The 115,343-nt window shown below is 46.9% G+C and carries 103 protein-coding genes, 10 tRNA genes and 1 pseudogene (1 of these 114 running past the window's edge); 47 read left to right on the top strand and 67 right to left on the bottom strand.

All coding sequences use genetic code 11. The annotated features are described in order from the left end of the window. From ATG66_RS06880 to fkpA, 12 genes are all read right to left on the bottom strand, one after another. Positions 1–139: the beginning of a malic enzyme-like NAD(P)-binding protein gene (locus ATG66_RS06880; RefSeq protein WP_098414633.1), read on the bottom strand. The gene continues 1,139 nt to the left of window position 1, outside the view; the window shows 139 of its 1,278 coding nt (coding positions 1–139); it begins with the start codon at positions 137–139; the stop codon falls past the left edge of the window. Between the two features lie 193 nt (positions 140–332). After that, complete coding sequence (gene bfr, locus ATG66_RS06875; protein ID WP_098414632.1) at positions 333–809, bottom strand: bacterioferritin; 477 nt, start codon at positions 807–809, stop codon at positions 333–335. A 100-nt stretch (positions 810–909) separates the two neighbouring features. Then, a complete protein-coding gene (locus ATG66_RS06870) occupies positions 910–1,110 on the bottom strand; it encodes a (2Fe-2S)-binding protein (RefSeq protein ID WP_098414631.1) in 201 nt (66 codons plus the stop codon). 331 nt (positions 1,111–1,441) lie between these two features. Next, positions 1,442–2,626: an elongation factor Tu gene (gene tuf, locus ATG66_RS06865; protein WP_098413512.1), complete on the bottom strand. Its 1,185-nt coding sequence runs from the start codon at positions 2,624–2,626 to the stop codon at positions 1,442–1,444. A 153-nt stretch (positions 2,627–2,779) separates the two neighbouring features. Beyond that, positions 2,780–4,879, bottom strand: coding sequence for an elongation factor G (gene fusA, locus ATG66_RS06860; RefSeq protein ID WP_098414630.1), 2,100 nt, complete (start codon positions 4,877–4,879; stop codon positions 2,780–2,782). 75 nt (positions 4,880–4,954) lie between these two features. Then, on the bottom strand, positions 4,955–5,425 hold the full coding sequence (gene rpsG / locus ATG66_RS06855) for a 30S ribosomal protein S7 (RefSeq protein ID WP_045957025.1): 471 nt from the start codon (positions 5,423–5,425) through the stop codon (positions 4,955–4,957). A gap of 100 nt (positions 5,426–5,525) precedes the next feature. Next, positions 5,526–5,900 (bottom strand): 30S ribosomal protein S12, encoded by a 375-nt coding sequence (gene rpsL, locus ATG66_RS06850; protein WP_004399892.1) that lies wholly within the window; start codon positions 5,898–5,900, stop codon positions 5,526–5,528. Between the two features lie 178 nt (positions 5,901–6,078). Then, positions 6,079–6,354, bottom strand: coding sequence for a sulfurtransferase complex subunit TusB (gene tusB, locus ATG66_RS06845; RefSeq protein ID WP_098414629.1), 276 nt, complete (start codon positions 6,352–6,354; stop codon positions 6,079–6,081). Positions 6,355–6,361: 7 nt separating this feature from the next. Further along, positions 6,362–6,718 carry a sulfurtransferase complex subunit TusC gene (tusC, locus tag ATG66_RS06840; RefSeq protein WP_098414628.1) on the bottom strand — a complete coding sequence of 119 codons (357 nt, stop codon included), beginning with the start codon at positions 6,716–6,718 and terminating at the stop codon, positions 6,362–6,364. Next, positions 6,715–7,110, bottom strand: a complete 396-nt coding sequence (gene tusD, locus ATG66_RS06835) for a sulfurtransferase complex subunit TusD (protein WP_098414627.1) — start codon at positions 7,108–7,110, stop codon at positions 6,715–6,717. The genes tusC and tusD overlap by 4 nt, the downstream gene beginning before the upstream one ends. After that, positions 7,107–7,829: a helix-turn-helix transcriptional regulator gene (locus ATG66_RS06830; protein WP_098414626.1), complete on the bottom strand. Its 723-nt coding sequence runs from the start codon at positions 7,827–7,829 to the stop codon at positions 7,107–7,109. The genes tusD and ATG66_RS06830 overlap by 4 nt, the downstream gene beginning before the upstream one ends. Before the next feature lie 140 nt (positions 7,830–7,969). Continuing rightward, a complete protein-coding gene (gene fkpA / locus ATG66_RS06825; protein ID WP_098414625.1) occupies positions 7,970–8,746 on the bottom strand; it encodes an FKBP-type peptidyl-prolyl cis-trans isomerase in 777 nt (258 codons plus the stop codon). Positions 8,747–8,874: 128 nt separating this feature from the next. On the opposite strand from fkpA, the gene ATG66_RS06820 reads away from it, so the two are divergent. Continuing rightward, positions 8,875–9,861 carry a WD40 repeat domain-containing protein gene (locus ATG66_RS06820; protein WP_098415860.1) on the top strand — a complete coding sequence of 329 codons (987 nt, stop codon included), beginning with the start codon at positions 8,875–8,877 and terminating at the stop codon, positions 9,859–9,861. Then, positions 9,858–10,085: a SlyX family protein gene (locus ATG66_RS06815; RefSeq protein WP_098414624.1), complete on the top strand. Its 228-nt coding sequence runs from the start codon at positions 9,858–9,860 to the stop codon at positions 10,083–10,085. Before ATG66_RS06820 ends, ATG66_RS06815 begins: the two co-directional genes overlap by 4 nt. 74 nt (positions 10,086–10,159) lie before the next feature. Here ATG66_RS06815 and ATG66_RS06810 read toward each other — a convergent pair whose 3' ends face one another. The 5 genes from ATG66_RS06810 to kefG form a co-directional block, all read right to left on the bottom strand. Further along, positions 10,160–11,101: an isoaspartyl peptidase/L-asparaginase family protein gene (locus tag ATG66_RS06810; protein ID WP_098414623.1), complete on the bottom strand. Its 942-nt coding sequence runs from the start codon at positions 11,099–11,101 to the stop codon at positions 10,160–10,162. Between the two features lie 131 nt (positions 11,102–11,232). Further along, positions 11,233–11,778 (bottom strand): peptidylprolyl isomerase, encoded by a 546-nt coding sequence (slyD, locus tag ATG66_RS06805; protein ID WP_098414622.1) that lies wholly within the window; start codon positions 11,776–11,778, stop codon positions 11,233–11,235. Between the two features lie 92 nt (positions 11,779–11,870). Next, a complete protein-coding gene (locus ATG66_RS06800; RefSeq protein ID WP_098414621.1) occupies positions 11,871–12,071 on the bottom strand; it encodes a YheV family putative zinc ribbon protein in 201 nt (66 codons plus the stop codon). 33 nt (positions 12,072–12,104) lie between these two features. Next, on the bottom strand, positions 12,105–13,901 hold the full coding sequence (gene kefB / locus ATG66_RS06795; RefSeq protein WP_098414620.1) for a glutathione-regulated potassium-efflux system protein KefB: 1,797 nt from the start codon (positions 13,899–13,901) through the stop codon (positions 12,105–12,107). Beyond that, a complete protein-coding gene (gene kefG / locus ATG66_RS06790; protein WP_098414619.1) occupies positions 13,885–14,478 on the bottom strand; it encodes a glutathione-regulated potassium-efflux system ancillary protein KefG in 594 nt (197 codons plus the stop codon). Before kefG ends, kefB begins: the two co-directional genes overlap by 17 nt. 210 nt (positions 14,479–14,688) lie before the next feature. Here kefG and ATG66_RS06785 point away from each other — a divergent pair, with 210 nt between their 5' ends. The 6 genes from ATG66_RS06785 (at position 14,689) to crp (ending at position 20,326) form a co-directional block, all read left to right on the top strand. Next, the gene (locus ATG66_RS06785; RefSeq protein WP_098414618.1) at positions 14,689–16,608 is read left to right on the top strand and encodes an ABC transporter ATP-binding protein; all 1,920 of its coding nucleotides are present in this window, start codon (positions 14,689–14,691) and stop codon (positions 16,606–16,608) included. Further along, positions 16,605–17,093 carry a TIGR02444 family protein gene (locus ATG66_RS06780; protein WP_098414617.1) on the top strand — a complete coding sequence of 163 codons (489 nt, stop codon included), beginning with the start codon at positions 16,605–16,607 and terminating at the stop codon, positions 17,091–17,093. Before ATG66_RS06785 ends, ATG66_RS06780 begins: the two co-directional genes overlap by 4 nt. An 87-nt stretch (positions 17,094–17,180) precedes the next feature. Beyond that, the gene (locus ATG66_RS06775; protein ID WP_098414616.1) at positions 17,181–18,218 is read left to right on the top strand and encodes a hydrolase; all 1,038 of its coding nucleotides are present in this window, start codon (positions 17,181–17,183) and stop codon (positions 18,216–18,218) included. A gap of 29 nt (positions 18,219–18,247) precedes the next feature. Further along, the gene (locus tag ATG66_RS06770; RefSeq protein ID WP_098414615.1) at positions 18,248–18,460 is read left to right on the top strand and encodes a YheU family protein; all 213 of its coding nucleotides are present in this window, start codon (positions 18,248–18,250) and stop codon (positions 18,458–18,460) included. A gap of 124 nt (positions 18,461–18,584) precedes the next feature. Further along, complete coding sequence (locus tag ATG66_RS06765; protein ID WP_098414614.1) at positions 18,585–19,454, top strand: phosphoribulokinase; 870 nt, start codon at positions 18,585–18,587, stop codon at positions 19,452–19,454. A gap of 239 nt (positions 19,455–19,693) precedes the next feature. Next, the gene (gene crp / locus ATG66_RS06760) at positions 19,694–20,326 is read left to right on the top strand and encodes a cAMP-activated global transcriptional regulator CRP (RefSeq protein ID WP_005381432.1); all 633 of its coding nucleotides are present in this window, start codon (positions 19,694–19,696) and stop codon (positions 20,324–20,326) included. 107 nt (positions 20,327–20,433) lie between these two features. On the opposite strand, the gene ATG66_RS06755 is transcribed toward crp, so the two are convergent. From ATG66_RS06755 to nsrR, 12 genes are all read right to left on the bottom strand, one after another. Then, positions 20,434–21,225, bottom strand: a complete 792-nt coding sequence (locus ATG66_RS06755) for a DUF1338 domain-containing protein (RefSeq protein ID WP_098414613.1) — start codon at positions 21,223–21,225, stop codon at positions 20,434–20,436. A 200-nt stretch (positions 21,226–21,425) separates the two neighbouring features. Beyond that, positions 21,426–22,883, bottom strand: a complete 1,458-nt coding sequence (gene astD, locus ATG66_RS06750) for a succinylglutamate-semialdehyde dehydrogenase (RefSeq protein ID WP_098414612.1) — start codon at positions 22,881–22,883, stop codon at positions 21,426–21,428. 28 nt (positions 22,884–22,911) lie between these two features. Further along, complete coding sequence (gene astA, locus ATG66_RS06745; RefSeq protein WP_098414611.1) at positions 22,912–23,931, bottom strand: arginine N-succinyltransferase; 1,020 nt, start codon at positions 23,929–23,931, stop codon at positions 22,912–22,914. Positions 23,932–24,032: 101 nt separating this feature from the next. Then, positions 24,033–25,250, bottom strand: a complete 1,218-nt coding sequence (locus ATG66_RS06740; protein ID WP_098414610.1) for an aspartate aminotransferase family protein — start codon at positions 25,248–25,250, stop codon at positions 24,033–24,035. 357 nt (positions 25,251–25,607) lie between these two features. Then, complete coding sequence (locus ATG66_RS06735; protein WP_098414609.1) at positions 25,608–26,195, bottom strand: aminodeoxychorismate/anthranilate synthase component II; 588 nt, start codon at positions 26,193–26,195, stop codon at positions 25,608–25,610. A 197-nt stretch (positions 26,196–26,392) separates the two neighbouring features. Beyond that, entirely contained in the window at positions 26,393–29,599 is a 3,207-nt protein-coding gene (locus ATG66_RS06730) for an ExeM/NucH family extracellular endonuclease (protein ID WP_098414608.1), read from the bottom strand. 21 nt (positions 29,600–29,620) lie between these two features. After that, on the bottom strand, positions 29,621–30,697 hold the full coding sequence (locus tag ATG66_RS06725) for a hypothetical protein (protein ID WP_098414607.1): 1,077 nt from the start codon (positions 30,695–30,697) through the stop codon (positions 29,621–29,623). Positions 30,698–31,137: 440 nt separating this feature from the next. After that, positions 31,138–32,154 (bottom strand): tryptophan--tRNA ligase, encoded by a 1,017-nt coding sequence (gene trpS, locus ATG66_RS06720; protein ID WP_098414606.1) that lies wholly within the window; start codon positions 32,152–32,154, stop codon positions 31,138–31,140. Between the two features lie 116 nt (positions 32,155–32,270). Further along, positions 32,271–32,954: a phosphoglycolate phosphatase gene (locus ATG66_RS06715; RefSeq protein ID WP_098414605.1), complete on the bottom strand. Its 684-nt coding sequence runs from the start codon at positions 32,952–32,954 to the stop codon at positions 32,271–32,273. Between the two features lie 104 nt (positions 32,955–33,058). After that, positions 33,059–33,802 carry a 23S rRNA (guanosine(2251)-2'-O)-methyltransferase RlmB gene (rlmB, locus tag ATG66_RS06710; protein ID WP_098414604.1) on the bottom strand — a complete coding sequence of 248 codons (744 nt, stop codon included), beginning with the start codon at positions 33,800–33,802 and terminating at the stop codon, positions 33,059–33,061. Positions 33,803–33,869: 67 nt separating this feature from the next. Beyond that, positions 33,870–36,362 carry a ribonuclease R gene (gene rnr, locus ATG66_RS06705; RefSeq protein WP_098414603.1) on the bottom strand — a complete coding sequence of 831 codons (2,493 nt, stop codon included), beginning with the start codon at positions 36,360–36,362 and terminating at the stop codon, positions 33,870–33,872. 115 nt (positions 36,363–36,477) lie between these two features. Continuing rightward, positions 36,478–36,903: a nitric oxide-sensing transcriptional repressor NsrR gene (gene nsrR, locus ATG66_RS06700; RefSeq protein WP_098414602.1), complete on the bottom strand. Its 426-nt coding sequence runs from the start codon at positions 36,901–36,903 to the stop codon at positions 36,478–36,480. 156 nt (positions 36,904–37,059) lie between these two features. Between nsrR and hmpA the strand changes: the two genes are divergently transcribed. After that, a complete protein-coding gene (gene hmpA / locus ATG66_RS06695) occupies positions 37,060–38,244 on the top strand; it encodes an NO-inducible flavohemoprotein (RefSeq protein WP_098414601.1) in 1,185 nt (394 codons plus the stop codon). A gap of 84 nt (positions 38,245–38,328) precedes the next feature. On the opposite strand, the gene motX is transcribed toward hmpA, so the two are convergent. Continuing rightward, a complete protein-coding gene (gene motX / locus ATG66_RS06690) occupies positions 38,329–38,964 on the bottom strand; it encodes a flagellar protein MotX (RefSeq protein WP_098414600.1) in 636 nt (211 codons plus the stop codon). Positions 38,965–39,183: 219 nt separating this feature from the next. After that, a complete protein-coding gene (locus ATG66_RS06685) occupies positions 39,184–40,500 on the bottom strand; it encodes an adenylosuccinate synthase (protein WP_098414599.1) in 1,317 nt (438 codons plus the stop codon). Positions 40,501–40,671: 171 nt separating this feature from the next. Between ATG66_RS06685 and ATG66_RS06680 the strand changes: the two genes are divergently transcribed. Beyond that, a complete protein-coding gene (locus ATG66_RS06680; protein WP_098414598.1) occupies positions 40,672–40,857 on the top strand; it encodes a DUF2065 domain-containing protein in 186 nt (61 codons plus the stop codon). A gap of 77 nt (positions 40,858–40,934) precedes the next feature. Here ATG66_RS06680 and hflC read toward each other — a convergent pair whose 3' ends face one another. The 8 genes from hflC to tsaE form a co-directional block, all read right to left on the bottom strand. After that, positions 40,935–41,915 carry a protease modulator HflC gene (gene hflC / locus ATG66_RS06675; RefSeq protein WP_098414597.1) on the bottom strand — a complete coding sequence of 327 codons (981 nt, stop codon included), beginning with the start codon at positions 41,913–41,915 and terminating at the stop codon, positions 40,935–40,937. A gap of 2 nt (positions 41,916–41,917) precedes the next feature. After that, positions 41,918–43,126, bottom strand: coding sequence for an FtsH protease activity modulator HflK (hflK, locus tag ATG66_RS06670; protein ID WP_098414596.1), 1,209 nt, complete (start codon positions 43,124–43,126; stop codon positions 41,918–41,920). A 45-nt stretch (positions 43,127–43,171) separates the two neighbouring features. Then, positions 43,172–44,461 (bottom strand): ribosome rescue GTPase HflX, encoded by a 1,290-nt coding sequence (gene hflX / locus ATG66_RS06665; protein ID WP_098414595.1) that lies wholly within the window; start codon positions 44,459–44,461, stop codon positions 43,172–43,174. Positions 44,462–44,499: 38 nt separating this feature from the next. Next, complete coding sequence (gene hfq, locus ATG66_RS06660; RefSeq protein ID WP_098414594.1) at positions 44,500–44,763, bottom strand: RNA chaperone Hfq; 264 nt, start codon at positions 44,761–44,763, stop codon at positions 44,500–44,502. Positions 44,764–44,956: 193 nt separating this feature from the next. Continuing rightward, positions 44,957–45,889: a tRNA (adenosine(37)-N6)-dimethylallyltransferase MiaA gene (gene miaA, locus ATG66_RS06655; protein ID WP_098414593.1), complete on the bottom strand. Its 933-nt coding sequence runs from the start codon at positions 45,887–45,889 to the stop codon at positions 44,957–44,959. Then, positions 45,886–47,877, bottom strand: a complete 1,992-nt coding sequence (mutL, locus tag ATG66_RS06650) for a DNA mismatch repair endonuclease MutL (RefSeq protein WP_098414592.1) — start codon at positions 47,875–47,877, stop codon at positions 45,886–45,888. The genes miaA and mutL overlap by 4 nt, the downstream gene beginning before the upstream one ends. An 18-nt stretch (positions 47,878–47,895) precedes the next feature. Beyond that, positions 47,896–49,611 (bottom strand): N-acetylmuramoyl-L-alanine amidase, encoded by a 1,716-nt coding sequence (locus tag ATG66_RS06645; protein WP_098414591.1) that lies wholly within the window; start codon positions 49,609–49,611, stop codon positions 47,896–47,898. Next, positions 49,605–50,069: a tRNA (adenosine(37)-N6)-threonylcarbamoyltransferase complex ATPase subunit type 1 TsaE gene (gene tsaE, locus ATG66_RS06640; protein WP_098414590.1), complete on the bottom strand. Its 465-nt coding sequence runs from the start codon at positions 50,067–50,069 to the stop codon at positions 49,605–49,607. Before tsaE ends, ATG66_RS06645 begins: the two co-directional genes overlap by 7 nt. 324 nt (positions 50,070–50,393) lie before the next feature. On the opposite strand from tsaE, the gene queG reads away from it, so the two are divergent. After that, on the top strand, positions 50,394–51,521 hold the full coding sequence (queG, locus tag ATG66_RS06635) for a tRNA epoxyqueuosine(34) reductase QueG (protein WP_098414589.1): 1,128 nt from the start codon (positions 50,394–50,396) through the stop codon (positions 51,519–51,521). Between the two features lie 618 nt (positions 51,522–52,139). Here the strand turns inward: queG and ATG66_RS06630 are convergent. The 11 genes from ATG66_RS06630 to orn all read right to left on the bottom strand — a co-directional run bounded on the left by ATG66_RS06630 (position 52,140) and on the right by orn (position 54,013). Continuing rightward, positions 52,140–52,216: transfer RNA gene (locus tag ATG66_RS06630), tRNA-Met, on the bottom strand. A gap of 58 nt (positions 52,217–52,274) precedes the next feature. Next, positions 52,275–52,350 (bottom strand) — tRNA-Gly (locus ATG66_RS06625). 30 nt (positions 52,351–52,380) lie between these two features. Then, positions 52,381–52,457, bottom strand: a tRNA-Met gene (locus tag ATG66_RS06620). A 57-nt stretch (positions 52,458–52,514) separates the two neighbouring features. Next, positions 52,515–52,590: transfer RNA gene (locus ATG66_RS06615), tRNA-Gly, on the bottom strand. Positions 52,591–52,620: 30 nt separating this feature from the next. Then, positions 52,621–52,697 (bottom strand) — tRNA-Met (locus ATG66_RS06610). 57 nt (positions 52,698–52,754) lie between these two features. After that, positions 52,755–52,830 (bottom strand) — tRNA-Gly (locus ATG66_RS06605). Positions 52,831–52,860: 30 nt separating this feature from the next. Then, positions 52,861–52,937, bottom strand: a tRNA-Met gene (locus ATG66_RS06600). A 57-nt stretch (positions 52,938–52,994) separates the two neighbouring features. Then, a tRNA-Gly gene (locus ATG66_RS06595) sits at positions 52,995–53,070 on the bottom strand. 30 nt (positions 53,071–53,100) lie between these two features. After that, positions 53,101–53,177: transfer RNA gene (locus ATG66_RS06590), tRNA-Met, on the bottom strand. 58 nt (positions 53,178–53,235) lie between these two features. Further along, positions 53,236–53,311 (bottom strand) — tRNA-Gly (locus tag ATG66_RS06585). 156 nt (positions 53,312–53,467) lie between these two features. Further along, positions 53,468–54,013, bottom strand: a complete 546-nt coding sequence (gene orn, locus ATG66_RS06580) for an oligoribonuclease (protein ID WP_098414588.1) — start codon at positions 54,011–54,013, stop codon at positions 53,468–53,470. 129 nt (positions 54,014–54,142) lie between these two features. On the opposite strand from orn, the gene rsgA reads away from it, so the two are divergent. From rsgA to ATG66_RS06560, 4 genes are all read left to right on the top strand, one after another. After that, positions 54,143–55,207, top strand: a complete 1,065-nt coding sequence (gene rsgA / locus ATG66_RS06575; protein WP_098414587.1) for a small ribosomal subunit biogenesis GTPase RsgA — start codon at positions 54,143–54,145, stop codon at positions 55,205–55,207. Between the two features lie 118 nt (positions 55,208–55,325). Next, entirely contained in the window at positions 55,326–56,183 is an 858-nt protein-coding gene (gene asd / locus ATG66_RS06570; RefSeq protein ID WP_098414586.1) for an archaetidylserine decarboxylase, read from the top strand. Positions 56,184–56,353: 170 nt separating this feature from the next. Next, positions 56,354–57,769: an SLC13 family permease gene (locus tag ATG66_RS06565; protein ID WP_098414585.1), complete on the top strand. Its 1,416-nt coding sequence runs from the start codon at positions 56,354–56,356 to the stop codon at positions 57,767–57,769. A 132-nt stretch (positions 57,770–57,901) separates the two neighbouring features. Continuing rightward, the gene (locus ATG66_RS06560; RefSeq protein WP_098414584.1) at positions 57,902–58,789 is read left to right on the top strand and encodes a DMT family transporter; all 888 of its coding nucleotides are present in this window, start codon (positions 57,902–57,904) and stop codon (positions 58,787–58,789) included. 112 nt (positions 58,790–58,901) lie between these two features. Here the strand turns inward: ATG66_RS06560 and gpmM are convergent, their stop codons facing one another. After that, complete coding sequence (gpmM, locus tag ATG66_RS06555) at positions 58,902–60,434, bottom strand: 2,3-bisphosphoglycerate-independent phosphoglycerate mutase (RefSeq protein WP_098414583.1); 1,533 nt, start codon at positions 60,432–60,434, stop codon at positions 58,902–58,904. A 553-nt stretch (positions 60,435–60,987) separates the two neighbouring features. On the opposite strand from gpmM, the gene ATG66_RS06550 reads away from it, so the two are divergent. The 5 genes from ATG66_RS06550 (at position 60,988) to ATG66_RS06530 (ending at position 65,388) form a co-directional block, all read left to right on the top strand. Further along, complete coding sequence (locus tag ATG66_RS06550; RefSeq protein ID WP_098414582.1) at positions 60,988–61,422, top strand: rhodanese-like domain-containing protein; 435 nt, start codon at positions 60,988–60,990, stop codon at positions 61,420–61,422. 205 nt (positions 61,423–61,627) lie between these two features. Beyond that, complete coding sequence (gene secB / locus ATG66_RS06545; protein WP_098414581.1) at positions 61,628–62,092, top strand: protein-export chaperone SecB; 465 nt, start codon at positions 61,628–61,630, stop codon at positions 62,090–62,092. 183 nt (positions 62,093–62,275) lie between these two features. After that, positions 62,276–63,313: an NAD(P)H-dependent glycerol-3-phosphate dehydrogenase gene (gene gpsA / locus ATG66_RS06540; RefSeq protein ID WP_098414580.1), complete on the top strand. Its 1,038-nt coding sequence runs from the start codon at positions 62,276–62,278 to the stop codon at positions 63,311–63,313. Positions 63,314–63,381: 68 nt separating this feature from the next. Next, positions 63,382–64,200, top strand: a complete 819-nt coding sequence (gene cysE, locus ATG66_RS06535) for a serine O-acetyltransferase (RefSeq protein WP_098414579.1) — start codon at positions 63,382–63,384, stop codon at positions 64,198–64,200. Positions 64,201–64,257: 57 nt separating this feature from the next. Beyond that, the gene (locus ATG66_RS06530; protein ID WP_179885617.1) at positions 64,258–65,388 is read left to right on the top strand and encodes a murein hydrolase activator EnvC family protein; all 1,131 of its coding nucleotides are present in this window, start codon (positions 64,258–64,260) and stop codon (positions 65,386–65,388) included. 41 nt (positions 65,389–65,429) lie between these two features. Here the strand turns inward: ATG66_RS06530 and ATG66_RS06525 are convergent, their stop codons facing one another. The 4 genes from ATG66_RS06525 to epmA form a co-directional block, all read right to left on the bottom strand. Beyond that, positions 65,430–66,404, bottom strand: coding sequence for an acetyltransferase (locus ATG66_RS06525; protein ID WP_098414578.1), 975 nt, complete (start codon positions 66,402–66,404; stop codon positions 65,430–65,432). Positions 66,405–66,542: 138 nt separating this feature from the next. After that, positions 66,543–67,178, bottom strand: coding sequence for a TetR/AcrR family transcriptional regulator (locus ATG66_RS06520; protein ID WP_098414577.1), 636 nt, complete (start codon positions 67,176–67,178; stop codon positions 66,543–66,545). A 125-nt stretch (positions 67,179–67,303) separates the two neighbouring features. Then, positions 67,304–67,453: a hypothetical protein gene (locus ATG66_RS20815; RefSeq protein ID WP_179885616.1), complete on the bottom strand. Its 150-nt coding sequence runs from the start codon at positions 67,451–67,453 to the stop codon at positions 67,304–67,306. 26 nt (positions 67,454–67,479) lie between these two features. Further along, positions 67,480–68,451 carry an elongation factor P--(R)-beta-lysine ligase gene (gene epmA / locus ATG66_RS06510; RefSeq protein ID WP_098414576.1) on the bottom strand — a complete coding sequence of 324 codons (972 nt, stop codon included), beginning with the start codon at positions 68,449–68,451 and terminating at the stop codon, positions 67,480–67,482. 430 nt (positions 68,452–68,881) lie between these two features. Between epmA and frdA the strand changes: the two genes are divergently transcribed. Genes frdA through frdD form a run of 4 tightly spaced genes read left to right on the top strand, consistent with a single transcriptional unit; the run spans position 68,882 to position 72,217 of the window. Further along, positions 68,882–70,684 carry a fumarate reductase (quinol) flavoprotein subunit gene (gene frdA, locus ATG66_RS06505; RefSeq protein ID WP_098414575.1) on the top strand — a complete coding sequence of 601 codons (1,803 nt, stop codon included), beginning with the start codon at positions 68,882–68,884 and terminating at the stop codon, positions 70,682–70,684. Beyond that, positions 70,684–71,442, top strand: a complete 759-nt coding sequence (locus ATG66_RS06500; protein ID WP_098414574.1) for a succinate dehydrogenase/fumarate reductase iron-sulfur subunit — start codon at positions 70,684–70,686, stop codon at positions 71,440–71,442. The genes frdA and ATG66_RS06500 overlap by 1 nt, the downstream gene beginning before the upstream one ends. Position 71,443: 1 nt before the next feature. Then, positions 71,444–71,827: a fumarate reductase subunit FrdC gene (gene frdC, locus ATG66_RS06495; RefSeq protein ID WP_098414573.1), complete on the top strand. Its 384-nt coding sequence runs from the start codon at positions 71,444–71,446 to the stop codon at positions 71,825–71,827. Positions 71,828–71,839: 12 nt separating this feature from the next. After that, positions 71,840–72,217: a fumarate reductase subunit FrdD gene (gene frdD, locus ATG66_RS06490; RefSeq protein WP_098414572.1), complete on the top strand. Its 378-nt coding sequence runs from the start codon at positions 71,840–71,842 to the stop codon at positions 72,215–72,217. A 245-nt stretch (positions 72,218–72,462) separates the two neighbouring features. Here frdD and efp read toward each other — a convergent pair whose 3' ends face one another. Continuing rightward, positions 72,463–73,029 (bottom strand): elongation factor P, encoded by a 567-nt coding sequence (gene efp, locus ATG66_RS06485; protein ID WP_098414571.1) that lies wholly within the window; start codon positions 73,027–73,029, stop codon positions 72,463–72,465. Positions 73,030–73,061: 32 nt separating this feature from the next. Between efp and epmB the strand changes: the two genes are divergently transcribed. Both epmB and ATG66_RS06475 read left to right on the top strand, forming a co-directional pair. Next, positions 73,062–74,084, top strand: a complete 1,023-nt coding sequence (gene epmB, locus ATG66_RS06480; RefSeq protein ID WP_098414570.1) for an EF-P beta-lysylation protein EpmB — start codon at positions 73,062–73,064, stop codon at positions 74,082–74,084. A 95-nt stretch (positions 74,085–74,179) separates the two neighbouring features. Beyond that, entirely contained in the window at positions 74,180–74,677 is a 498-nt protein-coding gene (locus ATG66_RS06475; RefSeq protein WP_098414569.1) for an MgtC/SapB family protein, read from the top strand. 97 nt (positions 74,678–74,774) lie between these two features. On the opposite strand, the gene ATG66_RS06470 is transcribed toward ATG66_RS06475, so the two are convergent. The 3 genes from ATG66_RS06470 to ATG66_RS06460 form a co-directional block, all read right to left on the bottom strand. Next, positions 74,775–75,338 (bottom strand): VC2662 family protein, encoded by a 564-nt coding sequence (locus ATG66_RS06470; protein WP_179885615.1) that lies wholly within the window; start codon positions 75,336–75,338, stop codon positions 74,775–74,777. Positions 75,339–75,654: 316 nt separating this feature from the next. Beyond that, positions 75,655–77,292: a chaperonin GroEL gene (groL, locus tag ATG66_RS06465; protein ID WP_098414567.1), complete on the bottom strand. Its 1,638-nt coding sequence runs from the start codon at positions 77,290–77,292 to the stop codon at positions 75,655–75,657. Positions 77,293–77,369: 77 nt separating this feature from the next. Next, on the bottom strand, positions 77,370–77,660 hold the full coding sequence (locus tag ATG66_RS06460; protein ID WP_098414566.1) for a co-chaperone GroES: 291 nt from the start codon (positions 77,658–77,660) through the stop codon (positions 77,370–77,372). 219 nt (positions 77,661–77,879) lie between these two features. On the opposite strand from ATG66_RS06460, the gene ATG66_RS06455 reads away from it, so the two are divergent. Beyond that, positions 77,880–79,262, top strand: coding sequence for an MATE family efflux transporter (locus tag ATG66_RS06455; RefSeq protein ID WP_098414565.1), 1,383 nt, complete (start codon positions 77,880–77,882; stop codon positions 79,260–79,262). Between the two features lie 98 nt (positions 79,263–79,360). Here the strand turns inward: ATG66_RS06455 and pfkA are convergent, their stop codons facing one another. From pfkA to ATG66_RS06440, 3 genes are all read right to left on the bottom strand, one after another. After that, positions 79,361–80,323 (bottom strand): 6-phosphofructokinase, encoded by a 963-nt coding sequence (pfkA, locus tag ATG66_RS06450; protein ID WP_098414564.1) that lies wholly within the window; start codon positions 80,321–80,323, stop codon positions 79,361–79,363. A gap of 284 nt (positions 80,324–80,607) precedes the next feature. Continuing rightward, positions 80,608–81,516, bottom strand: a complete 909-nt coding sequence (gene fieF / locus ATG66_RS06445; protein WP_098414563.1) for a CDF family cation-efflux transporter FieF — start codon at positions 81,514–81,516, stop codon at positions 80,608–80,610. Positions 81,517–81,626: 110 nt separating this feature from the next. Continuing rightward, positions 81,627–82,139: a CpxP family protein gene (locus ATG66_RS06440; protein WP_098414562.1), complete on the bottom strand. Its 513-nt coding sequence runs from the start codon at positions 82,137–82,139 to the stop codon at positions 81,627–81,629. 190 nt (positions 82,140–82,329) lie between these two features. On the opposite strand from ATG66_RS06440, the gene ATG66_RS06435 reads away from it, so the two are divergent. The 3 genes from ATG66_RS06435 to trmL all read left to right on the top strand — a co-directional run bounded on the left by ATG66_RS06435 (position 82,330) and on the right by trmL (position 85,126). Then, positions 82,330–83,019 (top strand): response regulator, encoded by a 690-nt coding sequence (locus ATG66_RS06435; protein ID WP_098414561.1) that lies wholly within the window; start codon positions 82,330–82,332, stop codon positions 83,017–83,019. After that, complete coding sequence (cpxA, locus tag ATG66_RS06430) at positions 83,019–84,413, top strand: envelope stress sensor histidine kinase CpxA (RefSeq protein WP_098414560.1); 1,395 nt, start codon at positions 83,019–83,021, stop codon at positions 84,411–84,413. The genes ATG66_RS06435 and cpxA overlap by 1 nt, the downstream gene beginning before the upstream one ends. Before the next feature lie 233 nt (positions 84,414–84,646). Continuing rightward, a complete protein-coding gene (gene trmL / locus ATG66_RS06425; RefSeq protein ID WP_098414559.1) occupies positions 84,647–85,126 on the top strand; it encodes a tRNA (uridine(34)/cytosine(34)/5-carboxymethylaminomethyluridine(34)-2'-O)-methyltransferase TrmL in 480 nt (159 codons plus the stop codon). Positions 85,127–85,201: 75 nt separating this feature from the next. Here the strand turns inward: trmL and ATG66_RS06420 are convergent, their stop codons facing one another. Beyond that, positions 85,202–85,720 carry an FxsA family protein gene (locus ATG66_RS06420; protein ID WP_098414558.1) on the bottom strand — a complete coding sequence of 173 codons (519 nt, stop codon included), beginning with the start codon at positions 85,718–85,720 and terminating at the stop codon, positions 85,202–85,204. 457 nt (positions 85,721–86,177) lie between these two features. On the opposite strand from ATG66_RS06420, the gene aspA reads away from it, so the two are divergent. From aspA to ATG66_RS06400, 4 genes are all read left to right on the top strand, one after another. Beyond that, entirely contained in the window at positions 86,178–87,629 is a 1,452-nt protein-coding gene (gene aspA / locus ATG66_RS06415) for an aspartate ammonia-lyase (RefSeq protein WP_098414557.1), read from the top strand. Positions 87,630–87,798: 169 nt separating this feature from the next. Beyond that, complete coding sequence (locus ATG66_RS06410; RefSeq protein WP_098414556.1) at positions 87,799–89,106, top strand: anaerobic C4-dicarboxylate transporter; 1,308 nt, start codon at positions 87,799–87,801, stop codon at positions 89,104–89,106. A gap of 162 nt (positions 89,107–89,268) precedes the next feature. After that, complete coding sequence (locus tag ATG66_RS06405; protein WP_098414555.1) at positions 89,269–91,086, top strand: protein-disulfide reductase DsbD; 1,818 nt, start codon at positions 89,269–89,271, stop codon at positions 91,084–91,086. Between the two features lie 194 nt (positions 91,087–91,280). Next, positions 91,281–91,910 carry a response regulator gene (locus tag ATG66_RS06400; protein ID WP_098414554.1) on the top strand — a complete coding sequence of 210 codons (630 nt, stop codon included), beginning with the start codon at positions 91,281–91,283 and terminating at the stop codon, positions 91,908–91,910. Here the strand turns inward: ATG66_RS06400 and ATG66_RS06395 are convergent. Then, a complete protein-coding gene (locus ATG66_RS06395) occupies positions 91,907–93,655 on the bottom strand; it encodes a potassium/proton antiporter (protein WP_098414553.1) in 1,749 nt (582 codons plus the stop codon). The two genes, ATG66_RS06400 and ATG66_RS06395, sit on opposite strands and share 4 nt — an antisense overlap. 444 nt (positions 93,656–94,099) lie before the next feature. Between ATG66_RS06395 and ATG66_RS06390 the strand changes: the two genes are divergently transcribed. The 4 genes from ATG66_RS06390 to ATG66_RS06375 all read left to right on the top strand — a co-directional run bounded on the left by ATG66_RS06390 (position 94,100) and on the right by ATG66_RS06375 (position 98,447). After that, positions 94,100–94,363 (top strand): DUF4212 domain-containing protein, encoded by a 264-nt coding sequence (locus ATG66_RS06390; RefSeq protein ID WP_098414552.1) that lies wholly within the window; start codon positions 94,100–94,102, stop codon positions 94,361–94,363. Positions 94,364–94,375: 12 nt separating this feature from the next. Beyond that, on the top strand, positions 94,376–96,103 hold the full coding sequence (locus ATG66_RS06385) for a sodium:solute symporter family protein (RefSeq protein ID WP_098414551.1): 1,728 nt from the start codon (positions 94,376–94,378) through the stop codon (positions 96,101–96,103). Between the two features lie 94 nt (positions 96,104–96,197). Further along, positions 96,198–96,680, top strand: a complete 483-nt coding sequence (locus ATG66_RS06380) for a hypothetical protein (RefSeq protein ID WP_098414550.1) — start codon at positions 96,198–96,200, stop codon at positions 96,678–96,680. Positions 96,681–97,061: 381 nt separating this feature from the next. Beyond that, positions 97,062–98,447 carry a class II fumarate hydratase gene (locus ATG66_RS06375; RefSeq protein WP_098414549.1) on the top strand — a complete coding sequence of 462 codons (1,386 nt, stop codon included), beginning with the start codon at positions 97,062–97,064 and terminating at the stop codon, positions 98,445–98,447. A 63-nt stretch (positions 98,448–98,510) separates the two neighbouring features. Here the strand turns inward: ATG66_RS06375 and ATG66_RS06370 are convergent, their stop codons facing one another. Both ATG66_RS06370 and ATG66_RS06365 read right to left on the bottom strand, forming a co-directional pair. After that, positions 98,511–101,942: a hybrid sensor histidine kinase/response regulator gene (locus tag ATG66_RS06370; RefSeq protein ID WP_098414548.1), complete on the bottom strand. Its 3,432-nt coding sequence runs from the start codon at positions 101,940–101,942 to the stop codon at positions 98,511–98,513. A 110-nt stretch (positions 101,943–102,052) separates the two neighbouring features. After that, the gene (locus ATG66_RS06365; RefSeq protein WP_098414547.1) at positions 102,053–103,237 is read right to left on the bottom strand and encodes a 3-phenylpropionate MFS transporter; all 1,185 of its coding nucleotides are present in this window, start codon (positions 103,235–103,237) and stop codon (positions 102,053–102,055) included. Between the two features lie 228 nt (positions 103,238–103,465). Between ATG66_RS06365 and ATG66_RS06360 the strand changes: the two genes are divergently transcribed. From ATG66_RS06360 to fis, 9 genes are all read left to right on the top strand, one after another. Beyond that, positions 103,466–105,292: a DUF294 nucleotidyltransferase-like domain-containing protein gene (locus ATG66_RS06360; protein ID WP_098414546.1), complete on the top strand. Its 1,827-nt coding sequence runs from the start codon at positions 103,466–103,468 to the stop codon at positions 105,290–105,292. Between the two features lie 36 nt (positions 105,293–105,328). Next, entirely contained in the window at positions 105,329–105,958 is a 630-nt protein-coding gene (locus ATG66_RS06355; RefSeq protein ID WP_098414545.1) for a 3'-5' exonuclease, read from the top strand. A gap of 237 nt (positions 105,959–106,195) precedes the next feature. After that, on the top strand, positions 106,196–108,148 hold the full coding sequence (gene acs / locus ATG66_RS06350; RefSeq protein ID WP_098414544.1) for an acetate--CoA ligase: 1,953 nt from the start codon (positions 106,196–106,198) through the stop codon (positions 108,146–108,148). Between the two features lie 302 nt (positions 108,149–108,450). Continuing rightward, positions 108,451–108,900, top strand: coding sequence for a type II 3-dehydroquinate dehydratase (aroQ, locus tag ATG66_RS06345; RefSeq protein ID WP_098414543.1), 450 nt, complete (start codon positions 108,451–108,453; stop codon positions 108,898–108,900). Positions 108,901–108,960: 60 nt separating this feature from the next. After that, the gene (gene accB, locus ATG66_RS06340; protein ID WP_098414542.1) at positions 108,961–109,419 is read left to right on the top strand and encodes an acetyl-CoA carboxylase biotin carboxyl carrier protein; all 459 of its coding nucleotides are present in this window, start codon (positions 108,961–108,963) and stop codon (positions 109,417–109,419) included. A gap of 14 nt (positions 109,420–109,433) precedes the next feature. Then, the gene (accC, locus tag ATG66_RS06335; RefSeq protein WP_098414541.1) at positions 109,434–110,777 is read left to right on the top strand and encodes an acetyl-CoA carboxylase biotin carboxylase subunit; all 1,344 of its coding nucleotides are present in this window, start codon (positions 109,434–109,436) and stop codon (positions 110,775–110,777) included. Between the two features lie 129 nt (positions 110,778–110,906). Beyond that, entirely contained in the window at positions 110,907–111,794 is an 888-nt protein-coding gene (gene prmA, locus ATG66_RS06330; RefSeq protein ID WP_098414540.1) for a 50S ribosomal protein L11 methyltransferase, read from the top strand. Between the two features lie 138 nt (positions 111,795–111,932). Then, positions 111,933–112,901 (top strand): tRNA dihydrouridine synthase DusB, encoded by a 969-nt coding sequence (dusB, locus tag ATG66_RS06325; protein ID WP_179885614.1) that lies wholly within the window; start codon positions 111,933–111,935, stop codon positions 112,899–112,901. A 23-nt stretch (positions 112,902–112,924) separates the two neighbouring features. Beyond that, positions 112,925–113,221 carry a DNA-binding transcriptional regulator Fis gene (gene fis, locus ATG66_RS06320; protein WP_000462885.1) on the top strand — a complete coding sequence of 99 codons (297 nt, stop codon included), beginning with the start codon at positions 112,925–112,927 and terminating at the stop codon, positions 113,219–113,221. A gap of 330 nt (positions 113,222–113,551) precedes the next feature. Here fis and ATG66_RS06315 read toward each other — a convergent pair. Then, a pseudogene (locus tag ATG66_RS06315) lies at positions 113,552–115,167 on the bottom strand (IS1634 family transposase). Between the last annotated feature and the right edge of the window lie 176 nt (positions 115,168–115,343).

Raw genomic sequence — 115,343 nt, 5'->3', positions numbered from 1 at the left:
GCGCAAGATCGCCTGCTGTTTCAGCCGGTTTTGTCAGTTCGACAGCAATTTTTCCTGGGATTGGATAAGCATGGTAATCAAGGGCTTTTTGGCGGTGTTCTTCTTCTGGAGTGACTGCTTGGCGATTGTCTTCAGACATGGACGTTTCTCTTTGTTATTTTTAGGTAAGGGGGCATAAATTCTATCGAATAGAGCTTAATCTTCATAGGCAAGATCACGGGCAATATCCTTAAAGATTCGATAATAAAAGAGATTAGACCAAGTAATTACATTAAGCACCTGATTTTCTAGTCAGGCGCTCTTTCTCACACTAGAAAGTTGTACAACACAGATTACTCTTCATCTACGTACTGGGCTTGTAAGTAATTTTCAATGCCTGACATTTCAATCAAGCCAAGTTGAGTCTCTAACCAATCCACATGTTCTTCTTCGTCTTCGAGAATATCTTGGAATAGATCACGAGAGACATAGTCTCGAATGTCTTCAGCATAGGCAATCGCATCTTTCAAATCTGGGATCGCGGCCATCTCAAGTTTCAGGTCACACTCAATCATTTCTTTGGCGTCTTCACCGACCATTAACTTACCGAGATCTTGCAAATTTGGTAAGCCTTCTAGAAACAAAATCCGTTCAATCAGATGATCTGCGTGCTTCATTTCATCTATCGATTCGTGATATTCCTTATCGGCTAAGTGTTTCAACCCCCAGTCTTTATACATACGAGCATGAAGAAAGTACTGATTGATAGCGACTAGCTCGTTCCCGAGCACTTTGTTGAGATGCTGAATGATGATTGGATCGCCTTTCATGACAAAACCTCCTTTTGGCTTCATTTAAATGTAGAAGTAAATGAGAAGGTGTCAAAAGGCTCAGCTAATTATCACTGTTGTATAGCCACAGTCATTATCATTAGCTTGCTTGCTGTAATTTAAGTCCCGTATAACGAGTTTCAGTTTCCGCTAAAATGTCTTTAGCTTGTCTGATGCATTTACCACACTGGCTACCCAGTGCCGTACACTGCTTAATTCCTCGAATATCCGTTACGCCCTCATCTATCGCCAACTTCTTGATTTTCTTGTCAGAGACCCCATGGCAAAGACAAACGTACATAATTAAACCTGTAAAATGAACTGATGACAGTCAATATAAACAAGAATAGTTATTATTACCAGTCGCATTTTGTTAATTTTAAGAACAGTTCGTTATATTGATTTGCAAATAACGGTAAAAGATCAAACCGTTAGAAATAGAGACAGGAAAATAGATATGGAATAGAAATTAAGATTTTGTTTTATTTACAATAAATATAAAAATTTTTGTAATAATTCTTATAACTGAATGAAATTTTAGATATTAAAAAGGGAAGCCTAAGCTTCCCTTCTCTGATGCGCTTTCTTCAAAAAAGAAGAACAGTGCAAGATTTTGTTTAATTCGTTAAGAATTAGTCAAAGATCTTAGCAACAACACCAGCACCTACTGTACGGCCACCTTCACGGATCGCGAAACGTAGACCTTCGTCCATTGCGATTGGTGCGATTAGCTCAACAGTCATTTGTACGTTGTCACCAGGCATTACCATTTCTACGCCTTCTGGTAGCTGGATGTCACCAGTTACGTCAGTTGTACGGAAGTAGAACTGTGGACGGTAGCCTTTGAAGAATGGAGTGTGACGACCACCTTCATCTTTAGACAGTACGTATACTTCTGATTCGAACTTAGTGTGTGGGGTGATTGAACCAGGCTTAGCCAGTACTTGACCACGCTCTACGTCGTCACGCTTAGTACCACGTAGAAGTGCACCAACGTTTTCACCAGCACGGCCTTCGTCTAGAAGCTTACGGAACATCTCTACACCAGTACATGTTGTAGTCGTTGTTTCCTTGATACCTACGATAGCAACTTCGTCACCAACTCTTAGGATACCACGCTCAATACGACCCGTTACTACTGTACCACGACCTTGAATTGAGAATACGTCTTCGATAGGCATTAGGAATGGCTGATCTACTGCACGCTCTGGCTCTGGGATGTAAGAGTCTAGTGCTTCAGCTAGTTCAACGATTTTCGCTTCCCACTGCTCTTCGCCGTTTAGTGCGCCTAGTGCAGAACCTTGGATAACTGGTAGGTCATCACCTGGGAAATCGTACTCAGATAGAAGTTCACGAACTTCCATTTCTACTAGCTCTAGTAGCTCTTCATCATCAACCATGTCACATTTGTTCATGAATACGATGATGTATGGGATACCAACCTGACGGCCTAGTAGGATGTGCTCACGAGTTTGTGGCATTGGGCCATCTGTCGCAGCAACAACTAGGATACCACCGTCCATCTGTGCAGCACCGGTGATCATGTTTTTAACGTAGTCAGCGTGTCCTGGACAGTCAACGTGTGCGTAGTGACGAGTTGGAGTGTCGTACTCAACGTGAGACGTTGCGATAGTGATACCGCGCTCACGCTCTTCTGGAGCGTTATCGATAGAAGCAAAGTCTTTTGCAACACCGCCGTACACTTTAGCTAGAGTAGTACAGATTGCAGCAGTTAGAGTTGTTTTACCGTGGTCAACGTGGCCGATAGTACCAACGTTAACGTGCGGTTTCGTACGTTCAAATTTTTCTTTAGACACGATCGTGTTCCTTCCTAGTTATGATTCGCCGTGATCATTATTGATCGACGACGCGCCAGAAATTGTTATTTTATGCGCCAACGTCGGTTAGCGCAATATTTGGACTGCCTGATCTCACAAAAAGTCGTAAACTTTTTGTAGTTCAATCGTCAATTAGTAACCACGCTCAGCAATGAGTGCTTCCGCAAAGTTCTTAGGCACTTCAGCGTACTCATGGAATTCCATTGAGTACGACGCTCGCCCTTGAGTTGCAGAACGTAGGTCAGTTGCGTAACCAAACATCTGAGATAGCGGTACTTGAGCACGGATGATCTTAAGACCAGCCACACCTTCGTCCATTCCTTCGATGATACCACGACGACGGTTTAGGTCACCAACAACATCACCCATCCAATCTTCCGGAGTGGTTACTTCGACATTCATCATCGGCTCTAGAATCACAGGTTGTGCTTCTAGCGCACCTTTCTTAAATGCCATCGAGCCAGCGATCTTAAACGCTATCTCGCTTGAGTCTACATCGTGGTAAGAACCATCAAATAGTGTAGCTTTAATATCTAGCACAGGATAACCCGCTAGCACACCACTATTCATTTGCTCTTCGATACCTTTCGCTACCGAACTGATGAATTCCTTAGGAACAGCACCACCCACGATTTCGTCTACGAATACGAAACCTTCGCCAGGTTCTGAAGGCTCAAGTTTGATCCACACATGACCGTATTGACCACGACCACCTGATTGACGAACAAATTTACCTTCCACTTCCGCTTTACCACGAATGGTTTCACGGTAAGCCACCTGAGGTTTACCAACGTTACAATCAACGCTGAATTCACGCTTCATACGATCAACGATAATGTCTAGGTGAAGTTCACCCATACCAGAGATCAGAGTTTGACCTGATTCGTCGTCCGTTTCCACGCGAAATGATGGATCTTCCGCAGCCAGCTTACCTAGCGCGATAGCCATTTTTTCTTGGTCAGCCTTAGAACGAGGCTCTACAGCGATCTGAATAACCGGCTCAGGAAACTCCATGCGCTCTAGAATCACTTTGTGGTTCTGATCGCACAGTGTGTCGCCTGTTGTCACGTCTTTCAGACCGATAGCAGCAGCGATATCACCAGCGCAAACTTCTTTTACTTCTTCACGCTTATTCGCATGCATCTGAACGATACGACCAAAACGCTCTTTCTTGCCTTTTACCGAGTTGTAGACAGCATCACCTGAGTTTACAACACCTGAGTAAACACGCATGAAAGTCAGCGTCCCCACAAATGGGTCTGTCGCGATCTTAAACGCTAGCGCAGAGAAAGGTTCATTGTCGTCCGCATGACGTTCAACTTCATTCTCTCTATCATCGACACCTTTAATGGCAGGCACTTCGATTGGCGATGGCAAGAATTCAATCACAGCGTCTAGTACCGCTTGAACACCTTTATTCTTAAACGCACTACCACAAGTAGCCAGTACGATTTCGTTGTTTAGTGTACGAGTACGTAGAGCTTGCTTGATCTCAGCTTCAGTTAGCTCACCTTCTTCAAGGTACTTGTCCATCAGCTCTTCGCTAGCTTCAGCAGCGGATTCAACCATATGGCTGCGCCACTCTTCAGCAAGCTCGATCATGTCAGCTGGGATGTCTTCGTAAGTAAACGAAGTGCCTTGATCGGCTTCATTCCAGTTGAGCATTTTCATCTTGATAAGGTCGATGACACCTCTGAACTCATCTTCTGCACCAACGTTCAGTTGGATTGGAACAGGGTTCGCACCAAGACGATTTTTAATTTGGTCCACAACGCGTAGGAAGTCTGCGCCCGCACGGTCCATCTTGTTTACAAATACCAAACGTGGAACGTGGTATTTGTCTGCTTGACGCCATACAGTTTCAGACTGAGGTTCAACACCAGATGAGCCACAGAACACAACCACAGCACCGTCAAGTACACGAAGAGAACGCTCTACTTCGATAGTAAAGTCAACGTGTCCAGGGGTATCAATGATGTTTACGCGATGCTCAGGGAACTGTGCTTCCATACCACGCCAGAATGTAGTAGTCGCAGCGGATGTGATAGTAATACCACGTTCCTGCTCCTGCTCCATCCAGTCCATGGTTGCTGCACCATCGTGAACTTCGCCGATTTTGTGAGAAAGGCCAGTGTAGAACAGAATACGCTCAGTTGTGGTTGTTTTTCCTGCATCTACGTGAGCACAGATACCGATGTTACGGTAGCGCTCAATAGGAGTTTTACGAGCCACAATTGTATCCTCTTACTAAGGTGTACCTTAGAGTATAGAAAAGTGCTGCGAGAGAACCTCGCAGCACAGAAGGTATTACCAGCGGTAATGAGCGAATGCTTTGTTCGCATCTGCCATACGGTGAACGTCTTCACGTTTCTTAACAGCAGTACCTTTATTCTCAGACGCATCTAGCATTTCAGCAGCTAGGCGTTGAGCCATAGATTTTTCACCACGCTTGCGCGCAGCTTCAACCAACCAACGCATAGCAAGTGCGTTACGGCGAACCGGACGTACTTCTACAGGAACTTGGTAAGTCGAACCACCAACACGGCGAGATTTAACCTCTACCGCAGGGCGTACGTTTTCAAGAGCTTCTTCAAATACAGCTAAGTGGTCTTTACCAGACTTTTCAGCCATAGTATCTAGCGCAGTATAAACAATTTTCTCTGCAGTAGATTTTTTACCGTCAACCATTAGGATGTTAACGAATTTTGCCAGCAATTCAGATTTGAATTTTGGATCTGGAAGGATCTTACGCTGACCAATGACGCGACGACGTGGCATGGATTTTCTCCGTTGTCTTCTTCAGGTTTTATCCAAAACTTTTCAGTTTTTTCAAAAAATTAAAAATAATTTAGTGTTTGGCCTTACTTAACGGAATCCATTAAGACTTAGGACGCTTCACACCGTACTTAGAACGACCTTGTTTACGGTCATTTACGCCTGCACAGTCAAGTGCACCGCGAACAGTGTGGTAACGCACACCTGGAAGGTCTTTAACACGACCACCACGGATTAGAACAACTGAGTGCTCTTGAAGGTTGTGACCTTCACCGCCGATGTACGAAGTTACTTCGAAACCGTTTGTTAAACGAACACGACAAACTTTACGAAGTGCTGAGTTAGGTTTTTTAGGTGTAGTAGTGTAAACACGAGTACATACACCACGTTTTTGTGGGCACGCTTCTAGTGCAGGCACGTTGCTTTTAACAACTTGCTTTGCACGAGGCTTACGTACCAACTGGTTAATAGTTGCCATTAACTAGCTCCTGAATTTACTTGAAAGTAAGCTTTGTGAAAAATCTATCCCCAACTGCCATTGCAGTTAGGGACGCAAAATTCTATGCAGCAGTGAGAGGTGTGTCAAGGAATATACGAATCTTTTTTGTTCAATTAGGACAATTCATCCGTAAAGCTTTGTCGACAGGAATTATCTTTCAATCCCAAGTTGAGGATTTATCTTGCTTTGCTGTCAATTCAACAAAACCTAGGTAGTTCACTACTGAGATGGAAGGGCTGATACGATTGGCCATACCTCGAGCGTGTATATCGCTCTCTAAAGCAAATACACTCGAACTTTTCAATTGACTAAATGCTCGATGTTGCGAATTGGCTGCGTATACGGCGTCTTCGATCAGTAAGATATCGTCATGAACGCTGCATACCAGTATAGCATCTTCTAAGCCTGAAACGGTTTTAATAATGTGTAACATGGCTTCCTCAAAATAACAGTAGCTTGCCAGCTTGTTGTAATTTCTCTTTGATTTGCTGAATGCTAAGTGGTTGCGCATCAATCACAAGATCGGCTTGAGCTAAACCTCGTTCGACAAGCGAGTCGGTACAAACAAAGACTTGCTCGATGTCATAAAGGTCAAATAACTTTAGCATTGGTGCATAATCTTTACTTAATATCATACTGGGATCTTGACCTAACAAGAGTTGGTACACCCCATCACCGAAGAAAATAACACTGATGTCTTCACTGTACGCTGACGCAGCAAGTAATGCATCGACACCTTCGCGTCCAGACGTTCGCCCATGAGGTGCACTACGAAATAAATAAGTTAACTGACTCAAAACTGCACCACTCTGTCTTGGGTGAGCATCGCTTCGGCTAAACTTCCCAAACCGGCTTGTTCAAAACCTTCAGCAAGGTTGTTTTGCACTAAACCATGTTGGTTCGCTTCTTCTTCACTCACAATGCCACGACGCAACGCGGCCGCCACGCAAGTCTCTAACCGCACTTGATTTGCTTTGGCGAGTGTTTGCCACGCTTTATTGAGATCAAATTCATCATTAGCTGGCACACTCAAAGCGGTACCATTAGTCACACCGTCTTGATAAAAGAACACGCTGACCAGTGTGTGGCCTTGCTCAATCAATGCTTGCGCGAACTGGTAGGCACTTCGCGCAGCTTGACTGCCATATACTGGGCCATTCACCACTAACGTGTAAGTTAGCCCACTCACTTTTCGTCATCCTCGGTTTTTCGCTGACGGATATATAAGTAAACGGTATGCTTAGAGATATTCAGACGATCGGCAACACGGTTAATCGCGTCTTTAATATCAAAGATACCTTTATCGTACAGTTCCATAACAATTTGACGGTTCTTCGTGTTGTTCGACACAGATTTGTCAGCATTGATTTCTTCAATCGTGCGCTCAACGGTTTGGTCCACCAGCTCTTCTACATCACTTGCAAAGTTCACTGACGAAGCGGCTTCTTTGGCTTCTTGTGTCGGCATGAAAGATTGAAGCACTTGGGAGAAGGATGCATCAAGGTTGACGTTGATACACAATAAGCCAATCACTCGGTTTTCACCATTACGAATAGCAACGGTGATCGATTTCATAAATACGCCACCTTTCGCACGCGTAAAGTACGAGCGAGAGAAATTACGCTCAGAGCCTTCTATGTCTTTGAGCATTTTTAGCGCTAAATCAGTGATTGGAGAACCAACCTGACGACCGGTATTTTCCCCGTTAGCTATCTTGATTGCAGAAGTGTTTAAGTCTTCTAGGGAGTGGAGAACGATCTCACAAAACGGACCTATCAGGCTCGCAATACCATCTACGACCGCCTCATACGATCTTAAAATGATGTTGTCGTGCTCAGTAAACGGCATCACGTTAACGGATTCCATTTCGAGCAACATCTCCGCGTTTATTGTTTCTGTAGTTGTCATAAGCCTTCGTGCGAAAAATCAACAAATTTATGTAAGTTTATCAGAAAATTTGAAACGCAACCTAGCAAACTCACCAACTAGTGACCTAAAACAAAAAAGGCCCGTTAAACGGACCTTTTTCAATGACTTAACGCTATTTCTTACTGTTCAGCTTTGTCGTTGTCTACTTTTAGCAGTTCAACTTCAAATACCAGTGTTGAGTTAGCTGGGATACTTGGCGTGTCTTGATCACCGTATGCTAGCTCGGGTGGAATAACAAATTTGAACTTAGAGCCGACTGGCATTAACTGAACACCTTCGGTCCAGCCCGGGATTACACGATTTAGTGGGAACGTTGCTGGCTCTCCACGATCGTAAGAACTGTCGAACTGAGTTCCGTCGATGAGCGTACCTTGGTAATGCACTTGCACCGTATCAGTGTCTTTTGGTTTCTCACCTTCAGCCGGCGTAATGACGTGGTAAAGGAGACCTGAATCAGTCTTCACGACACCGTCTTGCTTCTCGAATTCAGCGCGGAAATCATCGCCTGCTTGCTTCGCTTCTGCTGCTTTCTCCGCCACTTGAGCTTGCATCTTCTCTGCAACACGCTTATCTAGCGATTCTAGTGCCGCTCGTGTTTCTTCTTCGTTTAGCTCTGCATTGCCTTGGAATACATCTTCAATGCCTTTAAGAACAAGATCTTTATTGAGATCGATACCAATTTCGCTCGGTTTTTCGATGCTCGTGCTTAAGTAGTTCGCGAATGAAACGCCGATTGCGTATGCCGCTTTATCGTCGTCGGTTTTAAAGTGAACCGCTTTGCCGGTTTCTGCTTGAACTTGCTCTGCTTGAGGTGCGGCTTCTGTTTCTTCTTTCTGACAACCTACCGCTAGCATGACTGTTGCAGCAAGTAGCGACACTTTTAAAACTGATTTCATTAAATTCTCCCAATAATGGCTTCGCCATTGGTTGTTGTGCACAAATCTTCTATGAGACTAGTGAAGACAATCGTTATACCAATATACTAGCTATATGTCTCAAGACACAAACCGGATTATTAGACGTGATACAAAGAATCTCTCATTTATTCCTATATTTAGTTGTCATCACCACGTTAAATGGTTGCTTTTTTACCGAGCGTGAAGTGCAACGCTGGCCTATTGAGCCACAAGGCGCGACCAGCTTTGCACTCAGTCGAGATGGACGATTCGCCCTGCTCTACTCTCAACAACACCACTTGGTGTTGTGGGATCTTGAGCACAATAAGCAATTAGCCAAACTGGGTGAGTTAGATGCCGACGCCAATGTGGTGTCCCATGTCCGTATTTCAGACAATGGCCGCTATGCGGTAACCGCGAGTCAAATGAACTTCGCGGTATGGGATCTAGGCTGGACACAAGCCAAAGGTCTTTGGTCCATTTCCGATGCTTTAATCCGCGACGTTGCTATCACCAGTAGTGGTGAACAAGTACTGCTCGGGCTATCAAACGGTAAAGCCATTTACGTCAACTTAGTCAGCGGGCGACGCTTGGAGTTCCTTGCGCACCGTGAAAAAGTCAACTCCGTTGCGATATCGCCCAATGGTCGTTTTGCCCTCACGGGTGGCAATGACTACAAGGCATACCTTTGGGATACCGAGTCCGGGCAAATATTGCGAACCTTTGAACATGAACAAAGAGTGGTTCGCGTTGCCCTTCAGCGTGATGGTCAACTTGCTATGACGTCTGATGGGGGTAATCAAGCGGTAGTGTGGAACTTGGAAAGCGGAGAAGCCGTCACTCAACTAAATAGTTGGTCGCGTCAATTGATTTTCTCAACCGCGCGGTTTTCGGACGACGGCTCTCAGCTTGTTACTGGAGCGCCATCCGGCCGAGTGTCAGTGTGGGATACCCACACAGGAGAACGGCTCAACAGATTTGACGTTGAGCCTAAAAAAGATACTCGCCCTCCTCGCGCCGTCGTGTATGATGCAGCCTTTGATTCAAAACAACGTGTAATTACTGCTACTTCAGCAGGCATTGCCCAAGCTTGGCAGTTAGAGAACGGGTCATGACAGAAAAACTTATTCAGCAATTGGAAGCGCGCATCAATGACTTAGAGTGTCAAGCCGCGTTCCAAGAACAAACGATTGAAGATCTGAACGAAGCACTCTCTCAACAGCAACTGTTGATTGCCAAGATGCAGGATCAGATGAAGTACATGGTGGGTAAAGTGAAAAATATGGATTCGTCGGACATGGCCGATCCAACAACAGAGCCGCCACCACCACATTACTAATCGATGTACGAAACATAACTAAAACCCAGAATGCATTCTGGGTTTATTGTATTTAATCCGTCGAAAGGGCTGAGCTACTCATCTGCGAAAATTTGTACGCTCAACTCGCCTTGAGCGTTGATACCCGCTCGATACATGCCTGAACTATTCATCGCAAAGTGCAGTTCACCTTGCGCGTCAATTGCGATTAAACCACCTTCGCCGCCCATTTCTTTTAGCTCCCCTTGAATGACATGCTCACAAGCGGTGCGGACGTCTTCTTTCAAGTAACGCATGCGCGCGGCGACGTCTTCTGCGACACGTTTACGGATAAAAAACTCACCGCCCCCCGTGGTCGAAACCGCGACGACGCCATTTTCGGCCACTGTGCCGCAACCTATCAATGCAGAATCGCCCACTCGCCCATATTTCTTATTCGTTACGCCACCTGTGCTGGTTGCAGCGGCTAAGTTACCTTGTTGATCCAGCGCTACCGCTCCGACGGTGCCATGTTTCTGGTTATCTGGATAGTGAGATTCCGATAGTGCAAACCGTCCTTTATCTCGCATCGAAAGCAGTTGCTCATAACGTCGGTCAGTAAAAAAGTAATCCTGCTCGGTATACTCATGCCCTTGTTCAAAAGCAAACTTCTCTGCGCCCTCACCCACCAACAATACGTGATTGCTGTTTCGCATCACGTCACGAGCAAGTTCAATTGGATTCTTGATATGACGAACGCCAGCGACCGCACCTGCGGCTTGGTTTCTACCATCCATCACAGAGGCGTCCATTTCTACCATCTCGTTATGTGTCAGCACAGAGCCTTTACCCGCATTAAAGTTAGGCGAATCTTCCAACACTTTTACCGCCGCGACAACGGCATCAAGCGCTTCACCCCCTTGTTTGAGGATTTGGTGACCAGCACGTACTGCTGACTCTAAGTCGGTCAAAATTGAGTGCTGTAATGACTCACTCACCTGCTCACGCAAGATCGTTCCAGCGCCACCATGAATGGCGATAGAGAAAGGTTTATTCATAAAACTTGGCCCAATGACTGTCTCTTCCCCTAATCACACCTCAGATAAACAAAAAGCGCAAGTTGATAACCAACTTGCGCTTTTCAATTCAATAACTAGATAATGTTATCTAGCCAATCACTGCGAACGAATTAGTGAGAACCACAGCTACCGCCGCCACAGCAGCCTTCGTCATCATGCTTGTGATCATGGTCGTGCCCACAAGACTCTTCACCTTGATGGATATGACCGTGCTCGATCTCTTCTGCTGTTGCTTCACGCGTTGACATCACTTCAACTTCGAACGTCAAAGTTTGGCCAGCTAGCATATGGTTACCGTCAACAACCACTTCGCTGCCGTCGACTTCAGTCACTTCTACAGGGATCGGACCTTGGTCAGTATCGGCTAAGAAACGCATACCAACTTCGATTTCGTCAACGCCTTGGAATACGTCTGCAGGAACGCGCTGTACTAGAGCGTCACTGTGTTCACCATAAGCTTCTTCAGGAGCTACCGTTACTGAGAACTTGTCGCCCGCCACTTTACCTTCAAGTTCTTTTTCAAGACCCGTGATTAAGTTGTTGTTACCGTGAAGATAATCTAAAGGCGCATCAGCTGTTGATTGATCGACAACAACACCGTCTTCCAACATTACTTTGTATGCAAGGCTTGCAACAACGTTCTTTTCAATTTTCATACTAACTCCAGGGAGATTAATTGACTTAACCTGAGTGGGGTTAAGTACTAAGACAACAGGGTGTATTATGGGGATGAATTATCGAAGTTCAATTATTCCGGCTTAAAAATTCCGATCATTTCCTGTTTTGAGTGTTTATTTTTCTCTACAGATTGTGGCTTACGTTGCTCTGTAAATTCACACTCCACACATTCGACTAACTCAATGCTGTTCTCGATCCACCAGCGTAATGTATCTTGCTGACTGCACTTTGGGCAGCTCGCGCCGGCAATAAAACGTTTCTTGATTTTCACGCTATTTCCTTAGCTTGAGTCTGGGCTCAAGTTTTACTTCCAATGATTAGGTGACTGTTGGTCGCTCTCCATCTCACGACCAAAAATTTCTTCTAGCTCTTTACGAGCCTCTTTTGCTCTTTGGGCTAACTTCTGATCTTCATTGTGTTGAGGCAATAAATCTTTAAGCATAGCATTATCAAGCTTACGAAAATGTGCTTCTGCCCGCTTAGCTTGATAGGGGTGCATACCAAGCTCGACAAGCGCTTGGCGACCAAGGTCTAATGCGCTTAAGAACGTCTCACGCGAGTAGTTCTCCACACCATGACTCATCAATTGATACGCTTCCACCCGACTTCTCGCACGGGCGAGCAGTTTAAGATTCGGGAAATACGAGCGGCAAATATCAACGATCGCCATGACTTCATCAGGTGAGTCAGTACAAATCACCAAGGCTTCGGCTTTATCTGCGCCCGCAGCACGCAACAAGTCAATTTGAGTGGCATCGCCATAAAACACCTTGTAGCCATATTTGCGCAATAAATGAATTTGGCTGGCATCGCTTTCCAAGATCGTCACCTTGATTTTGTTGGCGTACATCAAGCGGCCAACGATCTGACCAAAGCGGCCGAAACCAGCGATGATCACCCGTGGGCTGCGATCAACAACATGCCGAGTGGTGTTCTCTTCCTCCTGATTCAGCGTACGAGCGAACCACTTCTTTTGCCCCATGAGCAATAGCGGCGTAGTCACCATCGACAAGCTCACCACCACCAACAGAAACGCGACCTGCTCTTTAGCAAGAATGCCTTCTTGACTGGCGGCGGTGAAAATGACAAACGCAAATTCACCACCTTGGCTTAAAATCGCAGCCATACGGCTACGCGCTTTTTCCTGAACGCGGGCAGCTCGCGCCAGCGCATAGAGAACCAATCCTTTAACCACCACCAAAGCCACTACAGCGCCCAAGATTTCTAAAGGGTGTAATGCCAACAAACCCAGATTTACCGCCATGCCAACCGCGATGAAGAACAACCCCAACAACAAACCCTTAAACGGCTCGATGGCAATTTCCAATTCATGTCGATATTCACTCTCAGCCAGTAGAACGCCGGCTAAGAAAGTCCCTAGAGCCATTGAAAGCCCAAGCTTTTGCATCACGACTGAAATCCCAAGCACGACCAACAGTGCTGCGACGGTAAAGAGCTCACGAACGCCGCTCATCACAACAAAACGAAATAGTGGGCGCAATAAGAAGTGGCCACCGATCAACAGTGCCACCACACTGCCTAATACCGTAAAGACATCAAACCAATCCCCCCCACTTTGTCCGCCTGCAAGCAGCGGTAACATCGCTAGCATGGGGATCACGGCGACGTCTTGGAAAAGCAACACGGCAAACCCCGACTGACCCGTTTCGGTGCCGTTCAAACCTTGCTCTTCAATTACTTTGAGCGCAATCGCGGTCGACGACAGCGCCAGCCCCATGCCGATCACTAAGCTCACCTGCGTACTCCCCCCAAACAAGCTTACAACACTGCCAATCACCGCAGTCGTGACCACGACCTGCGCTCCTCCTAAGCCTAAAATGGGGCCTCGCATCTGCCAGAGTTTTTTTGGGTTTAACTCTAAACCTATTAAAAACAGCAATAACACAACCCCGAGCTCAGCAAAGTGCAAAATTGCATCGACGTCGCTGATTAATCCTAAGCCCCAAGGTCCAATCAAAACGCCAGCCAGTAGGTAGCCCAACACCGAGCCCAGCCCAAGTCGCTGGGCAATAGGCACCGCAATTACGGCTGCCGCGAGAAAGACGACACTGCTTTGGAGAAATTCACTGGTTATCGCCATACTGACCTCCTTGGTCTGTTGCTTCCCAGTCTTTAAAAGGATTATTTAGCCATTGACGGTATTGCTCAGCATGCTCATAACGCTCTATATCAGATATATTTCTCGACCAGTACAGCACCAACGGTTCTATCCAGTACATTTGACACAAGGCTGCGGTCAGCTCAAACGGTTGCAGAATTTGCTCTAACGGGTATTTGTTGTACCCCTTCGCGCTAAAGGCCTCTTCTTTCCCTCCCGTTGTAATCACACTGCGCCAGTATTTTCCCTCTAGTGCCGAACCTCCGCCAAAAGCAAAACCTTTGCCCAGCACTCGGTCCAACCACTCTTTTAACAGGGCTGGGCATGAATACATATAAAGCGGGTGATGGAACACAATCACATCATGCGTTAACAACAGTGCATGTTCGTGGTTCACATCAATAAAGAAATCGGGATAAGCACCGTAAAGATCATGCACGGTGACATGATCAAGCGACTGAGCTTTTTTAATCATCACTTGATTGGCAATCGAGTTATGCGGCTCTGGATGAGCATAAATGACCAGAACTCTTGGGAGAATAGACGGTACAACAGCCAAATGGTCGTCCTTGTGGTTATTTTTATCCGTTATCAAATTGTTATACTTTTTTGTACAGCATAATGCAATTAAAGCGAATCAATCGACTTTTCCGGCCAATACCCCTACTATTCACCGCTAGATATATACCCAAGTGGCTTTTCAAAACGATTGAAACCACTTCGCTATGTAACCAAGCAACGCGCACTGCGCAAAGTGAATGAAAACTTTATGATTACCTTCTCTGACATCCAGTTACTGCGTGGCGGTAAACCCCTTTTAGATCAAGCTTCTGCCACCATCCATCCCGGCGACAAAGTCGGCCTTGTGGGCAAAAACGGCTGTGGTAAATCGACCCTTTTTGCGTTGCTAAAAGACGAACTGTCGATTGATGCAGGTTCATTTAGCCAACCACAACATTGGGAACTGGCATGGGTCGCGCAAGAAACGCCAGCCCTAGAGCGCAGCGCATTGGAATACGTCATTGATGGTGACCGCGAATATCGCGGTCTTGAAAAGCAGCTCGCCGATGCGGAAACACAAGACAACGGTACACTGGTCGCCGAGATTCACGGCAAGATTGAAACCATCGGTGGCTACAGCATTCGCGCTCGCGCAGCAGAATTGTTAGATGGTTTGGGCTTCAGCCAAGAGCAAATGAGCTGGAGCTTGACTCAGTTCTCCGGTGGTTGGCGTATGCGCCTTAACTTAGCTCAAGCACTATTATGTCGTTCTGACTTATTGCTACTCGACGAACCAACCAACCACTTGGATTTAGATGCGGTAATGTGGCTAGAACGCTGGCTGCAAAACTACCCGGGAACCCTACTCCTGATCTCGCACGACCGCGACTTCCTTGATCCCATCGTGGGACGCATCATCCATATCGAAAACCAACAGTTGAACGAATATACGGGCAACTACTCATCTTTTGAAAACCAGCGCGCGCAAAAAATGATGCTGCAACAAGCGATGTATGAGAAGCAACAGAAACAAATGTCGCACATGCAAAGTTACATCGATCGTTTCCGCTACAAAGCATCAAAAGCTCGTCAAGCGCAAAGTCGTATTAAAGCGTTGGAGCGTATGGAAAAAGCATTACCGGCACAATTTGATAATCCATTTAGCTTCCAGTTCCGTACCCCAGCGGCATTACCCAATCCAATCATGATGATGGATGAAGTATCGGCAGGTTACGATGACAACCTGATCTTAGAGAAGATCCGCTTGAACTTGGTGCCAGGCAGCCGTATTGGCTTGCTTGGTCGTAATGGCGCGGGTAAATCGACCCTGATCAAACTGCTTTCTGGCGAACTCAGAGCCCAGGGCGGGGATCTCACCTACTCTCAAGGTGTGAAGATTGGTTACTTTGCTCAGCATCAGCTAGAGACGCTGCACCCAGAAGAAACCCCATTGCAACACATGATGCAGATCGCTTCTGATCAAACTGAACAACAACTGCGGGACTACTTGGGTAGCTTTGGCTTTCAGGGAGAAAAAGCCCTAGAAAAAGTGGCGCCGTTCTCTGGTGGTGAAAAAGCCCGTTTGGTATTAGCGTTGATTGTTTGGCAAAAACCAAACCTATTACTGCTCGATGAACCGACCAACCACTTGGATTTGGACATGCGTCAGGCACTGACCTTAGCACTGCAAACCTTCGAAGGGGCAATGGTCATTGTATCGCACGATCGTTACCTGCTGCGTGCAACCGCTGATGATTTATACTTGGTGCATGATCGTCAAGTCGCCCCATTTGATGGGGATTTGGCCGACTACTATAAGTGGCTGACTGAGCAACAAAAAGCGGAGCGCAAAGAAGCACAAGCCGCACAGCCCGCCAAAGATAGCGCCAACAGCGCGGCAGCGAAAAAAGAGCAAAAACGTCGCGATGCAGAATTTCGTACACAGACCGCGCCAATTCGCAAAAGGCTGACACAATTAGAAAAGAAAATGGATAAGTTAGGTGCTGCACTGGCCGAAGCTGAACAACAATTGGCGGATAACTCACTGTATGAAGCCGAAAATAAAGCTAAACTTAACCAAGTGCTGGCTCTTCAAGCTTCTAGTAAGGCAGAGCTCGAAGAAATTGAAATGGAATGGATGTCTGCTCAAGAAGAGTTAGAGCAGATGGAGCTAGAGTTTAATCAATGAGTAATCAACACGCTGAATACACACTCACCCTAGAACACCTTTGGCAGTTCAGTCTGCAATTTTATGGGGTGCGAGAAGTGAAAGAAGCGTGTTTATCATTACAGAACAATTATCACGGCAACGTGAATCTACTCCTGCTACTCAGATGGCTCGATGAGCAGCAACTGATTTTCCAAGAAAAAGACTGGCCTCTAGTACAAAGCTGTCTGGGTCGAAGCGAAACTTTACTGCACTCTTTTCGCGACTTACGCCGCCATCTTAAGTCGCAAGTCAATGACGCTTTATATCGTGAAACCTTGCAGTTTGAACTGCAACTAGAAAAGCAGCAACAAGCGGATTTGGTGGACTGCATTAACTCACTTGCACTACTCAAAAATGATGGCGATCCACTCACGCTGAGATACTGTCGTCAACTTGGTGGTGAGCATTTGCAGCCAGCCTTTGCTATGCCGGTGCCAAACATTCACCCACCAAAACGCCCATAAATCTGTAGAATACCTATAATCTTTATAAAGGATTATATTAATAAGTTCTTCAACTGACACCGAAGGACCGCATAAGAGCAGTTAGGTATGACACAATTTTTCGCCGCCGCCGGGATCAAAAACCCGCACCTTCAAACGCTTTTACCGCGTTTTATTCGCAAAAAAGCGTTGTTTACGCCGATTTGGCAAACCCTCGATACAGCCGATGGCGACTTTCTCGATCTCGCATGGAGCGAGGACCCAAGCCAAGAACCTGCGCAAAAACAGCCGATTTTTGTGTTGTTTCATGGACTAGAAGGCTGCTTCTATAGCCCTTACGCCAATGGTCTAATGAATGCGTTTGCTCAATCTGGTTGGCTGTCGGTGATGATGCATTTCCGTGGTTGTAGCGGCAAGCCAAACAAGAAAGCTCGCGCCTATCATTCCGGTGAAGTGACTGACGCCCGCTACTTCTTAGAGCATCTTGAGCAACGCTTTCCTGATAACCCCAAAGTCGCGGTTGGTATTTCCCTCGGCGGGAACATGTTAGTGAATTACCTTGCTCAATATCGGGACGACCCGATTGTCACAGCCGCCACAATCGTCTCTGCACCGCTGGATTTGGCGGCATGTGCTAATCGCATCGAACAAGGTTTTTCGAAGGTCTATCGTCGTTATTTATTATCCTCGCTCAAGCGCAATGCGTTGCAAAAACACGCTTTGCTGCATGGTGAATTGGCTTTGTCCTACAACTCAATAAAACGTGTCACACGATTGTATGAATTCGATGATTTGATCACGGCACCATTGCACGGTTTTAAAGACGCACAAGATTATTACGACCAATGTTCAGGCTTGAGCAAGTTACAACAGATCACGCTGCCAACCTTAATCATTCACGCCAAAGACGACCCGTTCATGACGGATGAGGTTATCCCTAAATTTATTCTGCCTGACAATATCGATTATCGCTTATTTGACCATGGTGGCCACGTCGGCTTTCTGTCTGGCTCCGTTTTAAAACCTAAATTTTGGCTAGAAGAAGCACTGCCGGCATACTACGAAAGTATTGCTACAGGCTTTATGTCCCAACACTATAAAAAAGAACGTTTCTACTGCGACACAACAGAGCGCGGTATAGAATAGAACTAAATCATAACAAGTATGAGGTATTGATGATCATTCCTTGGCAAGACATCGCGCCTGAGACATTGGAAAATATTATTCGTGAGTTCGTTCTGCGCGAAGGGACGGACTACGGGACCGTCGAGGTTTCTTTACAAGACAAACTCGAACAAGTAAAACATCAACTGGCACAAGGTGAAGCCGTCATTGTCTTCTCTGAACTGCATGAAACTGTAGATATTCAGCTCAAAGCAAAATCATAGCCCCTTCACATTTTACCGTCCCCCACTCAATGACAAGCCGTTGTGACGTGTTATAGTGGGTTATCGACCGTGCAGTAACGCCCTACTGCACTTTACAGGTAAGTAATTTTCGACAAGGTTTGTCATGTCAGCAAAACACCCAATCATAGCGGTTACTGGTTCGTCCGGTGCCGGCACGACCACTACATCTGAAGCCTTCCGTAAGATGTTCAATATGATGAACGTCAAACCAGCATGGGTTGAAGGTGACAGCTTCCACCGCTTTACTCGCCCCGAAATGGATATCGAGATCCGCAAAGCGCGCGAGCAAGGTCGACACATCAGCTATTTTGGCCCTCAAGCCAATGACTTTCCAGGTTTGGAAGCGTTCTTTCGTAAATACGGCAATGCGGGCACAGGAAGCGTACGTCGCTACCTACACACATTTGATGAAGCCGTCCCGTATAACCAGATGCCGGGGACATTTACCCCCTGGCAAGATCTGCCGGAAAACAGCGATGTGCTGTTTTACGAAGGCCTGCATGGTGGCGTGGTGGATGGTGAGGTAAACGTATCGCAACACGTTGATTTTTTGATTGGCATGGTGCCGATCGTGAACTTGGAATGGATCCAAAAATTTGTCCGCGATACTCGAGAGCGCGGTCACTCACGAGAAGCGGTCACGGACTCCATCGTGCGTTCGATGGACGATTATCTCAACTACATTACGCCACAGTTTTCACGTACCCATATCAACTTTCAGCGAGTGCCAACGGTCGATACCTCTAACCCACTTAACGCCAAAGGCATTCCAAGTTTAGATGAAAGTTTTGTCGTGATTCGCTTACGCGGGATTAAGAAAGTCGACTTTCCGTATCTGCTGGCTATGATTGATGGCTCATTTATGTCACGCCATAACACTATCGTGGTTCCAGGCGGTAAAATGAGCTTTGCTATGGAGCTCATCGTAAGACCGATTCTCCAACAGCTAATAGAAACAGGAAAAATTGGTTAAAAACGTAGCAGGCTAGACTTTACTTTTCACACCGTGATCATGTGCACACTTTTGCTTACAAAATCTCAATCATGACACGATTAAAATCAAGAAATCGTTTTCGAAAAAGGATACTATTTCTTACCGAAACACAAGATAGCTTGCAGCATATAAAAAGTGCTCTTATTCTAGTAAACCTAATTCAGGCTTAGCTAAAATATGGATAGCGCAAGCGTACCCTGCAGAGGAAGTGAGATATTATGGTTCTAGGTAAACCTCAAACCGACCCAACATTAGAGTGGTTTCTTTCACACTGTCATATTCATAAGTACCCATCAAAAAGCACGCTGATTCACGCGGGCGAAAAAGCAGAAACGTTGTACTACATCGTTAAAGGTTCTGTTGCGGTTCTTATCAAAGACGAAGAAGGTAAGGAAATGATTCTTTCCTACCTAAACCAAGGAGACTTTATTGGTGAACTTGGTCTATTCGAGGAAGACCAAGAGCGCACAGCTTGGGTTCGTGCTAAATCTCCTTGTGAAGTTGCTGAAATTTCTTTTAAGAAATTCCGTCAGCTTATCCAAGTAAACCCAGACATCCTAATGCGTCTTTCTGCGCAGATGGCTCGTCGTCTTCAAGTGACTAGCCAAAAAGTGGGTGACCTAGCGTTCCTAGACGTAACTGGTCGTATCGCTCAGACGCTTCTGAACCTTGCAAAACAACCAGACGCGATGACTCACCCAGACGGCATGCAAATTAAGATCACTCGCCAAGAAATCGGTCAAATTGTTGGCTGTTCTCGTGAGACGGTCGGTCGTATTTTGAAAATGCTAGAAGAGCAGAACTTGATCTCTGCGCACGGTAAAACTATCGTGGTTTACGGGACTCGTTAATCTCTAATTAGAGTGACACGGACAAAATTATAAAAGCCACCAATGGTCACATTGGTGGCTTTTTATTTACGTTGAAACCGCGGTTTGCAAAAGGAAGAGCACCGTAATTAACCATTCGTACTTTCGAAGATCTTGTCTGCCGAAGCGGCAACAAAGCCCGAATACAACTCACCGCTTTTCATTGGATAACGCTTAGCAAATTCATAAAAACCACCCGGAATACGGTGCGTCCCTTCACGAAAGCGAACCACTACCTTATCCGCCATCGTCGACGATTGCTCAAGTAAGACATCCGGTGTCCCCTTCACTTCCCCACCGTTTTCATTAATCACAAAGCCTGCTTGACGCAGATAATCGTTCACTTGCTTGACTTCATCATATTGGTTCAATTGGTTCACGCTGACAGTGAAATGGTTCGCGCCGTAACCATGCGCTGCTAGCCAAGAGGCATATTCGCTCTCTTTTGCTAACGCTTGATAATCAGCAAAGCTTAAATCCCACAAGCGTCCACCATGTAAAAATGCGCTATCGTTCAGCTTGTCTGCATCGACTTGTGCCACCAGCTTTTTCACTATCTCTTGCAGCTCAGCTGAACATTCTTCTACTTTCAGTTCACTAATAAACACTTTGGGTTGCTTAGGTTCTGGATGCTCGTAATGCTTTGCGACTAATTTTTTACTTTCAAAAACGTAGTCACCGCATGCCTTATAGCCAAGCGCTACAAACGGCTTTGCCAATGTTTCGATCCCTAGCGGCGCAATGTTGAAGGTACGTAAAGCAATATGATCATTTATCAGCGGCTGCTCTTCTTGAAGAATCTGATGTACTTGCGCAGCTGAAGGACAAAGACGTTGAATGTAGTCTTGCCACAGCGATTCAAATAGCACATTGGGCGTCATAACGACTCCTTGTTACGAGATGTAGAGTTAAAAAGTAAGAGGGCGTTGACTGCCCGCTCACCGCTAAAAAGCCGTCCAGAATAATGAACAATCGCCATCAACCGGTGACGAGAAATGTCAATCAATCAACACCATTCATACCTCAATGATGCGTCGGTAAAGTGAGCCGCCATACATAATTGCGACTCTGTTATTAAAACTTATAGCGCCACACCTGGGCTTAATGTAGCAGGCAAGATAGTCTCTTGCCCTTCCATTGATGCCATCGGGTACGCGCAGTAATCCGCGGCGTAGTAAGCGCTTGGACGTAGGTTACCTGATGCCCCCGGGCCACCAAATGGCGCGTCACCACTTGCCCCAGTGAGCTGACGGTTACGGTTCACAATGCCTGCGCGAATGTGGTCGACGAAGTATTGCCACTCTTGGTCGTCTGTTGACACTAAACCTGCCGACAAACCAAAGCGCGTGTCGTTTGCCAGTGCTACGGCTTTCTCTAGCCCTTCATAACGCACCACTTGGAGTAAGGGACCAAAATACTCTTCATCTGGCAGCGCTGCGATATTGGTCACATCAATAATGCCCGGAGACACAAAGGCAGCTTCACCCGCTTTCGCTTCGATTAGGCTCTCGCCTCCTAGAGATTGAAGGTTGGCTTGGGCATCCAGAATGAACTTCGCTGCGGCGACAGAGATTTGCGGCCCCATAAATGGTGCTGGCTCTGCGAAGGGTTGGTCTACGCGAATATTCTGCGTCGCTTCGACCAACTTAGCGATAAGCGCATCGCCTTTCTCACCCAATGGCACGTATAAACGACGAGCACACGTACAACGCTGCCCTGCACTGATAAACGCTGACTGGATAATGGTGTACACCGTCGCTTCCAAATTACCGTACAGTTCAGAGATCACCATCGGGTTATTGCCACCCATTTCTAGCGCTAACATCTTATCTGGTTGACCTGAAAATTGACGGTGCAAAACATGCCCCGTGTTCGCGCTGCCCGTAAACAGTACGCCATCAATGCCTTTTGTATCAGCAAGGGCGATACCCGTTTCTTTTGCACCTTGGACTAGGTTAATCACACCTTTTGGTAAACCGGCTTCTTCCCACAGTTTCATGGCTAACTCGCCAGTCCAAGGGGTTTGCTCGGATGGCTTGAACACCACGGTGTTACCAGCTAAAAGCGCAGGGACAATGTGTCCATTGGGTAAGTGACCTGGGAAGTTGTATGGACCAAATACCGCCATCACACCCAATGGACGATGACGCAACACAATTTGGTTGCCAGCCGCTTCACGCGTCGATTCCCCAGTGCGATCATGGTAGGCACGAATTGAAATCGCGATTTTACCCGCCATTGCTGCCGCTTCAGTGCGTGTTTCCCAAACCGGCTTACCGGTTTCTTTAGCAATCACTTCGGCGATTTTTTCGCTGTTGGCTTTTACTTTTTCCGCAAAAGCCAACACGATCGCCTCACGCTCTGCAAATGAACGTTTCTTCCAATCCATGAAGGCTTCGCGAGCCGCCGCCACGGCTTGGTTCACTTGCTCAGCCGTGGCGCTTTTTCCTTGCCAAATCACTGCTTGGTTGTACGGCGACAAAGAGGTAAATTTTTCACCCTGACCTTGTACCCATTCACCTGCAATCCAATGTGTCATTGTTTCTATCCTTACATTCTGTCGTCTGTTACTGCGGAAGAAGGCGTACAATATCCCCTTCCTCAACCAAAAGCGCCGCTGCGACTTCTGGCGCGATCATCACGTTTTGCGTTTCAGCGTCATACGCCGCTTTGGTGACTACCGCACGGAAGTTTTCGAACGATGAGTTACACATCAAAAAATCTTGCGTGCTGTTATGCGGCGTAATCTTCACTTGCGCGCGGAACGAATGACGAACCGACTCCACATTTCGCAAATCACATTCTACGGTTGGGCCAGCGTCAAAAATGTCGACATATCCACGGTTGGTAAAGCCTTCGCGCTCTAACAACGTCAACGCAGGACGCGTGTTATCGTGTACCTTGCCAATCACCGCTTGTGCTTCAGGGCTCAATAGATTGATGTAGATAGGCAATTTTGGCATTAAGTCGGCGATAAAGCCTTTTTTACCAATACCGGTTAGATAATCGGCAAGCGTGAAATCGATCGAGAAGAAGTGCTCTTGCAGCCATTGCCAGAACGGCGAATTACCTTCGTCGTCTGAAACGCCACGCATTTCGGCAAAAATGGTTTCGGAGAAACGCTCTGGGTGCTCAGCCATCATTAAGAAACGGCACTTTGACATCAGTCGTCCGTTAAGACCTTGGCGGAATTTCTCACGCAAGAACAAGGTGCAAATTTCACTATTGCCAGTGTAGTTATTGCCGAAGGTAAGCAGTTTTACGACATTCTTGACGCCAAGTTTTGGCGACGAGTGCACTACTTTGCTGATGTGATAAGAATAAAAAGGCACATCCCAGCCGATCGATGCTTCGATTCCGGTGGTCCCCGCAACTTCCCCTGAGTCAAAATCAAAGCCGACCATCAGGTAGCCTTCATCCCCCGGTTCTGCCACATCTGGTTTACCAAAGCTGTACTCTGAGTGTTTGATTCGATTGGTTAACAATTCTTCGTTAACCGGTAAAGATGTAAACCCGTGACCAGACTCTACCGCACAGTTATGCAGCGAGTCATAATCCGACATCACGATAGGGCGAACTACTAGCATCAATACTCCCTCCAGATGCAAGAAGATCCTAACTATATTGTAGGAACAATTCCCCCATCAGAGATCCTTGACGGGGGGATGCGTTGACGTTTAAAGGGTAATTACGATGACACTAATGTCGCGATCGCTTTATCCAGTTTCGCCAAGCCTTCTTCAATTTCTTGTTTTGTGATTACGAGTGATGGGGTGAAACGTATGACATCGGCCCCTGCGACCAATACCATCAGGCCTTGTTGACCGGCAGCAACGAGCACATCACGCGCACGGCCTTGCCATTGTTCATTCAGCGCAGCCCCAAGCAATAGGCCTTTACCGCGTATTTCAGAAAAGATGTGATACTGCGCATTGATCTTCTCTAGACCTTCACGGAACATCGCTTCGCGTTCTAGAACACCTGCCAATACTTCTGGCTTAGTGACTTCATTCACCACCGCCTCTGCAACTGCACAAGCCAATGGATTACCGCCGTACGTCGAGCCGTGCGTGCCCACTTTCATATGATCAGCCAGTTTTGCCGTGGTCAGCATTGCACCGATAGGGAAACCACCACCGAGTGATTTGGCCGTACTTAAAATATCAGGCGTGATTCCCAGACCTTGATACGCATAGAAGTGACCCGTGCGCCCGTTCCCCGTTTGCACTTCATCGAAGATCAACAGTGCGTTGTGTTTGTCACACAGTTCACGAACTGTTTGAGCGAACTCTGGGGTTGGAGGCACAATTCCCCCCTCACCTTGTAGAGGCTCCATCATCACCGCACAAGTGCGATCCGACATGTGCGCTTGTAGTGCTTCGATGTCGTTATAAGGCAGGTGTGTGACATCACCCGGTTTAGGACCAAAACCATCCGAGTAAGCTTCTTGACCACCGACAGTGACGGTAAAAAAGGTACGACCGTGGAAGCCTTGTTTAAATGCAATGATTTCAGATTTTTCTTGGCCATGAACGTCAACTGCGTAACGACGTGCTAGTTTCAGTGCCGCCTCATTCGCTTCCGCGCCAGAGTTGGCAAAGAACACGCGTTCCGCAAAGCTGATTTCGGTGAGTTTTTTCGCTAGTCGCAGCGCAGGCTCATTGGTCATGACGTTACTTAGATGCCACAACTTGTTACCTTGCTCAATCAGTGCCTTCACCATCACTGGGTGACAATGACCAAGACAGTTCACTGCAATACCACCAGCAAAGTCGATATATTCATTACCTTGCTGATCCCAGACGCGTGAACCTTCACCTTTAACAGGGATCATTTCCATCGGGTTATAGCAAGGCACCATCACCTCATCGAATAAACCGCGCTCTACTTTAATTTCCGTTGTCATTGCACATTCCTTCTAATACCGCATGCGTAGCAGATAAGCGAATTTAACCGGCTCTTTGCCAGAAAATAATGTTTTGCATATAAGCCATTGCGGCATTGTATTTACATTTCATTAACCATTTCAATAGTGATTTATTCTTTTTGTTCGCGAAAGCCACTTGCATTAATCACTACCCATGATTATTTATGCACTAAGAAAGAGAAATAGAGAAGTGATTTTTTATCATAATCATATAGCGCAATGAGTATAAGGAGGAAAAACACACGAACAGTGAAAACAACAATAATGAACCGCATAGTTTTGCAGTCCAAACACATCATCAAAGAATGAACAGTTTGTTAATAAAAGTGATCGTGATCAGATTGCTTTACGTGCAAGGAAGTTGGCTAACAGTTCATGACCTTGTTCGGTTTTGATCGACTCAGGATGGAATTGCACCGCATCAATCGGCAGAGTTTTATGCTGATAGCCCATGATTTCATCCATGCTACCATCGGGCAGTTCTGTCCATGCCGTCAACTCAAACATCTCTGGCAAAGTGCCATTTTTCACCACTAGCGAATGGTAACGAGTAACGGTAAGCGGATCATTGAGATTTTTAAACACGCTGCGACTGGTATGGCGGATAGGTGATGTTTTACCATGCATCACTTGTCGAGCGCGCACCACCTCCCCACCGAACACTTGTGCAATCGCCTGATGCCCAAGGCAAACGCCCAATATCGGTAGCTTATCAGCGAAGTGCTTTATCGCTTTGAGGGAGATACCCGCCTCGTTTGGCGTACACGGTCCAGGTGAGATCACTAAGTGGGTTGGGTTAAGCGCTTCAATCCCTTCAATATCGATCTCATCATTACGCACGACCTGTACGTCTACGCCAAGCTCGCAAAAGTATTGATAGAGGTTGTAAGTAAAAGAGTCGTAGTTATCGATGATTAATAACATAGCTCGTTGGCTGCTCCATTCCGTTTTCGTAATACCCAAATCTAACTGTCTATCTGACTGACAATTAAAGGCGATATTTTGCAGCAGCAAGGTAGAAAGGCAAGTTTTGATGCTATTTAAGTTAAGGTTACAGAGAATAAAAAGGCCAGCTTGCGCTGACCTTTGGTTTAAGACCGTTTGATTATGAACGTCAGTGCTTAATCACGACGACGGCGTAGGAAGCCAAAGCCAAGTGCCGCTAGCAGCGTGCCAAGGCCCAGTGAACCACCTGAACCGTCATACTCTGGATACACCGGTTTTGGTGTATTCGAGTCACGCTTGGTGAAGTTGACCGTCATGACTTTGGTATCGATCACTTCATCTTGTGCAGCAGTATCGGCTGCAAAAGTGGCCGCAACAGGTCGCGTCAGCGTCATGGTCACTGTGTATTCACCACGTGGTAACGCCGCAGCATCAAAGTTAACCGCTTGCGCGCCACCTTTGCTCAACGTCACCTGAGGCAAAGCCACTGCTTTCGGTGGCTGCGGTGACAAGCTTAAGGTGGCAATATCGCCCTTTTGCGCTGCCGCAGGCACCGGATACATGATGTCAGCGCGATCGCTCTTAGTCGTGATTCTGACCATACTTTCTCCCACTTCCCCATATTTGTAGCCCAGAGAAGCAATCACAGGATCGTGATCCGAAGAGCGGAAAGCATTCTGCTTGTAGAATGGGTTTTGCTCTGGATCGTTGTTGCTAGCCCCTTTATAACTACTTGTGTAATCGAACAATCCCATTTCCGGCGCATTAATATGCCAATCGGTCACATCAATCACGCGTTTAGCGAGCGCTTTAGAAACGAGCAAATGATCGAGCGAACCGACCTCATCGTTATAAGAGTAACTCCAGGCGGTTTCACCTGCATCCAGCGTGGCATCAATCGCATTCACATAACCAAAGGTCTGGGATACGGACGGATTCGTCGCACTTTCATTAACGGGTTTTTTACCAATGTAAGTGTAAGCAGCGGCTTTAATCGATTTACCCGTTGGGTTGTCGGTCAATACCAGCATCGCATCTTCTTTAGCGTATGAGTTCATATCACCCAAAATCACTTTATCACCGATAAATTTCGCCATCTCTGTACCTAACTGCTTCGCAGCCGTTACGCGGAACGCTTCACACGAACCTTGGAAGTCTTCATCTTTGGCGTAGGTGCGTAGTTCACCATCTGCGCCAAGGTAGTCATCCCAACAAGTTGAGCCTTTCGATTTCAGGTGGTTGACCGCCACCGTAAGACGCTTACCAGTATTGTTGACCGCAAACGTTGCTGCAATAGTGTCACGTTGATAGTTCTTACCACTTTCCGCTAATTCCCCTTTGTTATCGGTAACTGGTTGCCCATTTTCATCGACAATGATTGGCGCGTCCTGACGTGGCATAGGGATCACTTTTCCACCGACTAAACTTACTTTCGAAGGACGATAAATCAAACCGGTGGTAATGGCATCACCGCCTACTGTGTCGTACTCATCTAACACTGTATCGCCATTCTTATCAAAGCCAACAAACACGTAGCGGTTATGCATCGAGTTTTGGCGATCACGATCACCGTAGTCTTCATCCCAGTATTTCTCGTTGACTGCACGTAACAACTCATTGATGGCGCCAAAGTCACCAAAGCCGTTATTTTCGACTTCCATCAGACCCACAATATCGGCATCCATGTTATAAATCGCTTCCACGATTTTAGCTTGTTGACGCTCAAACTCGAGATCACTCTCTGCACCACGGTTGTTACCATTATGATTCTGTGAACCACCAAATGGTGAATTAAAGTAGTTAAGCACGTTTTGTGATGCCACTTTAATGCTAAACGAGTCGCTGTAGTGATAGTTATCGTTATAAGTACGCAGATCAGGAGAGTCACGTCGTGGCGTATTAGCAATAAACGATGATTTGCTCACTGTGTTGGTGGCTATCAAGCGGAACTCGTTGTATGAGTAGTGCAGTACACCTTGCAAACCAACCACCGAATCATTGATTCGGATATAATTGTTGTGCGGATCACGCGCAAAGTCTGGGTAATAAGGGATCTGACCGTCTTTGGCTTTGGCATCCGATTCAACAAACAGGCGGTAATCACGGTTTTGTGCCGATTGCGCTTTGGATTCTTCACTGCCTGCTACAAAATTCTGATTAGGTTGCGGATTCGGTCGCTTGTAAGCCAACACCATATTATTGCGGTAACTGCTGTAGTCAAAACCAAACGTGCGGGTAACACGCATATTCTGTTCGCCCGTTTCAACGCCGTTCATGTCCTGAACCAGATTAACTAACATGCCTTCGTGACGCTCTAACGTGGTGCGGAAGTGTGCAGGGTCGTCCTCAGCGCTGCGCACAAGCTCGACTGGTGTCACAGGTACGGCGATATCATTCATCACTTCCCACTCGTCGTTGCTTGGCAGTAGCGTGGTCATACCGTAGTCTTCTTTGACTTTGGCACGCACACACAATTGTTGACCAATTAAGTTATCCGACACGGGCGCGTTTGTCTTAATAAATACCCCATCAGACGTGCGTGAATTACCATCAGCATTCACATCCGTAATATAAAAACCTTTACTAATACCACTGGTCACCGCACTTACGGTACCAGTCACTAAGAAATCTTCAGTGGAGGTGTATTGACCATCGGGGAGCAAAGGAGAAGAGAACCCCTCACCTTGCACCTCACCGACGTATTTATCTAATGGTGGTGTTGGCTCTGCACGAGCACTTGTACACGGCGTTGGTTGTGGTGGGGGGGGAAGTGGGTCATCGTTGACAGCGATTGGATCGCCTAAACCACCGAAGGCATCTTGAGCAAACGCCTCCCATTGTGACTCGGTGTACGTCGTTGACGGTTTGGAACCGGCTATGCGACGCATGCTTTGGTCAGCCCAAAGTTTATCGCCACTGTGACCGTAAGTACCAAAAATATCTTTGATACCCGCTTCATCTGAGGTTGTGCCTAGCCATACGGCGTCATCGCCATTAAAGTTCATTGCTGAGTGCCCAACTTCATCATAAGTACCAGCAACGACAATCGCATCTTTACCGCTTAAACGCTCAATGGACGCTCGCATATCAATACCAGCGTCACCATTGATAACAACCATACTTTTACCCGATTGTAAGGTCTTACCTTGTAAAACGTTGTTGCCATCTTTACCTTTAATTGAATTCTTATACGACGAGTAGTAAAGCGACAAAGTGCCATCAAATGTATGTGCTACGGGGCCGATGTTCGAGATCTCTACAGCTTTGTTCTGTGCAGACCCTTCTACATATTCAGAGATGATGATGTCATTAATATTCGCCAGTGCCGCGCCACTCAGTACACTACTAATTGCACCGGCAAGCAAGGTGATTTTTTTGTTCATGGTGTAATCCTTTAAGTCCATTTAGAAGTAAACTCGAGCGTAAGCGTAGGCATCTTGCGCCGCCTCGCCGGCATTCATTTCAAGCGTGATGACGCTTGAGCGGGTAGGCTTATAATTCACGCCCAATGTGCCCCAAGTACGGGAGTTACCCCAGTTGTTTTCCTCGTTTTCATCCCATACTTCACTACTGCGATCCCACTTCTCATACTCTTCGTAATTGTAAGAGGCCGTGAACTCCCACTGCTTGGTGAAGATGTACTTTGCAGAAACCAGTGCGCCTTTGTTTTCTTGCTTTTGGTAATCGTTATACACTTTGATCACGTTTTCAGGGTCGGTGTTGTCAGTGGTGGTATCATCCAGTGCGATGTCCTCCTCTTCATAGAAGGCATTAACACCCAAGTGAATCGCATCATTTAGCGCGTAACGCATACCGAAACCGAAAAGGCGCTGTTCACCATATTTCGAGAGACCGTCTGAACCGCCGCGGCCCTCAAAACCGGCCACAGCGGAGAAGCTATCCCCAAAGTAACCAAGGTAGCCATTGACGATATCACCGAGCTCTGAACCAGATGATGACTCGCCACCATAGGTGTAGGACGCGCCCACTTTAATCACATCAAAATAATAACCTTCATACTTGATGGTCGTATCTTGGTCACCGGCTTCACCAGTTTCGACTGTGGTGTCGAAGGTGAAGTCCCCCCATTTGTCATAATCATCAAACGCAGTATCCGCGAGGCCCACCTCGAGATAATGGTTAGGTAAAATATCGTAACCAAGAAACACCTTATCAATGGCCAGCACCATATCTCCGGTGCCGTATTTCCAATTTTCTCTTTCGTAATCAAGCTCTAAGCGATAGTGAATTTTGTCTTTCTTGCCTTTTACACCCATGGTGGCAAACGAATCATCAATAAAACTCTGATCAGTGTAAAACTCACCATAATTATAATTTGCACCAATATGCCCACCGACACCCACTTCGCCATACAGCTTGAGGAAGTCTCCATTTTCTTCTTTATATATGGTCGCAGCATTCACCGCAGACGCTACAAATAGCGAAGAGATCGCTATCGCCACTGCATTTCTTTTCAGCATTGTTATGTCCTTTATCTACTTGAAAATGTGATCTAACGGTTAAACCTTGCTTTGGTCACGGCTCATCTACAATTGGAAGTGGTGAATCGGTCGCAGTTCGCTCTAACTTATAAAGCAAGATCACGATTTATCTAAACTTGGCTTTATCGAGATAAATATCTCTTTTTAATGAAATTAATAAAGGTGCGTGCATTCTGAGTGCGATTCCTTTCACAAACATTTACTGGTTATTATGAATACACCGATACATCCAACACATATTGTTATTGGTAAAATTAACAAGGACATAACAGCATTATTTTTAGAGTTAAAACTCTGTTTTAGAGTGAGGGATATGCTATGAGAATCTGAATGAAAGATGCTTGGTATACGCATAAAAAAACCCTCGCCAAGGCGAGGGTTAGGAATGACAATGTCGTTATTCTTTAGGAGAGGTGCTGTTATGGCCGAGCCACAAAACCGACTGCTTTGTATGCTTTTTTCAGCGTTTCAGCGGCACGAGCTGAGGCCTTTTCCGCACCTTGCTTCATTACGGCATCCATGTAAGCGCGATCAGCACGGATACGGTGATATTCTGCTTGAATTGGCTCCAGCATAGCAACAATCGCTTCGCCTACATCTTTCTTAAACGGACCATACATTTCAACGCCTTTGTACTTCGCTTCGATGTCTTCAAAGCTCATACCTGTCGCCGCAGAGTAAAGACCCATTAGGTTGGCAATACCCGCTTTGTTCTCGATGTCATGATGGATGCTCGGTGGGGTTTCGGTATCGGTTTGTGCCTTATTGATCTTCTTGATGATTGACTTTGGCTCTTCAAGCAATGTGATCACATTCTTACGGTTGTCATCTGACTTCGACATTTTCTTCACCGCATCTTGAAGGCTCATAACGCGTGCATTTACCGTAGGAATGTACGGCTCTGGCACAGTGAAGATCGGGCTTTCTGGCGCGTAGATATTATTGAAGCGCGTTGCTATATCCCGAGCAAGCTCAAGGTGTTGTTTCTGGTCGCTACCGACAGGTACTTGGTGCGCGCCGTATGACAATATATCTGCCGCCATGAGTACAGGGTAATCAAACAGACCCACATTGACGTCGTTCGCGTAACGCGCCGATTTGTCTTTGAACTGGGTCATACGGCTCAATTCACCCATTTGGGTGTAACAGTTAAGAAGCCAACCTAGTTGAGCATGCTCTGGTACGTGTGACTGAACAAATAGCGTGCTCTTCTTCGGGTCAACACCAACAGCTAAACAGATCGCCAGTGCGTCTAGTGTCGCTTCATGCAGAGCTTGAGGATCCTGACGAACCGTAATCGCATGAAGGTCTACCACACAGTAGTGGCAATCATAATCGTCTTGCATCTGATGCCATTGACGTAGAGCACCCAAGTAGTTACCGATACTTAGTTCACCTGACGGTTGAACACCACTCAATACAATGGGCTTGCTCATTAGAATGATTCCTTTGACTTCTTAACCTAATTAAAATGAAAAAACCGTGCGATCGTTAGCGCACGGTTCACTCAGTGTACTCATTAACAAGTATTTTGGAAGATCTTTTGTTGTCGTTATACAGAAACGGCGACGACTTCCAATAATTCCGCTAATCGGTTCGCCACAACATCTGGACTCGAGACTGCAATTGGCTCACCATGGTTGTAACCGTAAGTTAAACCAAATGAAGCGCAGCCAGCGTTTTTCGCTGCCAGAATGTCGTTTTTTGAATCCCCAACCATCAGCATTTCAGTGGGTTTTACCTGATGTTTTTGCATTAACCAGTTTAACGCGACTGGATTTGGTTTTTTCTCAGGAAATGCATCACCACCCAGCACATCGACAAAATATTTTGCGATGTCATGTTGCTCTAAAATTTCTGGAACAAACTTCGATGGTTTATTCGTGACAATCGCCATGATAAAACCCGCTTGATGCAACTCTTCTAACGTCTCTTTTACCGTTGGGTAAAGGTGGCTTAGCTTATGGCCGCTTTGCTTGTAGTATTCATCAAACAATGTACGAGCCTTGGCTCGTAGTTCGTCATTCAAGTCATCGTTGACGGTCATGCTTTGGCTTAGTGCTCGGCCAATCAGTACATCTGCACCATTCCCAACATAGTCGCGCACTTGCTCTTCAGATACCGAAGGGTAACCAAGAGCTTGCACAGTTTGGTCTGCTGCTACTGTCAAATCTGGCACGCTGTCTAGTAGCGTGCCATCCAAGTCAAAAGCAATCAGTTTAATCTCTTGTTGCATCGAAAATTCCCTAGCAAAAATAACAAAGGATGGTTTCCCACCCTATGGGCTTAATCTTTGATGCCACTCAGTGTCAAACTCAGCGACGTCTGGCTTTGCTCGCCTTATTTGGTTGCCAAACGCTGGCGAACCGATTCAAACAAACAGATACCAGATGCAACGGATACGTTCAAGCTTGATACGCTGCCGACCATTGGGATCTTGATCAGATCATCACAGGTTTCACGAGTCAGACGACGCATGCCGTCACCTTCTGCACCCATAACGATCGCCAGTGGCCCCGTGAGTTTGGCTTGATAAATATCGTGTGTCGCTTCACCTGCCGTGCCAGCAAACCAAATCCCTTTTTCTTGTAACGTTCGCATCGTGCGCGCAAGGTTAGTAACACGGACCAATGGTACGACTTCGGCTGCACCACATGCCACTTTGCTGACGGTCGCATTCATTGGTGCCGAGCGATCTTTCGGGACGATGATCGCGGCCACACCGGCTGCATCGGCATTACGCAAACAAGCTCCGAGGTTATGTGGATCAGTGACCCCATCAAGAACCAACAGTAATGGCGATTCATGCTGTGCTAGGATGTCATCAATGTCATTTTCGTTCAGCTGTTTTGCTGGTTTTACGCGAGCAATAATACCTTGGTGATTGGCACCACGTGCTTTGTCGTCCAATGTTTTGCGCGTCATTTGCTGAATAGAAACGCCACACACCTGAAGATCATTCAGGATTGGCATCAGGCGATCGTCTTGACGGCCCTTAAGGACAAATGCTTCGATAAAACGCTCTGGTTCGCGCTCCAATACCGCCTTCACTGCGTGAATGCCGTAGATAAATTCGTTACTCATTATTTAACCTGTTGTTCTGGTCATATCGCCTACGCCAGCCGAGTTTGAACTGAGCTGGCGCTTCAGCCTACTGCACTTCTTTTTTAGGGCGCTTGGTTTTCTTCGGCTTACTGTGTGGCTTTTTCTTGTTCGTTTTTTTCACCTTAGGCTTTTTTTTGCCTTCAGCGTCGTCACGTTTACCTGCCGCTCCCGTTTCTTCCGGACGTTTGGTTGGCTCAATCGCTGGGATGGCACGCGTAGCCCCTGCTTCTTTCGATGAAGAACGCGTCGCTGTGCGTTTTTTCTCTTTGGCTTTGCGCTTTGCGTCCGCTGCTCGCTTCTTCGCCGTCTTCCCTTCGCCGCGTAGCTTACGACTTGTTTCAGTCAATTCAAAGTCAATTTTCTTATCATCGAGGTTAACGGCCAGTACTTTAACTTTTACTGCATCACCCAGACGATAGATATTACCGAAGCTTTCACCGATAAGTCGTTGCCCAATAGGATCAAACTGATAGTAGTCATTCGCGAGTGCCGAAATATGCACCAAACCATCAATGTGGAGATCGGTCAAACGCACGAAAAAACCAAAACTGGTGACGTTCGCAATTACCCCGTCGAGTTCGTCACCAACGTGATCTTGCATGTATTCACATTTCAACCAATCGGCCACATCACGAGTCGCATCATCGGCGCGGCGTTCGGTCATCGAGCATTGTTCACCGTAAAAGTTCATGTCATCAAACGAGTAATGATAGCCACCCGTTGGTGTCCAGCGATCTTGATTTCGCCCTTCTTGTTTCGCGATGAGGTATTTAATCGCGCGATGAAGTAATAAGTCAGGGTAGCGACGGATTGGCGACGTAAAGTGCGCGTAACGCTTGAGTGCCAAACCAAAGTGACCCACGTTATCAGCACTGTACATCGCTTGCTTCATCGAACGTAATAGCATGGTTTGGATCAGCTCTTGGTCTTGACGTCCAGAGATTTGACGCGCGAGATCCGCATAATCCGTTGGCGAGGGTTCTAATCCACCTTTGAGATCCAAACCAAGCTCGCTCAAAAAGTCACGGAAACCTTGTAAGCGCAATTCGCCTGGAGATTCATGAATACGATATAACGCCGGCTCTTTGGCTTTCTCGACCAGCGATGCAGAGGCAATGTTCGCCATGATCATACACTCTTCGATGATCTTGTGCGCATCATTGCGAATGACTGGCTCAATACTTTCAATTTTACGCTCGGCATTGAAAATAAACTTAGTTTCAACCGTTTCAAATTCAATCGCGCCGCGCTGATCACGTGCCTCTTTCAGCACTTTGTACATGTTGTGTAGCTCTTCCAAGTGCGAAACAACTGGCTGATAGCGTTGACGAAGCTCTTCGTTACCTTCAAGAATGCCACTGACTTTGTTGTACGTCAGACGAGCGTGCGAGTTCATCACTGCTTCATAATGCTTGTAGCCAGATAGTTTCCCTGTGTCAGAAATCGTCATCTCACACACCATACACAAGCGATCCACTTGTGGGTTAAGTGAACATAAACCGTTGGAAAGCACTTCCGGTAACATTGGCACCACTTGCGATGGGAAATATACCGAGTTACCACGATTAATTGCTTCTTTATCTAGCGCAGAGTCTGGGCGCACGTAGTAACTGACGTCAGCAATCGCGACCCAAAGCCGCCAACCGCCATCTTTGTTCTTCTCACAGTAAACGGCATCATCAAAATCTCGTGCGTCTTCCCCATCAATCGTCACCAGTGGCAATTCACGTAGATCCACACGACCCTCTTTGGCTTCCTCTGGCACTTCTTCGCCCAAGTTTGCGATTTGTTTATCGACGGCTTCTGGCCACTCGTGAGGAATTTGGTGGGTACGAATCGCAATTTGCGTTTCCATCCCTGGCGCCATATTTTCACCCAGAACTTCAACCACTTTACCCATCATGCCGCGTGAACGAGAGCCCCGATCAGTAATTTCAATCACGACCACATTACCCATGCGTGCACCTGCTTTGTGCTCATTTGGGATCAGAATATCTTGGCTAATACGCGAGTCATCAGGCACAACATATGAGTAGCCGTATTCTAAAAAGAAACGACCCACAATCTGAGTGTTGCGTTCTTCCAGTACTCGTACCAATCGCCCCTCGCGACGCCCACGTTTGCTGTTGTCTGTCGGTTGAGCAAGAACAAAGTCACCGTGAATGATGTTTTTCATCTGATGATGCGGTAACAGAATGTCATTATCCTTGCCGACGCTGCCTTCTGGACGCACCCAACCGTGGCCATCTTTATGACCAATCACGTAACCTTTTACCATTTCAAGTTTTTCAGGCAATGCGTAGCACTGACGGCGGGTAAACACCAGTTGGCCATCTCGTTCCATCGCACGCAGCCGGCGACGCAACCCTTCGTATTGCTCTTCGCCCTCAAGCTTTAGTGCCTCAAACAAGTCGTTGCGATTCATCGGAACGCCCGCTTGCTCCAGAAACTCGATGATAAACTCTCGGCTTGGAATTGGATTTTCGTAATTTTTAGATTCACGATCCGCAAAAGGATCGTTTGGGATATTGTCTGACATAGGCACGCCTATCTAGCAAGGAAGGTATAGAGTTAGTATATCTGAGTCTCTCGATAAGCTACAGAATTGCTTTGAAAAAAGAATGATCGCGCTCGACTCTAAGTCCCCTAATCAACTAAGGACGAGCCAGTAGGATCAAAAGTTCCGAATTATCACTAAGTAGGGATTCTATTGTACTGTCATCTAGCTCCGCGAGAAAAGCGCGTTTCGCTTTGGCTAGCTTGTCTTTGAGTCGACATGCTGGCGTAATATGGCAAAAATCTATCCCACAGTTAACGAGCTCTAACGGTTCCAAATCACGCACCACACCTCCTACCGTTATCTCCGATGCGGGCTTCATAAGCCGAATACCGCCGTTCTTACCACGCACCGTGTGGACGTACCCTAACTGCCCTAAACGGTTGATAACTTTAACCATATGGTTACGAGAAACACCAAATAAATCCGTCACTTCCGTAATATTGGTTAACTCATCTTTTGGTAATGAAGCCAAGAAAATCAAGGTTCTTAACGCGTAATCAGTGAAGCTAGTTAACTGCATATTCTCTCCCAAAGTACGACCCGATAACTCACCACCGTGAGTAAAACGGCGAACTGAGGTTATCAATAAAGTGTAAATCTTTTCTTGATCGAAAGATACATTTGAGATACAACTTTAAACATACATTATAAATACAAGTTTAAACAGGAACTCCTTATGCTCAGCAATCAAACCATTGAAATAGTCAAAGCGACCGCACCACTTATCGTAGAAACGGGGCCAAAACTGACCGCTCACTTTTATGATCGTATGTTTGCTCACAACCCCGAGTTAAAAGATATTTTCAATATGAGTAACCAGCGCAATGGTGATCAACGAGAGGCATTGTTCAACGCGATCTGCGCGTATGCTGCGAACATTGAAAACTTACCGGCCCTGCTTGGCGCGGTAGAAAAAATAGCCCATAAACACACCAGCTTTTTGATCACCGAAGGTCAATATCAAATCGTGGGTCAGCATCTGCTTGCCACTATTGATGAGTTGCTTAACCCAGGTCAAGACGTATTGGATGCGTGGGCAGAAGCATACGGCGTGTTGGCAAATGTATTTATTCAGCGCGAAGAACAGATTTATCAGGTTAATGAAGCCGTAGAAGGCGGCTGGCGTGGTCTACGTGAATTTGAATTGGTTGGCAAGCAAGCCGAGAGCGAGCACATTTGCAGTTTTGTGTTTAAGCCTATCGACGGGAAAAAAGTGACGACGTTTAAACCGGGGCAATATTTAGGTATCTACATCAATAGCGACCAATTAGAAAACCAAGAAATTCGCCAGTACAGTCTGTCCTCCGCTCCACAAGACAATACTTACCGTATCTCTGTTAAGCGAGAGCAAGGTGGCAAAGTATCCAACTACCTGCACGATGCATTGCAAATTGGCGATAACGTTAAACTCGCTCCTCCTGCCGGTGACTTCTTTATGGATGTTGAACCGCAAACGCCAGTGGTTCTGATTTCTGGGGGTGTTGGACTAACGCCAACGCTTGCTATGCTGGAAAGCCTTACCGATCATCAAGCTCCCGTCACTTGGATACACGCAACAGAAAATGGGCAACAACATGCGTTTAAGCAACACGTAACCCAATTAATCGATTCAAAAGAAAACATGAACGCATTTGTTTGGTACAACCAACCAACGGCAGAAGATAAACTGGGTGAAGATTTCCACTTCACTGGCTTTGTGAATTTGCATGAAATTGAAGCAGCACTTAAGCAAAACAATGTGCAGGTTTATTTCTGCGGACCTGTTGGGTTTATGCAGCACGTAGCGAAGCAGTTACTTGATCTAAACGTACCGCAAGCGCAATTCCATTACGAATGCTTCGGTCCACACAAAGTGATATAGCGTACGCTGGTTTATCAGTAAAACAACCAAGCCCACATGATGTGGGCTTGGTTGTATGAAGTGACCATGTTTTACCGAGGAGTTCTACCAGAAGGTGTCGCGTCGTTTCGCTCGCGCAATAATATTCTGAGGCATACGCTGCTCAAGACCATTTCTTAACACACGAATACGTTTGTGTTGTCTTTTATCTGCTGTAACCGAATTATATAACCAACGATAAGCATCTTCATAATCAAGCGGACTGCCGTAATCACGCAGGAGTAACTCTGCAAGATGAATACGCGCATTCAAATTTCCCATCGAGGCTGCCTCTCGTAAATATGGAATTGCACGTTCTTTGTCTTGCTGCACTAAGGTACCACGTGAGTAATATCGACCTATCTGCTCCAGCGCCGCTGGCAAACCTTGGTGTGCGGCGTTTTCCATATAGTAAAGCCCGAGCTCTACGTCTTGCTCAATACACACACCCCACGCCAACATATCTCCGTACAGAAACTCATAAGCGGGTAGGCTAATTCGAGTCGCACGAGCAACGATATCCTCAACCAACTGGCAGTTATCTGCGCGCACACGTTGTAAATGCTTATTTTGCTCAATAAGCTTTATCAGCTCTGCTTCAGTGTAGATAGGGACTGGCGCACCTACATCAGCAACATTGGCGTTCGCAGTCGTGGCAACCAACGTCATTAACAGTGAAGCAGCCACTGTTCGTAACTTCATAAACGTACTCTTTAAGGTATCTCAGAAACCAAAGATCGACGAAGGATCTCCTCTGCTCGATAACCTTATCGGCAAAGGTCAGCGAAGCTTTAGACAATTCTTGCCTCTTGTTTAAGCTTAACGGCAACAATTTGCCGTGTTACGTATATTTTTTCACCTACTCACACACAAAAAAAGCCGACTATCAAAGTCGGCTTTACAATCTCTAACGAGTATCAATTACGATTCGAATGGGTGAACCTTAATAATAGTTTCGTTACGGTCAGGGCCTGTTGAAACAATATCTACTGGTACGCCTGTCAGCTCTTCAATGCGCTTGATATAGTTTAGAGCCGCTTGTGGTAGCTCTTCTAATGTCTTAGCGCCGAATGTGTTCTCAGACCAACCTGGCATGGTTTCGTAAATTGGCGTTGCTTTATCGAATGCTTCAGCAGCCATTGGAGAAACTTGCAGTACAGAGCCGTCTTCCATCTTGTAACCAGTACAGATTTTTAGCTCTTCTAGGCCATCGAGTACGTCTAATTTGGTTAGACAGAAGCCCGTGATAGAGTTAATTTGGATAGCGCGACGCATCGCAACCGCATCAAACCAACCAGTACGACGTAGGCGACCTGTGGTAGCACCAAACTCATGGCCAACGTCGCCTAGATGCTTACCAATTGGATCTTGCTTATCGAGACCATCATATAGCTCAGTTGGGAAAGGGCCAGAGCCTACTCGTGTACAGTATGCTTTTGCGATGCCGAGGATGTAGCCAAGGTAACGAGGGCCGAAACCAGAACCTGGGGCAACACCACCAGCAGTCGTGTTAGAAGACGTTACGTACGGGTAAGTACCGTGGTCAATATCCAGCAGTGTACCTTGCGCACCTTCGAACATGATCTTGTCGCCACGCTTACGTGCTGCGTCTAATTCGTCAGTTACATCGATAACCATTGAAGTCAATAACTCAGCGTAGCCTTTGGCTTGCTCAAGCACCTCTTCGTAGCTTACTGGATCAACTTTATAGAAATTAACCAATTGGAAGTTATGGAACTCCATGACTTCTTTTAGCTTCTCTGCGAAGGCATCCATATCGAATAGATCGCCAACGCGTAGACCACGACGAGCAACTTTATCTTCGTATGCTGGACCAATACCACGGCCTGTTGTACCGATGGCCTTTTTACCGCGAGCGATTTCGCGAGCTTGGTCCATTGCAACGTGATAAGGCAGAATTAGCGGACATGCTTCAGAAATGAAAAGACGCTCGCGTACAGGAATACCGCGCTCTTCAAGAGGTTTCATTTCTTTAAGTAGAGCTTCAGGCGACAGTACGACACCGTTACCGATAACACATTTTACGTTATCGCGAAGGATACCTGATGGAATTAAGTGAAGAACGGTTTTTTCACCGTCAATTACGAGAGTGTGACCTGCGTTGTGACCGCCTTGGTAGCGTACCACGTATTTTGCATCTTCAGTTAAAAGGTCTACGATTTTACCTTTACCTTCGTCACCCCATTGGGTGCCTAGAACGACTACGTTATTTCCCATCTTTCCAAGTCTGATTGCTAGTTAAAAATGGATTCTAGCACCGAATTACGCTTCTTGCAGTCATTTTTGTTCACAGAGATGTGAGCAGAATGTAATCTTGCTACCTTATATATTTTGAAGTCAGTGTATCATTGCTAGTATTTCATTTTCTTTATTCAACTAGGAACCTGTATGTCTGAGTCCATATGGCTAGCTATTGGGCTAGTACTGATAGTTGAAGGGATTGGCCCTCTCATCGCGCCCAACGGATGGCGAAACATGGTGGCTCAGTTAAGCGAACAACCCAATAATCAATTGCGTCGCATCGGTGGCTGCCTTGTGGTTGCAGGAGCAGTGATCGCCGTCATGATGAGCTAATGAGCTTGCCAATAAGATGTTATTGACAAATAAAAAAGGCTCCATCAAGGAGCCTTTTGTTTAATTAGACACGGCGATCACTTCGCGGCCCCACCTTTCGACTGGTTCATGTACTGGAAGAACTCACTGTTCGGGTCCAATACAAGAATGTCACTCTTCGAACTGAAGGATTTCTCATACGCTCTCAACGAACGTAGGAAGCTAAAGAACTCAGGGTCCTTATTGTAAGCTTCTGCGTAAATCTTCGCTGCTTCTGCATCTGCCCCACCTCGTGTCACACGAGCTGTTTTATCGGCTTCCGCCAAAATCGTTGCAACTTCCAGCTCAGCCTGCGCACGAATCACTTCCGCCTTCTCACGACCTTGAGAACGGTGCTTACGCGCTACTGACTCACGCTCCGCGCGCATACGACGATAAATTGACTCACTGATTTCATCAGGAAGGTTGATTTTCTTCATCCGGAAATCAACAACGCGAACACCCAAGTCTTTCATCGCACTTTGGCGAGTGTCTTTCAACACTTCAGACATGATTAGGTCACGCTCACCATCAATCTCCAGCGCTTGACGTGCCGCTTCAGTTGCCACGACATCGGCGCTTGCATCTTCTGGGAGTACAGCATCGTTACGTGGACCAGAAACAATTTGCTTGATTTCACGAGCACCGATTTCAGAACGAAGCACGTCCGTTACTTTACGCTCAAGAAGTGCTTCTGCCGTTAGCGAGTTACCACCACCGGTTGCTAGATAGTAACGACCAAAATCGTCGATACGCCATTTTACATAGGTATCAATGATTACGTCTTTTTTCTCTGACGTTACAAAACGGTCTGCACGACCATCCATTGTTTGAATACGCGCATCCAGTTGTTTCACACGGTCAAACAAAGGCATCTTGAAATGCAAACCAGGATCATAAATTCGAGTGATATCGTTGTTGTCTTTAAGAACACGACCAAATCGAACCACAATACCGCGCTCACCTTCAGGAATCACAAACAGAGACATCAATAACAATGCCAGTGCGATTACCAATACAGGGATCATTAACTTACGCATTCTTAGTATCTCCCTTGACGTGAACCAGTTGAACGAGGCTGCGTGTCCGAAGTATCTTGTGGTTGTGGGCGCTCAGACTCTAGTTGGATGTGATCGTAAGCTGAAGACGACTTCGATTTACGTTTGGTGTCGGTTTGACCTGCTTGACCTGCCAACTTATCAATTGGAAGGTACAGTAGATTACCGCTTGATTTAGAGTCAATCAGCACTTTCGAGGTGCTTGAGTAGACTTCTTCCATCGAGTCAATGTACAGACGGTCACGCGTTACACCAGGCGCGGCTAGGTATTCTGGTAGTAGTTTTTCAAACTGCGCTACCTGACCAAGTGCTTCGTTAGTTACACGTTCGTTATAACCTTGCGCTTCTTTCTTCAAACGCTCAGCACGACCTGTTGCTTTCGGCAAAATCTCGTTTTTATATGCTTCTGCTTCACGGATGAAACGCTCTTCATCCTCACGCGCTGCAATAGCATCATCAAACGCATCTTTCACTTGCTCTGGTGGACGTGCAGACTGGAAGTTCACGTCAACAAGCACCAGCCCCATATCATAACTATCAATGATTTGGTTCAGTGTTTCTTGTGTAGTTTGACGAATTTGCTGACGACCACTGGTTAGGATGCTATCCATCAATGAGTCACCGATTACTGCACGAAGTGCAGAATCCGTCGCCTGACGTAAACTGTCGTCAGCATTAGTTACACGGTACAAGTATTTGTATGGGTCCGTAACACGGTACTGAACATCCATCCCAACCGTTACTACGTTTTCATCTTTAGTCAGCATCAGACCAGATGCACGTAGCGAACGAATCGCTTGCACATTTACCGCTTCATATTCATCAATAAAACGAGGACGCCAGTTAAGGCCAGGGTCAACGAGACGATCGTATTTACCTAAACGCAGTACAACACCACGCTCTGCTTCACCGATAGTGTAAAAACCAGCAAAGACCCAAACTGCAACAGCAATCAGAGCAATCACACCGAAGCCAATTGCACTACCACCACCGCCGCCGATTGGAGAACCACCGCCACCTTTTTTACCAAACTTGCCGCCCAGCTTTTGACTCAGTTTATTGAACACTTCATCTAAGTCTGGCGGTCCTTGATCTCGGCCACCAGGACGCTGGCCACCACGATTATCATTACCCCAAGGGTCTTTATCGCGGCCATTGTTGCCGTTATTATTTCCAGGCTCATTCCACGCCATTAGAAAGCTCCATCATTTGATATGACGTTATACTGTAGCAGTCCTTTAAGTGACTATAAAGCCAGTCAAAACTGCCCCTTCTCTTTTTTCAAGTCTAGACCAATCTACTTGCTGCATTCGAATATCGATCAGCAAGTTACCATCCGGGTCATATTCTTCACGTTGGATACACTTCATTTGAAAGAAGGTACTACGTAATCGTCCTTGAGACTGTGGAGGAATTCGCAACTGATACTCAACCATTTGGGACGCTAAACGTTCGGTCAGTGCCTCAAATAGCAGATCAATGCCTACTCCTTCCATTGCTGAAACCCAAACTGCACGAGGCACGCCTTCCTCATCTCGCTCTATACGCGGTTTCTGCGAATCTAGATTGTCGATTTTGTTCATGACGACTAGCGTCGGCACTTCGTGTGCGTCGATCTCTTCCAGCACTTCATGAACAGCTTGAATATTCTCACGAAAACGCTCGTCACTGGCATCAACAACATGTAACAAAATGTCAGCTTCTTGCGTTTCCTGCAAGGTTGCTTTGAAGGCAGCAACCAAATCGTGAGGCAAATGTCGAATAAAACCAACCGTGTCTGCCAGTATGGCAGGGCCAACATCCGCTAATTCGATCTTACGTAAAGTCGGGTCCAAAGTAGCAAATAGTTGATCCGCGGCATACACGCCAGCTTCTGTTATACGGTTGAAGAGTGTCGACTTACCCGCGTTGGTGTAACCCACGAGAGAAACCGTTGGGATTTCAGCTCGATTTCGGGCACGGCGTCCTTGTTCACGCTGCTTGGATACTTTATCTAAGCGGCGCAGGATGGCTTTGATTCTGTCACGCAATAGGCGACGGTCGGTTTCCAGCTGGGTTTCACCCGGCCCACGTAAACCAATACCACCTTTCTGCCTTTCAAGGTGTGTCCAACCACGAATCAAACGACTAGATATGTGACGAAGTTGAGCCAGCTCTACCTGTAGCTTACCTTCGTGTGTTCGAGCTCGTTGAGCAAAGATATCGAGAATAAGACCAGTGCGGTCGAGAACTCGACATTGGCACAGTGCTTCGAGGTTGCGTTCTTGGGCAGGAGAGAGGGCGTGATTAAAAATCACAATTTCGGCACCCGTCGATTGCACCGCAGTAGCAATTTCTTGGGCCTTACCCTCTCCGACATAGTATTTCGGGTGTGGGGATTGACGACTACCAGTCACAACTTGTAGCGCCTCTACCCCAGCAGAAGAAACCAGCATTTCGAGCTCAGCCAGATCTTCCCACTCACCTTCTTGCGTGAAGTTGATATGAACAAGTACGGCTCGCTCACCGGATTCATAACGGTCAAACAAGCAATCAACTCCTTATTTTAAAAATACTCGATGAAAAATTAATCTTCTGTTTTCTCTTGTGGACGTTCACCTTGGCTACGTTCACCGCTGTGGTGGCTCACAGGACGAGCCGGCACAACTGTTGAGATCGCGTGCTTGTACACCATTTGATTAACTGTGTTCTTCAGCAGGATCACGAACTGATCGAATGACTCGATCTGACCTTGTAGCTTTATCCCGTTCACAAGGTAGATAGACACTGGGATACGCTCACGACGTAGAGCGTTTAGAAATGGGTCTTGTAAAGATTGCCCCTTAGCCATTTTTATTTTCCTTATTAATTTGTAGTTGTAATTATTTAGCTAGTGGTGCAATGCAAAAAATACTGCTTTTGCATCTGAGCTAAACGAATCAAAAATGCACTCTAAGTAATTAGCAGCATAGTATAAAAACTGCCAACAACAGATCCTTGGAGAGTGCATTCACGCAAAAACGATCACATTATACACAGCTATGTCAAACAGATGCTATTGCTTCTGACATCGTTTCCAATGCCTGTTCAATGCTCTCGCTATCCAACCAAGTTAAGTCATCCCAGCTGCGTAACCAGGTGATTTGACGCTTGGCCAATTGACGAGTCGCGCATACCCCACGAAACACTGCTTCGTCACGTGTACACTCCCCGTCTAAATACTCCCACATCTGCCGATAACCGACGCATCGTATTGAAGGAAGATCAGGGTGAAGATCTTCACGTGCATACAATGCTTTTATTTCATCTTCAAAACCCGCTTCCATCATCTTCTCGAAGCGCAACTCAATTCGGCGATGAAGTTCTGCCCTATCCTTGGGGGCTATTGCAAACTGTTTGACACGATACGGTAGGCTGTCACCTTTGGTTTGAGTCAACTCAGTCAAAGTTTTACCTGAAATACGAAAAACTTCCAATGCCCTAGACAAACGCTGCGGATCATTGGGGTGAATTCTCGCAGCTGACACAGGATCAACCTCTTTGAGTTCATCGTGCAACACTGACCAACCTTTAGTCAATGCTTCTTGTTCAATTTGCTGGCGAATATCAGGGTTTGCAGCCGGAAGTGGGGATAAGCCTTCAAGTAACGCCTTGTAATACAGCATCGTCCCACCGACAAGAAGTGGGATTTTTCCTTCTGCAACAATATCATCCATCGCCTGTAATGCATCTCGGCGAAAGTCCGCTACTGAGTAAGATTCGCTTGGGTCTAAGATATCAATCAAGCGATGAGGTGCTAAACTTAACTCTTTTTCGTCTGGCTTCGCCGTGCCGATGTCCATTCCCTTATATATCAAAGCAGAATCGACACTGATGATCTCAACAGGAAACTTTTGGCGAAGACGAATCGCAAGCTCTGTTTTGCCTGATGCAGTCGGCCCCATCAAAAAAAGAGCCAAAGGGAGTTTATCTGTCATGGTTTTAATTTGGCTATCGTGGCAGAGAAATCAACAATAGATACAAATTTCGTATCTTCTAATGGCAATTGACCATGCCTTAGCTGTTCAAGTTCCGCAATAATTTGAATCGCTTCGGAAAAAGTATAGTGGCTCTTCACCTTTGTGACCTGCAATGCCAGCCAATCGATCAACTCGGATAGCACCTGAGCCGTGGCTATCTCTTCCTTCACACAAGATTGCACGTAAGATAACAGATCTGGTATCAAATTTTGTAAGTTTTGTTGGCGTAAAGGGGCTGGAACCCCCATGATCATTAAGGCTTGCTCATTTCTAGCCTTCAGTTGAACTCCTAACAAAGCCAAATCTTGCTGGTAATCTTGAGCCAGCTTCACCAACTCGACATCCAACTTAATCGATAATGGCACCAGTAATGGCTGCGCCTTCAATGGCCCCTCACTTGGCGTTAGTTGCCCTTTTATACGATAAAACTCCGCTCGTGATAACGAGACTAAGGTCGCACCGCTGTCGCTACTCATCAATACGTACTGCTCTTCGACCATTGCCAACGCTTTACCCAATGCGTTTACTGGAGGTTGTTGAGCTTCACCACTGTAAGCAACTTCGGTTTTTTCAGCAGTCGTTTGAGGATGTGATTCCGGTGTTTTCAACAACTCATGATAGGCGCGAACTTCTTGCTTGTTTGGAGCAGACTCAATATGACGTGCTTGGTTTTGTGTTGGCGCTGGCTTGGATTCCACCCAGTCATTACGTTTGAATGATTCGGCAACGCGCGGCTCTCTTACCGAGGAGTCGGCCGATGTATGCGAGGCGGATTTCGATTCGTAATCGCGGCGTCCTGGATAAGCAGGCGTGTTGTCTATCGCTTGATAGACACGTTCCGGTACAGGCGTCGCCTCAGCTACAGGCACTTCTGAAGGCGAGTTAATATCTTGCGCAGGTTCAGCGTGATGGAACGCTGATTCGTTAACGTGTGGCTTTTCTATCACTGCGCTTTGCGCCAAGGCATCTGTGAGTGCTTGATAAATAAAATCATGCACTAAGCGAGCTTGATGGAAACGCACCTCATGCTTAGCAGGATGAACATTGACATCCACCTGATGCGGATCAAGCTCGATAAAGAGAACGTATGCGGCAAATTGATCCGGTTTTAAGCTGGTTTCGTAACTCTGACGAATCGCGTGATTGATCAGCTTGTCACGCATCATACGGCCATTGACATAACAGTACTGCAAATCGCTTTGCTGCCTTGCGCCATCTGGCGTTGTTATCCACCCATGTAGTTTTAAGCCTTGGTGTTCCAGCTCAACCCTCAACATATGGCGGACAAAGGCATTGCCACATACCGCCGCAATACGCTTCTCGGTTTGCGGCTGATTTTTCGCCGCACGGTATTGACGAATGATTTTACCGTTATGTCGCACATTGATGGTGGCATCAAAACGACTTAAAGCGATACGCTTGAGTAATTCATCAATATGAGCAAATTCAGTTTTCTCGGTACGAAGGAACTTACGACGAGCAGGCGTATTAAAAAATAAATCCAACACTTCGACAGTGGTGCCAATTGGGTGCGCGGCCGGCTGAAGTTTGACCTGCATATCTCGCCCTTCAGAGTAAGCACTCCAAGCCTCCTCTTGCGTCGCTGGTCGCGACGTGAGAGTCAAACGCGATACGGAGCTAATACTCGCTAACGCTTCCCCACGAAACCCTAAGCTCATGATCGCTTCGAGATCATCTAAGGTGTGTATCTTCGACGTTGCATGACGACTAAGTGCTAAGCCAAGCTCATCTTTCGTGATACCTTTGCCGTTATCGCGAACCCGAATAAGCTTAGCCCCCCCTTTCTCGATATCGATATCGATTCGAGTTGCACCTGAATCAAGGCTATTTTCAACCAGCTCTTTGATCACTGAGGCAGGTCTCTCGACCACTTCCCCTGCGGCTATTTGGTTTGCTAACCTCGCTGGCAAAATTTTAATCGTCATAATGACTTAAAAGCTCACTTACTTATTTGGAATGATCAAGAACTGCCCTACAGAAAGTTGGTCTGAGCGTAAGTTATTGGCTTTACGAATGCTTGAGACGCTGACTCCGTATTTAGCAGCTATCTTACCAAGATATTCACCTCGAGACACTTTGTGCTTACGAATCGGCTTGTCTTTGACTGCAACGGTAATTTTGAGCTTCTGTCCCACCCATAAGGTATCAGACTTCAAGTGGTTCTCACGCCGGATGTCAGATACTTTCACTTTATAATGGCTCGCAATTTTACCTAAGTACTCCCCAGGCTTAACCGTATGAGTAATGGTTTCTGTCTCAACCGTAATCGGTTTACTTGGCACCTTAATCGAGCCAGTCGAAGGAATTCTGAGTTTCTGACCTATTGCCAACCCTGTCGACTTCAATTTGTTTGCCGACATCAGCGCCTTTGAGCTAGTTCCATATTGATGCGCAATCACCGACAAAGATTCTCCGCGTTTAACTACGTGCACCAGCGGTTTCGCTGAAGGCGAAAATACCGTGCCTTCTGGTGGGTTCTTTTTCAAATATTGCACTACTGCCTTGGTGATCGCTTGGGCCAACTTATCCTGATGGGCTCGTTGGAAGAGCAATCGCTCTTCCGTAGGGTTGGAGATAAACCCTGTTTCCACCAGTACAGATGGAATTTGCGGAGAACGCAAGACCGCGAGACTGGTATTGATTGGCTTCGTATTGTGCAAGTGCGCAACGCGTCCCATTTCACCCAAAATCTCGGTCGCGAGGTTATAGCCTTCTTTCTTTGAATGGCTAAACTGCAGATCCAATAAGGTTTGGTTCACGTTACGATCTTTGGTCTTAGTGGCAAAGGCATTACCCGAACCACCTAACAATTCCGATTGCTTCTCATGATTTTCAACCCAGCGAGCAATCTCGGTGTTTGCACGGCGAGTGTTCAAAACGAAAACGGAACCTCCACGTGGCTTAGGAGACGTAAACGCATCTGCGTGAACGGAGATTAGCAAATGTGCGTCATTTTCCCGAGCAATCGCGACGCGACGATTCAAGTTAACAAAATAGTCCCCAGTACGAGTCATTCGGGTTTTGATTCCCGGCGTTGCATCAAGCTGAGCCGCTATTTTACGAGAGATACTTAATACCGCGTCCTTCTCATACTTACGACGAGACGGACCAATTGAACCGGGATCTTCACCACCATGACCGGGATCGATCACAATCAACACTTCTTGAGCACGTTGCACTGTACTCATGTTTTTACTGTTTGCAGATGCTTTACTCGCCTTGGAGGCCGATGTCGACTTTTTCTTACCGTGTGATAGATCAAGCACCAAACGATGGCCATATTGCCCTCCAGGTGTCGGACTTAATGTAAATAACTCTGCTTGAGCACTTCTTTTGAGCTCAAAGACCAAACGATACGTCCCCTTTTCTGGCGGAGTGCTTTTACGTACGAGCTTCAGGACAGGGCTATCAGAAACCGTGACTGGCAACTTCGCTTGCATCGTGGTGTTTTTCAGATCCACCACAAGGCGATCCGGTCCAGATAATGAGAAATAGGAATAGTCCGCTTCCGAGCCTAAATCGATGACAACACGGGTTTCATCTGGTGAAGGCCAAACTCGAAAGCTCTTAACGACGTTAGCAAATGCTAAGTTGGGGATGATAAGGAGAAAAGTGGCGACAAACGTCGCCACCACTCTAAAATTTAAAAAACTCAACATTGCTCCAATCGACTAAGTAACTGCATGCCATAATTATTGTTCGCGGTTAGTTCGGCAACACGCTGCTCACCTTGATAGCGAAGGTTCACATCAAGATCCGGCTGAGGCAGCAAACCATGCCCTTTTTCAGGCCATTCAACTAAACAAATGGCATCGTCAGTGAAGTAATCTCGAATACCCATAAACTCAAGCTCTTCAGGATCAGCAAGACGATAAAGATCGAAATGATAAACTTGCCACTTATCCAATTGATACGGTTCGACTAAGGTATAAGTCGGACTTTTTACATTACCTTGATGCCCAAGAGCACGGACAAAACCACGGCTGAAGGTCGTTTTACCCGCCCCCAAATCACCATGCAGATAGATCGTGGTTTGTTGAGAACAAAGGTGAGCCAATGCGGCACCCAGAGCTACCGTATCGTGTTCATCTTTTAAATTAAATTGTTTCGTGCTCATTGATGCTTCTCTAACTAATGATCGCTGACTATATAAAAATCAAAAGAACAGGGATAGTAAACCGTGTTGGTTTTGAGAGACAAGCTTTCAAATGTCATATGTGCGAAAAAAGTTGTATCACAATTGTATCTTAACCTCCGCAATATCAGTCTAGATGTATAATATACTTAAATAACTTCAAAATGCAGGATTCAAAGCGATGCCACCGACACGAGCTCAAGAAGAAAAGTGAAGTGCTGTGGCAAGCCCAAAAACGAACATAACTAGGTAGCACCAAAGCTAGAGATCCGTTAAGATCCGCCCCCATTTATTTTGGTGGTTAACATGAACAACGAACAACTCGCACAACAAATCAAAATTTGGGGAAAAGAGCTTGGCTTTCAAAAAGTCGGAATCTGCGATGTTGACCTTAGTGAGCATGAAGCCGCACTCCAGAAATGGCTCGACGCCGGTTATCACGGTTCGATGGACTGGATGGCTCGTCATGGAATGATGCGCGCCCGACCTTCGGAGCTGTTAGCAGGAACGATGCGCGTCATTAGCGTGCGGATGGACTATCTCCCACCAGAAGCACAGTTTGCATCCAATCTCGCGAATAAAAATCACGCTTACATTAGCCGTTATGCGCTAGGACGCGATTATCATAAACTGGTACGCAAACAGCTCAGCAAGTTGGGGAAATTAATCGAACAAGAGGTTGGTCAATATGGTTACCGCCCTTTTGTTGATTCCGCCCCGATATTAGAACGTCCTCTTGCCCAAAAAGCCGGGCTAGGCTGGACAGGTAAGCACTCTCTCATTTTAGATAAAGAATGTGGCTCGTGGTTCTTCTTAGGTGAACTTCTGATTGATCTGCCGCTACCAGTGGACGAACCCAGTACCGACCAGTGTGGGAAATGCACAGCGTGTATTACATCATGCCCAACTCAAGCGATCGTTGAAGACAAAGTCGTCGATGCAAGACGCTGCATTTCTTATCTGACGATTGAGTTTAATGGGGTTATCCCAGAAGAATTTCGCAAACCTATCGGTAACCGAATCTATGGTTGTGATGATTGCCAGCTGGTGTGTCCTTGGAATCGCTACGCCGATATAACCGAGCAACGTGATTTTCATCGCCGTGAAAGTGTCAGCAATCCTGACCTAGTTGCTATGTTTTACTGGGATGAAGTGACCTTTCTAAAAGCAATGGAAGGCTCTGCTATTCGTCGAATAGGACATTTACAGTGGCTACGTAATATTGCTGTCGCACTTGGCAATGCCGAATACAGTCAACGAGTCATTGATGCTCTGGAAACTCGGCAAGGTGAAAGTAAATTACTTGATGAACACATCGAATGGGCGCTTGCCCAGCAACTGAATCAGCTCCCTATTGAAGACAAAATATCTATAGAGACAAAGAAAAAGCGCTTAATCAGAATTATCGAGAAGGGCTTACCAAGAGACGCATAATGCGTAGCCTATATGCAAGAGATTGAAATGAATTTTGCATGATCAATTCATGACCTTGTTCTCAATTTTTAAATGTGGAAAAAATTTTGAGAATCAATAGAAAAGAACTTGTCGGGAAAAGTTAAACACATCTTGAATAAATGACTAGGATCAAAAAAACATAAGGTAATGATCCTATCGCAATACATCCGATCCGACGAAAAGCTTATTTTCTTTTTATTTAACAATGGGTTAAGCATTATTTCTTCATCATCGCCGTTATTTAATAACGAAAAGATCTTTCTCTCCCCCCAAAAAAAGTTACGCTAAAAACACTTTATCAACCAACTTATCCACAGAACGCCGTATGTGGATAACTCTGTTAATTAAAGTAGATAAAACACGCCAAACATCACTATGCTTATACGCCAACCGATTCATATCATGTTTTAAACACGAACAAAATCGTCCGACACCATATAATGCGGATTGAAACTTATTTTTAGGGATTGATGCTTCTCAGCATTATGAAAAGAGCGATGTGATTTGGTTGCGAGATGCCCATATAAATCAGGTCACGCATCCGGAGACGAAATGAAGATTAGAGAAACTGTAACCACGTAAATTATCGTCTTGAATTGGTTGCGGGGGCTGGATTTGAACCAACGACCTTCGGGTTATGAGCCCGACGAGCTACCAAACTGCTCCACCCCGCGTCCGTATTGTGTCACCGTTGGGTACGATGAAGACCTGACTTTCTGTAAAGAAAGAAACTGGAGCGACACACGAGGTTCGAACTCGTGACCTCAACCTTGGCAAGGTTGCGCTCTACCAACTGAGCTAGTGTCGCATATTAACAGCAATCGCTATTAATGAAATGTGGTTGCGGGGGCTGGATTTGAACCAACGACCTTCGGGTTATGAGCCCGACGAGCTACCAAACTGCTCCACCCCGCGTCCGTATTGTATCATCGTTAAGCACGATGAGGGCTATTACTTTCTAACGAAAGAAAGTGGAGCGACACACGAGGTTCGAACTCGTGACCTCAACCTTGGCAAGGTTGCGCTCTACCAACTGAGCTAGTGTCGCATATTAACAGCAATCGCTATTAATGAAATGTGGTTGCGGGGGCTGGATTTGAACCAACGACCTTCGGGTTATGAGCCCGACGAGCTACCAAACTGCTCCACCCCGCGTCCGTATTGTATCACCGTTAAGCACGATGAAGGCTATTACTTTCTAACGAAAGAAAGTGGAGCGACACACGAGGTTCGAACTCGTGACCTCAACCTTGGCAAGGTTGCGCTCTACCAACTGAGCTAGTGTCGCATATTAACAGCAATCGCTATTAATGAAATGTGGTTGCGGGGGCTGGATTTGAACCAACGACCTTCGGGTTATGAGCCCGACGAGCTACCAAACTGCTCCACCCCGCGTCCGTATTGTATCACCGTTAAGCACGATGAAGGCTATTACTTTCTAACGAAAGAAAGTGGAGCGACACACGAGGTTCGAACTCGTGACCTCAACCTTGGCAAGGTTGCGCTCTACCAACTGAGCTAGTGTCGCATATTAACAGCAATCGCTATTAATGAAATGTGGTTGCGGGGGCTGGATTTGAACCAACGACCTTCGGGTTATGAGCCCGACGAGCTACCAAACTGCTCCACCCCGCGTCCGTATTGTGTCACCGTTGGGTACGATGAAGACCTGACTTTCTGTAAAGAAAGAAACTGGAGCGACACACGAGGTTCGAACTCGTGACCTCAACCTTGGCAAGGTTGCGCTCTACCAACTGAGCTAGTGTCGCATCAACAACGTTTCCGCTGTTTAGGGCTGCGAATTATAAGAGCATTTTTTTGTGATGCAAGTCCTTCCTTCAAAAAAACTTTATTTTTTTACTGAACGATGAAAAAGCAACCAAAAGCAACACAAATACCTACACTTTGGATCGCAACCTTAACAGTTAAATCTTAAAAATGGTCTCTCGATAGTACTTAAGTTCCGCTATTGACTCCCGAATATCATCCAAAGCCAAGTGAGTGCCTTTTTTCGTGAAGCCATCTAAGATCTCTGGCTGCCAGCGACGAGCCAATTCTTTCAGAGTGCTCACATCAATATATCGATAGTGGAAATACTCTTCTAATTCTGGCATGTGCTTGTACAAGAAACGGCGATCTTGGCCAATACTATTGCCACAAATTGGAGAAGCTCCCTTCGGCACCCACTCTTCTAAAAACTGAATCGTTTGTTTTACGGCGTCTTGCTCTGAGGTTTTACTGTTGCGAACGCGCTCCACCAAACCACTTGCCGTATGCGTATTGGTACACCAGTCATCCATTTTGGCCAGCTCTGCCTCTGGCTGATGAACCGCCAATACTGGACCTTCAGCTAAAATATTCAGCTCACTGTCCGTGACAATAGAAGCAATTTCGATGATTTTATGCGTTTCAGGATCGAGCCCTGTCATTTCTAAATCAACCCAAATTAGGTTTTGATCATTAAAGGACATGGTTACGCCGCCTATTTGTTTATCGATAAAAGAGGTACTATACCTGAAAATACTCGAAACACGATACTCTCACACGGAGCCTAAACTAAGGCTCACTCTTTTGAGTAAATTCACATAAAGTACAGAATTGTGGCAAAAAAGAAAAAGTTAACCAAAGGTCAGGTGCGACGCGTACGCAACAACCAACAAAAGCGCTTAAAAAAACAAGATGACTCCATTCAATGGGATGAAAACATGCTCGGCGCGAGCAAACAAGGCCTCGTGATCACTCGTTTTGGTCAACACGCGGACATCGAAGATCTTGAAACCGGTGAGATTCAACGCTGTAATCTTCGTCGTGGTATCGAATCTTTGGTCTCTGGTGATCGTGTGTTATGGCGCGAAGGGTTGGAGTCCATGGCGGGTATCTCTGGTGTTGTCGAAGCCGTTGAACCTCGAACATCAGTCCTGACTCGACCTGATTATTATGATGGCCTCAAACCCGTAGCAGCAAACATTGACCAAATGATCATCGTCTCTTCGGTTTTGCCAGAACTTTCGCTTAATATTATTGACCGTTACTTAGTGGCCTCCGAGACCTTGAACATCTCGCCAGTATTGGTGTTAAACAAAGTCGATCTGCTGACAGCTGAAGACCGTGCCAAGTATGAAGAGTGGCTAAAAGCGTACGAACGTATTGGCTATAAAGTCTTATTGGTAAGTAAAAAGTCTGGTGAAGGTATTGTTGAGTTAGAAGCGCTATTGAGTGATCGCATTAACATCTTTGTGGGCCAATCTGGTGTGGGTAAATCGAGTCTCGTCAATGCCTTGATGCCAGAGCTGGAACAAGAGATTGAAGAAGGTGAAGTGTCTGAAAACTCAGGCTTAGGCCAGCATACTACGACCGCTGCGCGTCTATATCATATTCCTACAGGTGGTGAGCTCATCGATTCACCAGGAGTGCGTGAATTCGGACTGTGGCACTTAGAAGCCGAAGAAGTCACTAAAGCATTCGTTGAGTTTAGACCTTACTTAGGTGGCTGCAAATTCCGAGATTGTAAACATAATGACGATCCAGGCTGCATCTTACGCGAGGCGGTAGAGAAAGGTGATATCAGTAAAACTCGCTTTGACAACTACCATCGCATTTTAGAGAGCATGGGCGAGAACAAAGCGAATCGTCAGTACTCACGCAACAAGAAAGCAGATCTATAACTGAGTTACGCTTGTAACTGTGTAAGAATTCTTCAACTAATACTGACAAGCAAATTAAATTTCAGTAACATCACGCGCCCTAAAGCGCGTATCTAACAGAAATATCGGAAATATAAAGATGGACAAGTTTAAAGTTGGACTGCAGTACTGGATCCCACAACATGGCCTCACTCGCCTAATGGGCAAACTGGCTTCAGCCAAGGCAGGCAGTCTAACAACAGCGGTTATTCGTTGGTTTATCAAACAATACAATGTGAACATGGATGAGGCAAAACACTCAGATCCTAAGCATTTCAAAACGTTCAATGATTTTTTTGTGCGTGAACTAAAAGAAGGCGCACGTCCAGTCACTGAAGGCGATGAGGTCATCACCCATCCTGCCGATGCTTGCGTTAGCCAATTTGGACCGATTGAAAATGGTCAACTGATTCAAGCAAAAGGTCACTATTTCTCGGCACAGGAATTACTTGGTGGCGATACTAATTTAGCCAACGAATTTCAAGACGGCTCATTCGCTACGCTGTATTTGTCACCGCGCGACTACCATCGTGTTCATATGCCATGTGACGGTACGTTACGTCAGATGATTTATGTTCCTGGTGACCTTTTTTCTGTGAATCCATTAACCGCTGAAAACGTGCCAAACCTATTCGCACGTAACGAGCGCGTGGTATGTATTTTCGATACAGATTTTGGTCCAATGGCACAAGTACTTGTAGGTGCGACTATTGTAGGTAGTATCGAGCAAGTGTGGGCAGGTACGATCACACCACCACGCGGAAATTCGGTCTACAAATGGGATTACCCAGCCCAAGGCGATAAAGCAGTTACCCTGAAGAAAGGCCAAGAAATGGGCCGATTCAAACTTGGCTCTACCGTTATCAATTTGTTCGCTAAAGATGCCATCTCTTTCGATGAGAGTATGATGAATGGCAAGCTGACGGTTATGGGCACTTCTTACGCCCACAAAAAGTAACACTGAATCAATTGGTAAGAGTCCTAAAATTAGGGCTCTTTTTTATTGATGAAAAGCAAAATTCCGACCGATATTCACACTCACTTTCTCAAACTCGTACTTGCCTCTAAGACCCTAAAAGCACAATCAATTACCCTGCGATTAGAAATGAATACGTAGAGGGATTGCCAATGCCAACGATGCATGTAAGTACCCTAGCAAAACTGCTGGTGTGCTTTTTTATTCCACTTGGTGTCTTAATGATGCCGATTGATGCCATACCCATCGAGGATCTCACGCTCATACAGCACCGCCTTTTAGCCATTTTTCTTCTCGCTGCGTTACTGTGGGTTCTTGAGCCTGTTCCTGTTTTTGCCACTTCCATTCTTATCATCGCGCTTGAACTGATCATGATTTCCGACAGAGGCTTACATCTCTTTCGTAAACCACCTCCGGGACATGATCTGGGTGAGTTGATTCCTTACACCGACATTTTCTCTGCCTTTTCTTCGCCGATCATCATTCTTTTCATGGGCGGCTTTGCGTTGGCGATTGCGGCCTCTAAATATGAGTTGGATAACAACCTCGCCCGAGTACTGCTTAAACCATTTGGTACCCAACCTAAGTTCATTATGCTCGGTTTAATGTTGATTACCGCCGTTTTCTCGATGTTTATGTCGAACACTGCAACAACGGTAATGATGCTGGCGCTGCTTGGCCCTATTGTCGCTTCGGCACCCAAAGGCGATTTAGGCATTAAAGCGTTAGTTCTGTGCATTCCTATCGCGGCCAATACTGGCGGCATTGCAACTCCAATTGGTACCCCTCCCAACGCGATTGCGCTGCAGTATTTAACCGGAGAAAACGCGATCAACTTTCTTTCTTGGATGACAATGGGTCTGCCATTTGTATTGATACAATTGACCATTGCTTGGTTCTTGCTCCAAAAATTATTTCCGTCAAGCGAAGCTGAAATGCAACTCAAGTTGGACGGCACGTTCAAAAAGAGCTGGCGCGCGATGGTGGTTTATATCACTTTTGCCCTCACCATATTGCTGTGGATGACGACTCAAGCTCATGGGATGAACACTTATGTAGTGGCCATTATTCCACTCGCTGTTTTCACCCTAACGGGCATCATGGGTAAAGAAGAACTCAAGCAGATCAACTGGGATGTTCTGTGGTTAGTCGCAGGTGGTATTGCGATTGGTATAGCCTTAGACAAAACGGGGTTAGCAGAAGCGTTAGCCCACGCGATTAACTACGAAGCACTCTCGCCATTTTCGGTAGTGTTGACGCTCTCTGTTGTCTGCTGGCTCATGGCAAATTTTATGTCGAACACGGCCACCGCCAACTTATTGATGCCTATTGCCGCAGCGATTGGAGCGTCAATGCCAAGCTTAGTCGCGATAGGAGGCCTGCAAGGCTTGCTGATTGTGGTGGCTTTCTCCGCTTCACTTGGCATGATCCTCCCCGTTTCGACTCCCCCTAATTCACTGGCTTATTCGACTGGCCTCATCGAAAGTAAAGATATGGCAAAAGTCGGCCTTATTCTCGGCTTAATGGGTCTATTCATTGTTTATGGTGCAATTCTAATTTTCTTCTAATCGCAAAGCTCCGTGACAAGGTGGGTTATCACGGAGCTTATATGCCCACCATTGCCATCACTGAGCGGCTTTTACATCGATAAAATTTCGTGCATATTAAGGCTTCTCGACTCTACAAGGACGTCATTAATCATGGGTTATGAATGGCTTGCTCTGGGCGCCGCTTTTCTGTGGGCGGTTTCTAGTCTAATTTCCGTCATTCCTGCGCAACATCTGGGCGCCTTTTCTTATAGTCGCTGGCGTATGGGCTGCACGGCTGCGATCCTATCCATCATGGCTTGGGTAACAGGTGGCTGGCTGACTGTTTCGATAGAACACGTTACTCCAATGATGGCTTCTGGTTTGATTGGTATCTTCATTGGCGATACCGCCCTGTTTGCTTGCTTGAATCGGATGGGACCAAGACAAGCAGGCTTACTGTTCTCGTGCCATGCGGTGTTCTCCGCTCTCTTAGGTTACTTCCTATTTAGTGAGAGCATGACCGCACTCGAATTGACTGGCGCAGCGCTTGTGTTTAGTGGTGTTGTGATGGCCATTTTTTTTGGCCGGCGAGGACAAACCTATAATGTCCTTGAGGAGGTTAAGGGCAACCTCTGGGTAGGCGTAGGACTGGGACTAACGGCCGCAATGTGCCAAGCATTAGGAGGCATCATCGCTAAACCTGTGATGCAAACTAGCGTCGACCCTATCGCCGCTTCAGCGATTCGTATGATCAGCGCCTTTATTGCTCACGGCATGCTGCTAATCGTTGGAGTCAAAGTTGCCCGTTCTACTCAACGTATTACATGGCGCGTTTTCGGTATTACCGCACTGAATGGCTTTCTTGCTATGGCCGTTGGTATGACCTTAATTTTATACGCTTTGCAGCAAGGAAATGTCGGCATGGTTGCGCTGCTATCTTCCACCACTCCTATCATGTTATTGCCACTCCTCTGGGTTTATACCAAACGCAGACCCAATCGATTCGCTTGGTTGGGGGCGGCACTGGCCGTAGTCGGCGCAGGAATTTTAGTCCAGTAACATCACATCGCCCTTACGATCCCCTTAAGCATAAGCCGTGTACGCCCTTTTCTCTAAACAACAAAAAAGCCCGAGCTTTACTCGGGCTTGTGTCTTTCTGAATGTCCGTTAATTATTTAACGAGCACATCGCCAGACATTTCAGGCGGAGTTTCTAGGCCTGCGAGATAGAGCATGGTTGGTGCTAGATCAGACAGTTTACCACCTTCTTTGAACTCAACCGCTTTGTCGCCAACGTAAATGAGCGGTACTGGTAGGCTAGTGTGCGCGGTATGCGTGCCGCCCGTTTCTGGATCCACCATCATTTCTGCGTTACCGTGATCGGCCGTGATCAGTAACTGTCCTCCTACGGCTTTGATAGCTTCAACGACTTTGCCCACACTTTCGTCTAGCGCTTCAATGGCTTTCTCCGCCGCTTCATAAACGCCAGTGTGACCAACCATATCGGCGTTCGGGTAGTTACAGATGATAGTGTCAAACTTACCAGACTTGATAGCCGCAACCAGCTTTTCGGTAAGCTCAGAAGAGCTCATCTCTGGTTGTAGGTCGTACGTCGCGACTTTTGGTGACGCGACAAGCTGACGCTCTTCACCTTCAAACTCGCTCTCAACACCACCATTAAAGAAGAAAGTCACGTGTGCGTATTTCTCTGTCTCAGAGATACGAAGCTGAGTTTTACCTTGTTTAGATAACCACTCACCGTATGTGTTTTCTAGTGACGCTGGAGGAAAGGCAACGGCGAGAGGGATATCAGCCGCGTATTGTGTCAGCATCACGAAGTTAATGGCAGGGAATGCTGCACGCTCAAAACCGTCAAAGTCAGGCACGAATGCACGCGTGATTTGACGTGCACGGTCAGCACGGTAGTTCATGAAAATAACCGCATCGCCATCTTGCATGGCTGCATCTTCTTCGCCTTCCGCCTTGATGACGGTGGCTTTCACAAATTCGTCGTTTTCTTCACGAGCGTAAGCGGCTTCTAGACCCGCCACTGCCGTTTCAGCGGTGAACTCGGCTTTCGCTTGAGTAAGCAGATCGTAAGCAACTTGAACGCGGTCCCAGTTATTGTCACGGTCCATTGCGTAGTAACGTCCCACCAATGAAGCAACGCGCCCTTTGCCTAATTTCGCAAACAGATCTTGGAAGCGTTGTAGAGAAGCTTCTGCGCTGCGCGGCGGCGTATCACGGCCGTCTAAGAAGCAGTGTAGATAGATCTTTTCAGCGCCACGTGCTGCTGCCATCTCAACGGCGGCGTAAATATGATCTTCATGAGAATGTACGCCACCAGGAGACATAAGCCCCATAATGTGAACGGCTTTCTCTGCTTTCACTGCGGCATCAACCGCTTCAACTAGCGCTGGGGTTTCTGCAAACTCACCGTCAGCGATAGACTTCGTAATACGAGTTAAATCTTGGTATACAACGCGACCTGCGCCAATGTTAGTGTGACCAACTTCAGAGTTACCCATTTGACCGTCAGGCAGGCCAACATCTAAACCTGAAGCAGAAATTAGTGTATGTGGGTTGTTCGCAATCAGTGCATCCAATACTGGTGTTTTCGCATTCGCAATTGCGTTACTTGCTGTGTCTTCACGGTAACCGTAACCGTCAAGGATAACTAGAGCCAGTGGCTTCTTAGCTGACATAGTGATGACCTCATCAAATTTAAGTAACTTTTGGCGTAGAGCTTCGCTGCCCTTCTAACCTTGAAACAAAACTAGCGTAATTTTACTACACTTTGTAACCAAAACTGTAGGTTAAGATCAAATAATGTTCGCGATTTATTGTTGTTATCTTACAAGTTAGCGGGCAACAAGTCAGCGCCGACAAACATGTCCCACAAGCATAGTCATTCTCAATACGCTTTGTACACTCATGGCTACGTTTGATTTCCTTGCTCTCTATTTGCTCCGTTATCACAGACAAAATGCACACGTGACTAGGAGCGTCAAACGTTAATAGTGAGTACATAAGGCCCATTGTTGCCTTTACTTCAGCAAAAAAGAAGTCACTTACACCGATGAACTCAATAGACAAAAACAATCAACAATCGTGGCGACAGCCAAAAGATAGCAACGATGTAGGGAATTTATAGAGATCTCAATTATTCGTTAGAAAATTTTAACCCTCTCGCCTAAAACGCTTAACCTCGCTATACTCCTGCTTTATTTTTCCGCCAACAGCGTAAGAGCTCAAGACATGCAAGAGTACATTGAATTTTTCCAACAGAACATGATCCTATCTTTGGTTTGGGTAGGTCTTCTTGTCGCATTTATCATGAACCTCATGAAGTCAGCGACAGCGGCATACAAAGAAATCAACGTAAACCAACTGACTCACCTAATGAACCGCGAAAACGGCGTAGTCGTAGATATCCGTACGAAAGACGAGTTCAAAAAAGGTCACATCACCGACTCACTTCACATTTTACCGTCCGAGATTAAAGCGGGTAACTTCGGTAGCCTTGAAAACCACAAATCAGACCCAATCATTGTGGTATGCAAGACGGGCCAAAATGCTCAAGAAAGCGCCAACCTACTGGCCCAGGCAGGATTTGAAAAAGTCAGCCTACTGAAAAATGGCTTGACGGCTTGGAATGAAGCCAATCTGCCTCTAGTTCGTGGTAAAAAGTAAGGCTCGTATTCACCGTAACTTTGCCAAGCCTCATGGGTAATAAACTGAGCAAATAGAAAGCACTTGAAGCATTAAGTTGTGACGCTTTGCACGTAATACATGCTTCATCTAGTCAAGGTAGGTTTGCTCAGTTAGTCTCAGGACAAACCAGTTTTCTGAGTTTAGACGGTTCTAGACTCAACCAATGTTTATTAAGGATTAAAAAATGGCTGAAGCAGCACCACAAGAAGCACAACAAAACTTCGCAATTCAACGTATCTTTCTAAAAGACGTTTCTTTTGAAGCGCCTAACTCTCCAGTAATCTTCCAAAAAGAATGGAACCCAGACGTTAAACTAGACCTAGACACGCAAAGCCGCGAGCTTGGTGAAGGTGTTTACGAGGTCATTCTGCGTCTCACCGTTACGGTTAAGAACGAAGAAGAAACTGCGTTTCTATGTGAAGTTCAACAAGGTGGCATCTTCACTGCTGAGCAAATGGAAGCGGGTCAACTCGCGCATTGCCTCGGTGCATTCTGCCCGAACATCCTATTCCCATACGCTCGTGAAACTATCTCAAGCTTAGTGGTTAAAGGTACGTTCCCTCAACTGAACCTAGCGCCCGTTAACTTCGATGCGCTATTCATGAACTACTTGCAACAGCAAGCTCAACAAGACGAAGTTGAAGCGTAATTCACGTTTTGTTAGTGGCGTAGCGCAGTAAGCATTCCCGCCACACATCCGAATAAAATGCACATAGCGTCCACAATCTGATGCAATGTGCATTTTTTATTTCTGGTTCCTCATCGTCATAGCGCGTAAAATTTGACGATGAAGAACTAGATTATACTAGTAGAAAGACTATTAGGCGGTAGCATGACACAAGCAAACACTCACAATGCTTACGGTAAAGACATCGCTATGACGGTGATTGGAGCTGGCTCGTACGGCACATCATTAGCGATCTCTCTCGCTCGTAACGGCGCAAACGTTGTTCTTTGGGGCCACGAGCCAGAGCACATGGCTCGTCTTGAAGCCGATCGAGCAAACCACGCGTTTTTACCCGACGTTGATTTCCCTAAAAGCTTGATTATTGAATCGGACTTAGAAAAAGCCGTTCAAGCCAGTCGGGATTTGTTAGTGGTGGTCCCAAGCCATGTTTTTGGCATCGTACTTAACAGCTGTAAGCCTTTCTTACGTGAAGACTCTCGTATCTGTTGGGCAACCAAAGGACTTGAACCAGAAACAGGTCGCCTTTTAAAAGACGTGGCATTCGATATCATCGGCGAAAACTACTCTCTGGCAGTATTGTCCGGCCCGACTTTCGCGAAAGAATTAGCGATGGGTATGCCAACCGCAATTTCGGTTGCGTCTCCTGATGCTAAATTTGTTGTCGACCTACAAGAGAAGATTCACTGCAGCAAAACCTTCCGTGTTTACGCCAATAGTGATTTCATCGGCATGCAGCTTGGTGGCGCAGTGAAAAACGTGATTGCCATTGGTGCCGGAATGTCTGACGGCATCGGTTTTGGCGCCAACGCGCGTACCGCGTTAATCACCCGTGGCTTGGCAGAAATGAGCCGTCTCGGTGCCGCACTCGGTGCAAAACCAGAAACCTTTATGGGCATGGCTGGTTTGGGCGACCTTGTTTTGACGTGTACCGACAACCAATCTCGTAACCGCCGCTTTGGTTTAGCGCTAGGCCAAGGTAAAGATGTCGACATCGCTCAAGAAGAAATTGGTCAAGTGGTTGAAGGTTATCGCAACACCAAAGAAGTGTGGATGCTGTCTCAACGCATGGGGGTTGAGATGCCAATTGTTGATCAAATATATCAAGTATTGTATCAAGGGAAGGACGCACGCTTGGCAGCGCAAGATTTACTGGCTCGTGACAAAAAAGCCGAAGGGAAGTAACCCCTTCGCACCTCACCTGAAAGAAGAGAAGTTGTCGGGTCACGGAAGAACCACTCAGGACATTGAGAATGAAACACTGCGAAAAACAAAAAGTCTGGAACAAAATTGTCTCAGAAGCCCGTGAAATGTCAGAGCAAGAGCCCATGTTGGCCAGCTTTTATCATGCCACCATCATCAAGCATGACAGTTTATGTGCGGCGCTGAGTTACATTTTGGCCAACAAGTTAAATACGGCATCAATGCCCGCGATGGCAGTGCGAGAAGTGGTAGAAGAAGCATTTGCTGCCGACCCGACCATTACCGATTTTGCGGCGTGTGACATTTGTGCAACCGTTAATCGTGACCCAGCGGTGTCTATGTACTCAATGCCATTGTTGTACTTAAAAGGCTATCATGCGCTTCAAGGCTATCGCGTCGCAAACTCGTTGTGGAAGCAAGGCCGCCATGCGCTGGCGACCTATCTGCAAAACCAAATTTCGGTCGCATGTCAGGTCGATATTCATCCTGCTGCTCGTATCGGTAGTGGCATCATGTTAGACCACGCAACGGGCATCGTTATCGGTGAGACTGCCGTTGTATACAATGACGTATCGATTCTACAAGATGTGACTTTAGGTGGTACGGGTAAAGAATCTGGCGATCGTCACCCGAAAATCCGTGAAGGCGTGATGATCGGTGCGGGAGCCAAGATCTTGGGTAATATCACCGTAGGCGAAGGAGCGAAAATAGGCTCTTGCTCTGTGGTATTGCAAGCCGTGCCACCGCACACTACTGTGGCAGGCGTACCTGCAAAAATCGTCGGTCGTCCAAAAACGGACAAACCTTCTCTCGATATGGACCAAGGCTTTAATGGCACACAAAGCTTTATCCATGGAGATGGTATTTAATCATCACCTAGGGTCGATTGACCTTATGCTTTGACAATAATGTGGTAGGTCTCTCAAGTGCGAACAAAAAATCATCCAGTGCTACGCTCGGCTATTTTATTAACTTGTGCTTTATCTGCCACTTATCCCCTGCTCTCTTCTGCCGCTAGTCAGCAAGAGCTCAAAGGCGTATCCAGTGAGATAAGCCGCCAACGCCAAGCGCTCACTTCTCAAGAAAAACAACTTAACGATCTGCAAAAGTCCTTGAAAGACCAAGAGCTCGGTATTGCTAAGCTGGAACGAGAAATAAGGCAGACCAAAGCGGAGCTCGCCCAAGCCGATCAAAACATCAGCCGACTCGAAGAAAAAATTGCGCGACAAGAGACTCAACGCCAAGCACAGGAAGAAGAGCTCAAGCAACTGCTGCAAACATACTATGTCACAGATCGTGCCAAAGCCAATGGACACCTATTGAATCAAGGTGTGGAGGAAGACCGTATTAGCCAATACTTCCAACACTTAGCCAAAGCACGCGCAAAAGTGATTGATGCGATCACTACAACCACTCAAGATCTGGCGCACAACAAAAACCAGCTTGAGCTAGAAAAAGAGCAGATAGAAAGCTTACTCAAGCAGCAGTCACGCAAACGTACGGCGTTGGCAAGCACCCAATCGAAACGTAAACAAACACTGAATAAAATTCAAAGCCGCATCACAAACGACCAGCGTTACCTAGCAGAACTGCAACGCAACGAAACCCGCTTAAAAGCAGAAATAGCCAAAGCGGCGAAACGCAATGCCGTCCCCATGGATGGCTTGGGTAAACAACGTGGCAAGCTGCCATGGCCAGTGAACGGTAGAGTCCTGCATAATTTCGGCACTCGCCAAACCGGACAAGTGAACTGGAAAGGCATGGTGCTTTCTGCTAATTATGGTCAACAAGTCAAAGCCGTCTATCCGGGCACAGTGGTGTTTGCGGAGTATCTGCGAGGTTACGGTTTGGTGGTACTGCTCGATCACGGCCAAGGTGATATGACACTTTACGGCTACAATCAAGCTTTGACCAAAAAAGAAGGCGACAGAGTCACCGAAGGTGAAGTGATCGCCTTAGCAGGTGACACTGGTGGTCAAGACCGCGCATCACTCTACTTCGAAATTCGTCGTAATAGTAAAGCGCAGAACCCTAAGTCCTGGTTGAAGCGTCTATAAATACTAAATAAAACAGGAGCCGCTCGGCTCCTTTTTTATGTTCAATTGTCGTGGCTGCGTGACGAGTAGTGCGTTTCTACTGCATCAATAAACGCGTTCACATCGCCTTTGTTTAATGCGTTGATACCGGCCGCCGCCTCTCGACCGCCTCCCGTCGGGAACTGACCACACACCGCCATAGCACCTTGTTTGTTGTGTAACGGCGCGCGCAGAGATACCGTGTACGTGCTATCGGCATTTTGCGTTAATACGGCGTGGGCGATCTCTGGGGTCTGGTTGGCCAACCAGTTACCATACACTCCGCTGATTCGGCGTGAGGCTGCACAATTCGGCAGTTCAAACAGCTTCAACTTATCGCTTTCATACGTCGCTCGTACTGCTTGCACTGCATCCATATCTTGTTGATAAGCCGCTCGCAGTTGATAGTAAGGCGACCCTGTATCAGCAATTACATCAAATGGCGACGGGTATTGGAGTAAAGCTTGATACAAATCCGCAGGGTGAAAATGTAAATCCTCGACTTTCGAGCCGTAGCCGTTGTAGTTGATCAGCGTGCCTAGCTCTTTAAGTTGCGCTTTCTGCTCCGATGACAAACCCGCTTGATCTGCCAACTCATCGGCCTTAGCTATCAGGTTATCACCATAAGCCGCCGTAATCGCCCACGCGTGAAAACGTCCATTTAGCCATTGATCGACAATCAACGCCGTACACATATTGGCATCGAGATCGATGTGCGCATCCAAGTTGCCATACTGAGGAATATTGCCCGCTTTATGATGATCGACGTAAAACACGTGCGCGCCTTGAGCCAATGCTTGCTCTAAACCTGCCATGTTCTTTTCCATCGAGATATCTAACACTGTCAGCTCATCTCCCGCTTGCGCAGCCACTTTTTCCACCAGCTTACTATCACGTTTGACACCTGTGATTAACTGGGCGTCGATAGGCTCGATCAAACGCAATTGCAGCAAAGCGATGATGCCATCGGCATCACCATTAAAAATGTCGTAATTCATGAAGCGATAGTTCCTTTATCCTGAATCGAACCCCAACAAAAAACTGGGGACGGGATACATGCTGGCAAGTGCGATAAGTCAACTTAAGTTATGGCCGAAGATGAACACAACTCTCGAAATATCGCGACAATTTGAAGTTTAACTATGCAGATTGCTGACCGCATCTTCTAACAATAGCAGCTGCTCTAAACCTTGCTCAGTCGCGACAGGCTTCACGACGTTAAGCATCTGCAACATCCCTTGCTTGACCATCTGCTCGGTAATACGAGTTTTCGATGCCATCGCTGATTGATACGCCAACCAGCTACAAGCAATCAAATGCAGCGTGCACACCAGTGACTTTAATTGTTGTTGATCAACATCAAGCAGTTTCAGCGACACAAATTCCTGCATGATCGCAATAAGGTTCGCTTGTAGCTTTTCTTGCACATCAATGTACTGCTCATGCAGTTGCTCATCACGTGACAAAATTTCTGGCAGATTGGCGTAGAAAAAACGGTATTTCCACATCAATGTGAAGATGGAGTCTAGGTAGCTCTTCAGCATCGTCAGGCTTTCTTGCGAGCCTTGGATAGGGGCAAATCTTTCTAACAGTTCTGCTGAATACAGCGCAAAGATCTCACGCACGATTTCTTGCTTATTACGGAAGTGGTAATAGAGATTACCCGGGCTGATTTCGATGTGCTCGGCAATGTGGTTGGTGGTGATGTTACGTTCACCATGTTGGTTAAACAACTCCAGTGCCGCGTAGACGATTTTATCGCGCGTTTTCATTGTTATCGTATTCCCTCTTCATTAACGAATCGAGTATAGCGACTTCACCAACCTAGGTCGATAGAGGCTCCAAATACGGTAACATAACAGACCAGTTAGCCTACCTATTAAGTGAGCGACAAGGTCTAACTCACAGGCTTGCTTTCCGAGGTATGCCCTTGCCACCATTGAATGGCGACACTCACCCGCAAAATGCCGATCGCCCACGCCATACTCAAAAAACAACCTAAAAGCGCTAAACTGCGATGACTAAGCAGAGCGAAGAATACAAACATGCCGCCGCCAAGTTCACCGTGTGTTCTTATGCGATTGGAAATGGAAAAGCGGTCACTTGATCAATATGGTCACAGCCAAGAGCGAGCATGATCAGGCGATCGATCCCTAGCGCCACTCCGGCACAATTTGGCAACCCTGCCTTTAATGCAGCAATCAGGTGATAATCGATCGGCTGCGGTTTTAACCCCATCCCCACTCGCTTCGCGTTGTCTTGTTCAAAGCGCGCCAATTGTTCGTTCGGGTTGTCCAGTTCATGAAAACCGTTCGCCAGCTCAATGCCTTTAAAGTACACCTCAAAGCGATCCGCTACACGGTGATCGTGAAGATTGATTTTCGCCAGCGCGGCCTGCGATGCTGGAAAGTCGTACACAAAAGCCGGCGCATCCTGACCAATTTTTTTTTCCACTCCTACGCTAAACAGCAATTGCAGTAAGGTATCGCGGTCTTCTTCTTGCTCTGCGATGTCACTCAATCCAAGTTTCCCCGCTGCCGTTTTGAGCTCTGTCATGGTGCCGTCAAGTGGGCACACTCCCAATACATCCATAAACGCTTGTTGGTAAGTCAGTCGCTCGGCGGCGGCGCATTTCAACACCAGTTGCAGCAGATCATCCATTTCATCCATGAGCTTATGGTGATCAAAATCAACACGGTACCACTCCAGCATGGTGAATTCTGGATTATGATAGCGACCGTTTTCTTCATTACGAAACGCTTTGTTGATCTGATAAATGCAGCCACAGCCCGCTGCCAATAAGCGCTTCATATGGAACTCTGGGCTGGTCATGAAAAACAGTTTACTGCCATCGGCATAACCTGGGCCAACAAACTCGGTTTGAAAAGTATGCAGATGAATATCGGTGACGGTCGCGTGACTCATCGCAGGTGTGTCAACTTCCATCACCTGTCGTTCGGCAAAGAATTGGCGAATAGCCTCGATTAACCTCGCACGTTGACGCAGTTGTTCAATGGAAGCCGTTGGTCGCCAGTTAGGTTGCATAACAAGTCTCTCAAACTCTAATTTAGTAAAGAAAACCTTATTCTACATGCTTTTTCCTACTGAGGAGCAAAGAACCTCCTCTCTGTTGACTCGCTTCGCTTACTTTTGAAACAAGCATTACTCGTGCTGCAGTACAAAAATCTCTCAATCACAATGGGGATATCAATGCAATTAATATCAGCAACACACGCTTAACATTCGTTGCAATAAACGCTTAACCGTCAAGAACCTCGTGCCGTGATAGCAATCACATAACCTATAAATTCTATGCTCTTAAGTGCATTACCGGAGCAAAAACCCAAATACATCAATTTTTTTGCTATGTCGCTCCTCTACACTGGCCCTAATACTTTTGGGGAGTTCGCTTTATTGAGCACCTCGTAATGACAATAACAAGCGGTTTTCCGCAATCACACACTGGAGGATAACTGTGCAAATTATCACCACAGATATCGCAGTCATCGGCGCAGGCGGCGCTGGTCTTCGTACTGCTATTGCAGCGGCTGAAGCAAACCCTGACTTAGAAGTCGCGTTGATTTCTAAAGTCTATCCTATGCGTTCCCATACGGTCGCAGCAGAAGGGGGCTCAGCAGCAGTTATCAAGGATGAAGATAGCTTAGACAACCACTTCAACGATACCGTTGGCGGTGGCGATTGGCTATGTGAACAGGACGTAGTTGAATACTTTGTAGAGAACGCGACTCGCGAAATGGTCCAAATGGAGCAATGGGGTTGCCCATGGAGTCGTAAAGAGAACGGTGAAGTCAACGTACGCCGCTTTGGTGGTATGAAGGTTGAACGAACTTGGTTCGCTGCGGATAAAACTGGCTTCCACATGCTTCACACCTTATTCCAGACATCCATGAAGTACAGCAACATCAACCGCTTTGATGAGTATTTTGTGTTGGATCTGATTGTTGATGAAGGCGAAGTACAAGGCCTGATTGCGATTCACATGTCTGAAGGCGAACTTGTGACCATTAAAGCGAAATCAGTTGTACTTGCAACAGGTGGCGCGGGTCGTGTTTACCACTGTAACACCAACGGCGGTATCGTCACGGGTGATGGGATGGCAATGGCTTACCGTCATGGTGTTCCTCTGCGTGATATGGAATTCGTTCAGTACCACCCAACGGGTCTTCCAGGTACAGGCATTCTAATGACCGAAGGTTGTCGTGGTGAAGGCGGTATTATTGTCAACAAAGACGGTTACCGCTACTTACAAGATTACGGTATGGGCCCTGAGACACCAGTCGGTCAACCGAAAAACAAATACATGGAACTGGGTCCTCGTGACAAAGTTTCTCAAGCTTTCTGGCACGAGCAACAAAAAGGCAACACCATCAAGCACCCGCTCGGTGATGTGGTACATCTAGACCTTCGCCACCTAGGCGAAGAGTATCTGCAAGAGCGCTTACCGTTCATCTGTGAACTCGCGAAAGCTTACGTGAACGTTGACCCTGCGAAAGAGCCAATCCCAATCCGTCCAACCGTTCATTACACCATGGGTGGTATTGAAACCAACGGCGGCTGTGAAACTCGCATTAAAGGTCTGTTCGCCGTCGGTGAATGTGCCTCGGTTGGCCTGCACGGTGCTAACCGTCTCGGCTCTAACTCTTTAGCTGAGTTCGTGGTCTTTGGCCGTGTCGCCGGTGAAAACGCGGTGAAACGCGCGGCAGAATTCAAAGGTTGGAACGAGTCGGCAATTGATGCTCAAGTTAAAGCCGTTGAAGAACGCATCGCCACACTGATGAACCAAGAAGGTGACGAGAACTGGGCAAATATCCGTACCGAAATGGGTCATACCATGGAAGCGGGTTGTGGTATCTATCGACAAGAAGATTTGATGCAAGAAACCATCGACAAGATCACCGAGCTAAAAGAGCGTTACAAGCGCATCAGTATTAAAGACAAAGGTAAAGTGTTCAACACCGACCTTCTTTACGCGATCGAAGTCGGCTACGGCCTAGAAGTCGCAGAAGCAATGGTTCACTCTGCGATTCTGCGTAAGGAATCTCGTGGTGCGCACCAACGCCTAGACGAAGGCTTTACCGAACGTGACGACATCAACTACCTAAAACACTCGCTTGCTTTCTACCAACCTGATTCTTCACCAAGCATCGACTACAGCAACGTGACCATCACTAAGTCACAACCAAAAGCTCGTCTATACGGTGAGGCGGCAGATAAGGCTGCAGCGGCGGAAGAGAAGAACGCAGAGGAGCAAGTATAATGTCAGCAAATCGCATTCAAAAAGTAGACATTCTGCGTTACGACCCAGAAAAAGACGCAGAACCATATACGCAAACGTTCGAAGTACCATTTGATGAAACCATGTCAGTACTCGATGCGCTAGGCTACATCAAAGATCACCTCGATAAAGATCTGTCTTACCGCTGGTCTTGTCGTATGGCGATCTGTGGTTCTTGCGGCATCATGGTAAACAACGTCCCTAAACTTGCGTGTAAGAGCTTCCTCCGTGATTACCCCAATGGCGTGACTATCGAGCCATTAGCAAACTTCCCAATCGAGAAAGACTTGATCGTGGATATGACGCCATTCATTGAGCGCCTTGAAGCCATCAAACCCTACATCATTGGTAACGACCGCAAACCGGAAGACGGCACCAACTTACAAACGCCAGAACAAATGGCGAAGTACAAACAATTTGCCGCCTGCATCAACTGTGGTCTGTGCTACGCAGCCTGTCCTCAGTTTGGTTTGAACCCTGAGTTCATTGGCCCTGCGGCACTCACACTGGCGCACCGTTACAACCTAGACAGCCGTGATAACGGTAAAGACGAACGTATGACGCTGATTAACGGTGAAAATGGCGCTTGGGGTTGTACTTTTGTTGGTTACTGCTCTGAAGTTTGTCCGAAGAGCGTAGATCCAGCAGCCGCAGTAAACCAAGGCAAAGTGGAGTCTTCCATGGACTTCGTTATTGCGATGTTGAAACCTGATGGTTCGCCAAAGAAAGTGGAGGCATAGGATGAGCAACCGTAAACCTTACGTTCGTGAAGTAAAACGCACTTGGTGGAAGAACCATCCTTTCTACCGCTTCTATATGCTACGTGAAGCCACGGTGCTTCCGCTGATCTTATTCACGTTGTTCCTAACCTTTGGCTTAGGCTGCTTAGTCAAAGGTCCTGAAGCCTGGCAAGGTTGGTTAGCGTTTATGGCCAACCCTATCGTTGTGGCGATCAACATCGTTGCATTATTAGGGAGTCTATTTCACGCACAAACCTTCTTCAGCATGATGCCTCAAGTAATGCCTATTCGTTTAAAAGGCAAACTGGTGGATAAGAAGATCATCGTATTAACTCAGTGGGCCGCGGTGGCGTTCATCTCACTGATTGTTCTCATCGTGGTGTAAGGAGCGTTCGCAATGAAACCAAATTATAGTGTAAATAAAACACCAAAGCGTTCTGATGAACCCATCTGGTGGGGACTGTTCGGCGCTGGCGGTACGTGGTTTGCGATGATCACCCCAATCACGGTACTGGTGTTGGGCATCTTAGCACCATTAGGGGTGATTGATGCCGAAGCTCTAAGCTATGAGCGTGTCTCTGAATTCGCAACCAGCATCATCGGCGCATTGTTCATCATCGGTACGTTAGCCCTGCCAATGTGGCACGCCATGCACCGTTTTCACCACGGCATGCATGACCTTAAATTCCACACTGGCGTGGTGGGTAAAATCGCATGCTACGCGTTTTCAGGCCTGATTACTGCACTGGCGATTATTTTTATTTTCATGATTTAAGATACTGACGAAAAAGAAAAGCTGGCTATATGCCAGCTTTTTTATTGCTTTAGGTCAGCGAAGAACTTTTGGGCTTTTTAAGCTTTTAGTCACCTATGATCTATTTACTCTCTAAGCTATTTATCATTCTGCTTATGCCGTCTACATCACCAATGTGAAACAGATTATCTCACTGAGTCACCCTATCCTCAGGCAATAAAAAAGGTCGCTAACGCGACCTTTTCTTTTAATAAATTTGAGGTGAATTACTTAACACGACCTACGTATTCGGCAGTACGAGTATCAACTCGAATCACTTCACCGATTGAGATGAACAGAGGAACACGAACAACTGCGCCAGTTGATAGTGTCGCTGGTTTACCACCCGTACCTTGTGTGTCACCTTTTAGGCCAGGGTCAGTCTCAACCACTTCTAACTCGACAAAATTTGGCGGTGTCACCGTAATTGGGTTACCGTTCCAAAGTGTTATCATACAAGTGTTGTTTTCTACCAGCCACTTGGCGTTTTCACCTACCGCTTTCGCATCAGCTGCGATCTGTTCAAAGGTTTCGTTGTTCATAAAGTGGTAGAATTCGCCGTCTGAATATAGATAATCTAGATCGATATCCATTACGTCTGCCACTTCACAAGTGTCACCAGATTTAAATGTTTTCTCTAGCACTTTACCAGAAAGAAGTTTACGAATTTTAACACGGTTGAACGCTTGGCCTTTACCTGGTTTAACGTATTCGTTTTCCAGAATGACACAAGGCTCATTATCAAACATTAACTTAAGACCGCCTTTAAATTCATTGGTGCTAACTGTAGCCATTTTTTCCTCTTACATTCTTAGAGCTAAATTCAATGCCGCACATAATAACCCGAAAAGTCGATTCTGTTGAGCAAAACTGGCTCAAACAATTGGCGAATGGGATCTCTGATCCCGCAACATTGCTCGAAATATTGGAAATTGATCCTTCACCGTGGCAAGACGGGTTTGCCGCGCGCAAGCTGTTTGCACAGCGCGTACCGCAAAGTTTTGTCGATAGGATGGAAAAAGGCAATCCTAAAGACCCTCTTTTACGTCAGGTCTTACCGTTAAGTGACGAATTCGAGGTTCATTCAGGCTATTCCAACGATCCGCTCGATGAGCAGGACAACAACGTTCCCGGTTTGCTGCACAAGTATCGTAACCGTGCGCTCATGATTGTCAAAGGTGGCTGTGCCGTCAATTGTCGTTATTGTTTTCGGCGTCACTTCCCATATCAAGAAAATAAAAGCGGCAAGCAGGCATGGACAAAGTGCTTAGAGTACATGGCGCAGCAACCAGAGTTGAACGAAGTCATCTTCTCAGGTGGTGATCCATTAATGGCAAAAGACGATGAGATTCATTGGCTGTTAGAGCACATCGCTCAAATACCTCACATCAAACGTCTGCGTATTCATAGCCGTTTACCTGTGGTGATTCCCGCTCGCGTCACTGATGAACTATGCCAACTGCTGCAAGCATCAAAGTTACAAATCATCCTTGTGACTCACATCAACCATGCCAACGAAATCAATGACGAATTTGCTGAACAGATGTTCAAGCTCAAAAGAGCGGGCGTTACGCTTCTAAACCAAGGCGTTCTACTGAAAGGTGTGAATGATTCGGTAGAAGCTCAAGTGGCGTTAAGTGAAGCCTTATTTGACGCGGGTATCTTGCCTTATTACCTCCACGTTCTTGATAAGGTGCAAGGCGCGGCGCACTACTTTATTTCGGACCAAGAAGCAAAAGCCATTATGCGCGGACTCATCACACGTGTATCGGGTTATCTGGTACCAAAACTGACACGAGAAATTGGTGGCAGGCCAAGTAAAACGCCGTTGGATTTGCATTTAGAATAGGTCCTGACGCTTCATTAAATTTGTCGTTACGACCGATCTTTTTTGTTCGCTTTGCACGGTAAGTCTATGCATACTCTGCACTTTTGGAGGTCAAGATGCATACTACATTCGAACAAATTTTCGATCTTGGCCCATTCAGCTGGCCTGCCCTACTATGCTGTGCCATTAATGGGCTAATGATCGGTATCGAACGCCAAACTCGTGGTAAAGCTGTGGGGATCCGTACGGCCATTCTTATTATTTCAGGTACTTACCTGTTTATGTCAATGGCAGTATCGTTATCGCCAAATACGCTCGATCAAGCACGTGTGCTTGGTCAGATTATTACCGGCGTCGGTTTCTTGGGCGCTGGCGTAATGATGACACTCGATGGCAAAATCCACGGCGTGACATCGGCGGCAGTCATTTGGGTCCTAGCAGGATTAGGTCTGATGATTGGCCTAGGTTACTTAATCCAATCTTTCATCATCACACTGCTTGTTTTAACCGTACTGCTTGGCGTAGATAAAGCAGAGAACCGTATCAAAGCATTACGCCGCGGTGTCCATCAAAAAATTCAGCAACGCAAAACATCGTCTCGCTTAATCAAATAGTCACACGTAAATAGTATCGACTTACCGCCCAGTAAAAAGCCCCCGATTTTAATCGGGGGCTTTGTGTACCTAAGGATATTGCTGAATTTCGCTGAGATTATTTAGCGAAGTTGATGATTGGGAAACACTTGAAGAAGCCATTGTCGGCACAGTTTAAAAGACCAATTTGTACGCCGTCAATTTGGTCTGTCATATTGAAGAAACCAAACTGGAAATTAGACTTTTTAGAGATGCTTGCTAAACCAACATCCGCCATGGTGTAGCCTTCAGAATAGTTCACCGCGCTCCAGTTCAAGCCTTTTACATTGTTCGTAATGTTGACAGCACCCAAGTTAACACCCGTCGTCTGACCTTGGTTCCAGTTAACTAAGCCTAAAGACGCACCTTTCATTTCTTGGTTTACTTTTGCTGCACCAAAAAACAGACCGAAGTTAACACCCGTCGTGCGATCCGTTTCAGACATACCAAGCAGTGAAAAATCGATACCTTTGACTTCATTTACCTGACCATGTAGCACCGCTAAACGAACGCCGCCGACCTCTGAATTAGAGGGTACGTTGGTATTATCGATAGTAGAAAACATCACAGGTGTGCTGTCAGCAAAGGAAACTGGTGATGCAATAGCGGCTGCAACAGCCAATGACGTAATAAGCTTTTTCATCTTCATCTCCATGATAGTAAGCAACAATTTACAACATAGTGTAATGTTCAGATTTTGCGCTATCTACACTCTAAAATTGTTAGCGGTCGGTCAGATTTAACCGTCTGAGTAAAAAAGAAAAAAATTCTGCGACTATTGTCCTGTATTTACGCTGACATTTCGTAAACTTACCGCTCACACTCTAAAACGCTTTAACAAACCAAATTCAACATCTCTCACGCATAAAAAAAGTCGAGGCTAACAGCCTCGACTTTCATATGGTTTAATCGGTTATCTTTACACTATAAGGCAAGCCTCAAAGCGAAGAGATAAATGGCTACATCATGCCACCCATACCACCCATGCCACCCATATCTGGCATCGCTGGTGCATCTTTTTGAGGTAGGTCCGTCACCATGGCTTCAGTCGTGATCATCAGACCCGCGACTGATGCTGCGAATTGCAGAGCAGAACGCGTTACTTTTGTTGGATCTAGGATACCCATTTCTAACATGTCGCCATATTCGCCTGTCGCGGCGTTGTAACCGTAGCTACCTTCACCCGCTTTGACGTTATTCGCTACAACTGAGTCTTCCTCACCTGCGTTCTTCACAATTTGACGAATTGGTGCTTCCATTGCACGGAGTGCTACACGGATACCAACGTTTTGCTCTTCGTTGTCACCTTGAAGATCAACAATCTTAGAAGCCGCACGGATTAGCGCAACGCCACCACCAGCAACCACGCCTTCTTCAACTGCCGCTCGAGTTGCAGAAAGTGCATCTTCTACGCGATCTTTCTTCTCTTTCATTTCAACTTCAGTTGCGGCACCAACTTTGATGACAGCAACGCCACCTGCGAGTTTAGCAACGCGCTCTTGTAGCTTCTCTTTGTCGTAGTCTGAAGTCGCCTCTTCGATTTGTTGACGAATCTGCGCGACACGACCAGAGATCATCTCTTCTTCACCGATGCCGTCGATGATAGTGGTGTTCTCTTTCGTAATAGAAACACGCTTCGCTTGACCTAGGTCTTCTAGCGCGACTTTTTCAAGTTCTAGACCGATTTCTTCAGAAATGACCGTACCACCTGTTAGAACAGCGATGTCTTGTAGCATGGCTTTACGACGATCACCAAAACCAGGCGCTTTCACTGCAGCCACTTTCACGATGCCACGCATGTTGTTCACAACCAGTGTTGCTAACGCTTCGCCTTCTACGTCTTCTGCAATGATGAGCAGTGGACGCGATGCTTTGGCTACGGCTTCTAGAGTTGGTAGAAGTTCACGGATGTTTGAGATCTTCTTATCAACGAGAAGGATGAATGGGTTGTCTAGCTCGACACTGCCAGCTTCTTGGTTATTGATGAAGTACGGAGACAGGTAACCACGGTCGAACTGCATACCTTCGACAACGTCTAATTCGTCTTGTAAGGCCTGACCTTCTTCAACAGTGATAACACCGTCGCGACCTACACGCTCCATTGCCTCCGCAATGATGTTACCAACGCTGACATCCGTGTTCGCAGAGATTGTACCAACCTGTGCAATGGCTTTTGTGTCGTTACATTCAACAGACAGCTCTTTCAGTTGCTCTACCGCTGCGGTCACCGCTTTATCGATACCGCGCTTAAGATCCATCGGGTTCATGCCTGCAGCAACCGCTTTTAGACCTTCGTTGACGATAGATTGGGCGAGTACTGTTGCCGTTGTTGTACCATCACCCGCTGCGTCATTTGCTTTAGACGCAACTTCTTTAACCATTTGTGCGCCCATGTTCTGGAACTTGTCTTCTAGCTCAATTTCACGCGCGACAGATACACCATCTTTCGTGATGCTTGGTGCGCCAAAAGATTTATCTAGAACAACATTACGGCCTTTAGGTCCGAGGGTTACTTTTACCGCATCAGCCAGAACGTTCACACCCTCTAGCATTTTAACTCGTGCGTCATTACCAAATTTAACGTCTTTAGCAGCCATCTTTGATTTCCTTTCTAAAATTCTTTGTGTTTAATCTCGTTATTGAATCTGAGCAAAAAATTACCTAATGCTTGCTATTACTCAACGATTGCCATGATGTCGTTTTCAGACATGACAAGCACTTCTTTATCGTCGATTTTTTCAGTCTTTGTGCCGTAACCTTCGGCGAAGATAACGGTATCACCAACTTTAACGTCTAACGGTAGCACTGTGCCGTTTTCTAGGATGCGGCCTTTACCCACAGCTAGAACAACACCGCGAGTTGATTTTTCTGCAGCAGAACCAGTCAGAACGATGCCACCAGCAGACTTGGATTCAACTTCTTTACGTTCAACGATAACTCGGTCATGTAATGGACGAATGTTCATCGGTCGTCTCTCCTGAAAATTTCCATGTTTATTTGATAATTGCCCGCCTTAGGGCACGTGATCACTATATAAGGGGTCGAAGCAACGATCCCAAGGGGCGGGTATGATTTTTTTGTGACTTAGTTAAAAGATCGCAACGGTTTGCGCGAGAAATGCGCACTCGCTCACTTTCTTGGTTTCTTGTATCCTTGCAGTTTGCTCACCAGATAGACGTCCAACATGCAGGAAAATAACAAGCCGGAAACTCAAGCGACCGATAAGCATGGTTTGTTGACCGCTCCTATTCCTGAAACACTGCGGAAAATGACCGTCCCAATGACCTTGGGCATGGTCGCTATTTTGATGTTTAACTTGGTCGATACATTCTTTATATCGCTCCTTGGCACCCATGCTCTGGCGGCGATCAGCTATACTTTTCCGGTCACTTTCGCCGTTAACTGTATCACGATGGGCATTGGGATGGGGCTCTCGACCAACATTGGTCGTCTACTCGGGCAAGGCCATGCGCCACAAGCCGCTCGGTTTACGACTCACGGCCTGCTGTTAGCCGTATTACTGGTGGCGATAGCATCTTCGGTTGGCTTCGCGACGATCAGGCCACTGTTTCACTTTCTGGGCGCTACTGAAGACCTAATCCCACTTATCGAACAATACATGCAAGTGTGGTACTTGACCATCCCTCTGTTGGTGATCCCAATGGCTGGCAACAGTGCAATACGCGCCTCTGGTGATACCAAAACACCGGCTAAGATCATGATGCTGGCAGGCCTGATCAATGGCATGCTAGACCCATTGTTGATTTTCGGCTTAGGTCCATTCCCAGAGCTTGGTATCCAAGGGGCCGCGATTGCCAGTGCATTTAGCTGGTTAGGTGCCTTGTTGGGGTCCTTCTACGTGTTGGTTAAACGCGAAAAGCTACTCGCTCAGCCGCAATGGGGATATTTAAAGCAAGACTGGCAACAAACATTAAAGATCGGAACGCCCGCGGCTCTGTCCACTGCGATGAACCCGTTATCGGGGGCCGTTTTGATGATGTTATTATCACATCACGGAACCGCTGCGGTCGCGGCCTATGGCGCGGCACAGCGAATTGAGTCCATACTGATTCTGGTTTTGATGTCATTAACTTCAGCATTAACCCCCTTCATGGCGCAAAACTTAGGGGCAAAGAATCCTCAGCGGGCTTTCTCAGGGCTCTTTCTCAGCATGCGCTTTTCCGTCGTATTCCAAGGTTTCATTTTCTTAGCCATGGTGCCTTTGAGCATTCCTCTGGCGGCGCTGTTTTCACAAGAAGAGACCGTAAAAAACCTGCTGTGGCATTACTTGCTCGTCGTGCCATTTAGTTACGGTTTTCAAGGCATCGTGATGATGTTGATCAGCGGACTCAATTCAATGCACAAGCCGTTGCGTGCGTTCCAATGGAGCTTCATGCGTCTGTTCGCCTTTACTTTGCCTTCCGCTTGGATCGGCAGTCAGATTTATAATATTGAAGGCTTATTCATTGGCATCGCCGTCGGTAATACGATCGGCGGAGTGTTGGGTTACCTGTTTGCGCTACGCGAACGAAGACGGATACTTATGAAGCAAAACCTGACTTCTTAAAGATCATTATATTACGAGCCAACCTATTAGCACTAGAATACAAAAAAACCGCGGAGAGCCGCGGTTTTTGTATTTTTGATTGTCGAGTTCAACCTTACTTAGAATAGCTCTTCCGCAACTTTGTATAGATCACTACGTACTGGACGCTTCATGTTTTCGATCGCATCGATGATATCGTGGTGAACAAGCTGCTCTTTTACGATACCGACACAACGACCGCCATGACCTTCGATCAATAGGTGAACCGCGTAGTTACCCATACGAGACGCCAAAACGCGGTCGAAGGCCGTTGGACGACCACCACGCTGGATATGACCAAGTACGGTTGCGCGTGTTTCACGACCGGTTGCTGCTTCGATATCACGTGCGAGCTCGTTGGCGTCCATCATCAGCTCAGTAAGCGCGATAATGGCGTGCTTTTTACCTTTTGTGATGCCATCTTTGACGTTGCTGATCAGCTTCTCTTTATCAAGACCCGTTTCTGGGGTGATGATGTACTCACAGCCGCCAGCGATTGCAGACATCAGAGTGAGATCACCACAGTGGCGACCCATAATTTCTACAATTGAAATGCGTTGGTGAGATGAAGAGGTATCACGTAGGCGGTCGATAGCATCAATAACTGTATTTAGCGCACTTAAATAGCCAACGGTATAGTCAGTACCCGCGATATCGTTATCGATGGTGCCTGGCAGACCAATACATGGATAACCCATTTCAGTTAGCTTTTTTGCCCCCATGTACGAACCGTCACCACCAATAACAACAAGTGCGTCGATACCATGTTTTTTGAGGTTTTCAATCGCTTTTTCACGTACTTCCACTTCTCTAAATTCAGGGAAACGTGCAGAACCTAAGAACGTACCACCTTTGTTGATCACATCTGAAACACTAGAACGATCTAGCTTTTCGATGCGGCCTTCATATAGGCCTAGGTAGCCGTCGTACACGCCACATACTTCCAATCCCTCGGATAGTGCTGTACGTACCACGCCGCGTATTGCAGCGTTCATACCAGGAGCGTCACCGCCACTTGTTAAAACACCGATCTTCTTAATCATGCTCACCCTCGATCTTTGGCAATCAATTATTTAATTTTCTTTTAGGCCCCTCGTTACCAAGCAACCTGCATAATCCAGAACTGTGCGTTATGTTACATTTCCTCTACCGGATTACCAATGAAAACGCACTTTTTTATGTAACTTTTCTACTTATGTAAGAGTATTACAGTTTCTCTATAAAACTTTGTTGATTCACATCAGGATCACGATTCTTAGCAAGTATAGTTGGAAAGATAGTCAATAAGCGCCTGTTTGTCGTCAGACACCGATTGATTTCTCGCACACTACCAATCTTGAGCTTTTTGCTCTTTCTCCGAGCCAAAAACCACCGACAATGGATCTTGGTGGATCAACACATCCGCTTCAGGAAACAAAGTCAGTAGACTTGCCTCTACTTTATCTGCGATGTGGTGCGCTTCAATTAAACGTAAGTTATCGTCAAGTTCTAAGTGCAACTGAATAAATCGCGTCGGGCCTGACATACGAGTACGCAGCTGATGCACCCCAAGAACTCCTGTCACTTTGAAGCACTCGGCTCGAATTTGCTGTAACTCCTCATCCGGCAACTTTCTATCCAGTAAGGTTTGGATAGCCTCGCTCACCATTTTGAAAGCGCTGTACAGAATATAGATGCCAATACCAATGGCAAACACCGCATCGGCCTGCGTCACCCCAAAGTAACTCAAGCCAAGTGCAACCATAATCGCCGCATTCATATATAAATCGGTTTGATAGTGGAGTGAATCCGCCGCAATGGCTTGGCTGCCGGTCACGCGTACCACATGTTTTTGGAACATCACTAAGCCAAGTGTGACCACAATGGCAAACAGCGATACATAGACACCTAGCTCCGGCGCATGTAATGCGTGCGGACGGAAAAAACGATCGATCCCATTGAGGATCAAAAAGACCGCAGAACCGGAGATAAACATCGCCTGAGCCAAGGCCGCCAACGATTCAGCTTTACCATGACCAAAAGTATGTTCTCTATCTGCTGGCTGTAAGGCAAAGCGGACGACGATGAGGTTGACCACCGAAGCGGCGATATCCAACATCGAGTCGATCAGTGACGCCAACAGACTGACCGATCCTGTCACCCACCACGTGATGACTTTTACAATGAGAAGAAGCGTCGCCACAATGGTTGCCGTCCAAGCCGCCGTCGTAACTAATCGTGCATATTGCTGTTTCATAATCAAATAGTTAACTCAAACCATACGTTGAGTATATTGAATGCGTATGAAATAACCAGATCAAAAAGAGGCAACCCATGGCTGCCTCCTTAATATGATTCGATAATGGCTTAATTATTACGATGCTTACCCATGCGCTGCTGCATTCTGTCACCACACTCTTGCATGCGTTCGTTTTGCAGTTTCATAAATTCGGTTTTTTGCTCTGGCGTCAATACACTTAACATCTGATGTTTTCTTTCCAGCATCTTTACGCGGCGCTCAGTTTGGCGTTCCACCATTTCTTTGGCTAACGCCGTTGCCTGCGCTTGATCAAAATCATCTGCCATCATGAGGGATTGCATTTTTGCGTGGTGCGCTTGACGTTCTGCCTTATACGCTTGACGATTTTCAGCGTATTTACCTTTCATCTCAGCGCGGTTTGCATCACGGAAAGACTCAAACTGACCTTTTTGAGCATCCGTCAAGTTCAGTTCACGCATGATGCCACGGTCCATTCCCATACCGCACTCATCGCGTGCGCCTCTATGATGGTCTTTACCACCGTAAGCTAATGCGCTTGTAGTACCTAACGTGAGAGGTAGAACCACAGCAGCTAACACAAGTTTTTTTACAGATTTCATAATTCTATTCCTTACCCCGGTGAGTGATTTTTCTGAGCTGTTCTCACAGCGCTTGATTATAGAATACGACCTCCTAAGTAAAACGACGTATAGAGAGCGTAAAGAATCGTAAAGAGTGATTTTTATTCTCTCCGCAACCCCTCATTCCAATGTAATATGACATCATTGGTAACTTACGGCGGGTGCCCCCATGGCAAACATTCTTTTGATTGATGATGATATTGAGCTAACCAGCTTATTAAAAGAAGTACTGAGTTTTGAAGGGTTTGAAGTCAGCGAAGCGAATGATGGTGAAGCGGGCTTAGCCGCCGTCAATCGCGAGATTGATTTGATTTTATTGGATGTCATGATGCCTAAACTCAATGGCATGGAAACACTCAAACGCTTACGTGAAAACTGGGACATCCCGGTATTAATGCTGACCGCTAAAGGCGAAGAAATTGACCGCGTGATCGGTTTAGAACTGGGGGCAGATGATTACTTACCAAAACCTTTTAGTGACCGCGAGCTATTAGCGCGTATTCGTGCCATTTTACGACGTACTCACAGTACACCCAAGCACACCAAAAGCAGTGACTTCATCGAATACCAAGAGCTTCGCCTTTACCCTGGAAAACAAGAAGCGTATTGCGACCAACAATTACTCGATCTCACTGCAACCGAATTTGCACTGCTGACGCACTTTGTTCAACACCCAGGGCACATCCTCACCAAAGAAACGTTGAGCTTGGATGTACTGGGTAAAAGACACGCAGCCTTTGACCGGGCGATCGATATGCACGTATCGAACTTACGTAAAAAATTACCAGATCAGAGCAATGGCAAACCACGCATCAAAACCCTGCGTGGTCGAGGCTATATGCTGCTAGAGGAGGATTAATGCGCCTATCTCGCATCAAACTGCCTAGTATTAATAGCTTATATGGACGCATCTTTGCCATCTTTTGGTTCACGATGTTATTGGTGCTGATAGCGGTGTTGTCACTGCCACATTTGGACCCACGTAAAGCCCGAGACATTCCAGAAGAGCATTATCAACGCATGGTAGAAACGCGTGACGCGATTCAAACAAAATACCGGCAACAAACCGATTTAGGCCGGATTTTATTCCGCATCGAGGGCAATCGTCATGGCAAACATGACGCTCGTCCAAGAGTGTTTTTCTCAGACTACAATGGCAACGTACTCACAACGGATAAACGCAGCAATTTTCAGTTGCGTGCGATGCAAAACTTTGTCACCAGCATCGAAGATTACAACCACCCCAAACAAAAACTCTACGGTCGATACATGATTGCAGGCCCCATTCCCATCACTCTAGCTGAGTCAGAAATATTGATGTACGTTGGGTTTAAATGGAATGAGACCCCACCGCTGTTATTACGCCTGTTCGATCACCCATTACAGCTCCTGTTGGCCGTCATGCTGGCCAGTACACCGCTGCTATTGTGGCTTGCGTGGGCGTTAAGCCAACCTGCACGCCGCCTTGAAGAAGCCGCTCACCGTGTGGCAAAAGGGGAATTTGTCATTGATCCTAACCTAGAGAAAGGCACTGCCGAATTTCGCCAAGCAGGCAGCAGCTTCAACCAAATGGTCGAGGCCGTTAACCAAATGATTTCCGGCCAACAACGCTTGCTTTCGGATATTTCTCACGAGCTGCGCTCACCTTTAACGCGTTTACGCATGGCCAGTGCCTTAGCCACTCGTAAACAAGGGGAAAGCCCAGAACTGACGCGTATAGATACCGAAGCACAACGCCTTGAGCAGATGATCAGTGAACTGTTAGAACTGTCTCGCATGCAAGCGAACAGTCATATGACACGAGAAACTCAACCACTCGAAAGTTTATGGGAGGAGATCATTAAAGACGCGCAGTTTGAAGCCGAACAAATGGGCAAGCAGCTGCACTACTCAGATCTGCCTAAACGTAGCATCTCAGGCAACCCTAAATTACTCATGAGCGCCGTTGAGAACATCGTTCGTAACGCGATTTACTATGGTAAAGATCACGTGCAAATCGATATCCACGCAGACAACGACACTCTCCACATCATCGTCGACGACAATGGCGATGGGGTACCAGAACAAGAATTGGAAGCAATTTTTCGCCCGTTTTATCGTGTATCCACCGCTCGCGACCGCCACTCAGGAGGTACAGGGCTTGGCCTAACGATTACCGAAAGTGCTATTCGCCAGCACAGCGGGACTATCGTCGCCAGTCGCAGTCCGTTAGGTGGTTTACGAATGAGCATTACGTTACCGCTTAATACATGACCTGAGTTCGCAACACTCGAAGCCGCATACCTCACGTGGTGCCTAACGCGCCCGAACTCGAACGCAAGGCGTTAAGAGTAATGAGCGAACGGCAATTTAAAAAGTAGACACACACGTATAGGGTATCCGTCATTGGAAGGGTATTGGCTCGCCAGCCAGCGCCCTTTCCTATACCCAAACAACCGCTTGGGTATATACTCCCTCTCTCTTTTGACTAATTCTATTTCCAGACCATGTTTGATATCGCTTTATACGAACCAGAAATCGCGCCGAACACCGGCAACATCATTCGCCTATGTGCTAACTGTGGCGCCAATCTCCACCTGATTGAGCCTCTGGGTTTCGATCTTGAAGAGAAGAAAGTCCGTCGTGCCGGTTTGGATTACCACGACTTAGCCCGCGTCACACGCCATAAGAATTATCAAGCCTTCCTAGAGTATTTAGAGAAAGAGAAGCAAGGTAACTACCGCTTATTTGCGTGCACGACCAAAACCACTGGCCATCACGTCGATCGACAATACCGAGAAGGGGATGTATTGATGTTTGGCCCAGAGACACGCGGCCTACCTGTGGCAGTGATCGATAGCTTGCCAATGGATCAACGTATCCGTATTCCAATGATGCCGGATGCACGCAGCCTCAACTTATCAAATGCAGTGGCGATCATCGCATTCGAAGCGTGGCGTCAAATGGGGTTTGACGGCGCGTTATAAGTCCAGCGACGAGCCTTCCAGACACAAAAAAGGGCGCTACTGCGCCCTTTTGCTTTTCTCTACTTGCTGAGTGAATCAGTTGAGCTTATTACGATCATTGTCGTCTTTACGCTCATATTCCCCTTCGAAGGTCTTGCCATCATCCGGTTTAGAATCAAATGGATCTCGGCGAAACGGATCTTGTTCAAATGGGCCTTGGCTAGAAAACCCACCGTGGAACCCTCCACCTTGAACCGTTTTAACCACTATCTTGCTCATCAAGTATTTCGCAATGGCCGCTCGAGGAGCTGGCACCAACACTAACATACCAAGTGCATCAGTCATAAAGCCTGGAGTCAGTAGCAACACACCAGAAACCGCTAACATCACGCCTTCAAAAATTTGCTGCGCAGGGATCTCACCTTGCTCAAGACGGCCTTGCACCGACATCAATGTTTGAATGCCCTGACTGCGCACCAATGACGCCCCCACAAATGCAGTGATTAAGACTAAGGCGATGGTCGGCCATAAACCTAAAAAGCCGCCCACCTGAATAAATAAGCCGATTTCAATGATCGGGACGAAAATAAACGCCAATAATAAGATAGGAAACACACGCCCTCCTTTGTTCAATTCAGTGTAATGGCAAAAGCCAGCTAACCTCAAACGAATCGTTGTAAAAAAGCGTGTTCATACTCTGCCTTTTCTATCGAAGACCCTTATACCAACAAAATTAGCACGCAAACACGTTATGTTTAATACCATAACTATATGTGCATACGGTTTTTCTTTGCTTAGCTCCCCAATTTCGAACTCTTAAAATTCAGATTTGTCGAGTAAAAATGCATGCCCACAAAGGGTTATTAATAACCCGTTCATAGTTTGCAAACTATTGACTCATGAAAAGCAAAAAAGGTGATCTAGTTACTATTTTTATGCGCTAGGTACAGTATCATGTGAAGCATAAGTCAGGACGGATTTTCCAGCCAAAAATTCTGATGAATGGATTCTAGATTGCAGAAATGGCTAATAAACAACGTTATTATCAGAATTATTATCTAAGGATCCTGCTATGGCTACCCTATCTGATGCTCCACAAACAGCAAACTCAGCCACTCGTATTGAAGAAGATCTATTAGGTCAACGTCATGTCCCGGCAGATGCGTACTACGGTATTCATACGCTACGTGCGATCGAAAACTTCAACATCTCTAATATGACCATCTCTGACGTACCCGAATTTGTACGCGGCATGGTCATGACCAAAAAAGCCGCAGCGTTGGCCAACAAAGAACTTGGCGCCATTCCAAAAGACGTAGCGAACTACATTCTAGAAGCGTGTGATTTGATCTTAGAAACAGGCAAGTGTATGGATCAATTCCCATCAGACGTATTCCAAGGTGGTGCGGGCACTTCTGTTAACATGAACACCAATGAGGTGATCGCGAACCTTGCGCTTGAACTCATGGGCAAAGCAAAAGGCCAATACGAGTTCATCAACCCGAATGACCACGTTAACAAGAGCCAATCGACTAACTGTGCGTATCCAACCGGTTTCCGTATCGCCGTTTACAACAGCATCCACAAACTCATGGAAGCGATTGAGTACCTAAAAGGTGCCTTTGAGCTTAAAGCAGTGGAGTTCAAAGACGTTTTGAAGATGGGTCGTACTCAGCTTCAGGACGCGGTTCCTATGACTGTCGGTCAGGAGTTTCACGCTTGGGCAGTCACGCTAAACGAAGAGATTCGAGCGCTTGATTACACCTCGAAACTGCTCCTAGAGGTCAACCTAGGCGCAACCGCGATCGGCACCGGTTTAAATACACCAACAGGCTACCAAGCACTCGCCGTAAAACACCTCGCGGAAGTGACAGGCCTAGAAGTTGTTGCGGCAGAAGACCTTATCGAAGCAACATCTGACTGTGGTGCCTACGTCATGGCGCATGGCGCGCTAAAACGCCTTGCGGTTAAGCTCTCTAAAGTTTGTAATGATCTTCGTTTGCTGTCTTCTGGCCCTCGTGCAGGCCTCAACGAATTAAACCTACCTGAAATGCAAGCAGGTTCTTCAATCATGCCGGCAAAAGTCAACCCAGTAATCCCTGAAGTAGTCAACCAAGTTTGCTTCAAAGTGCTCGGTAATGACAACACGGTCTCTTTCGCAGCCGAGGGCGGTCAGCTACAACTGAACGTCATGGAGCCGGTGATTGCTCAAAGCATGTTTGAGTCTGTCTCTTTGTTACACAATGCCTGTGTGAACCTACGTGATAAATGTATCGACGGTATCACGGTAAACAAAGAAACGTGCGAGAACTACGTTTACAACTCTATCGGCATCGTCACTTACTTAAACCCATACATTGGCCACCACGAAGGTGACATTGTGGGCAAAATCTGTGCAGAAACAGGTAAGAGTGTTCGTGAAGTCGTCCTTGAGCGCGGCCTACTAACCGCAGAAGAGCTTGATGAAATCTTGTCAGTAGAAAACTTCATGCATCCAACTTATAAAGCAAAACGCTACGAGTAATCACTTATTGAAGGGGGCCAACTAGGCCCCTTTTTAGAATTCCATACGGTTAAGTGCATTTTCTAGGCTTTTTTACCGTAATACAATAAGGCTCTGATTCTCTGAGCATTTATTCCTTTCCTGAGTGTTCAAAAAATCAGAATCAATAAAAAACTAAAGAGGTATCAATATGGTCATGTTCGAACTATTCGTGGTCCTGCTCTTCATTTATTTGGGGGCAAGAATCGGCGGCATCGGCATTGGTTTTGCTGGTGGCGCCGGGGTCATTGCGTTGTCTTTGATCTTGGGCGTACCAACAAGCCAAGCCTACATTCCCGTTGACGTCATCTTAATCATCATGTCGGTTATCACTGCTATCGCTGCTATGCAGGTAGCGGGTGGTTTAGATTGGATGGTACAAGTGGCAGAAAACTTTTTGCGCAAGCATCCTGAGCGCATCACCTTTTACGCACCTATCGTCACCTTTCTAATGACCCTGCTGGCGGGTACTGGCCACACCGCGTTTTCGACACTGCCTGTTATCGCAGAAGTAGCGAAAGGCCAAGGTGTTCGCCCGTCTCGTCCTCTGTCTATTGCCGTAGTCGCATCGCAAATCGCTATTACAGCATCGCCAATCTCAGCGGCCGTTGTCGCATTTGCCGCAATGCTGGCACCGGTGGGGGTGGATTACCTTACGCTGCTAGCGGTTTGTATCCCAACCACGTTCATCGCTTGTATGATCGGCGCATTCGTAGCCAACTTTATGGGTAGCGAGCTGAAAGACGACGCCGAATACCAAGACCGTTTAGCAAAAGGTCTCATCAAGCTTAATACTGAGTCTAAGCGTGAAATTTTGCCAACAGCGAAGAAAGCAACGTTTATCTTCCTAGGTGCGATCGCATTCGTAGTGTGCTATGCCGCGGCCATTTCTGGCTCTGTGGGTCTCATCGAGAATCCGGCACTGGGTCGTAACGAAGCCATCATGAGCGTCATGCTTGCAGCCGCCGCTGCGATCGTATTGAGCTGTAAGCTTGATGCGGCGAAAGTGCCCGCAGCCGCGACATTCCGCTCAGGTATGACGGCGTGTGTGTGTGTGCTGGGTGTGGCATGGCTAGGTTCTACGTTCGTTAACGCGCACGTTGACGGCATCAAAGAAGTGGCTGGCGCGCTATTGGCTGACTACCCATGGATGCTGGCACTGGTTCTGTTCTTCGCGTCGATGCTGCTTTACTCGCAAGGTGCGACCACGGTGGCGCTAATGCCAGCCGCATTAGCCATTGGTGTGGCGCCGCTAACCGCCGTTGCGTCTTTCGCAGCCGTTAGTGCGCTCTTCGTACTTCCAACTTACCCAACGCTACTGGCGGCGGTTGAGATGGATGATACTGGTTCAACTCGTATCGGTAAGTATGTCTTCAACCACCCATTCTTTGTACCCGGCGTGGTTACCATCGCATCTGCCGTCGCGCTTGGCTTCGCATTCGGTGGGCTGTTGATCTAGTCACAAAGAGTCTTACTCGGGGAGCTTCGGCTCCCTTTTTTTATTGCCAACAGTCTTGAATTGCGCTCAACAAATCTTCACTTTGATGAAACTTATTGGCCCGCCTACAGGTCTGATTGAGTTACACTAACGGCAATTATCTAAGATGAATTGAACCTTTTTATGCGTGCATTATTCTCCGTTTTACTCTTAGGGCTTATTACCTTCTCCGCACCGTCTCTTGCGTTATTTGGCAAAGACCAGCTTAACAATCCGCAAAACAACAGCTTTGCTAGCAGCAGCGACAGTTTTGTTCCGGTCGATCAAGCGTTTCCGTTTAACTTCTACCAACAAGATGACCAATTGATGCTCGACTGGCAGGTGCGTGACGGGTACTACCTGTATCAAGAGCGTTTGTCTGTCGCGGGAGAAAATATCACTCTCGGCGAACTGCAAATGGAAAACGGTACGCCGCATAAAGATGAATTCTTTGGTGATGTACACATCTATACCACCCCTTTATTCGTAAATGTGCCGCTAAAAGAGTGGCAAGAAGGTGCTCGCGTGGTGGTTCAGTACCAAGGCTGCGCTAAGGCTGGCTTTTGCTACCCACCGGAAACTCGTGTGATACCGATTAGTGCATTCACATCATCGGGATCAGACGCATCAGCAGACCGCGCGCTAAACACGCCGAAGGTTGAGCCCGTTCCATCTATCGCCCCTGCAACGACCAGCAACACCACGCCGGTGACAGAACAAGACCACTTGGCAGCGAACCTAGCGGATAACTGGTGGACTCCCCTGCTATTTTTAGCTCTCGGCGCTGGCTTAGCATTCACTCCATGTGTACTACCGATGTACCCGATTTTGACCAGTATTGTACTGGGTAGCGGAAAGCTCAACCAACGCCGTGCTCTGGGTTTATCATTCGTATACGTGCAAGGCATGGCGTTGACTTATACCTTACTCGGCCTCGTTGTGGCATCAGCAGGCATGCAGTTTCAAGCGGCCATGCAGCACCCATACGTCTTGATCGGTTTGAGCGTATTGTTCCTCACTCTTGCAATGTCGATGTTTGGGCTTTACTCACTGCAACTACCGAGCAGTGTGCAAACTTGGCTGAATAACGTAAGTAATAAACAACAAGGCGGCAGCAGCGCAAGCGTCTTTGCGATGGGCGCGATTTCAGGCCTCGTTTGCTCTCCGTGCACCACCGCACCGCTGTCAGGCGCCCTACTTTACGTGGCACAAAGTGGCGATCTACTCACTGGTGGTATCGCGTTGTACGCCCTCGCAATGGGAATGGGGATTCCTCTGATCCTCATTGCTGTATTTGGCAACAAGCTACTCCCAAAAGCAGGCGCTTGGATGGCTCGCGTGAAGACGCTCTTTGGCTTCATTCTTCTTGCGGCGCCACTCTTTTTACTTGAACGCATCTTGCCAGAATTGTGGTCGACGATGTTGTGGTCTGCCCTAGGGATTGCCGCGTTTGGCTGGTTATATCACGTAAAAAATAGCTTACCGTTTGGCGGTTGGAAGCAGAGCACCATCGGCATCATTGCAGTGTTAGGTTTGCTTGCTTCAGCACAACCGATCATGAACGACTGGTTTGGCAACGGAACAACACACACTCAACAAGCGACAGTGAGCTTTACTCGTATTACGAATGTGGCGGCACTGGAAGAACAACTCGCTCTCGCCAAAGCGGCAGGCAAGCCTGTGATGCTCGATTTCTACGCCGATTGGTGTGTGGCTTGTAAAGAGTTTGAGAAGTACACCTTCCACAACCCGAGTGTCGCCGCCAAGCTCAAAGACTTTGTGTTACTCCAAGCCGATGTGACCAAAAACCAAGTACAGGATATCGAATTACTCCAACACATGAACGTGCTTGGCTTACCAACCATTGAGTTCTGGAACAGTCAAGGAGAACATGTTTCAAACGCTCGTTTAACCGGCTTTATCCAAGCCGAGCCTTTTTTAGAGCACATTAACCAATTCTGAGTACCATCAATTCAAACGCCAGTGAAAGTCATTGGCGTTTTTTGTTGCACAGATTTGAATGATAAAATTGAGCTTATATGCATTTTTACTAATAAAAGTCGATTTGGTTCAGACTTTTAGCGAATAAATATTGTCCACTTTCTCTAAGCTGGACAATAATAAATTTAACGAAACAGTCAAAAGTGTTTAACGTCATGGATTCGACCTACACCATCATCATCGCAGATGATCACCCCCTCTTCCGCAATGCCTTGTTTCAATCGATCCACATGGCAATCAGTGGGGCAAATTTGCTTGAAGCCGACTCGCTAAATGCTCTATTAGCTTTGTTAGAAAAAGAAGAAGAGCCCGATTTGGTGCTATTGGATCTCAAAATGCCGGGCGCCAATGGGATGTCCGGTTTGATTCACTTACGCGCTGAATATCCTGATTTACCTATTGTCGTCGTCTCCGCCAGTGAAGAGCCTGCGATTGTGACGCAAGTAAAAAGCCATGGTGCCTTTGGCTTTATTCCTAAGTCGAGTGACATGCGTGAACTGGTTAATGCGCTTAACCAAGTACTCAACGGTGACCCTTACTTCCCGGAAGGGCTGATCACCAATAACGCGGCGTGCAATGACTTGGCAGAAAAGATTGCCGCGCTCACACCGCAGCAATATAAAGTGCTGGGCATGCTGTCAGATGGCTTGCTCAATAAACAAATCGCTTATGAGTTGAATGTGTCAGAAGCCACCATAAAAGCGCACATGACGGCGATTTTCCGGAAACTTGGGGTTAAAAATCGCACTCAGGCGGTTATCATGCTAACGGAGATGAGCAGCTAGAGTGACTGCTCATCGGTGAGTTCCTCTTCTTTAGGCAAACGTACACCGACCTTCGTCACTTGTCGGTCGACAACATCGGCAATAATCCATTGCAATCCTTGCCATTCAAACTGGTCACCTAAAACCGAGGTTGTACCCAGTTGCTCCTCAACTAAATTACTTAAGTTTTTGTCCTGCAGATCATCGCCCAGATTCAAACCATACATCATCGCGACATCGGCCAGCATTACGTCGCTATCCAAAAAGAAGTCACCAAAGAACCGGGTGTGTGAGGCTTTTTCTGGCGCTTCACTGAACAGCAAACTGAGCGCATCCAAGTCCTTCTCTTGTGCAAAGACACACAAGGTGTCGCCTTCTGCCAATCGGGTACTGCCTGACGGGTGCAATAACTCTTGGCTACGAAAAACCGCGACAATGCGAGTCCCTTCTGGCATCGATAGACTGCGCAGCGGTTCCCCGATGCACCATTTATCCACTTTTAGCTTGTAGATAAACAGCTCCCACTCACTTGTTGGATAGATGTCCACTCCCGTACGAGAGATGGGTTCTGGCTTTGGCGGCAGTTCCACCTTCGCAAGCGACATCGCTTTGGTCAGGGTTCCCCCTTGAACAACCAAAGACACCATGACGACGAAGAAAGCTAAATTGAAGTACAACTGCGCATCCGGTAGCCCAGCCATCATAGGGAACACGGCCAAAATGATCGGCACCGCACCGCGTAACCCCACCCAAGAGATAAACCATTTCTCACGTGGCGTGAAACTCTTGAATGGCAGTAAACCGATCCAAACCGAGATTGGACGGGCAAATAAAATCATCCCGAAGGCCAGCGCCAAACCTGGCAACGCAATAGAGAGCAAGTTGGAAGGCGTGACCAACAAGCCAAGCACGAGGAACATGCCGATTTGAGCTAACCATGTCATGCCATCCAGCACATGAAGAATCGAATGGCGGCTGCGTGTTGGACGATTCCCCAACAACAGGCCAACTAAGTAAATGGATAAAATTCCACTGCCGCCCAACGTGTTGGACAAAGCGAAAATCAATAGGCCCCCACTGACCGTAAGAATCGAGTACAAGCCTCCCGGTAATTGATTGCGATTAATAACTTGCCACAATACCCAACCACCAGCAAAACCGAGCAAAGCACCGATACCAAACTGTTTCACAAAACTCAGAGCGACAAAAACCGCGCTCAACTCCGAGCCTTGGTTGGACAAAATAGCAATCAGGGTAATGGTCAGAAAGACTGCCATTGGATCGTTGGTGCCAGACTCAATTTCTAGCGTTGCGCCAACACGTTCGTTGAGGCTACGACCTTTTAGTAGAGAAAAGACCGCGGCGGCATCAGTCGAGCCAACAATCGCGCCAACCAGTATCCCTTGCAGTAAATCCAGATCAAACAACCAAGTCGCCATCAACCCAGTTAAAATTGTAGTGATCGCAACACCAAACGTAGCCAGTAACACCGAAGGCCATAACGCCACCCGAAAGCTGGCAACCCGTGTTCGCATGCCGCCATCAAGGAGAATGATGGCTAACGCGAGGTTGCTGACCAAATACGCAATAGAAAAATTATCAAATAAGATCCCACCTAAGCCGTCTTCCCCCGCCAGCATCCCTACCGCTAAAAACACCAAAAGAATCGGAATGCCCAACTTAGAGGAAACCGGGCTTAAAAGAACGCTAACTGCGATTAACAACGCCCCTATAAGAAAAAAACTGTTAATGCTGTCTGCATCCATTCTCACCCTCCCTTAATGAAAACAATAAACCACCTCAACATGTAAGGTCCTGCGAGGATAACCTAGCAATATTACTTTATTGTGCATGAAAACGGTTCTACGGCTCGAAAACTTTATGTAAATAAATCCATTGTGGGCACTCCACTTCCTCGTTCAACGTCATTGCCAAGAAAATCTTTGGACAGACGCTCTACAATCCATGACGAAAAGGGGCATGACTGCAACTTATTGAAACTTTTAACGCGGTCCATATTAGACCTTAGGCTAATTTAACACATCGTTAACATTAAAAATCTATCCACATTCCTGTCTAAATGCCCATATCACTGCGATTTTTTGTTTTTATCGCCCCGACTAAAGTTGAAAAGAGTTATTGCCAACACCTTGCTAAGGTACATGATGAAACATTCTTTTAACAACAATACCAATCGTAAGGAGACGGCAATGGCATTTGAAAGCAAAGAAAAAGCCAAAGCCTATTGGGACAAAAACGTGAAACTCATGATCGGCCTAATGGTCATCTGGTTCCTCGTGTCTTTCGGCTGCGGCATTTTATTTGTCGACGTACTGAATCAATTTCAATTAGGTGGATACAAACTGGGCTTCTGGTTTGCTCAGCAAGGTTCCATCTATGCGTTCCTCGGCATTATTTGTTACTACGCATGGAGAATGCGCAAAATTGACCGTGAATTCGGCGTAGATGAGTAAGGAGTCACTCAGATGGATTTGAAAACAATTACCTACCTCGTTGTTGGGGCAACGTTCGTCCTGTACATCGGTATCGCGATCTGGGCGCGCGCTGGGTCAACAAAAGAGTTTTACGTTGCCGGTGGCGGCGTCAACCCTATCGCTAACGGGATGGCAACCGCAGCCGATTGGATGTCAGCGGCCTCGTTTATCTCGATGGCAGGTTTAATTGCCTTCATGGGTTACGGGGGTTCCGTATTCCTAATGGGTTGGACCGGTGGTTACGTTCTGCTTGCTCTGCTGCTGGCGCCTTACCTACGTAAATTCGGTAAGTTTACCGTGCCAGAGTTTGTCGGTGAACGTTTCTACTCTAATACTGCGCGTATCGTGGCGGTAGTATGTCTTATCATTGCATCGGTGACCTACGTTATCGGTCAGATGAAAGGCGTAGGGGTTGCGTTTGGCCGTTTTCTAGAGGTGGATTACTCTACTGGTCTACTTATTGGTATGTGTATCGTCTTCATGTATGCAGTACTTGGCGGCATGAAAGGCATCACTTATACGCAGATTGCTCAATATTGCGTACTCATTTTAGCTTACACTATCCCAGCAATCTTTATCTCTCTGCAATTAACGGGCAACCCATTGCCACAGATTGGACTCGGAAGCACGATTTCAGGCACCGATGTCTACCTGCTCGATAGGCTCGATCAAGTGGTGACCGAACTCGGCTTTAGTGAGTACACCACGCAAGTTCGTGGCGATACGCTGAACATGTTCGCTTACACTATGTCTCTGATGATAGGTACAGCAGGTCTGCCACACGTTATCATCCGTTTCTTTACGGTGCCAAAAGTGCGTGATGCGCGAACCTCCGCTGGTTGGGCATTATTCTTCATCGCGATTTTGTACACCACCGCACCTGCGGTATCGGCAATGGCACGCCTAAACCTAATGGATACGGTGAACCCTGCACCGGGTCAGCATCTTGCGTATGACGAGCGTCCCGCGTGGTTCAAGAACTGGGAAACCACGGGCTTGCTTGGCTTTGATGATAAGAACGGTGACGGTAACATTCAGTACACCTCAAACCCAGAAACGAATGAGCTAAGAGTTGACCGCGACATCATGGTACTGGCAAATCCAGAAATCGCGAAGCTACCCAATTGGGTTATCGCGCTGGTGGCAGCTGGTGGTCTCGCCGCGGCACTCTCTACCGCCGCTGGCTTGCTATTGGCAATTTCTTCGGCCATCTCGCACGACTTGATTAAAGGGGTGATAAATCCCAATATTTCCGAGAAGAAAGAGCTACTCGCCAGCCGGATCTCGATGGCGGTCGCGATTGCAGCCTCAGGCTATCTCGGATTAAATCCACCGGGGTTTGCCGCCGGTACGGTAGCGTTGGCCTTCGGGCTCGCCGCATCGTCCATCTTCCCTGCCTTGATGATGGGGATCTTCAGTAAGACCATTAATAAAGAAGGTGCAGTGGCGGGGATGATCACCGGTATCAGTATCACGCTGTTTTATGTATTCCAACACAAAGGCATCCTGTTCGTGGCTGACTGGAAGTTCTTGGAAAGCTGGGGCACAAACTGGTTCTTAGGTATTGAGCCAAACGCATTTGGTGTCATCGGAGCAATATTTAACTTCGCGGTGGCGTACGGTGTGTCTAAAGTGACCAAAGAAACCCCACAAGAAGTAAAAGACTTAGTCGAGCACGTTCGCGTACCAGTTGGTGCTGGCAACGCTGTGGACCACTAAAACATAACCAAAACCACAAAAGCCCCGTCTGGGGCTTTTTTATTCTTATTTTTCAGTTACCGTATTCATAGTCTGTTGTTGCAAGGAAGCCAAGATGTTCAAAAACAAGCACTTTATTCTCGCCCTGTTGATAGCGCCGGTTCTTTCTTTGATCGCCTACTTTGGCGCGGATATGGCGCTCAGTGAGAAGCCGCATGCTGCAAAGGAAGGCGAAAGCTACAAGCTGGCAGGTCAGTCAAACTGTCGCTACACCAGTGGCTTGTGTGATATGAAAAATGGCGATTTTAAAGTTAAATTTCGCTCAGAGCGGTTAACATCAGACAGTCTCGAATTATCTCTCAATGCCGCTTATCCGCTGGAAGGGGTAAAAGTCTCGCTCGTTGACGATCCTGAGCAAACCTCACAACCCATCGCGATGCAGCCAGCCGACCAAGCCGGGAAAAACTGGTACATCACTTTGCCAAAACCGGCCTCTGAAGAAAGCTGGTTGAGGGTTGTTATTCAATCTGAAGGCACCCTTTACTACGGTGAAACTCAAACGGCATTTGTGAAATACGAAACCTTATTTACTGAATAGCACTTAAGCGATCACTGAACGCGAAGTCAAACAGTTGAGCTTTAACGTATAGAGACCAAGCTCAACTGTTGCTGCCGGCGCCTTGGCATCGTTTTTTTATCCCCATCAACTCACTGCTCAAATAAAGTACTAACCTATATACATTGATCATCATGATTACAACCAAGAGGTTTATAACCCCGACAGGCCACCTTGACGCCTTTTTTGAGCCCATTTAAGACTCAACATGTTGACCGTGTCTGTCTCGACTTGATTGATAGGTCATTATTTTGCCTCAACCATGATAACTCACAATGTGAACAAAGCGACGTAACGTTTCTCGCATTGCCACAATCATAACGTCTGATTTAAATCCAACTCGATTAACCAAAGGACCCGACCATGAGCCGCGAATTCCGTATAGAAACCGACAGCATGGGCGACGTGAATGTTCCATCAGAGGCGCTATATCAAGCCCAAACCCAGCGAGCAGTCGACAATTTCTCCTTCAGTCGACATGTTATGCCAACCGGCTTCATCCAAGCCTTAGCCCACATTAAACAGACGGCAGCACGAACAAATGCACAATTAGAGCGACTCGACGGCGATATTGCGAAAGCCATTGATGAAGCCGCTCAGGCCATCATTGAAGGTCAACACATCGACCAATTCCCAATTGATGTGTTCCAAACGGGGTCAGGGACCAGTTCAAATATGAACGCTAACGAAGTGATTGCGACGTTGGCTTCGCAGCACTTGGGCGGCACCGTGAATCCGAATGACCACGTCAACATGGGGCAAAGCAGTAACGATGTAGTACCAACCGCCATCCAAGTCAGCGCGGTATTAGCCATCGAAAAGCAGCTATTCCCGGCACTCTCTCATCTCAGCCAAACGTTAGAGTCCAAGCGGCAAGCATTGCAAGGCATCGTCAAGACAGGTCGTACGCACCTAATGGACGCGATGCCAATTACCTTTGCTCAAGAACTCGGCGGTTGGCAATTCCAAATTGAACACGCGAAACAGGCGATTGAGCATACGCTCCCAGCCGTGAAAGCGCTCGCACAAGGTGGCACGGCAGTCGGCACCGGAATCAACGCGGATCCACGCTTTGCCGATTTATTCGCGAGTAATTTGACTCAATCGACTCGGATTCAATTCACAGCCAGTAATAACTTCTTTTTCAACCTCAGCAGCCAGGACGCGATCGTGGCACTATCTGGACAACTCAAAACCGCAGCCGTCGCGATCATGAAGATCGCCAACGATCTCCGCTGGATGAACTCCGGCCCACTGGCTGGCTTGGGTGAAATCGAACTGCAAAGCTTGCAGCCAGGCTCTTCCATCATGCCGGGTAAAGTAAACCCCGTGATCCCAGAGGCGGCAGCGATGGCCTCGGCACAGGTAATCGGCAATGACACCACCATTACCGTGGCAGGCCAAGCGGGAAATTTCCAGCTCAACGTGATGCTGCCCGTGATTGCTCATAACGTATTAGAGAGTGTCGAGTTACTTTCTAATAGCGCAATTGCATTGGCAGACAAAGCCATCGCCACGTTCGACGTTCGCCAAGATAACTTAAACATTGCCTTGGCTAAGAATCCGATTCTGGTGACCGCACTGAATCCCGTGATCGGCTATCTCAAAGCGGCAGAGGTGGCGAAGAAAGCGTACCAACAAGGCCGTGCGATCATTGATGTCGCAGAAGAAGAGACCGATTTAGATCGAGCGACACTAGAACGCTTGTTAAATCCTGCTAAGCTGACCCAAGGCGGCGTCGCTAACTAAGCGGAAGACGCAGAGACCGCCATCAGGAGGTCTCTGTCGGTTCAATCGTTGAACTATCCAAACCTACGCAACTCGATTGAGTATCGAGCGTAACTTGAGTGGTTTCACAGGCTTGGCAATAAAGCTGAACCCATCTGCTTTGATCCCATCGAGCATTTTATCGGTACGATCGGCACTGATGATCACCCCTTCAAAACGGTCACCCAACCGCAAGCGACATTGTTGTAGCACTTCCAGACCGGTTCGACCATCATCGAGTCGATAATCAGAAAAAATGACATCCGGAACCCAGTCATCCTCTAACGCTTGTAAACTTTCCACCAAATCGAGCGCCACGCGCGTATCGCATCCCCAGCGAGAAAGCAGGTTCTCCATGCCAACCAGAATATCCGGCTCGTTATCGACGCATAAAATTCTCAGATGACATAATTCAGATTGAGGGCTTGCTGCGGCCTGAACAGGATGCGGCTGAACATAATCCGCCTTATCCAACGTGATGGAAAATACGCTGCCTTTGCCAAACCAAGAACGCATCGAAATTTCATGCCCAAGCACTTGGGCAATGCCTTTAGAAATCGCCAGACCAAGCCCCAAGCCTTGATCGGAACGCACCTGCGTACCGCGGTTAAATTCTTCAAAAATCTCTTGCTGCTTTTCCTCTTCAATGCCCACACCGTTATCCCACACATCAATGCGCACGCGCCCTTTCACGCGGCGAACCCCCAAGGCGACCTTGCCATTGGGGTTATAACGAAACGCATTGGTCAGAAAGTTTTGCACCACCCGGCGCAACAGTTTCGGATCAGATTTGACCATTAAAGAAGAGGGGATCATCGAGAACGCGATTCCCTGTTGTTTGGCCAGAGCACTGAATTCAGCATTCAAATTCGACAACACATCATTAACCGCAAAGCCATGTTGATTCACTTCAAGCTTGCCAGATTCGAGACGAGAAATATCCAGCAGATCACCAATCAAATCTTCAGCAGCGCCGAGTGCACTTTCAATATGTGCCGATAACCGTTTCGTTTCATTGTCTTTCGCGACTTCAGAAAGAGAAGAAGCAAACAGTCGCGCTGCATTCAGCGGCTGCATCAAGTCATGACTCACCGCAGCCAAGAAACGTGATTTAGATTTGGACTCCAAATCTGAGCGCTGAGTTGCTGCCACTAGCTGTTTATTAAGTTGCTCCAGCTCCCGCGTCCGCAGTCGTACTCTTTCTTCCAGTGTCTCGTTAGCGTCTTTCAACGCTTGTTCTGCATTACGAAACACGGTGATATCGGTAAAGCTCATGACAAAGCCCCCACCCGGCATTGGGTTGCCCTGCACTTCAATCACTCGTCCATCGGGACGCACTCTCGAAGAGGTATGTCGCGAGCCTTGCTCTAAGTAATGGACCCGGCGACGCACGTGATCATCAGGGTCACCAGGACCACACAAACCTTGCTCCGCATTATGCCGAATCACGTCCGCTATCGGTCGCCCAACTTGGATCAAACCAGGCGGAAATTCAAATAACTCTAAGTAGCGTTGGTTCCACGCTACCAAGCGTAATTGTTTATCGACGACCGCAATACCTTGACCAATATGCTCGATCGCACCTTGGAGCAATCCACGGCTAAAATCGTACAGTTCAGAGGCTTCATCGACGATGGTCGCGACCTCTTCCAACTGCATGTTTCTTCCTTGCAATGCGGAAGTGAGTACTAACTTAGCAGAAGAGGCCCCAAATACCCCGGCGAGCACACGCTCGGTATGCCGAATCAAGGAAGATGGCGCTTGCTGATTAGGCATCAACTCTTCTCTCTGCTGACTCCAGTAAGCTTGAAACGCTGCCTTCACTCGCGTTCGCCCCACAAAGCGCGATGCCAGCATTTCTAATTCTGCCACCGTCACTCGACTCTGATAAAGGCTCATGTTTTCGCTTTCAGGGAGCGGGGTTCCAACAAAGGAAGCCGATTGTAAGCGCTCACTTAGGCTTGGCTTGGTTGCCATCGACACCACCAAAAAACACACAGCATTGGCGACGACACTGAGGATCATCCCCCAATCTGAAATCGCCACGTCAAAGCGCGTGAATACATCTGGTGGCGTGATTAACCAAATCAAAAGGTTATTGCTGGCATCCCCCGCAAGCATGTCGGTTTGGCTCATTAACGTGACTAACCAAATCGTGAAGCCAACCGCGAGCCCAACGTATACCCCTTTCTTATTACCCCGACGCCAATACATGCCACCAATCAACGCTGGCGCGAACTGGGTAATAGCAGCAAACGAGAGAAACCCTATCGCCGAGAGTGAATGAATCGTATCTAACGCTTGATAAAAGCCCCACGCGCCAATCAACAAGATCAAAATCAGCGCGCGGCGGATACGCAACAACAATTCAGAAAAGTGATGATGGTTGCGCTGAGTTAGGCGCATACGACGCAGCAAAAGTGGCATGACCAAGTCATTCGACACCATGATCGCGAGTGCAATCGTGGATACGATCACCATCCCACTCGCGGCCGATGTGCCGCCTAAAAACGCCAGCAAGGCGATTTCACTGGCACCCACCGCCATCGGCACACTGATCACATAAGTATCTGGCGCCGTGCCGCTTAACAGACCTTGCCCTACCCACGCGATGGGTAAAACGAAAATGCCCATCAGGATCAGATAAATAGGAAACAACCAGCGCGCGGTATGCAAATCTTGCGCACGTTCGTTTTCGACAACCATGGTGTGGAACTGGCGTGGCAAACAGACAATCGCCAACATGGTCAGTACGGTATGAATCAGTAAGGTCGGCACGTTAGGAGATTGATAGGTCTGCGCCGCCACGTTCATTAAGCTGAAGTTATCGGTATTCATCGCTAACCACACAATGAAAATCCCGACCACCAGAAATGCCAACAGCTTGATGATCGATTCAAACGCAATCGCCATCATCATTCCTCGGTGATGTTCAGTATTATCAATATGGCGAGTCCCGAACAACATGGTAAAAATCGCCAGCGCGACAACCACAAACCAAGACACACTGTCGTTTTGATATCCAAAATCGCTGGCTAGCTCAGGGGCTATGATTTCTAATCCCATCGTAATACCACGCAGCTGCAACGCGATGTAAGGCAGGATACCGACAACGGCAATAAGGGTGACGATCACAGCCAACCCTTGGGATTTGCCGTAACGCGCACCGATAAAGTCAGCAATGGAGGTGATGTGCTCTCGTTTAGCAATCAAGATAAGCCGAGCCAGAACGCGCCAACCAATGGTGAAGACCAAGATTGGCGCAATATAGATGGGCAAGAAGGACCAAGGGTTATTGCTGGCCTGCCCGACCGTGCCGTAGAAAGTCCACGAGGTACAGTAGACCGCAATGGAAAGGCTATAAATCCACGGCCGCCAACGCGCTAACCATTTTTTCTGAATGTCGCCGTACCACGCGATGATAAATAAGGCCCCCAAATACGCCAAAGAAACGGGAACCACCAGCCATCCTTGCATTCGATATCCTTTCTTACAGAAATAAAAAACCTCTCCACCGGGAGAGGTTTTATTTAACACTGCTTTCACAATGGTGACAAAGCTTAGTTTTTAACCTTTGTCACAGAAGTCTAATTCTGTGTTTCAAGAGACTTGTCAGAGACATCAACCACATGAGGCTCTTGCGGGTCCAGCTTGATGAACAACGCCAACAATCCCATCGCGGCCATGCCCCAGAACACAAGCGCTCCCCAATGCTCATAACCCCAGCCGCTGAGCACTGTCATTAACGCGATAAAGGCCCCTAGTGGAATCGCGTTATACAACGCTTGCAGCGCCACCATTTTATTTTCTTCCGAGTATTGGATGTATTGGATGGCAGCGATGTGCGCCGTCGCAAACGTCACACCATGCAATAACTGAACAACCACAAGCGCAACAATTGATGTGGTCGATGCGGTGATGCCCCAACGCATCATCACGCCAAAAGCCGCAACAAGGAATAGGGCGCGCAATGTCCAACCGACGAACAAGCGCTTACTCAACGCAAATATCGCCACCTCGGCCGCCACACCTAAGCTCCACAAATACCCAATCACATCTTCTGAGTGACCTGCCGCTTTCCAGTGAATGGCACTAAAACCGTAATACGCAGCATGACTGCCCTGAATCAATGACACTAACACTAAGAACTTAACAACGGGTTTATCGGTCAAAAGTGCAGTCAATTTGGGACGTTCAGCACTTTTCCCACCAAGGGTGACGGGCATGGGGTTGGTCGCCCGCATCACAAACAGTAACGAAACGAAAACCCCCACCATCGCGGTGTACAGAATCATATCAGAGCCAAACTCGGCCACCAGATAACCCACGACGGTCGATCCTGCGATAAAGGCTATCGACCCCCATAGCCGTGTGCGCCCATAGTCGAGCATTTTCAAACGCGCATAGTAGTTTGCCATTGCATCAGATAACGGCACAATCGGTCCACAGCAAAGGTTAAACAACACCGTGGCTAACGCCATCAACCAAAAACTGCCCCCTGTAAAAAAGTGAAATCCAACAAAAAGGAGGGCAGCAAAGCTCAACCAACGTAAAGCCGGCATAAGGTGCTCAACTTTATGAACTCGCGGGGTGATAACGATATTGGCCACACAACGCGTCGCCAGACCTAACCCGACCAACAGGCCGATGTCTGTCGAGGAGACCCCCTGTTCTTTAAACCATAACGACCAGAATGGCAGGTACACGCCATACGCAAAAAAGAATCCGAGAAAGTACTGGGAAATCCAGCCATACGGAGAAGGTTTCAACATTTCTAATATCCTAAAATGGGAACATCAACGTTCGAATCATGAATTATGGATCGCTATGCGTATTAGAAAAAGGGAAGAATAGACAACTTATCATTTCCTCGATGGGAGACCAATATTGCGACATTCAGTCTCTTGCAGCGAAATCAGCCTGATTAGACCAAAGTCGTCTGGCTTCCGAGAGGAAATTTGTCAGACTTAGAATGTGTTCCTTACACTACTGGTGCTCTCATGCCTGACAAATTTAACATGCAGTCTCCACCGTTCGACCGTTTGACCGAGGCGCAGCAAGCGCGACTTCGCTCGTCCCTTGATGTGGCCTACTATCGAGCTCGAGATGTCATTTTGTCTTGTGGGCAAACCAATTCACACCTGCATATTCTCATAAAAGGTGCGGTTGAAGAACGTTCAGAAGATCAACAAGAAGTGTTCGCGCATTACGCCAATGACGATATGTTCGATGTACGCTCGCTGTTTGAAGACAACATCCGCCATCAATATATTGCGCTTGAAGACACACTTTCTTACTTGTTACCCAAAGAAACCTTCCTCGAACTTTACAACCAGAATGGTCAATTCGCGGCCTATTTCGATAACAACTTATCAAAACGACAAGAACTCATCGAAGCCGCGCACCAACAACAGAACTTGGCGGAGTTTATTCTGACCAAAGTTGATAGCAGCATTTACCACCCACCAATGCTCCTTACTCCAGAAACGCCGATAAACGAGGTGACACAAACCCTTAAAAAGAAAGGGATTGATGCCGCACTGGTCGAACTCAATCTAGACGACCCGCGCGTTGAGCAATCACCGTCGGCCCATCCTTACGCCATTGTGACTCGAACCAATATGCTTCACTCCGTCATGTTAGATGGCTGTGCGCTAGACACGCCTGTGGGTGACATCGCCACGTTTCCGGTTTACCACGTAGAGGAAGGCGACTTTTTGTTTAATGCCATGATCACCATGACTCGCAATCGAATGAAGCGACTGATGGTGTGTGATGGCAACCAAGCCGTCGGCATGCTGGATATGACTCAAATACTCAGTGCGTTCTCGACCCACTCTCACGTGTTAACGCTCAGTATTGCCAGAGCCAGCAGCGTCGAAGAGCTCGCGCTGGCGGCTAACCGACAACGTCAATTAGTCGAAAGCTTATTGAAAAATGGCATTCGAACCCGCTTTATCATGGAACTGATTTCTGCGGTGAATGAACAAATTATTGAGAAAGCGTTCGAGTTGGTGGTTCCTCCTGCTATGCATGACCATTGCTGCTTAATCGTGCTCGGCTCTGAAGGGCGTGGAGAACAAATCCTCAAAACCGACCAAGACAATGCCCTCATACTTCAAGATGGGGTGGAATGGCCACAATGCGAGCCAGTGATGCAATCTTTCACACACACTTTACAGCAACTCGGCTATCCACTCTGTCCGGGCAACGTGATGGTCAACAACCCTAAATGGGTCAACACCCAACAAGCATGGCTCAACACCTTAGATGCTTGGATTAGTAAAGCCGAGCCAGAACAGATCATGGATTTGGCGATTTTTAGCGACGCGCATGCGGTGGCGGGGAATCGTGAACTGCTCACCCCAATCGCCACGCACCTTCGAGACTCCATGAAAGGCCGCATGTTAATCTTGTCTGATTTTACTCGTCCAGCATTACAATTTTCAGTGCCCCTTACCCTGTTTGGTAACGTAAAAAGTGCCAAAGGTGGACTCGATATTAAGCGGGGCGGTATTTTCCCGATTGTACATGGAATTCGCACCCTCTCTTTGGAATACGCCATTGAAGAAAAGAACACCTTTGAGCGCATCGAAGCACTAAGGAAAAAACGCATCTTAGAGTCAGAAACTGCGGATAACCTTAATGAAGCCCTGAAACTGTTCTTCAAAATCCGTCTCAGTCAGCAGCTTAAAAAACAAGAAGCGCTGAATAATATCGATATCAAACCACTCGATAGAACCGAACGTGATTTACTGCGCCATAGCTTGCATGTGGTGAAGAAATTTAAGCAATTCTTAGGTTTTCATTATCAAATTCGTGATTAAGAGTGTTTTGAATAAGTCAGACATAAGGCGTCAGCGATGAACTGGTTACAACGCAAATATTGGCACTACAAACTGAAAGGCTCGCCTTATCAGTCATTGTTTTGTACCCCGTGCAAAACTGAATTCGTCTCTCTTGACTGTGAAACCACCAGCCTTGATCCCAATCGCGCCGAGTTGGTGACCATTGCGGCAACGAAGATCATCGATAACCGCATCATCACCAGTCAGCCGTTTGAAGTGCGATTACGTGCGCCGCAATCGCTCGATTCAGGATCGGTAAAAATTCATAAAATTCGCCATCAAGACCTCGTCGATGGGATCAGCGAAAAACAAGCGCTGCTTAAGCTGCTCGACTTTATCGGCCACCGCCCTCTTGTCGGCTATCACATTCGTTACGATAAAAAGATCTTAGATCTGGCGTGTCTAAGGCAACTCGGATTTCCACTGCCAAACCCACTCATTGAAGTCAGCCAGATTTATCATGACAAGCTGGAGCGACATTTGCCCAATGCGTACTTCGACTTAAGTCTGGATGCCATTTGTAAACATCTTGAGCTACCGATCCAAGATAAGCACGATGCATTGCAAGATGCGATTTCAGCCGCATTAGTCTTTGTCCGCTTAACCAAAGGTGATTTACCGAACCTCACCGCGCCGTATCCTTAAACCAGTTGACCTGGCTCCCAGAATCACCTCTGTTTCCGCTATTTCCCTGCACTCTGCTCACTCTCATCCTAAAGTCTAATTGTAGAAATACGCGCGGTGACTGACAGTTATAGGCACAACAGCGCCGTGTTGGTCACGGCACGTCTTAAGAACCCAAAACAGCCCTACAAAAATGCATACTCAAAATCTATCTAGATTGGTGTAAGGCCGAAAAATAAAGGCACAAGGAGAGAAGCCATGAGCGAAGCCCACGTTTATCCGGTAAAAGAAAATATTAAAACTCATACCCATGCGGATAATGACACTTACTTAGCCATGTATCAGCAGTCGGTCACCGATCCAGAGGGCTTCTGGAACGAACACGGCAAAATTGTTGATTGGATCAAACCTTTCACCAAAGTAAAAAGCACCTCTTTCGACACTGGCCATGTCGACATTCGTTGGTTTGAAGATGGCACACTGAACGTCTCTGCCAACTGCATTGACCGTCACTTAGCAGAACACGGTGATGACGTGGCAATTATCTGGGAAGGCGATGATCCAACCGACGACAAAACACTCACGTTTAACCAGCTTCACAAAGAAGTATGTAAGTTCTCCAACGCATTGAAAGAGCAAGGTGTGCGCAAAGGCGACGTGGTGTGTTTGTATATGCCAATGGTACCCGAAGCGGCTGTCGCCATGCTCGCTTGTACTCGTATTGGTGCGGTTCACACGGTTGTTTTTGGCGGTTTCTCACCAGAAGCACTATCTGGCCGTATCATCGACTCCGATGCTAAAGTGGTGATCACGGCTGATGAAGGCGTACGTGGTGGACGCGCTGTGCCACTAAAAAAGAACGTAGATGAAGCCCTAACCAACCCAAACGTAAAAACCATCGACAAGGTTATCGTATTTAAACGCACTGGTGGCGATGTTGAATGGCATGATCATCGCGACGTTTGGTGGCATGAGGCAACCGCCAAAGTCTCTGACGTTTGTCCACCAGAAGAGATGAAAGCCGAAGACCCACTGTTCATTCTTTATACTTCCGGTTCAACTGGTAAGCCGAAAGGCGTACTGCACACGACTGGTGGTTACCTCGTCTACGCCACGATGACTTTTAAATATGTGTTCGACTATCAGCCAGGTGAAACCTTCTGGTGTACCGCCGATGTAGGTTGGATCACTGGCCATACCTATCTGATTTACGGACCACTCGCGAATGGGGCAAAAACCATCTTGTTCGAAGGGGTGCCAAACTACCCAAATACTAATCGCATGAGTGAAGTGGTTGATAAGCATCAAGTTAACATTCTGTATACCGCACCAACGGCAATTCGTGCGCTAATGGCAAAAGGTAATGAAGCGGTTGCAGGAACGTCTCGAACTAGCCTGCGGATCATGGGTTCAGTAGGTGAACCTATTAACCCAGAAGCATGGGAGTGGTACTACAAAACGATTGGTAATGAGAACTCTCCGATCGTCGATACTTGGTGGCAAACGGAGACAGGCGGCATTTTGATAGCCCCACTACCTGGCGCCACGGACCTAAAACCAGGTTCTGCAACCCGTCCATTCTTCGGTGTACAACCGGCGCTTGTCGACAACATGGGTAACATCATTGAAGAAACCGTCGCAGAAGGTAACTTGGTGATTCTCGATTCTTGGCCCGGCCAAATGCGTACGATTTATGGCGACCACGAGCGCTTCGAACAAACTTATTTCTCAACCTTCAAGGGTATGTACTTCACCAGTGATGGTGCGCGTCGTGACGAAGATGGCTACTACTGGATCACTGGTCGTGTCGATGACGTGTTGAATGTTTCTGGCCACCGAATGGGGACCGCAGAGATCGAGTCGGCTTTGGTCGCACACCATAAGATTGCAGAAGCCGCGATTGTCGGTATTCCTCACGATATTAAAGGCCAAGCGATCTACGCTTACATCACACTCAACGATGGCGAATTCCCATCCGCAGAGCTGCACAAAGAAGTCAAAGATTGGGTGCGTAAAGAAATTGGCCCAATTGCCACACCTGACGTGCTGCACTGGACGGATTCCTTACCGAAGACTCGCTCTGGTAAAATCATGCGTCGCATCCTACGTAAGATTGCGACAGGCGACACCAGCAACTTGGGTGATACCTCAACCCTCGCAGACCCAGGTGTAGTGGATAAACTCATTGCAGAAAAAGCAGAACTGTTCTAATTTCAACCGACTGTTTTAAAAACATTAAAAACCGCCATCACTTATGGCGGTTTTTTTTGCTTATGCGTTCAAATTGCCATAAAAAATACTGGGTTGTTATATGGTTTTTGTTAACTTGGTTACAGAAACGAGGAAGGCCACTAGGTGATTAGACCAGTAAATTGCTGCTAATTGCTGTGAATTAGCTATAATCTTGGTCGATTTTTAAAAAACTGTTCGATTTTAACAAAAAAATCGTGCTGAATTATCGTATATTTGGGAATATACACGCTTCACTCACGATAAGGGAAGATAGCCACATAATGTCTGCCAAGTTACGGATTCTTGTCCTAAACGGACCAAATATTAACCTATTAGGCCTGCGCGAACCGACGCACTATGGAAACAATACCTTAGTGCAAGTGGTGGGGGCTCTTACGGAGCAAGCTCACAACGCTGGGGTAGAGCTTGAACACCTGCAATCCAATCGTGAGTACGAACTGATTGAAGCCATTCATGCTGCATACGGTAAGGTTGACTTTATCATCATCAACCCAGCCGCTTTCACTCATACCAGTGTGGCGCTGCGAGATGCATTACTTGGCGTGGCCATCCCATTTATTGAAGTGCACCTATCAAACGTTCACGCACGTGAACCATTTCGCCATCACTCTTATCTGTCTGATAAAGCAGAAGGCGTAATTTGCGGTTTAGGCGCACAAGGTTATGAATTCGCTCTGTCTGCAGCGATTACCAAGCTACAGACGAAGTAACCCTAACACTCTGCAACCTCTAGGGGTTGTCTTAATCACAAGATAAAAGAGAAAGAAAAGATGGATATTCGTAAAATCAAGAAGCTAATTGAATTAGTTGAAGAGTCTGGCATTGCTGAGCTAGAGATTTCTGAAGGTGAAGAATCCGTACGCATCAGTCGTCACGGCACAGCACCAGCTCCAGCACCCATTCACTACGCTCCAGCTCCAGTAGCGGCACCTGCACCTGTTGCAGCTCCAGTAGCCGAAGCGCCTGTGGCAGCAGAAGCACCAGCGGCGCCTACAGGTCACCAAGTTCTGTCTCCAATGGTTGGTACTTTCTACCGCTCTCCAAGCCCTGAGTCGAAGTCATTCATCGAGGTGGGTCAGAAAGTCAGTGCTGGTGATACTCTATGTATCGTTGAAGCAATGAAAATGATGAACCAAATTGAAGCGGACAAATCTGGCGTTGTAACAGCAATCCTTGCTGAAGACGGCCAACCAGTTGAATTCGATCAACCTCTTGTTGTAATCGAATAAGCGAGGCTTGCCTTATGCTAGATAAAATAGTCATCGCGAACCGAGGTGAAATTGCACTTCGTATTCTTCGCGCCTGTAAAGAGTTAGGTATTAAGACTGTCGCTGTTCACTCAACCGCTGACCGTGACCTTAAGCATGTCCTACTTGCCGATGAGACCGTATGTATCGGTCCTGCTCGTGGTATCGACAGCTACCTAAATATCCCACGTATTATTTCTGCGGCAGAAGTCACCGGCGCCGTTGCGATTCACCCTGGTTACGGTTTCCTGTCTGAGAATGCAGACTTCGCAGAACAAGTTGAGCGCAGTGGCTTCATTTTTGTTGGCCCTAAAGCGGAAACGATCCGCATGATGGGCGACAAAGTGTCCGCGATCAATGCCATGAAAAAGGCGGGCGTGCCTTGTGTTCCTGGCTCTGATGGCCCTCTAGACGACGATGAAGATAAAAACAAAGCGTTTGCTAAACGCATTGGTTACCCAGTCATCATCAAAGCATCTGGCGGCGGTGGTGGCCGTGGTATGCGTGTGGTCCGTTCAGAGAAAGAACTGATCCAAGCTATCGCCATGACCCGAGCGGAAGCAAAATCAGCCTTCAATAACGATGTGGTTTATATGGAGAAATTCCTAGAAAACCCTCGTCACGTTGAGGTGCAAGTGATCGCTGACGGTCAAGGTGGTGCTATCCATCTTGGTGAACGTGACTGTTCGATGCAGCGTCGTCACCAGAAAGTTGTGGAAGAAGCGCCAGCACCAGGCATCACTGAAGAGATGCGTAAGTACATCGGTGAACGTTGTACTCGTGCGTGCGTCGAGATTGGTTACCGCGGTGCAGGTACGTTCGAATTCCTATACGAAAATGGAGAGTTCTATTTCATCGAAATGAACACTCGTATTCAGGTAGAGCACCCAGTGACAGAAATGGTAACGGGCATCGATCTTATCAAAGAGCAACTGCGCGTTGCTGCAGGTCAGCCGCTGTCATTTACTCAAGATGCCATTAAGATCCGTGGCCACGCGATTGAGTGTCGTATTAACGCTGAAGACCCAGAGCGCTTCCTGCCTTCTCCAGGAAAGATCGAACGTTTCCACGCCCCTGGCGGCATGGGCGTTCGCTGGGAATCGCACATTTACTCTGGCTACACAGTACCACCTCATTACGATTCAATGATTGGTAAGTTGATCACTTACGGTGAAAACCGTGATGTTGCGATTGCGCGTATGAAGAATGCCCTTGGTGAGATGATCATCGAAGGTATCAAAACGAACATACCGCTTCAGTTCGCGATTATGAATGATGAGAGCTTCCAGCATGGTGGCGCAAACATTCATTACCTAGAGAAGAAGCTCGGCCTACAATAAGCGGTGTTAACCTCATAAAAATGCCCACATTGGTGGGCATTTTTGTTTTGTACACTGTCTATACTGAAACAATTCATGGAGTTCTGGTAAACTCTGCCCTACTTCATTCACTTTGAGATAAAAAAATCAATGCCTTGGATTCAAATCAAACTCAACGCGACCAATGAAAACGCTGAACAAATCGGCGACATGCTAATGGAAGAGACTGGTGCGCTGTCTGTGACGTTCCTAGACGCGCAGGATACACCTGTATTCGAACCTCTACCTGGCGAAACTCGCTTATGGGGCGATACTGATATTCTGGCACTGTATGACGCAGAAGCGGACACCAACTTCATCATCGACCAAATCAAAGCAAGTAACATGCTTGCCGACAATTTTGCTTACAAAGTTGAACAACTCGAAGACAAAGACTGGGAACGTGAGTGGATGGAAAACTTCCACCCCATGAAGTTTGGTGAGCGTTTATGGATTTGCCCAAGCTGGCGTGACATTCCTGAACCCGACGCGGTTAACGTAATGCTTGACCCTGGCTTGGCATTTGGTACTGGTACTCACCCAACCACGGCACTCTGCCTTGAATGGCTAGAAACGCTGGATCTCTCTGGTAAAACCGTTATCGACTTTGGCTGTGGCTCAGGCATCCTAGCGATCGCTGCGATCAAGCTTGGGGCAGAAAAAGTAGTCGGGATCGACATCGATCCTCAGGCACTACAAGCTTCTCGCGACAACGCTGAACGTAACGGCGTTGCAGACAAGCTAGAAGTTTACCTACCGCAAAATCAACCACAAGGCCTGATTGCTGACGTGGTAGTCGCCAATATTTTGGCAGGCCCCCTACGCGAATTGGCCCCTGTCATCAAAGGTCTAGTTAAGCCAAATGGCGACCTAGCCATGTCCGGCGTATTAGATACTCAAGCCAAAGATGTTGCGAATTATTACCGTGACGAACTTCATCTTGACCCTATTATTGAGCAAAGTGAGTGGTGTCGCATCTCTGGTCGTAAGCAAGGCTAAATAAGGTTTTTAAAGTTAATCGCTTGAAATTCATACAATTTACAAAACAATTTGTAAATGCTCAAATATTAGTCTTTTCACGCAGTGAAAAAATGCGTAAAATGCGCGCCCTTGCTAGTACAGAACTGTGATGACGTTTTGAAAATCGGAAACTATCAACTTAAGAACAATCTAATCGTAGCCCCTATGGCTGGTGTAACGGATAGACCGTTCCGCGAGTTGTGTCTTCGGTATGGTGCGGGAATGGCCGTCAGTGAAATGATGTCTGCCAACCCAAAACTATGGAAAACGTCGAAGTCGAAACAGCGCATGGTACACGAGGGCGAATCGGGCATTCGCTCTGTACAGATTGCCGGTTCCGATCCACAGCTTATGGCGGACGCGGCTCAATTCAGTGTTGAAAACGGTGCGCAAATCATCGATATCAACATGGGCTGCCCGGCAAAGAAAGTGAACAAGAAGCTGGCGGGCTCTGCTCTGCTTCAATACCCAGACATTATCGAAGAGATTTTGAAAGCGGTCGTGAATGCAGTAAACGTTCCTGTAACGTTGAAGACTCGAACTGGCTGGGACACAGAAAACAAAAACTGCGTCCAAATCGCTAAATTAGCCGAAGACTGCGGCATACAAGCTTTCGCTCTGCATGGCAGAACAAAAGTCTGTATGTACAAAGGTGAGGCCGAATATGACAGCATTAAAGCGGTAAAAGAGGCTATATCCATTCCGGTTATCGCGAACGGTGATATCGATAGTCCGGAGAAAGCCAAGTTTGTACTGGAGTATACCGGTGTGGACGCTTTAATGATTGGACGTCCCGCCCAGGGTCGTCCTTGGATTTTCCAGGAAATCCATCACTATTTGGAAAACGGCACCGCAATGGATGAACTTCCAAAACGGGAAGTGAAAGCCATTATGCTTGGTCATGTGAATGCTCTGCATGCATTTTATGGAGAGTACTTAGGGCCGCGTATCGCGCGCAAGCACGTAGGGTGGTACCTAAAGGAACATGAGCAGGCCAGTGAGTTTCGCCGTACCTTCAATGCACTCGATGCAGCTCCGCTGCAAATTGAGGCGCTAGAAGGTTATTTTGATAACGTTGCATCATAATTAAGAGAAGAGCTAGACCGAATATGTTCGAACAAAATCTGACTTCAGAAGCATTAACAGTAACTACAGTAACGTCACAAGACCAGATTACTCAAAAACCTTTACGTGACTCTGTTAAGGCGTCTCTTAAAAACTACCTTGCTCAACTTAATGGCCAGGAAGTAACTGAACTATACGAATTAGTTCTAGCTGAAGTTGAACAGCCATTACTAGATACCATCATGCAATACACTCGCGGCAACCAAACTCGCGCAGCAACAATGATGGGTATCAACCGCGGTACTCTTCGCAAAAAACTTAAGAAATACGGCATGAACTAAGACCGAATTTCAGAAGTATTTGGAACAAGCCGTTACCTTTTAAAGTAACGGCTTTTTCTTTATCTACAGGATCCCTCAGCGCCCACTTTGCAAAATAACGGACTCGCTTGAGATAGCGATAACAAAGATGCCCCCCTCTACCACGCCCTACCCAGTAAGCTGGGCACTGACCTAAATACATAGTTAAAATCGCCCTAAAGACACAGGAGTCTCAAATACCTCCATCACAGTAGTAGTTCACTGACTGATACAAACCTAAATTACAATCACCATCGAATTAAGGTTTTTATTAAGTGAGATTCGCTTTGTAACCGAGATTCCGCAGCCAATTTAGGAATAAACCGCTTCATACAGTACGCCAAGAAGCTTAAGCAGCCGAGTCTGATGCTCCTGAACACCCGTGATGAAGCTTTGACCGCCAAATTCGAGTGTGTCGATACCTTCGAATTTTAAGAATACCCAATGTGCCGTCGGTTTGGTTGTCGTCTTGTTCTTTACCATGCTAGGAAAGAATTCCTCGGTCTTAGTGAGACTCTCTCGGATTTTGTGCTCTAAGCTTGCGTAAACGAGTAGGCTAAGCGTCATGATCATCAGCAATGCCTCGGTTCGCTGAGGTTTCTTCAGGAAAATTGATGATGTTAGGAACTCAGGGCTCTTCAAGAAGCGAAATCCGCGCTCTACCTTTTGCTGAGACTTGTAATGCTCAAGTAGCGCAGCCATTGTTAGATCGGCGTAGTCAGTATCGTTGGTGGCGAGAATAAACATACCTACTTTAAGCTTGGCCATTTTCACTTTTTCTAGATCGGTATAAGGCGTAGCATCTATCAAATAGTGGTATCCCGTTGGCTCTGCGTCTTTTCTTCGGCCGATCGCGACCTGAATAGATTGGCTCTTTAACGATGGTTGGTTGCGCAAAGCCAAGCAAATAACACTGGCTAGCGAAGTCGCTCATTGCTTGCTCGGCATCCACTGCGCAAGCAAACTTCTTTTTCATTAGTTGTCCCAGTGCTTTCAGCTCTTTGGTGATATTTTTGTCTAAGTTCTTATAGAGCGTTGCTTCTTCTCGCTTGGTTGCTTGTTCACTATGAACCAACAGCCACTTCTGAGATACCGAGCCATAGTCAGCATCAACCCAGCAACCCGAGTAGCCATTGCCGATACGGTTCAACTGCTCTGGCTCAAGGTTCATGAAGGCTTCTTTGGCTGACTTAATGGTCATTGGAACACGCGTAATAAACTTCTGTTGTTGCTCATCCAGTGAACGAATGCTTTCCTCGGTGTATAGAGCGGCATCAGCGATGAAGTAGCGACTGTTTTGAGCTGCCTTTAGGCAATGAATATGCCGTTTAGTGACCTCTGAAAATGCCTTAGCATCATTGGTGTTGCCACTGAGCGCTTGCATGTAAACAGGTAGGCCTGCTTGGTTTTCACAAATCAACTCAAGGACCACTTGATTTAGCTCTGGACGGTGGTCTCGGCTGTAGCCTTTTATCAGTTTGATGGCATTAAGATCTTCGTCTTGGGCGTATTCACCATCGACATGAAAACTCGGTGATATCCAAGGTGGACAGAGTCTGCTTTAAGCCCAAGCTTATCAACGACATGCTCTGCAATCGCTTGATAAAGTGCGGACACATCAGCTTCATATAAAGCATCTAACGTACGTCCGAGTACATCGTCAGTTAAATGGTGCGTTCAATGTCTTTAGCGAGCAACTTGGCAACAGGCTTCGTCTCGAAGAAGTCAGAGAACATATGCAGCGTTCTACTGTGAAAGCCAAGACCATTAAGAATCATTGCTAAGACTGCATCGCCGTGTGAGACGTTGTGATCCGAGTACTTGGGAATGATGTGATCAATAATGCCTGGTAAATCGACTTCATGACAGAAAGCAGCGATTAACCCTAAGTGGTCTAGGCGTTTAATGACAGGTTGAGCAGCAGACATAATAAGTGACCATTAAATAACAGTAATAGATCAAAACTGGGGATCGCGGTCAAGATGTCTGTCGCACTAACAGTTGTAAACGATCACTGGATCACATTATTTTAATTCTGAAATTGGCTGCGGAATGACGGTTGTAAAACCTCAACAATATCGACTTTAAAAGCTCGACAGCCAAA

The sequence above is a fragment of the Vibrio sp. ES.051 genome (assembly GCF_002563795.1).
Classification (GTDB): domain Bacteria; phylum Pseudomonadota; class Gammaproteobacteria; order Enterobacterales; family Vibrionaceae; genus Vibrio.
The sequence above is the reverse complement of the archived record's forward strand: the minus strand, read 5'-3'. Positions and strand labels throughout refer to the sequence as shown.

Coding starts and splice junctions, on each gene's coding strand:
- ATG66_RS06765 (WP_098414614.1), top strand. CDS start 18,585: ATGTCAGCAAAACACCCAATCATAGCGGTTACTGGTTCGTCCGGTGCC.
- ATG66_RS06410 (WP_098414556.1), top strand. CDS start 87,799: ATGGTCATGTTCGAACTATTCGTGGTCCTGCTCTTCATTTATTTGGGG.
- kefB (WP_098414620.1), bottom strand. CDS start 13,901: ATGGCGATAACCAGTGAATTTCTCCAAAGCAGTGTCGTCTTTCTCGCG.
- rpsG (WP_045957025.1), bottom strand. CDS start 5,425: ATGCCACGTCGTCGCGTCATTGGTCAGCGTAAGATCCTTCCAGATCCA.
- hflK (WP_098414596.1), bottom strand. CDS start 43,126: ATGGCGTGGAATGAGCCTGGAAATAATAACGGCAACAATGGCCGCGAT.
- ATG66_RS06435 (WP_098414561.1), top strand. CDS start 82,330: ATGGCAAACATTCTTTTGATTGATGATGATATTGAGCTAACCAGCTTA.
- ATG66_RS06365 (WP_098414547.1), bottom strand. CDS start 103,237: ATGTTGAAACCTTCTCCGTATGGCTGGATTTCCCAGTACTTTCTCGGA.
- hflC (WP_098414597.1), bottom strand. CDS start 41,915: ATGCGTAAGTTAATGATCCCTGTATTGGTAATCGCACTGGCATTGTTA.
- ATG66_RS06385 (WP_098414551.1), top strand. CDS start 94,376: ATGGATTTGAAAACAATTACCTACCTCGTTGTTGGGGCAACGTTCGTC.
- ATG66_RS06730 (WP_098414608.1), bottom strand. CDS start 29,599: ATGAACAAAAAAATCACCTTGCTTGCCGGTGCAATTAGTAGTGTACTG.
- ATG66_RS06405 (WP_098414555.1), top strand. CDS start 89,269: ATGCGTGCATTATTCTCCGTTTTACTCTTAGGGCTTATTACCTTCTCC.
- ATG66_RS06395 (WP_098414553.1), bottom strand. CDS start 93,655: ATGGATGCAGACAGCATTAACAGTTTTTTTCTTATAGGGGCGTTGTTA.
- slyD (WP_098414622.1), bottom strand. CDS start 11,778: ATGAAAATTGAAAAGAACGTTGTTGCAAGCCTTGCATACAAAGTAATG.
- ATG66_RS06755 (WP_098414613.1), bottom strand. CDS start 21,225: ATGACGCCCAATGTGCTATTTGAATCGCTGTGGCAAGACTACATTCAA.
- miaA (WP_098414593.1), bottom strand. CDS start 45,889: ATGACAGATAAACTCCCTTTGGCTCTTTTTTTGATGGGGCCGACTGCA.
- tsaE (WP_098414590.1), bottom strand. CDS start 50,069: ATGAGCACGAAACAATTTAATTTAAAAGATGAACACGATACGGTAGCT.
- ATG66_RS06830 (WP_098414626.1), bottom strand. CDS start 7,829: ATGACAACTACAGAAACAATAAACGCGGAGATGTTGCTCGAAATGGAA.
- ATG66_RS06390 (WP_098414552.1), top strand. CDS start 94,100: ATGGCATTTGAAAGCAAAGAAAAAGCCAAAGCCTATTGGGACAAAAAC.
- ATG66_RS06460 (WP_098414566.1), bottom strand. CDS start 77,660: ATGAACATTCGTCCATTACATGACCGAGTTATCGTTGAACGTAAAGAA.
- crp (WP_005381432.1), top strand. CDS start 19,694: ATGGTTCTAGGTAAACCTCAAACCGACCCAACATTAGAGTGGTTTCTT.
- ATG66_RS06380 (WP_098414550.1), top strand. CDS start 96,198: ATGTTCAAAAACAAGCACTTTATTCTCGCCCTGTTGATAGCGCCGGTT.
- ATG66_RS06525 (WP_098414578.1), bottom strand. CDS start 66,404: ATGAATTACGACATTTTTAATGGTGATGCCGATGGCATCATCGCTTTG.
- ATG66_RS06870 (WP_098414631.1), bottom strand. CDS start 1,110: ATGTACGTTTGTCTTTGCCATGGGGTCTCTGACAAGAAAATCAAGAAG.
- mutL (WP_098414592.1), bottom strand. CDS start 47,877: ATGACGATTAAAATTTTGCCAGCGAGGTTAGCAAACCAAATAGCCGCA.
- aspA (WP_098414557.1), top strand. CDS start 86,178: ATGGCTACCCTATCTGATGCTCCACAAACAGCAAACTCAGCCACTCGT.
- rpsL (WP_004399892.1), bottom strand. CDS start 5,900: ATGGCAACTATTAACCAGTTGGTACGTAAGCCTCGTGCAAAGCAAGTT.
- cysE (WP_098414579.1), top strand. CDS start 63,382: ATGAAACACTGCGAAAAACAAAAAGTCTGGAACAAAATTGTCTCAGAA.
- rlmB (WP_098414604.1), bottom strand. CDS start 33,802: ATGAGTAACGAATTTATCTACGGCATTCACGCAGTGAAGGCGGTATTG.
- fkpA (WP_098414625.1), bottom strand. CDS start 8,746: ATGAAATCAGTTTTAAAAGTGTCGCTACTTGCTGCAACAGTCATGCTA.
- ATG66_RS20815 (WP_179885616.1), bottom strand. CDS start 67,453: ATGTTTGTATTCTTCGCTCTGCTTAGTCATCGCAGTTTAGCGCTTTTA.
- asd (WP_098414586.1), top strand. CDS start 55,326: ATGGACAAGTTTAAAGTTGGACTGCAGTACTGGATCCCACAACATGGC.
- gpsA (WP_098414580.1), top strand. CDS start 62,276: ATGACACAAGCAAACACTCACAATGCTTACGGTAAAGACATCGCTATG.
- ATG66_RS06500 (WP_098414574.1), top strand. CDS start 70,684: ATGTCAGCAAATCGCATTCAAAAAGTAGACATTCTGCGTTACGACCCA.
- rnr (WP_098414603.1), bottom strand. CDS start 36,362: ATGTCAGACAATATCCCAAACGATCCTTTTGCGGATCGTGAATCTAAA.
- nsrR (WP_098414602.1), bottom strand. CDS start 36,903: ATGCAGTTAACTAGCTTCACTGATTACGCGTTAAGAACCTTGATTTTC.
- ATG66_RS06375 (WP_098414549.1), top strand. CDS start 97,062: ATGAGCCGCGAATTCCGTATAGAAACCGACAGCATGGGCGACGTGAAT.
- aroQ (WP_098414543.1), top strand. CDS start 108,451: ATGTCTGCCAAGTTACGGATTCTTGTCCTAAACGGACCAAATATTAAC.
- ATG66_RS06685 (WP_098414599.1), bottom strand. CDS start 40,500: ATGGGAAATAACGTAGTCGTTCTAGGCACCCAATGGGGTGACGAAGGT.
- queG (WP_098414589.1), top strand. CDS start 50,394: ATGAACAACGAACAACTCGCACAACAAATCAAAATTTGGGGAAAAGAG.
- hmpA (WP_098414601.1), top strand. CDS start 37,060: ATGCTCAGCAATCAAACCATTGAAATAGTCAAAGCGACCGCACCACTT.
- fis (WP_000462885.1), top strand. CDS start 112,925: ATGTTCGAACAAAATCTGACTTCAGAAGCATTAACAGTAACTACAGTA.
- trmL (WP_098414559.1), top strand. CDS start 84,647: ATGTTTGATATCGCTTTATACGAACCAGAAATCGCGCCGAACACCGGC.
- accB (WP_098414542.1), top strand. CDS start 108,961: ATGGATATTCGTAAAATCAAGAAGCTAATTGAATTAGTTGAAGAGTCT.
- ATG66_RS06780 (WP_098414617.1), top strand. CDS start 16,605: ATGAGTAATCAACACGCTGAATACACACTCACCCTAGAACACCTTTGG.
- orn (WP_098414588.1), bottom strand. CDS start 54,013: ATGTCCTTTAATGATCAAAACCTAATTTGGGTTGATTTAGAAATGACA.
- groL (WP_098414567.1), bottom strand. CDS start 77,292: ATGGCTGCTAAAGACGTTAAATTTGGTAATGACGCACGAGTTAAAATG.
- astD (WP_098414612.1), bottom strand. CDS start 22,883: ATGACACATTGGATTGCAGGTGAATGGGTACAAGGTCAGGGTGAAAAA.
- ATG66_RS06770 (WP_098414615.1), top strand. CDS start 18,248: ATGATCATTCCTTGGCAAGACATCGCGCCTGAGACATTGGAAAATATT.
- gpmM (WP_098414583.1), bottom strand. CDS start 60,434: ATGTCAGCTAAGAAGCCACTGGCTCTAGTTATCCTTGACGGTTACGGT.
- bfr (WP_098414632.1), bottom strand. CDS start 809: ATGAAAGGCGATCCAATCATCATTCAGCATCTCAACAAAGTGCTCGGG.
- pfkA (WP_098414564.1), bottom strand. CDS start 80,323: ATGATTAAGAAGATCGGTGTTTTAACAAGTGGCGGTGACGCTCCTGGT.
- prmA (WP_098414540.1), top strand. CDS start 110,907: ATGCCTTGGATTCAAATCAAACTCAACGCGACCAATGAAAACGCTGAA.
- ATG66_RS06360 (WP_098414546.1), top strand. CDS start 103,466: ATGCCTGACAAATTTAACATGCAGTCTCCACCGTTCGACCGTTTGACC.
- tusB (WP_098414629.1), bottom strand. CDS start 6,354: ATGTTACACATTATTAAAACCGTTTCAGGCTTAGAAGATGCTATACTG.
- ATG66_RS06475 (WP_098414569.1), top strand. CDS start 74,180: ATGCATACTACATTCGAACAAATTTTCGATCTTGGCCCATTCAGCTGG.
- cpxA (WP_098414560.1), top strand. CDS start 83,019: ATGCGCCTATCTCGCATCAAACTGCCTAGTATTAATAGCTTATATGGA.
- acs (WP_098414544.1), top strand. CDS start 106,196: ATGAGCGAAGCCCACGTTTATCCGGTAAAAGAAAATATTAAAACTCAT.
- ATG66_RS06810 (WP_098414623.1), bottom strand. CDS start 11,101: ATGAATAAACCTTTCTCTATCGCCATTCATGGTGGCGCTGGAACGATC.
- ATG66_RS06680 (WP_098414598.1), top strand. CDS start 40,672: ATGTCTGAGTCCATATGGCTAGCTATTGGGCTAGTACTGATAGTTGAA.
- ATG66_RS06550 (WP_098414582.1), top strand. CDS start 60,988: ATGCAAGAGTACATTGAATTTTTCCAACAGAACATGATCCTATCTTTG.
- ATG66_RS06715 (WP_098414605.1), bottom strand. CDS start 32,954: ATGCAACAAGAGATTAAACTGATTGCTTTTGACTTGGATGGCACGCTA.
- frdC (WP_098414573.1), top strand. CDS start 71,444: ATGAGCAACCGTAAACCTTACGTTCGTGAAGTAAAACGCACTTGGTGG.
- efp (WP_098414571.1), bottom strand. CDS start 73,029: ATGGCTACAGTTAGCACCAATGAATTTAAAGGCGGTCTTAAGTTAATG.
- ATG66_RS06520 (WP_098414577.1), bottom strand. CDS start 67,178: ATGAAAACGCGCGATAAAATCGTCTACGCGGCACTGGAGTTGTTTAAC.
- ATG66_RS06565 (WP_098414585.1), top strand. CDS start 56,354: ATGCCAACGATGCATGTAAGTACCCTAGCAAAACTGCTGGTGTGCTTT.
- ATG66_RS06455 (WP_098414565.1), top strand. CDS start 77,880: ATGCAGGAAAATAACAAGCCGGAAACTCAAGCGACCGATAAGCATGGT.
- trpS (WP_098414606.1), bottom strand. CDS start 32,154: ATGAGCAAGCCCATTGTATTGAGTGGTGTTCAACCGTCAGGTGAACTA.
- epmB (WP_098414570.1), top strand. CDS start 73,062: ATGCCGCACATAATAACCCGAAAAGTCGATTCTGTTGAGCAAAACTGG.
- astA (WP_098414611.1), bottom strand. CDS start 23,931: ATGCTAGTAGTTCGCCCTATCGTGATGTCGGATTATGACTCGCTGCAT.
- ATG66_RS06560 (WP_098414584.1), top strand. CDS start 57,902: ATGGGTTATGAATGGCTTGCTCTGGGCGCCGCTTTTCTGTGGGCGGTT.
- hfq (WP_098414594.1), bottom strand. CDS start 44,763: ATGGCTAAGGGGCAATCTTTACAAGACCCATTTCTAAACGCTCTACGT.
- ATG66_RS06725 (WP_098414607.1), bottom strand. CDS start 30,697: ATGCTGAAAAGAAATGCAGTGGCGATAGCGATCTCTTCGCTATTTGTA.
- secB (WP_098414581.1), top strand. CDS start 61,628: ATGGCTGAAGCAGCACCACAAGAAGCACAACAAAACTTCGCAATTCAA.
- ATG66_RS06735 (WP_098414609.1), bottom strand. CDS start 26,195: ATGTTATTAATCATCGATAACTACGACTCTTTTACTTACAACCTCTAT.
- ATG66_RS06400 (WP_098414554.1), top strand. CDS start 91,281: ATGGATTCGACCTACACCATCATCATCGCAGATGATCACCCCCTCTTC.
- ATG66_RS06815 (WP_098414624.1), top strand. CDS start 9,858: ATGACAGAAAAACTTATTCAGCAATTGGAAGCGCGCATCAATGACTTA.
- ATG66_RS06355 (WP_098414545.1), top strand. CDS start 105,329: ATGAACTGGTTACAACGCAAATATTGGCACTACAAACTGAAAGGCTCG.
- epmA (WP_098414576.1), bottom strand. CDS start 68,451: ATGCAACCTAACTGGCGACCAACGGCTTCCATTGAACAACTGCGTCAA.
- fieF (WP_098414563.1), bottom strand. CDS start 81,516: ATGAAACAGCAATATGCACGATTAGTTACGACGGCGGCTTGGACGGCA.
- ATG66_RS06740 (WP_098414610.1), bottom strand. CDS start 25,250: ATGACAACGGAAATTAAAGTAGAGCGCGGTTTATTCGATGAGGTGATG.
- ATG66_RS06370 (WP_098414548.1), bottom strand. CDS start 101,942: ATGCAAGGATGGCTGGTGGTTCCCGTTTCTTTGGCGTATTTGGGGGCC.
- ATG66_RS06785 (WP_098414618.1), top strand. CDS start 14,689: ATGATTACCTTCTCTGACATCCAGTTACTGCGTGGCGGTAAACCCCTT.
- ATG66_RS06440 (WP_098414562.1), bottom strand. CDS start 82,139: ATGAAATCTGTAAAAAAACTTGTGTTAGCTGCTGTGGTTCTACCTCTC.
- motX (WP_098414600.1), bottom strand. CDS start 38,964: ATGAAGTTACGAACAGTGGCTGCTTCACTGTTAATGACGTTGGTTGCC.
- ATG66_RS06645 (WP_098414591.1), bottom strand. CDS start 49,611: ATGTTGAGTTTTTTAAATTTTAGAGTGGTGGCGACGTTTGTCGCCACT.
- accC (WP_098414541.1), top strand. CDS start 109,434: ATGCTAGATAAAATAGTCATCGCGAACCGAGGTGAAATTGCACTTCGT.
- ATG66_RS06470 (WP_179885615.1), bottom strand. CDS start 75,338: ATGAAAAAGCTTATTACGTCATTGGCTGTTGCAGCCGCTATTGCATCA.
- ATG66_RS06775 (WP_098414616.1), top strand. CDS start 17,181: ATGACACAATTTTTCGCCGCCGCCGGGATCAAAAACCCGCACCTTCAA.
- frdD (WP_098414572.1), top strand. CDS start 71,840: ATGAAACCAAATTATAGTGTAAATAAAACACCAAAGCGTTCTGATGAA.